This is a genomic window from Paenibacillus sp. FSL M7-0896, assembly GCF_037975415.1.
Lineage (GTDB): Bacteria > Bacillota > Bacilli > Paenibacillales > Paenibacillaceae > Paenibacillus_AQ > Paenibacillus_AQ silagei.
Genome location: NZ_CP150250.1, coordinates 1,268,770 through 1,384,112, shown reverse-complemented (window position 1 = coordinate 1,384,112; position 115,343 = coordinate 1,268,770). Strand labels below are relative to the sequence as shown.

The following is a 115,343-nucleotide window of genomic DNA, read 5'->3' as shown; positions in this document are numbered from 1 at the left end:
TATACACTGCCTGCATGGGTGAACTTCACGGCATTGCCTACGAGATTATTCAGCACCTGGCGAAGGCGGTTCACATCTCCCACCAGATCAGGCGGCACAGCAGGATCAATCTCCACCACCATATCGAGCTTCCGCTCACGGGTCCTCGCGGTGAACAGGGCAACCGTCTCGCTCAGGCAGTCTTGCAGGGAGAACGGCGCCTCTTCCACCACCAGCTTCCCGGATTCCAGCTTGGAATAATCGAGAATGGGATTGATCACCGACAGAAGGGCATTACTGCTTGTATGGATAATCCCCGCCATCTCACAATATTCCTCCGGCAGATCCGAGGCCAGCAGCAGATCAGACATCCCGATGATCCCGTTCAGCGGCGTGCGGATTTCATGGCTCATCATCGCCAGGAATTCAGATTTCACCTTGGAGGCAACTTCTGCCGCTTCCTTCGCTTCCCGAAGCTCCTGATTCGTCTTCTCCAGCTGCCGCGCCTGCTGCTTCAGCATTTCGCTCTGGAGCTGCAGCGTCTTATTCGCTTCATACATGCTGACATAGCCCTCAATCTTGGACTTGAACAGCTGCGGGACGAAGGGCTTCGTCATGTAATCCATCGCACCCACAGAGTAACCTGCGAAGATATCCTCCATCGTCGTACTGTTAGCGGACATGAAAATAATCGGCACCACATGATTCTTCTCCCGGGTACGGATAAGGCGCGCCGTCTCCAGCCCGTCCATATCCGGCATTTGCACATCCATCACAATGACGGCGAATTCCTCCTCCAGCAGACAACGTAAAGCTTCAATCCCGGAATAGGCCCGAAACAACCGGTAAGGCTCTCCGCGGAGAACGGCCTCAAGGGCAAGCAGGTTCTCGGGATGATCGTCTACAAGCAGGATATTGACTGGAAAATCCATGAGAACCCTCGCTTTCCAGGTTGTAGCATGCCTTGCGTTTATATTTCGAAAATATAGCTTATATACCCAAAATTTCAAATAACGAAACTCAGGTCTGCTGGTAATTCACCGCTGTAATCAGGCACTCCCGGCACAGAAAAGCATAATAAATTCCCTCGTCCTCCGCCACCTGGCCCATATCCGCCTGCGCCGCAAAAGTCATCGTCTGTGCGCAGCAGGGACAGGCCGGATAGTCCGCATCCTGAATCCAGGCCGGATGACCTCCGATCTGCGAGGCCGGTGCCTCCAGAACCCAGTATGCACTCTCATAAGTACCTGCCGGCTGTTCCGACAGCTGCATTACATGCCACGTGTTGAATGCCAATGCTCCTCCAGTATTGTCAGGCAGATATCCAGGAACAACATTATATTCACTCCATGCATACCCGCCCTCCAGATCAGCCTTCATATATACAGTGCCATAACAGTTGCAGTGCATACAGGCTGCAATTCTTAGTCGCTTGCCGGGAAGCTCCATGAACCTAACCTGCGGATGCTGCAAATCGTAATCAAATAAAACGGTTAGCGCACCTCCGCACCAAGGACAGGCGTGCGTTCCTGCCTGGAGCATTTGAACAGCCGCCGGAGCACCGGGCGCTTCCAGAGTGTCTTCCCTGCTTACCAGGAAGGGGTAACATTCAGGATGATACAGCTGCCTTTTGCCGCCTCCGGCATCCAGCTCCCAGCCCGCTTCACGGGCATACATCTCGGGAGCTATATATAACCCTGACGCCCACTCCGGCGGGGACTGCCGCCATGCCGCGAACAGCCTGACCACCTCTTCATCGCCAATCCAGGCCAGCGCCAGCAGCAGCAGATTACGGTTAGCCAAATCGGACTCCACCTGAGCTATGAGCCGGTTCCTGACCTGCGCGTCAGCACCCTTGAAGAGGATCGCGGGCGCATAATTCCCTGTGCGGAGCAGCATTTCCAGACCCGGCCCAAGCCGTGTATCCGTGAAGCAGAGGAGTGACACCAGCACCGTCTCCGCCTGGTCTATATCCTCTTCTTCTAATAAATGAACGGCGTAGCTCTCCATCCGCCCTCTCTCTTCCTCCGTCAGTCCGTGATACAGCTCCTGTGCGGTCCGGGGGTAGGGGACTTCCTTGATCAGCGGATCAGGCTTCCGCGGGCTGTGCAGCATGGTGAGAATTTCAACCGGATCATGGATACCGGCGTACCTGTTCACCTCTTTACGGTTCTGCTCAATATAAGCTTGTCTCTCCTCTGCAAGCTTCCGCTGCTGGCAGGGCATACAGATACCTCCGGTCTTCAGTGCGGTTGCAGGAAGAATGCTTCCCGTGCAGCCCGGGGTCTGACAAGGCAGACGTTCGCTCATATGTTCTCTCTCCCTTCGTGATCAGTACGCAGACTATGCCCTCATTATAATAGATATGGACCTTCCGATCGAATGTAGCCCCGCTCCCGCCTGCAAGGGACAGACTTCCAGGATCTAGAAGACAGATTTACCCTTTACCCTTGACTGTTCGCCCGCCATCTAAGATAATAACAACCTCTGCCGTATATCATGCAGGACAAGACTAACATTGACAAGTGGAAACAGCTTTGCTGTCCTTTTAGGGATGGCACTGTTTCAGCGAGAAATAGAAGGAACATTTATAATGTGAAACCTATAAAACCTTATATTTCAGGAAAAGGGGCGGTCGTTATCAACTGGTTAAATGATCTCTACAAATTACAGAAGCAGGAGCCGGCCAAAAACGCCGAGCCTGCCCTGGTCAATGCCATCTTCCGCATGTACGACCGGTTCAAACGGCTCGGTCTCACCGAACGGCTCGGCCAGCAGGATATGTCGCTGGATATTGCCGACGCTTATGTCCATGGCCGCAATGCCATGATTGAAGCCGGAGTCGGTATCGGCAAATCCTTCGCCTACCTGATTCCCGGCCTACTCATCAACCAGCTCTCCCGGCAGCCGGTCATTATCGCCACCTCGTCCATCCAGCTCTCCGAACAGATCCATAAGGATCTGCGGTTCATCGGCAGCCGGCTCGGCTTCTCCATGGTCCGCTCTGTAGTCGGCAAGGGCATGGGGCAATATGCCTGCCGGTACCGGGCAGCGGACCTGTTCCCGTCCGGCGAGTCCGGCTCCCCGCTCACGGTAATGGCAGAACGTATCCTGAATGCAGAAATCAACGAGCGGGCAGATCTGAAGGGTGGAGTCAGTGATGCCTTATGGTCTAACGTGTGTGTGACAGATTGTAAGTTCGAGCACTGCCACTACAAGCACACCTGCACCTTCTATGACATGCGGGCCAAGATCAATGCCGCCCCGGGCGAGATGGATATCATCATCGTGAACCAGGACCTGCTGATCCGAGACCTGATCAAGAAAAAGGAAGGGACCAAGGGCCTGATCACAGAGCGGCCTGCGCTGATCATTATAGATGAAGCGCATAATCTTGAGGCCAAGGTCCGGGATGCCCAGACGCTTGAATTCACCTTCCGGCAGATCTCCCGGGTGCTGGAGGATGCCTTGCAGCTTCTGTTCAAGCAGTCGGCGGACCGCAGCCTGATGAAGTCCTGCCAATTCGTCCGTCGCTGTGCCAAAGAGTTATTCAGACAGATAGAAGCAGACCTGCTGCACACGGCCAAGCAGGACACTGACCGGATTAAAGTATCGGCGATTACCGGAGTCCCGCTGCAGCAGGCTGTGCAGATTTTGCAGGAGTTCCGCCTCAGTCTCTCGGTCCTGACCTCCCGGCATGAGCGGGAGATTGACAACACCTTTGAAGCGGTTAACGGAATGATTGACCTCTTCCAGGTGCTGGCCGGGACGGAGGACAACTATCTGCTCTGGGCCAGCCAGCCCCGGGGAGAAGCTACCGTCAGCATCTGCCCCAAGGGGATCAGCCAATTCCTGAAATACAGTCTATTTAGCGGCAAGACCTCTGTCATCCTGACCTCCGCCACCCTCAGCCAGTCCGGCGGTACGCTGGAGGAGCAATACGCTTATCTGTCCCGTTCGCTGGGCTACAGGGGGGAGTATATGGAGCGTCAAGCTTCACCGTTCGATTATGACAACCACACGATGATGTATATTGCCAAGGACGTTCCTTACTATAACCACAACAACCGGGAGGCTTATCTGGAAGCGGCGTATAAGGAGCTGCTGCGGCTATGCAATGTAACGGACGGGCGGACCCTGGTGCTTTTTTCGGCCAAAGAGGATATGAAGTACATTCACAAGAAGCTGAGTGCGGAGAAGCTGAACTGGGCGCTGCATATGCAGCGGGAAGGCTCGTCGCAGGACGGGGTGATCGCTGAGTTCCGGGCGAGTAAGGGCGTGCTGCTGAGTACCGGCGTGTTCTGGGAAGGCGTGAATATCGAGGGTGCAGATCTGTCGCATCTGATCGTCTTCCGGCTGCCGTTCCCGGTTCCGGCTGATCCTGTCTACGAATACAAGGCTGCGCAGGCGAAGAATCCGCTCATGGAGGTCTACGTGCCGGACATGCTGCTGCGCTTAAGACAAGGTACCGGGCGCCTGATCCGCAGCGAGACAGACCTCGGTGTACTCAGCATCCTGGATTCCCGCCTGGCGGCCGGAGCCCGTAACCCGTACCGGGAGCAGGTCCTTGCCGCCCTGCCGTTCACCAAGGTGACAGAGGAGTTCGGGGTGCTGGAGAGGTTTGTGCGTGAGAAGGGAATTCACCGGTGATGAGGGACGGTAGTTGGAGTGCTGAGTCGTATGTGCCTATTGTACTTTGTACATTAGATCGAGCTATAAAACTACCCTTCTAGCCTTTCTACTGTATTATGTACAGCAGAATTTAGAGATTTTGCCCATATTGGGCCTCTCTCCAGTATTCTACTGTACTAAATACAATAGGGACTATTTTTAGTGGTATTTTATGAATTTCTATTGCACCTAGTGCAATCACCACTGGACTACCCGCTCCATTTCTTCACCAGCCAGCCCGCTTCCCCAACTCGCTAGCCTTAATCCGCTCATATCACCACTTCATCAGCTTCCTGATCTCTGACGCCAGTCTATCCGCCGCTTTGCGATGCGTCACCTGCGAAGGATGATAATCGACAGCGTGGCCGTCCGCCTCTAGCTGCACCTCGAATTTCATCACCGAGATTCTGCTGTCGCCGGTTTCCCGGGCATAGCGGTCCACCGCCTGCTCCAGGATAGGATACAGCCTGTCCCCCATGATCCCGAGCGTACACAGAATGGTCGAATCGGGATTATTCCGTCTGACCATTTGTAGAAAAGCGACATAGTTCTCTGCATAATCCGCCTGCTTGGCAGGGTCATCCTTCGTGTACGAATCGTCGTTGGTCCCCAGATTAATAACGATCAGCTCCGGCGTGAATCTGCTGAAATCCCAAGCTATCTCCTGAGGCAGCAGACTGCCGCCGAACCTCCCTTCAGACTTGCCTACCTTCTCGTAGTAATCGGGCAGAAGATGCGTGGTGAGCTTCTGATCATTTTCTGTATAGCCGGTAATAATGCCGTATCCGCTGTAACACACCATACTGTAATCCGCACCAAGCTGCTCTGCACTCAGGTAGGCATAAGCCTTCGTTACATTTTCTGTAGCCGTAGAAAAGGTATGCAAAGCTTCTTCATCATCCACACCATACCCGCAGGTAATGGAATCGCCGATGAATTCGATCGTATGCTGCGGAGATGGAGTCGGCTTAATTCCTTCCTCAGCCTGCACCGCAATCTCCGCAATGCCAACCGTTGACATGGCTGCTTCAGACAGCTTCGTTATTCTTACAGTAACCTCTTGCCCGGTGTCGCTTTCGAACACTGTATACGTTTTGCGTAGCTGATCCACCTGATCGTCTATCACCTGCTGGCCGTTAACACTGATTCCAATCCGGGCCAGATTGTTGCCGGTTGCAGCAATATCATCGCCTTGCAGAGTGATCCGGGCCGCCCGGCCGTAGAATGAGAATTCCACCCCGCTCCCGGAAAGAGCCAGCCACAGCACCTCTCCCATCCAGTGGGTCCGTCCGATGAGTCTGACATGATTAGCTGCCGGCTGGTACGTTTGCATCTGGGACATTCCATAACCTTCCTTCTCTCGTTTCTATTCGTAACAGTAGCAAAGGCGCTTTATATTTTCAATGATATGTTAAGATATTAAGTAATTGTTGAGAAAAGGAGGATCTCAATGGACATCCCCAGAGGGACCTATGGCTTTCGCTTTGCCGAAGATAAGGAGCTGCAGCTGTGCGTATTGTTCGCAGCCGGTTATGATTCCGTCTCCGATCCCGCATACCGCTGGGACGGGATGGAGCGCAGCGACGGCCCGCTGCTGCTGTTCCAGTACACGCTCTCCGGTGAGGGCGTGTTCGAGTCAGAGAACCGGACCTACCGGGTCCGGGCCGGACAGGCTCTGCTGGCGGAAATCCCGGGACCTCACCGATATTACTATCCGCCGGATGCGGCAGAGCCCTGGGAGTTCCTGTTCCTCCTGCTGCGCCCAAGCCTGATCCTGCCCCACTGGCGCAGATTCCTGCGCGAAGCGGGCGAGGTGCCCCGGCTGCCCGCAGATTGTGCCCCTGTCCGGCTGGCGCGGATGATTGTAATGGATGCCGGAGCGGGCAGAATCTCCGATCCGCTGATCGCCTCATCCAGCGTCTATCAATTCATGACCGAATTGACCCGAATGCAGACAGCTACGCTGCGCGACAGGGACAAATGGTCAGAGAATATTAAGCGCGCCGCTGCATTCATCGAGCAGCATTACCCGCAGATGATCAGCATCGACCAATTGTCGGAGCATGTCTCCCTGTCCAAATATCATCTCATCCGCCGTTTCTCGGCCAGCACCGGCCTGACACCCGGCGCTTATCTGACCCGGGTCCGAACGGAGAAGGCGATGGAGCTGCTCCGGGGGACGAGCTTAAGCATTGAAGCTATTGCACAGCAGATCGGCTATTCCAGCGGAAGCTACTTTATCAAGGCCTTCCGCAGCCTGACCGGACTGACACCAGGCGATTTCCGCAGCGGGGGCGAGAGCCTGATCTACCGCCAGCTCTTTTTTGATTAAGCGCAATATAGTGCTATTCCACTTGCAACATTACTATAGATATTGGATTTCTCCTTGATTATGATGGACTTATGAGGAGCAATAATCCATCTGATAAGGAGATTACACAATGAATCATAAGCTTGCAGCACCTGTCCCCCCGCTGGGCTGGAATAGCTGGGACTGCTACGGCGCAGCCGTAACCGAAGCGGAAATCCGCGGTAATGCGGAATATATGGCCGAGCATCTCAAAGACTACGGCTGGAGCTATATCACCGTTGATATCCAGTGGTATGAGCCTGGTGCCGTGTCCTCTCTGTACCGCCCCTTCGTCCCTCTAATCATGGATGAATACTCCCGGCTGATGCCAGCCGAGAACCGCTTCCCTTCGGCAGCGGGCGGTCAGGGCTTCAAGCCGCTGGCTGACTATGTCCACAGCCTGGGACTGAAGTTCGGTATTCATATTATGCGCGGCATTCCGCGTCAGGCCGCCCATGCAGGCACCGCGATTCTGGGGACGGAGGCAACTGCCCGCGAGATCGCGCACACGAACTCCATCTGTCCATGGAATACTGATATGTACGGTGTCGACGCTTCCAAGGAAGGCGCTCAGGCCTACTATAATTCACTCTTTGAACTGTACGCGCAGTGGGGCGTCGATCTGGTCAAGGTGGATGACATCGCCGCTTCCAGACTATACGATACCCATCAGCCGGAGATTACCCTGATCTCCCGGGCAATCGAGAACTGCGGCCGCCCCATGGTCCTGAGTCTCTCCCCCGGCCCTGCTCCGGTAGAATATGCACAACATTTCACCGAGCATGCCAACATGTGGCGCATCACGGATGATTTCTGGGACCGCTGGGAGCTGCTGCTGGACATGTTCAGCCGCTGCCGCAGCTGGCAGGGCGTCCCGCAGGCCGGCTCCTGGCCGGATTGCGACATGCTGCCGCTCGGCCACATCGGCGTCCGCTCCGTTGACGGCGGCGGAGATGACCGCTGGACCCGCTTCACCCGGGACGAGCAGCTGACGATGATGTCGCTGTGGAGTATTTTCCGTTCGCCGCTGATCTTCGGCGGCGAGCTGCGGGACAATGACGACTGGACCCTGTCGCTGCTCACCAACCGCGAGGTGCTGCGCATGCAGCGCGAGAGCCATGGCGCCAGGGAAGCCCTTCACCACGATGAGCTGATCGTCTGGACCGCTGCTCATGACGACGGCACCCGGTATGCTGCCGTCTTCAATACCAGCAACAGCCCGCTGCCGGTTGACCTGAACCTCGAAGAGATTGGCCTCGGCGGCGTGGCCGCAGGTACGGAGCTGTGGAGCCAGACGCCTGCTGAGCTTAGCGGCGGCGTGCTGCAGACCACCGTGCCTCCGCACGGGGTGCGATTATATAGCTTCTCGTAGGAGAAGCTAGGCAGAAATATCAACAGCCTGCGGGAATGGAGTAGTTCCATTCCTGCAGGCTGTTTTTCAAACAATATAGATTAAGAATCTTGCTCCTCTAAAGACTTAGGCCTTCCCCATCGTGCTGATATCAATCACAAACCGGTAACGCACATCCGAGGCCAGCACACGTTCCCAGGCTTCATCAATCTGGTCAGCCGAAATCACTTCGATCTCGGAAGCAATCTGATGTTCAGCGCAGAAGTCAAGCATCTCCTGTGTCTCGCGGATTCCCCCGATCATCGAACCGGCAAAGGAACGGCGGTGTCCGATCAGCGAGAAGGCATTAACAGCCAACGGATCAGCAGGTGCACCGACATTCACTAAGGTCCCGTCCAGCGCCAGGAGTGACAGGAAGGCATTGATATTCACCTGCGCACTGACCGTATTAATGATCAGGTCGAAGGAACCGGCCAGCTGCTTGAATGTCTCCGGATCACTGGTGGCATAATAATGATCTGCGCCCAATTGCAGGCCGTCTTCCTTCTTCTTCAGGGATTGGGATAACACCGTAACCTCAGCCCCCATGGCATGAGCAATTTTCACTGCCATATGCCCTAGCCCGCCGAGACCCACTACAGCTACCTTTTTGCCGGGAGCAGCTCCCCAGTGGCGCAGTGGTGAGTAAGTGGTGATTCCGGCACACAACAGCGGTGCAGCAGCGTCAAGCGGGAGGCTGTCGGGAATCCGCACCACGAAGTCTTCAGTGACAACGATATGCGTGGAATATCCGCCTTGCGTATAGTGCCCGTGGCGGTCAGTCGCTCCATAGGTTCCCGTGTTCCCCTCCAGGCAATATTGCTCCTCGCCTTGCCGGCAGCTGCTGCACTCTCCGCAGGAATCGACCATACAGCCTACCCCGACACGGTCGCCAACTGCATATTTCGTCACTCCAGAACCGATCTGGCTGACAATACCTGCAATTTCATGCCCCGGAACCAGCGGATATTTCACCGGTCCCCACTCCCGGCGGACGGTATGAATATCGGAATGGCAAATACCGGCGTATTTAATCTCGATCAGAACATCCTGCGGCAGCAGCTCCCGGCGTTCGATCGTAGTCAGCTTGAACGGGCCTTCCTGGCTGAATGCAGCGCGTGCGTTAACTTGTATCATAGTGAGACCTCTTTTCAATAGAATAGTAGACATCATTCTTTAAGCTTTACAAAGCCTATGATATTCCTTAAAGTTAACTCTAAGTCAAGCCCGAAATATCCAGGACAGGAGAACGATGATGAAGACCTATTCCATAAGCGAAGCCGCAGCGCATTTCAACATGACCCCGCATACCCTGCGTTATTATGACAAAGAGGGCCTGCTCCCTTCTATAGAAAGAACTCCCAGCGGCAAACGCGTATTCAAGCCCTCCGATATGGAGGCCCTGCGGATCATTGAATGCCTGAAGGCCTCCGGGATGCCCATCAAAGAGATTAAGCATTTCATTGAATGGTGCTCCGAAGGAGATTCCACCCTGCAGCGCCGATACGACATGTTCTTGGAGCGGAAGGCTTCCGTAGAAGCGCAGATGGAGGAATTAAGAAAAACGATGGAAGTCATAGACCATAAATGCCACTACTATAAGACTGCCCTGGAAAAGAGTATGGAAGTGGTCCACCAATCCTAACCAGCCGTATGGTTCATCAGCCTCCGCTGCGGTTATCGATACATAGAACGGTTACCGCAGACACATCCTAAGACAGAACCTGCACTTAGAAGGGAGACTGACAGATGAAGGATGATAAAAAAGCTCCGCTTGACGGACGCACCGCAGGCGTCCACCCGATTCCGGAGGGCGAACCCAGTCCGGCGGACGGTCAATCGGAAACAGATAAGCTAGATGAGGTCGTAGGCGCCGTGCTGGGGAATGACCCCGAGGTGTCAGCTCCTGGCCTTGCACCAGATCCGGAAGAGAAGAAGAACCGCAAGAATCCGTAGCCTTGTAATGAGGCAGTACACAGCCGGGCCGGATAAGAGTATCTCTTATCCGGCCCGGCTATTTTATATGCTGATTTTGCCCCCTACTCCTCTAACTCCTTACCATACCCGCGATTCAGCGCTTCACGATAATATAGTGATCCAATGGCAATATCAAAGGCAGCCATTCCCATCGGATTGAACATGACCGCTTCCTCCTTCGGGAATTTCGCCAGCGCGTTGCCGCAGACCACCTCGACGATAGACGCCGTGTCTTCCTTCCGCAGCCCTCTTTGATTATGCATATGTTCAATATCCGTATTCGCACGGCACACTTCATTCCAGTCATCGACAATAATGGCCGAGGTGTAGCTTAAGATCGCCGGGGTGAAATCGCGCAGAGACACGTTCAGCAGCAGACTCTGTTCTTTGGGCTTGCGGTCAATATAACCAGAGCTGGAAATTGTACAGGTGATGAACAGATCAGCCCCTTCGTAGGCTTCCTTCCAGGAATCCACAGGCCGCACCCTTGTCCCAAGCTCTTCCGGGATATGATCCAGAGCACCCGGATTCGGATCAAAGATCCGAACCTCCTCCAGCCGGTCCCCGAGCAGCTGATTCAGCATCGACAGATGGAGCTGACCGATCGGTCCGAACCCGACAATACCAGCAATCATTTTACCGGCAAAAGGGTGTACCTTCTCGTATTCCTGGATCATCAGCCCACTGACTGAAGCTGTACGAATCCCGGAGATAAGCGGACTGTTGATGATAGCCACCGGCTTCCCGCTGCCGGAATCATTCAGTATCGTAACCGAGTGGGCACGGGGAAGCTGCCTGCCATGGTTACCGGGAAAACTGGCGATCCACTTGATGCCTGCCATCCCAATCTCTCCGCCCACATAAGCGGGCATGGCAATAATCCGGCTGCTTGGATCTTTATCAAAGAGCAGATAGGGTTTAATCGGCTGGGAGAATTCGTGCGCTGCCATCACTTGGACAGCACTCCGTATCGTATCCATGCACAGTGCCCAGGGAAGATTCATCTGCTCCAGGTTTGTGGTATTCAGATATAACATGCTCAAGGCCTCCTCAGCTTATAGGTCTGGCTGCAATGTGCAAGCCGATCGTATTCTGGATTTCACTGCACTTCTGCTCAGCCTGCTCTGCATCGTCCCCTCCAACCATCACTCGGCCAATCCAGTCAAAATTAGATCTCGGAAAGAACACCTCGCGCCCGGCAGCAATGAAATGCGATCGCAGAATGTCCGCACGCCCCTCTAATTCCTTAAGCCCCGTAACCTCGATCAGCCTGCCGTCAACCGGCGAACAGAATTCCCGTGAAGCAGCACCACGCGTGACGCTCGGCGTCAACTCCGGGGCCTCCCCCATATGCATACGAAGCACTTCACGCGGCAGGTCAATGCCGGTTGCGTATTTAATCATCTCCGGAACAGGCCCGCCTACCATCCGCGGATTAAATTCAATAATCTTGGGACCTTCAGGAGTGAGAGCAACCTCTGTATGTGTGGGGCCAAAGTCAACCCCAAGCGCATGCAGTCCCCGGCGGACCACCTCCACGATCTCCGCCTCATGGCTTAACCGAACCGGAAAGCTGGCGCCAGTCTCTACAAAATAGGGAAATCCAACCAGACGGCGGTCCGTAATCCCGATCAGGTGATCCTGCCCTTGATAAGTGACCATCTCCACACTGACCAGAGGTCCGGCTGCATATTCCTCAATGAGCACATCCGTACTTCCATAGAGATTACGCCCAAAATTCCGGTTGTTCACATAGCTGTCGTAAGCCTGCCGCAGCTCTCGCTCATTGTTGACAAAGACCACCCCAATACTCATAGCCCCGTCACACGGCTTAACGATACAGGGATAACCCATGGAATGGGCATGCCGGCAAGCTTCCTCTATACTGCCTGCGAGCAGTGAACGGGGAACCGGAACGCCGCTCTGAACGCAGATTTCTCTGGATTTATATTTATTCCGGGCATTCTTGGCCGCCAGCGGCTGCATGGTCGGCACACCAATCGCATGCGCAGCAGCCGTTGCCTGAACCACGTAGAATTCCGCAAAAGACATCACTCCGGTCAAAGGGTTCGCTTGATGGTACGCTTTGACAAAGTCAACCACTGCTTCTTCATTAAAGGTGTCCACTTCATGAATGTAATCTACCAACCGGAGCGGGTGGGACTCCAGCGGCTGGCCCTTCAGGTAATGCTGAATATTCTGGGTCAGCAACGTTACGGTGTACCCCATCTCCTTGCAGGCCTGGATACCTGCGATAGACTCATTGCTTTCAACTAGTAACAGGTGCTTCATTGGTTGTATCCTCCTTATAGGCGGGCAGAATTTGCACTTCTTGCTCCAGATACCGCAGCAGCTGTGACAGCCTGGCTTGCAGCGATGCCGAATTCTCGCCAACGATGATTACAGTCATCACGGCATCCACGCTGGAATGAGCCGCGTCCAGCTGTTCGCCTGCTCTAACGCGGGGAACATATTCCTCCACCCATTCAAAGGGCAGCGTCTGCGGAATGGTCTCTACCGTTCCCGGGCGTTTCGGCATTAGATATACCCCCGCTACCTGTGACGGCCTTGGCACCGGCAGCTTCAGCGGCAGTCCGCATTGCCCCCGGACCCACTCCCGGTTCAGATCAACGTCATACATAGCGCTGATCGACTCACTGATCCGCCCGCCTGCGGTCCGGCTGGCAATTTCACAGAATACCCATTCATCCTCCGGGGTATGGAACATTTCACAATGAAAGGTCGAAACTCCCGGTGAGGGCAAGGCTTCAATGACCTGCTGAACTTCATGAACCAGCCGCTCATACACCGCGCAGCCGGGGCTGAGCAATTCCACGAAGCAATCCTGCTGGAGAATCTCCAGCGGCTTGCAGGAATATTTGCCCACAGAAGCGAAACGGATCTCCTGGCCCATCATGAGCCCATCGATCTCATACATTTCTCCCTCTACGTAGGCTTCAACCATTAAGCCGCTGCCGAGGCCGCGTTCCCATACATCGTTCAATTGCTCCCGGGTCCGTATAATGTCCGTATTCATGGAGCCCATGCCGTCCACCGGTTTAACTACAACCGGCAAGCCGTGCTCCAGCACAAAATCATACAAGTGAAGCGGTGAAGCCAGTCTGCGGAATGCCGGGCAGGATACCTGCGGGCTGACTAAGCTTTTCATCACCGCCTTATCCCTGTAAGCCACTGCACTCTCCAGCTGTTGACCAGGCAGGTGCAGCCGTTCACGCAGCCGGGCCGCACGAATCAGATCACTCTCATCGAGAGCGATGATCAGACGGTAAGGATGTTCCTCATACAATCGTAACGCATCGATCTCTACCCGGTCATTGCTCACCCAGTTGTCGAACACCTGCACAAGGGCAAAGGGTTCCGTTATCTCACCATATGCCGGCGAAGTATACAGGTATACTTCTTCATCCAGATCCTCCAGCCAGGTCAGATAAGGAGCGAAGGCCCGCCTCCTCTGATTCAGAATTAATACCGCCATAGTTTCTCCTCCTCCTTGTGATGAACAGGTGACCGGTTTAGCATTACGTATAGTACAAGAGACAGTCCAGACAGAAGAGCCAGGGACAACCAGAAATAGGACAGCTTTCCGTAGATGCTCCACATATGTATGAATTGCAGCCCGGTATATACACCGATTCCTTCTCCAAGGGCTGTGGACAATCCGATGACACTGAAATATGTGATACGCAGATCCGGGTGGGCAGCGTTAGAGACATACGCATCTATCGTGGGGATGAATAATATTTCTGCAAGGGTGAACAACGCGACGAATACGTAGTAGCCCCAGATTGAGCCGATGATCGCATTCATTGAGAAAGAAATGCCGAATAGCAGAAACGCCAGCATCAGCCGGTATCCCTCACGCTGGCCTGACAACGCGGTATTCATCCAGCGCCCGACCGGAATCTGCAGCACCACCACGAGGATTCCGTTCAGCATCAGCAGACTCCCCAGCCTTTCCGGTGCATTGTAATAAGTGCCGATTAAATAAGGAAAGGAATTGAACAATTGGGTGAAGAAGAAGCAGCCGATCATATTGAACAGCAGCACCTTACGGAAGCTTTTATCGAGCAGAACGGTCTGATAGCCTTTCCAGAAGCTTACCGGCTTCCGTTCCTGGCCCATCAGACTACACCCGGGCGGGAAGATATTGAGCAGGATGGCACCTAACACATAAAACCCTCCAACGAAGGTCAACGTGAAGCTTTTCAAGGAGCTAGTCAGCAGAAAGGAGCCGATTAAGGGCCCGGCAATGGCTGCACCGTTCGTATACATATTGGAATTCGCAAAATAAAACAGGGCATTACCATCCTTACTCCCCACGAAGGATAAAGAAGCCTTGGAGGATAAGCCTCGGACAGAGTAGCCGATCCCGGCAATGATAAGCTGTATAGTAATCAACACCGGAGACTGCCAGAAATCTACCATAGCGATGGAGACCCCTGTTAGCAGGCAGCCGAACCACATGCATTTGAACGGGTCCATGTTGTCCAGCAGGGGTCCGGTAAGGAATCTCGCACTGCGGTAAGACACCGTGAAGATCATGGTAACTACAGCGGTAACCGACAGCGGCAGTCCTTTGACCTGAGACAGATAGACCGTTAATATCGCCGTCATAGCGTAGAAGCCAAGATGGGTAACCAGTGTGTTCAGACAAATGGCAAACACCGGCCGGGGCACCTTTAAGTTTCGGAAAAGATTCATGTGACTGCCTTCCTTGCCGCCAGATCAGCAGCCATACGTCCAATTAATTCCTCTGGCGAATGACGCTGCAGGAATCCGCACACTTTAGCAGGCTGGCCGCACAGATAACAGCGGCGTGAAGGAGCCCCCAGCTCATGCCTGCCCATTGCTTTTCCCGATGAATCATAAATATCCATATCCCAATAAGCGCTAAGCGGATGCTCCCCTTCAAAGGACAGACAGAATAGCTTCAATGCCGCCGCATCCGCAGATACCTGAAGATAAGCAACCGGACCAAGCGCCAGCCCGATCCGCTCCAGCGCAAGTATCTTATAAGCTGTAACCACCAGAGCTTCCTGTAAAGCCTCCATACAGAGCTCGAATAGTTCATAGGCAACAGCCAGCCTCTTATCCGGCCCCGGAATATTCATCATAATCTGGATCAGCGAGCCTGCTGCCGGATACCGGGCCTCTCTTAGCTCATGGAGGCGCTCCCGGTCACGAAGGATGGCTGATACAACGGAATCGTTCGCCACACTCTTTCCTCCCCCTGATTCTCAGTCCACAAATGCAAAGCAAGCGTCATGGCCAGCAGATCGGCTGATCCGCCGGGAGATAGGGAACGGAGACGGAAGTCCTCCTCCATGTTGCGGATGTAGGCTCTGCCTTCAGAGGTGAACAGACTCCCCCGGTCCAACGCCGCTAATGCACTCGCCTGAGTATAGTCAATCCTTGCCCTGTCGAAATTGCGGTTCAGCAGCGTGGTATCCTGTACCACAGCCATCAATGATAGCAAGCAGTGGATCAGCGCCGTCCGCAAATCCGCTCCTTGTTGAAGCGCCTCCCGCAAGGCAGGCAAGCCCTGCTGAAGAATGGACGGAAATCCTTCTATAACCTCGCCCCGTATCCCTCTAATCCCCCACTCCCTGTACGCGCGCCCGCCTGTGCTTACATTATGCGTCTCCTCCAGAATGTCCGCCAATTGTGCCCGGAGCGGATACTCAGCCAGCCTTCCGGCCAAGCGGCATATCTCCTGCGGTTCTGCTGAACCTGATGGACGTTGACTCGTCATTCCGGCAGCCGCGCATAGAATCAGTCCCAGGAAGATCGTTCCTTTATGGGTATTCACTCCCCCGGTAGCCCTTAGCATGTCAGCCTCGGCCCGCCGCCCGGTCTTCTGGAGCATCCTGAACAAATCCTCCCTGCCGGTTCGGCCCCCGGATTGTTCTATGCCCAGGCGCGCAGCTTCCTGGTAATACGGCTGAATGCGGAGTGCGCTTCTCAGAAAAGTGTAAATATCCATATCCGCGTGACATCCGTTGCTCACCGCCGATACCAATCCGGGGGAAGGCCAGCTCACAGCCTCGGCCATAACACTGTAGACCATCGTTTCGGCAATCCAGACCGATGCTGCTTGGCCGGAAGCAGTCACTTTACGCTCTCCGGGATAGCCGCAGGCCAGTGTTCACTCTGTAGACCGTACTGCTGCAGAAAGCTCCATACCACCCGTTCCAGGCCAAGTCCGATGCAGCCCGACCATGTCTCAGCGTTGTCCCTCAGTCTAAAGTTAAAGGTCTTTGCAAAAAAATCGCCGTGCGTGTCATAGGAAGCAATCGAAATCGTGTCGTTCTTATACGGGATATCCGCACGAACCTCGTATTTGACATGTTTGGGCACTTTGAAATTCTGCTTCACCTTACCCGGCAGGAAGAATGGATCATTGGCTAAGACACACCCGCCTTTCAGCCCTACCGCTTCCATCCACTCCACGGTCCACTCTAATGTCAAGTCACGCATCCGGGTGACGTATTCGGGAGTACCCAGAAATACGAATTCCCGCATGGTGAAATTCAACAACCGTTCCAGCAGATATACACGTTTGCCCTCATTGCGGAAGGACTGGCCTTTGAGTACAAAAGCGGTATTGTCCTCAAACACCTGATCCTCCATTTCCATATAGACTTTATAGCAGGGTGCAGATTGCAGGATATAGGGAGGCGTCTCCAGATAAGGACCGCAGTCCTGCGGCAGCTTCCCGTTATTCGCGGATACATCTGCAGCAAAGGATTTCATCGTCTCATGATCATGGCTTAAATGCGTAGCCAGCAGCAAATGCATTGGTGCGCTATGGAAGTAATTCATCTTCTCGGCGAACGAAGCAGGCAACAAGACCGAATACTGCCGCTGCTGACAATCCCCGATTCTCCGGCCGACATAATCCACATAACTCTGGTCAAAATACTCCAGCAGAGTGATGATCGGACGATGGTACGCCAGCTCCTGATTCTTCAATAAAGTCAGCCATCTCTGCTCCAGCAGGTCATCCGAGATATTCCGCTGATTGCCCGGCGTGCAGCAGGAGCACAGCTTCTCCAGCGGCGGCTCATGCAGCTCCACCATATTCAGCTCAGGCTCCAGTATTTCAGCGGATGATGCGGATGCCTCATCATGCTCCGGGGTGAAACGCTCCAGGAAAATAGCAACCTCCCGCTCAATCTGCTCCCTGGGATAAGACGATAGATAGGTGACGCTGATCCGCTTCCCTTGAATCGGGTCGACCTGCACCTTATGGGCAGATACATTTTGCAGGAACATATGGGTGAACACAGGGATTTGCAGCTTATTCAGAGTCACAGGCTCAGGCAATTCCAATCGGTATGTTGTGAACATAACAGCCTCCTACGCTATTGAAATTCCGTATATGTCTTGGACGACGGCAACCTGGTCCGGATGGATTACGGAACGCCCCGTGAAGCCGTATTCCCTGGAGAGCAGACAATCCTCGCGGAACCCCTCCAGATCACGATAAGCCATGTAAGTGGTGTCAAAGCATTGAAGGTCCACACTGCGGCAGTATTCCCCCAGCCTCTGCTTGGCCTTCCGGACCTCCAGGGCCGGGTCCACAAGTCCCTTAGCCACACAGTCATTGAAATAATCTGTTCCTCCAAAGGTAAAAGCATAAATATTCCGGCTGGCCTGATGAATCTCTCCGAGATTGGCAATAGCCTCACAGCATTCAATCATGACTTCATAGCTGGGTGAATAGTTCAAGCTACGCTGGTGTATAACATCCTGCACCTTGCGTTCCACTTGCCGTAAATCCTCAGCCGTCCGGACCATGGGCAGCCGGATTCGGGCAGGGCGCTCTGGCACAAGCTCTTCCAGATCCTGCTCCCAGTGAGGGGTATGAACACTATTCACGCGGACAATGAGCGTATGCTCCGAGTCGCTGCTGAATTCCTGAAGGGCATTCTTGACCACGTATCTTGCTTCAAGCTTCTTATCCTCCGGCGTACCGTCTTCCAGACAGAGAATAATATTCATAGGATAGAAGGTCATAGCGTACTCTATGTAATTCGGTTTGTATCCCGGAACATAGAAATAGACTAAGGGTTCGGCAGCTACACTCATCCTGTTACACCTTCCCGCTGATTAACCGTGTTCAGAGAGTAGGCCAAGGCTTCGCAGCGGCTGCGGATGACCCACTCATTGGCTCCATTGAACCAGATCTGGGGAGACAGATCCGCCAAGCCATACTGCTTCAGAATGGGAACAACATATTCATAGACTTGGCGGTCCGTAAGCTCCGGCACCATATTCATGCATTGCATTGCAGCGTGGCCTTCTTCGATGACAATTTTAATATCGCTAGATTCTATCGATCCGACACTGACATTCATTAAGAACCGACCTCCAATGAGTAATATAGAGCCTCCAGCAGAAAATAATCGCCCCAGATCTGGGACTCTCCTGCGGCTTGAACGACATGCAGCGGCGTGCTGGCATGCACCAGCAGTCCCTCATGCTCCGGACCCGGGGGCGCATACTCCGCAGAAATCAGAACATCGAGCACCCTCTCTGCTTCTTGCCGGAACTGCTGGTGTAAGGGATCATTAGGGCTTAAGGCTGCGGCAAACTGGTAGAATGCAGAGCAAGCGATCGCAGCAGCCGAAGCATCCCTCATAGCCGTCTCCTGATGGGACAGCATCAGATCCCAGGCCGGAACACCATCCGAACAGACATGGGCTAAGTAGAATGCAGAGAGCTGCTCAACCTTTGTCCTCCACTCCTCTTCATGGCCCAGCACATACATTTGAACTGCTCCATAGAGTGCCCATGTGTGGCCTCTGGCCCACACCGATGCTGAGCTGAATTTGGCGTTCTTGTTGTAGGGCTGCTCCGGGGCTCCCGTAAGTGAGTCCATTCTCATATATTCGTAAGTGAAGCCGTCTTCCCTCATCAGCGCAGCACTTGTAATCTGTGCTGATTCGATGGCAGCGGCGCGATAGCGCTCCTCACCGGTTATCCGATAGGCCCATAGCCACAACCGGATGTTCATCATACTGTCGACGCCTGCATAGCGCTTCCCCTCGGGCAGCCAATTGCATTCCAGATAACCGCCCGGGAGACGCGAATCAAAGAGGCTGTCAGCAGCTTCAAGCGCAATCGTTCTGTATGCTTCCTTACCGGTCAGATCGTACCCGAACGCATAAGAATAATAGAACAGGAAGCCAATATCCTGATAATCCCCCTGATTCTTATAAGACTCAATCCCGCCCATCCAGCGGTCAGCTTCCTCAATATAAAGAGTATCGCCGGTCAACTGATAGAGCTGGTAGAGGAGTCCAATGAAGAATCCGGAGGACCACTTATCCTCCAGCATATATCTTCCGTTGTTCGTAACATAAGGAAGCCTAATCTCACCGGAGGATGGCATAGAAGCAAGCTTGTCAAGCTGCCTGCGGGTCTGTCTGACGGCACGGTCAATCACCTCATTACGTAGGGAAACGGTAATCTCCAGCACCCCCGATCATATTTTCACAGCGCTTTTACCCAGTTCAATTCCAATCTGCTCCAGCCATTCATCCGAAAAAATAGTATTGTAGTACCGGTCTCCGCGATCTGGAAGAATCGCAAGTACTTTGTCCCCGCCAGGCAGGCGGCGGGCAAGCTTCAGGGCCGCGAACACCGCTGCACCTGCGGAGCCGCCGACCAGCAGCCCTTCTTCCTTAACCAGCCTGCGGGTGGTGGAGAAGGCCTCTGCATCCGAGACATGCGTAATCTCGTCATACAGCTCTCTTCGCACATTGCCCGGTACTATAGCTGAACCAATGCCAATCTGATGTCTGACACCCGGCGGCTTCCCGAAGGTAACCGAGCCGGCAGCATCAACAGCCATAATCTTTATGTGCGGGATATGTTCTTTCAGCCCCAGGCTGCACCCGGTAATGAGACCGCAGGTGCCTGCCGGTATCACTGCCCACTGAAGCTCATTACCGAACGCCTCATAGATTTCAAGCGCGGTCGTTTGTCTGTGTGCCTCAGGATTACTCGGGTTATTATACTGATTAGGCCAGAATGCTCCCAGTTGCTTGACGAGCTCCTGTACCTTGTCCAGGCGGGCTCTAAGATAGTTGCCATACTCATCAGCCTGATCAACCATTACCGTCTCCGCACCATAGGCCTGGATAATACTGAGATTGACCAGACTGATCTTGGGATCGACCACACAGATCAGCTTGTACCCCTTTTGCCGTGCCACAAGCGCCAGTCCGATGGCCAGATTCCCGGAGGAGGATTCAACAATCGTGCCGCCGGGCTTCAGTTGTCCCGCTGCCTCCGCTTGGCTGATAATGTAGAGCGCCGTGCGGTCCTTCATGCTGCCGCCGGGATTAAGCCCCTCCAGCTTGATGAATACCTGCGCCCCATACGGGTCCGGAAGATAATTCAGTTTAACAATAGGCGTGTTCCCAATTAATTGCAGCACATTGTCGTAGATCAAACCTATCACCTCCCAAGGCATATTTTCATAGATTTTTCTATAAAAAGTAAAATAAATACATTTGCATCATACACTTCTATCCTAATAAATGTAAATATATTAAAAATTTTTATCACTTTGATTCAAAATTTCTATAAAAATCCATCAACTTGAATTTCTATTAGTGAACATTTCGCAACGACTTCCCTCTAAAGCGTTTGCCCGGACGGGTTCCCGTTTAATGAATGGGAAGATTTGAACCAGAGGAGGCGACTGACTTGGCGAAGAAGCAGGACAAGCTGTGGCATGCCATGGACAGCCAGCGTACGCTGGAAGCATTGGAGACAAGCAGGGAACAGGGCTTGAGCGGCAGCGAGGCAACCGCGCGGCTGAACCGTTATGGAAGGAATGAGCTGCCGGAAGGTAAAAAATCGCCGGCGGCCCTTAAATTTGTGAAGCATTTCAATGATGTGCTGATCTACATTTTGCTGGTTGCTGCCGTCATTATGGCCCTGCTCGGCCATTGGACCGATACCATCGTCATCATTATCGTAGCCATCGTCAACGCGGCCATCGGTTTCGTGCAGGAGCACCGGGCCGAGCAAGCGCTGGAGGGCATCAAGAATATGCTGTCCCCGGAAGCTCAGGTACTGCGGGACAGCAGCCCGGCGGCCATCGAAGCGGCAGAGCTGGTGCCGGGCGATATCGTGCTGCTGAATCCAGGCGACCGAATCCCGGCAGATCTCAGGCTGCTCAGCAGCAGCAATCTGAAGGTCGAGGAATCGGCGCTGACCGGCGAATCTACCTCGGTGGAGAAGCAGACGGAAGCGCTGGAGGAGGACTGTCCGCTTGGTGACCGGACCAACATGGTTTTCTCGGGCACAACCGTTGCTTCCGGGACAGGAATTGGAGTAGCGGTAGCAACCGGCGGCAAGACGGAGCTCGGGAAAATTAACCAGTCCATCGCCTCCGTGGAGGAGATCCGCACCCCGCTTTTGCAACAGACCGCCCGTTTCGGCAAAATGGTGTCGGTTGTTATCGTAGCCGTCGCCGCCTTGATGTTCGGCTTCGGCTACGGGCTGCGCGACTATGAGACCGGAGAGCTGCTGCTGTCGGTCATCGGACTGGCTGTAGCGGCCATCCCCGAAGGCTTACCGGCCATTCTGTCCATTATATTAGCGATCGGTGTGCAGAATATGGCACGGAGAAAAGCCATCGTCCGCAATCTGCCTTCCGTAGAGACGCTGGGCGCGGTCTCCGTCATCTGCTCCGATAAAACGGGAACGCTGACCAAAAACGAAATGACCGTCACCTCTGTAGTAACGTCCATGCATGAATACGGGGTTACGGGAACCGGATACGCGCCTGAAGGTGAAATTATACGGGATGAAGACAAGGAGGCCGATCCAGAGCAGGACCGGACGCTGAAGCATCTGCTGATATGCGGGGTGACCTGCAACGATTCTGTGCTGACGGAAGAACAAGGGGAGTGGAAGCTTCAAGGCGATCCTACAGAAGGCTGCCTGCTGACGCTTGCGGGCAAGGCCCAATCTGAAGTTACTGAACTGAAGACGCGCTCCAAGCTCCCGTTCGACTCCGAATACAAATACATGGCGGTCCTGAGCGAATACGAGGGACGTTCAGTCATTTATGTCAAAGGTGCGCCGGACCGTCTGTTTGAAATGGCGGACCGGCAGGCGGACGACGAAGCCGAGGCTCCGTTCGATGCTGATTTCTGGAACGGCCAGATGCAGGCCCATGCCCGCAAGGGACAACGGGTCATCGGACTGGCGATGAAGGAGCTGCCGGAGGACTCCTCCCCTGATCAGATAGACCATGAAGATCTAAAGGAAGGACTGGTGCTGCTGGGGCTGGCAGGGATCGTCGATCCGCCGCGTGATGAAGTCGTGGATGCGATCCGCGAGTGCCAGAACGCCGGGATCGAGGTCAAGATGATTACAGGCGACCATAAAGAGACAGCGATGGCCATCGGTGAACAGCTGGGCATCGGCGATGGGAAGCATTCGATTGAAGGCCGGGAGCTGGACAACCTGTCTGCGGAAGAGTTGAAGGAAGCTGCACAGAAGTATTCTATCTTCGCCCGCACCAGTCCGCAGAACAAGCTCCAGCTGGTCGAAGCGCTTCAGAGCAGCGGCAATATCTGTGCCATGACCGGTGACGGAGTGAATGATGCCCCGGCGCTCAAGCGGGCGGATGTAGGCGTAGCCATGGGCATCAAGGGCACCGAAGTGTCCAAGGACGCCTCGGAAATGGTTCTGGCCGACGATAATTTCAGCACCATCGTCAAGGCCGTCAAGGAAGGCCGGCGTGTGTACGACAATTTGAAGAAAACCATTCTGTTCATTCTGCCGACCAACGGTGCAGAAAGCTTCCTGATCATGGCAAGCATCCTGCTGGGCACGATGATTCCGCTGACGCCGATCCAGATTCTGTGGGTCAATATGGTCAGCTCGGTCACGGTCTCCCTGGCACTGGCGTTTGAGCGGATTGAGCCCGGAGCGATGAAGCGGCCCCCACGCAATCCGGCGGCCCCCCTGCTCAGCGGCTATTATATCTTCCGCATTCTGTTCGTATCCGTATTGCTCGGCGGGGGAACCCTGGCCATGAACATGTCCATGCTCAGCAATGGATATGAACAGGCTGTCGTCAATACAGTGACCATGCAGACCATCGTCCTGGCGCAAATGTTCCATCTCTTCAACTGCCGCACCGAGCTGGGACCGGCAATCCGCAAGGGATTTTTCGACAATAAAGCGGTCTTCGTCGTATCCGGCCTGCTGGTCGTACTCCAGCTGTCCATCACCTATCTGCCGCTCATGAACCGGGTGTTCGGCACAGTGCCGATCGGCCTGCCCTACTGGTCCTTCCCGCTCCTCATGGGAGCCGCGCTGTTCGTAATTATTGAGCTTGAAAAGGCGGTTACGCGCGGAATTATCCGCCGCCGTCATGAGAGTGTAGCCGCCAGCGGGAATGGTGACCGTTCGGCTGCTGCTTGAGTACTCCACTACCTCTTATCTCCCGGCATCTCATCCTCACCAGCACTCCACAGTATAGTTTGGCAAGGATTGCAACAACAAGGGTAAGCAATTATGATTAACCTCAGAATGGTTAGTGCCCCGGGAGGTAGTAATATGTCCAAAACAATACTAGTGGTAGACGATGATGAAGAAATCGTAAAACTCATCACCAAGACGCTAAGGTACGAGCAATTCGCTGTAATTACGGCAAGCTCCGGGAGAGAAGCCCTATCTGCGGTGGAGGATCACCCTATTGATTTCATTGTTCTCGATGTCGTCATGCCAGATATGAACGGATTGGATGTCTGCAGAACGATCCGGTCGTCTTATAATGTTCCGATTATGTTGTTAAGCGCACGGGATCAGGACATTGATAAAATTGTCGGTCTCGAAATCGGCGCAGATGATTACATGACCAAGCCGTTCAGTATTCAGGAGCTGGCCTCCAGGATCAAGGCTCATTTCCGCAAAGTGGACAGGCTGCACAAAGAGTGGGGCGAGCTTAGTCCTGCCAAAGACAAGGCCGATGCTCCACTCATTTTGAATGACAAAACGTATGAAGCCTTCCTCTACAGCCGGAAGCTCGAATTATCCGCGAAGGAATTTCAAATACTGTCTGTCCTGATGCGTCACCCCAATCAGGTACTCAGCCGTGAGCAGATCTATGAGAACGTCTGGGGAGACGAATACGGAGAGATCAATACCGTAACGGTCCATATCAAGAATATCCGCAAGAAGCTGGGTCCTGAGCAACATTTCATCAAAACCATTTGGGGCATAGGCTATAAATACACGGAAAGAGAGCAATAGGATGAAACTGAAAATCAAGCTTCCCCTGTTATTCCTGCTGATGCTGCTGATTCTGATGTTCTCGATTGGTTTGTATTTAAAGTTTATCTTTGCCGTATATTCCCCCATACGTACCACTTTGCTGGACTCACCTTATGTAGTATTACTGCTGCCCATCTTCGTCATCGCCGGCTGCATATTTTCCATTCTGATCATCTATATTCACTTCCGCATTGAGCAGCCCATCCGGCGTCTGAATGCCCGGCTGGAGGAAGTCAATGTGGTCCGTCCCCTGCCTCCGCTGGCTTTGAAGCGTAAGGACGAGATCGGAGAGCTGTATAACCATTTCAATAAAATGGAGCACAGGCTTCAGCTCGCCCACAGAGAACAGACCGATATGCTTGCCGCCATCGCCCACGATTTGAAGACACCCCTGACCTCGATTAACGGATTTACTGAACTGCTGGCCACACATGAGGACTTACCCGAAACTGAGAAGCAGGAATATTATGAGTTGATTCAGCGGAAATCAGCCTATATGGTTGAACTCCTCAATGATTTCTCCAGCTTCACCAAAGAAAAATCGGAGCTTGAATCCATGATCGCTAAGCCTGTAAAAGCGACAGAGCTGTTCGCCGACATTGCTTTTGAATATGAGTATGAGCTGGCGGGACTTGATATTGAACTGGTTTACCGCCATTCCTTCACGGACAGCATATGGCTGACGGTGAATGAACCGATGCTCCGCCGGGTGTTCGGCAACCTGTTCAGCAATGCCGTTAGATATGGCGGGAAGCCGGATCTGAAGGTGTATATGACCGGATATCTGCGGGAGCATCATGCCTATTTTCAAATAGAAGATAATGGAATTGGCGTACCGGATCAGGACATGTCTTCACTGTTCCTCAAATTCTTCACGGTGGACCCGTCGCGGCAGATCCGGAAGGGCGGACTCGGGCTGGGGCTGGCCAGCTGTAAATCGATTATTGAGCACCATGGAGGCGAGATTACGGCCTTCTCCTCGGAGTATGGCGGTCTCGGGATCAGATTCAGCCTGCCTTTATAGTTTTTTATATTCTCTTCAGATCTGTTTATTTTTCCTTTAATGAAGCTTCATGTTTGGATGTGACAATAGGTTGTAGCAGGATACAACAATCACTGGAACCAAGCAGGAGGTCGGAGGAAGAATGAGTATTCTATCCAAGAAAAGAATCGGCAGCACGCCCGCGATACAAATTGACGGAGTGCACAAAAGGTTTGGCGACTATACCATATTAAACAATCTTTCGCTGGAGGTCACCCGGGGTGAGATCTTCGGATTCCTGGGACTGAACGGCGCCGGGAAGACAACGACGATCAAGATGCTGCTGGCGATGATCAAGCCTAACTCGGGCTCGCTCTATATGTTAGGTGAGAAGGTCGACGCCGGAAACTCTAAACTATGGAGCAAAGTCGGGTATTTGGAGGAGGCGACCTTTTATCCGGATCTGACTGTAACGGAGAATCTGGAGATCGCCAGACGGATGCAAGGGGTGCCGGACAAGGATGCTGTACCGCAGGTCATCTATAAGTTGGGGCTGGAGCCGCACAAAAAGAAAAAAGCAAAGCATCTCTCCCTCGGGAACAAGCAGCGCCTGGGACTGGCCAAAGCAATGATTCATAACCCTGAGATTCTGATTCTGGACGAGCCGATCAACGGCCTTGATCCCGCAGGCGTAGCGGAGATACGGAATATGTTATATAATCTGGCGCACAATTTCGGCATCACGGTGTTTATATCCAGCCATCTGTTAGAGGAGCTCTCGAAGGTGTCCACACGGATTGGGATTATTCATGGCGGCAAGCTGGTGCAAGAGGTCGCGATGGACAAGCTGGAGCAGTCCTTGGAGAAAAGCCTGGTCGTGAACGGCCGGAACAAGCCTGCCTTAAAGAAGGTGCTGGAGGCGCATGGCTATGACTTTGCGGATACGGCAGACGGCTCCATTAAACTCACCAATGAACATGCCGCAGATCATCCGGAACGGCTGGCCGAACTGCTCGTGCAAAGCAATCAGCCGCCAACGTCGCTTCGGGTAGTTACAGAGGACCTGGAAGGCTATTTTCTCCGCACCATCGGGGTTAACAGGGGGATTAAATAATGAATATTCTATCGGTGTTACATTGTGAGCTTCGCAAGATTATCCGCTCCAATGTGTTCTGGATCATGTTCCTGGTTCTAGGCTTCGGGCCCATCATGATGGGCGTCGGAAATGTATTATCCAGTGACGCCGGCGGTGTCACCTGGGAAGCGTATTTAAACGGATTGCTGGAGACGCTTGCCCCGTTGGGACTGATCGGCTACACCTTCGTGGCCGCATGGGTATTCGGAAGGGAATTCTCGGATCGGACCATCAAAGATTTACTGGCCAAGCCCATTTCCCGGGCGAAAATTGTATTGTCCAAGTTCCTGGTCATTTTAGCATGGTGTTTGTTACTGTCCATCTATATGTTTGCCGTAGGCCTTGCCGTAGGAGCTATCCTGGGTGTTGCAGGCGGGTCCGCCGCGTTCATTTGGAGCTTGTTCCTTAAGTTCCTCATTACCTCGCTGCTGTTCATTTTGGTAACCGCACCAAGCATTCTGTTGGCCAATGTGACCAAGGGCTACCTGGCCCCTCTGGGACTCATCCTGATCATCGTCATTCTGTCCAATGTGCTCAGCTCCTTTGGATTTGCACCCTATTTCCCATGGACGATCCCGTCGGTATTTCTAAGCACAGGTTCGCTACAGTTAAGCAGTATCATCATCATTGCGTATACCGGGATTATCGGAATTGCCGGAACCTTTGCCTGGTGGAGATATGCGGAGCAGCCATAACCGGACCGGATCGTCTCAAATCATACGAAGAAAAGAGCTGTTCCCAAAGCCATGAAATGGCTGCTTGGGACAGCTTTTTATTGCGGTGCAGGATCAACGTGAGCACTTAGATGGACGCTCCGCAAACGGACCGTTGTTTAAGCGGGAAATAATCACTCATCATCACCTGCAGCACTCTTCATCGCCTCCTGCTCACGGAAGGCCGAAGGGGTTAGCCCGTACTTTTTCTTGAACAAGGTGGAGAAGTAAGTGATGTTGTATATCCCTACCGCTTCACTGATCTTAGCCGCCGTGTCAGGAGTTGCAGCAAGCAGCTCCTTCGCTTTGTCCAGCCGGGTGTTGTTCAGGTATTCACTGAAGGATTGCCCGGTCGCTCCTTTGAACAGCTTGCCCAGATAGCTGGGTGACAGGCCGGCGATTTTGGACACCAGATCGAGTGAGATGTTAGGCTCGGCATAATGCTCATGGACATAATTCTGTACTTTTTCAATGAGACTATTATGCTTCTTGGCATTCATCCAGTGATTCTTGTCTTCAATTAACTTGCAGATGGTGGAGCAATAGCGGTTAAACAGGTTACGGATCTCCGTGAGATCCTCAGCACCTTCAATTTCGGTTACCGCCTGCAGATAATCATTGAAATTAGAATCCGGCACATGCTGCAAATAGTCAAAAGCTTTAAGCAAAGACAACATGAGCTGCGTGCTGAAGGTGATGATCTGATGAACAGATCCGCCGGATATAGTATCGATAAATTCTTCGATGGCGCCAGCGATAGGCTCCGGCTTGCCCTGCTGCACAGCATCAATCAGATTCTTTTCGTAGCTACTTGGATAGCTTAAGGCCGTTAACACATGGTGCCGTGTCGCTGCCGCGTCCAGAATCGCTTCTTTCCCATAGATTAAGCGGTATTTCACATACTGCTGGGCTGATGTATACGAGGACGGAATATTCCCCTTGCCTAAGGAGATATCTCCGACACCTATCGATACAGTCACCTTGAAGTAACGGCTCAGGAAGCTCTGAACATTACGCAAGGCAGGCACCAGTTCCTCCGGCAGCTGATTTTTCGTGTATTGAAGGATGGCGGCAGCTTCGTTTCCTCCCATAATAAGAACATCGCAGGGGCCGATATGCTCCAGCAGCTCTTTGGCGATATTCCCAAGTGCGAAGCGCAGCAAAGACTGCTGTTTCCCCTCTACCCTCTCCCCTGCAGGCTCAAGCTCATTAATCTTGAATACCAGCACGCCGAAGAACGGTCCCGCAACCTCCTCGCCGATCTCCTTAATCATGTCGCTTGAGACCGAGTCCTCCAGGGATTGACCGCGCAGCAAGGCATGAAGATAATGCTCACGGACCGTCCGGGAGGAATGGCTGATAACGAACTGCATCGATTTCTCACGTTCATGATAGGATTGGAACACCTCGGTCACCATCTTGTATTCATCAATCAGCGCCAGGCCGGATGCGGGTTTGGCCGGGGTTGGCATGACCTTCTCCAGCAGTGCCGATAAGGGCTTATTCATATTCGAGGTCAACAGGATAGAGATCAACAGACCTGCAAGTACAATACCGGCTGTGAGCAGCAGCGTAATCCCCCGGAGCTGGTCAATGTCAGTGATGAGCTCAGAATACGGTGAAACGCTTACAAAATACCAGTCCAGTTCCTCTGATTTCACATAAGTGACCAGATTCTTTTCGTTTGCGATCGTTGTGGTGAAGCTGTTCTCCGGTTGGTTCTCTATTAATATGGTCCGTACATACTCCTCCCCGGATAAGTCATCCAGGAACAGATTGGAATCGGTATGAGACAGCACTTTACCTTCATTATTGATCACGAAGACATTATTGGCCGCGTCCGCTTTGCCGATCTTGCGGATCGTCGTCAGAATCGACTGCTCCTCCACATTGATATAGATCAGCGGACTGCCTGTGGTCTGGTATGCGAAATTCGGATACAGCAAGAAGGTCAGGAACTGTAACGGCCTGCCGTTATTCCGGCCCGCAACCTTCAGGCTGCGCGGATTGAACTCCATATACTGTTTCGCACTGAGCGCGGTGAGCGATGCGTCGAACGGAAGTCCGGCGGTATCGATGGTCGTGCCTGTAGAAGGCCGGTGGATTCCGATGCTGTGGATATACGGGTTCAGATTGGCAATCTGTTCGATCTGCTGATGAATATGATAATTGCTCACCTTGTTCTCCGCCGTCTCATCCAGAAAGGACAGGATCTCCGGTTGAATCAGCAGTGTATTTCCGATCGTCATGACTTGGTTATAGACGACATCCGAAGCATATGTGATCTGGGATAACATGGCCCGGGAATTGCGTTCGATCTCCTTGATGGCACTTCGGGAGAACAAGGAGAAGAGTACGCTGGACAGCAGGCTTACAGTTAGCAGAACGAGCAGGAAATATGAAATGGTGAGTTTTTGAAAGGCCTTGTATCGAACAAGCCGCTTGATGGTTGCCCGCATGCTGTATTCCTCCCCTGCTGCTCGGTATCATTTCTAAATATAGTACATTTCCGGCTTGAACGGTACTGAATCAGGCGAAAATGAAAGCCATTCCGTTTTTTTGAAAGCCTTATGAGCAAATTTGAAAGCGTTTGCCGGGTTTTAAAATAGACTCTTACTGCGGCTATAGCTAAGCTGAAATCAAGGCAACAGTCATCTATAACAAACAAATAGGGGGGAACAGGAATTGAAGAAAAAACGGCGTCCAGGGCTCAGCATACTGTCAGACATCCGCAGGAATGGTACGTCCTATTTGTTGGTTTTGCCGGCCATGGCATACACGTTTATTTTCGGCTATATGACCTATCCTTATATGGTTATTGCTTTCCAGCGCTTCAATTATACAAAGGGAATTTTCCATAGCGAATGGGTGGGCTTCAAAAACTTTGAGTTTTTCTTCCGTTCAAATAAAGCGCTTACAGTTACCTTTAATACCATTTACCTTAATTTACTGTTTATTGTTTTCGGCACGCTGATGGCGCTTACTATTTCACTGGTGCTGAACGAGCTGCGCAAGAAGCTGTTTGTGAAGATCAGCCAGTCGCTGATGTTATTCCCGAATTTCATCTCATGGATCGTCATCAGCTATGTGCTGTATGCGCTTTTCTCCATGGATATGGGCGTGATCAATAGAATCCTGAACCAATTCGGAATGACCTCCGTGAACTGGTATACCGAAGCCCAGTCCTGGCCGGCGATTCTAACCATCATGCATGTGTGGAAGGGGGCCGGCATGAGCGCGATCATCTACCTGGCGACCATTACCGGCATTGACGAGACGTTGTATGAAGCAGCCGAGATTGACGGGGCGAACCGCCTGCAGATGTGTTTTCGGATTACGCTTCCGCTAATGATGCCAACAGTTATTATTCTGACGATGCTCTCGGTCGGCAAAATTATGTACGGCGATTTCGGGATGATCTATGCGCTCATCGGGGACAACGGCACCCTGTATTCGACTACGGATATTATTGATACGTATGTGTTCCGCTCCTTGCGCCAGATCGGCGACCCTTCCGAAGCCATGGCCGTGGGACTGTTCCAGTCCGTTATCGGATTTATCCTTGTCTTTGGTACCAATGCCATTACCCGCAAGTACTTCAAAGATGGCGCTTTATATTAAATCCAGGAAGGAGGAGTATGAATGAAAAGAATTTCAATCAGCAGGACGGTCATGTACACGCTGACTGCGGTTTATTCGACGCTGTGCCTGCTTCCGATGCTGCTCGTACTAATGATCTCCATCACGGATGAGGATGCCATTCTTAAGAACGGCTACAGCCTGTTTCCGGAGAAATTCTCTCTGTATGCCTATAAGCTGATCTTTACGAGCGGCTCCCAGGTCATTCAGAGCTACGGCATTTCGATCTTTCTCACACTCGTCGGCACCACGCTGGCCCTGCTGATTACTTCTATGGCAGGCTATACACTGGCTAACAAAAATGTGAGGCACCGCAATCTGCTGGCCCTTTACTTTTTTATCACCATGATTTTCTCCGCCGGCATTGTGCCCTGGTATCTGATGAACCGGGCGCTCGGATTAACCGATAATATTCTCGCTCTGATTATTCCGTCGCTCCTGTTCAGCCCGTTCAACCTCTTCCTGGTACGCAATTTCATGAACGGCATTCCTGACTCGCTGCGGGAATCCGCCACCATAGACGGAGCCAGTGATATTGTCATTGCTTTTAAGATTTATCTTCCGTTATGTAAACCGGTATTGGCGACGATTGCCCTCTTCTATGGACTGGATTATTGGAACAACTGGTGGAATGCGATCATGCTGATTGACACGAAAGACCTGTACCCGCTGCAATTCATGCTGCTGCAGATGCAATCGGAGATCAGTATGCTGAACGATATGGCCATGCTGGCCGGAACAAGCGATGTTACGCTTCCTTCGGAGTCGGTCAAGATGGCGACAGCCATCGTAACCATCGGGCCGATTGTTTTCCTCTATCCATACTTACAGAAGTACTTCGTGAAAGGGCTCGTGATCGGTTCAGTGAAAGGCTGATGTCATCCCTTAGGGGTTAACATATAGAAGACAACATAAGAGGAGGTCCGTATTATTCATGAGAAAATCCTATGCAACCCTGTTAGCTGTGGTGCTTGCCCTGTCCACCCTGGTTGGGTGTGGCAAGGCCGATAATGCCAGCCCTGGCGCAAATGGAGCAAGCAATGCTTCATCCCCGAATGCAGAGAATACCAATGCCTCTGAGGTCGTCAAGATCAAATACGTGGTTCCCGGCACCGAGCCTAAGGATTACCAAAAGGTGTTCGAGAAGGTCAATGAGAAGCTGGCCGCAGACGGTGTCGGAGTTGCCGTAGAGAAAGTCTTTATTCCCTGGGATGCCTGGGACCAGAAGCTGAACCTGATGCTGTCCACCGGTGAAGAGTTCGATCTGTTTCATGTCATGCAGGACCGTACTCCTTTTTCCAACTATTATACCCGGGGTGCACTGGCCGATATCTCAGAGGAAATTGAGAAGTATGGAGCTAACCTGAAAAAGAATATCCCGGAGGACATCTTCAACGGGGCGACTATCGGCGGGAAATATTATATCGTGCCCTCCTATTGGGTTGAAATGGCTAGCGAGGGCCAATTCAATATCCGCCGCGACATTCTCCGCGAGAACAATTTGCAGGAGCCGACAACTCCAGCTGAGCTGATCAGCGCCTGGGAGACGGTGATGAAGAACTGGAAGGGAAAGAACAAGCCTTACTTAGGCACCCGGGCCGATTTTGACCCGATCAATCTGCATACCTCCATCCTGCACCGGACCTATGACACCTTCCCGTTCACGGTTAAGGATAAGTTCTTCTATGTCAACCAGAACGGAGAGGTCAAATCCTGGATTGAAACCGACGAATTCAAGCAGGATGCCGCCTTCATGCACGAGCTGTACAGCAAGGGAATTACGAATCCTGACATCCTGGTTATGAAGCAGGAACAGGTAGATGCCCAGCTCGACAGCGGGGAGTGGTTCGTGCGCCTGGGAACCGGCGGAAGCTTGAACGGACTCCAGAAATACAACCCGGATGCTAAAGTGGACGATATCGGCGTAGTGTGGTTTAACCCGGAGAAAGAGTATCTGCGCCCCCTCTCCTTCAAGAACGGAAATGCCGTACCGGCGAACAGCAAGCATCCGGAGGCCGCTGTTAAATTTATGGATTGGATGCTGGCCAGCCAGGATAACTACGATCTCGTTCAATACGGCATCGAGGGTGAGCACTACACCAAAGATGGCGACAAAGGCTTAAAGCCGATCAGAGACCCGAACAACAATAATAATCCGCGGTACAGAGGCTCAGATTCGCAGAACGGCAATGTGAACTTTATGCGCTTCGACCCGGAGAGCAGTATTCCTGAGAATAACAAGGTCTTATTCGAGCCTAATCCGAGTGCGGTCAACAGTATTGCAGCCAACTTTATTTTTGACCCGACGAATGTAAGAACCGAATATACCAATATTCTCTCGGAAGCTTCAGCCAGCATCACTCCAATCTATATGGGGGTCCTGGACTACGACAAGGCCTTCCCCGAAGCGTTGGATAAAATGAAGAAGGCAGGTCTGGATAAGGTCATTGCCGAATATCAAAAACAGTTCAAGGAATATCAAGCTTCTATGCAATAAAAGAGCTGCTACACAAAGGAGCGGAGAAATAGTGAGCCTGCATCAGCAAAAACAAGCATTTGAAGCGACAAAAGCCATTTATGAAAGCGCAACCCTGGTATTTAAAAACGTGGACGGATTCGATGTCTATAATATTTCGATTCCTTTTGAACGGGATGGCAAGCGTTACTTGTTCGGCCGGGTAGAACGCCGGGAGGAATGGGCCCGCTCCTGGGTCCGTCTGTTCAAGGAAACAGGCCAGGATGAGTGGACTCTGGTGGAGAACAGCATGATCTATACGCTGGAGGACCCGTATATCAGCGAAATAGGTGATGAGCTCGTACTGGGCGGAACGCATGTGCAATATGAAAGGGGCAAATACAGCACGTATTTCGGTTACTTTTACCGGGGGACGGATCTCCACGACTTGTACTACTTCACCACTGGTCCTAACAAAATGAAGGATATTCGCCTGGTTGCGCTGGCGGACGGCAGAATAGGCGTCTTCTCGCGTCCCCGGGGCCATGAGGTGAAGGGCCAATATGGCAGCGAATCCATGATCGGCTTCACGGTGGTTGACAAGCTGGAGGATCTGACTGCTGAAGTCATTGAGAATGCCCCCTACATTTATGGTATCTTCGGAGCTGGTGAATGGGGAGGTGTCAACCAGGCTTACCTGCTGAGCAGCGGCAAGATCGGAATCATCGGCCATATTTGTTACTCGCATCAGGAGGAGAGCGGGCAGGAAATCAAGGTCTATATGAACATGTCCTTCATCTTCGATCCGGTGACCCGGGAATCCCATGACCTGCATCTGATCGGAAGCCGTTCATGCTACCCGCCCGGACCGGCCAAGGCACCGTATTTGACGGACTGCGTCTTCTCTGCGGGGATCGTGATGCGCGACGACGGCAAGGCCGATCTGTACAGCGGGGTTGGCGACTGCCAGGCCGGACGTATTACGATTGACTATCCGTTCGCATCTTACGGAAGTATTGTTTAAATAGATTGAACTAAAAATTCAAGTTAAAGAAAATGCAGTTCAACACTCAAGGAGGATATTCAACGATGAATTCTAACAATACACCCATCATAGGAGCTTTGGTCTCCAGCCCGCTCATCCGCCGTCATCCGGCCAACCCTGTGCTGGATGAAGCGCGGGTCCCTTACCCCACCGCACTTGTGTTCAACGCGGGAGTGGTTAAGTTTGGCGGCCGGTATGTGATGGTATTCCGCAATGACTACGGCTCCCTTGAGCAGCAGACCCTTGAGCCGTCTCATACAACGGATCTCGGAATCGCATTCAGTGAAGACGGCATCCACTGGACGGCCGGGCCGAAGCCGGTGTTCAAGCTGTATGACGAAGAGTTCGTGCGCGCGTACGATCCGCGTCTGACGGTAATTGCCGGCCGTTGCTACATGTGCTTCGCTGTAGATACGCGGCATGGTATCCGGGGCGGGATCGCAGTCACGGATGACTTCGAATCCTTTGAAATCTTGAGCTTGTCTACGCCGGACCTGCGGAATATGGTGCTGTTCCCGGAGAAGATCAACGGCAATTATGTGCGGCTGGAACGGCCGTTCACCGTCTACAGCCGCGGAGGCAAGGACCGGTTCGACACCTGGATCGCGGAGTCGCCGGATCTCATCTATTGGGGCCGGTCCGATCTGTTGCTGGCGGTGGAGCAGGTCCCGTTCGCCAATGACAAGATCGGTCCAGCAGCACCGCCCGTGAAGACAGATAAGGGCTGGCTGACCACCTTCCATGCGGTGGATGTTGATCCCGCCAGAGGGAAGAACGGCTGGGAGCCGTCCTGGAAGAAGCGGTATACGGCAGGCATTATGCTACTGGACCTGGACAATCCGAAGAAAATCCTCGGAATGAGCGCCTCGCCGCTGCTCGCCCCTGAAGCCCCCTACGAAATCGACGGAGGCTTCCGTAATGATGTCATCTTCCCCGGCGGCATGATCCTGGAGGACGATGGCGAAGTCAAAATCTATTACGGCGCTGCCGACACCGTGGAATGCCTGGCCACCGCTCATGTCGATGATTTGATCAGGCTTTGTTTGGGGCAGTAAAACTGACATCTTAACTAACAGAAGCGGGTATCATCCTTCAATGAGGATGATACCCGTTTTTCAAACTATGCTTCAACCGCTTGCGGTAACGTTCTTTCGTACTCCTTATATAACACATAACGCTGGACGCCCCTCGAAGCCTCTACTGCTTCCCTCGCATGAGTGATAGCAGTTTCAATGTTACCTGCTTTGAGTTCAATTTCTGCGAGCAGAGCTGATCTCATCCATTGCTTCATAATGGACTCAAGATGTTCCCGCGCCTGTGCACTTTTCCCTTCCTCCAACAGCAGAACCACTTCATAGTACGCTCGGTAATCAGCATGGCGGATATACGGCACGGCTTCCTGAACAGCAGCCATGTCTTTGCGGTACAGTCCGTAACCCGCCTTGAATGTTGCCTGTACTGCTACCCTTTTATGCTTGCTCATCAGCTGCTCCATAACCGTTCCCGCTTCATCCTCAAGCCTGTTCGCAAGAACATACTGAATATAAAGGGCTGGATTACTTTTTTGGCTGCGCAAAAAAGACTCCACGCGGTCCACACGCTTGTCCAAAACTGCCGGATAATAGAATTGAATTGTAAAAACAATGAGAGTAGCCACCACAGCGCCCACTACGATCAGGATTGGTGAATAGTCATTGAATAATGTGAATAAGACAAACACGAACAGCATGAAATAAACCGTAATGCTCCATCGATAGCGTTTCATTCTAAATCTCCTTTGAGTGTCATCCTATACAAGCAAAAATTCCATTTAAAATATTGTAGCACATTCCATAATCTATCAGCATAAAAGTAGGCTTATGAAAAAACTAATCAGGATAACTACCATATACATAACATAAAAAGTTATATAAAACACCTTTATATTATTTTTCATGCACTTTTTAATAAATAAAGTACTCTCCCTTTGTTAAAATCTCTAAAAATAGTTCAAATTCATATTATTCATTGACTGAATTAATATACAATGTTATATTTCTTAACACAGTTAATAATATACATAGAGGAAAGGGAGATTGCCTACATGAGTAAGTTGAAACGTCTGCGTAGAACGAAGAGGCAAGTTATAGCTACTTCCATTGCGTTATCTGTTATTGCTTCGGGAGTCATTCCGTTTCAAACGGCCGATGCTTTAACGAGGGTTACTTCATCTAGTGGCACCGTATGGGAGATCCACGATGCTTTTGCACCCAGCTTAGACACAGGTAGCTTGCGTACCGTCGGTACTACACAAGTGCAGGGATTCGGTAATATCTTTGTTAAAGTATCCTCACCTTCAGCTTCCCTGATGAATGGACAAATGATGCGCGGGTTCGACCTCAAGTACGATGGCGTTAATAGATTCACTTCGTCTCAATCTGTCAATCTGGGAAATGTCACCGTCACCCGTGATGTGTATGTGGACACTATCAATAATCGGACTAGATTCTTTGATACTTTTACCAATAAGAATGATATGGCTGTAAAAGTAGATGTATCCTTCGGCGGCTCCTTAGGCTATGGCACAGCGGCCAATGCTTCAGTGGTCAAGGCAACCTACTCCAATGATCTGGAGGTGACTACAGACGATTCATGGATTGTGGTCGACAGCAGCGCCAGAAACAATAAACCTCTAGGTGTTGCGGTCGGGTCTCCACATCCATTTAATAATGGATTAACCGCTCTAGGGAATCAACAGCAGAATCCATTCACCACACCTCTGGCCAAGTCCGGTAATGAGGCGAATTTCTATGGCTTCATTAATACCTTGAACCTTGAACCGGGCCAGTCGAAATCCCTGGTGAATTTTGTACAAGTTGGAGAAGCTGGTGAAGCCGGGCTGAACAATCTGGTTGCCACGCTTAATGGACTTAATCAGCAGCTGGATGTATCCGGCTTAACCCCTGCACAGATCCGCTCCATCAGCAACTGGGATATCTCAGGCATAGAGGGACTTAATACTGGAGATACCCTGTTCGTTCCAGAGGCTCCTGCAGCGCAAAGCTTCATCACTTCCTCCCCTTACGATGTTGTGAATAAATCCATTGCACAGATGCAGCAGGATCTGATTAGCGGTACAACGACTTCTGTACAAATTACTCAAGCGTATCTGGATCGAATCAAGGCATACGATATGGGGCAACTCGGCTTCCATGCCTTCCTGCATGTATCCGAAACTGCGCTGGCTCAGGCCAAAGCGGCTGACGAAGCCCGTGCACAAGGCGCCAAGGGCGATCTGCTGGGAATTCCGATTGCGATCAAAGACATCTATGACACCAAGGACATGCCGACTACAGGCGGCAGTAAAGCACTTGAAGGGTGGCGCCCTGAATCGGATGCCTTCCAGGTGAATAAGCTGCGGGAAGCCGGCGCGGTCATTATTGGTAAAGTGAATACTTCGGAGTTCGCGAACAGCGGAAGCTTTAGTGAAAGCGGCTGGATGCAGACATGGAACGCACTCTATCCTTCCAAAACCTCTTTCGGCTCCAGCGGAGGATCGGCAGTATCGGTTGCAGCTGATTTCGCAGCGGCAGCTATGGGATCGCAGACCGGGGTATCTCTCTATGCACCTACAACAGGCGCCAGTCTAAAAAGCTTCCGTGGTACAGACGGCATGGCGAGTACGACAGGTGTGCTCCCGCTCACTTGGGGACAGGATTATGCGGGACCCATTGCCAAAACCGTAACGGACCTGGCTATTATGCTGAATACTACAACGGGTACGGACCCGCAGGATATTTTCACCGTAACTGCTGATGCAGATCATAAACGTCCGGAGAACTGGAAGGAGTCGCTGGATGCCGGCGCATTGAAAGGAAAGAAAATCGGATACATCCCCGAATCCTTTGTCTCCAGCTACGCAGATGATGATACCGGAGTGGCAGTAAAGAATAAGTTCTCTGAGCTGCAAGCTGCGGGAGCGGAAATGGTTGAAATGTCAAAAATGCCAGCAGCCCCTACCCGTCCTCAAGGCATTAACGGATCTACGGAAGGCTGGGCGCGCTATATCGAGCTTCATAAGGCCTTCCCTTACACGGATGGAGCAAGTGTACTCGCTTCAGATAAGGTGCTTATCTATAATCAGAGAGGATATACTGCACCTACGCGGATGACGGAACAGGCTGTACAAGATTACATCAAGTATAGAACGGACTATAAAGAAGTGATCAAAGGCTGGATGGACGAGAATGGCGTGGATGCTATTGTGTATGCAGGATTTATCAGTGACGTATATAACAATGACGCCTCAGCCTCTCAATTAAGCTCTGACCGCAACACGGGTGTATTAACATCTAATGTCGGCCTCCCTACGGTAGTGGTTCCTGTAGGAACGAACGACAGCGGATATTCAATCTCGATGCAGCTTGTGGGCAGAGCATGGGACGATGCCAAAGTTCTGGGTATGGGCTATGCACTTGAGCAGCAAAGTCAAGCCAGACTGCTTACCGCCTATGCTCCAGCACTCCCATATGTTCCAACCCCTACTGATCCTGATCCAGTAGACAATGAACCAAGCAATCCAAGTCCTGGAGGAGGTACCGGAACTCCACCGGTAACAGCAACGCCTACTCCAACACCGGCTCCTACAGCAACACCAGCACCAGCAGAAACAACAGCACCAACACCTGCGCCGGAAGTGGTAAGTTTTACAGATACACTGAATCATTGGGCAAAAGCAAGCATTGACCTGCTGATCTCCAAAGGATTGCTGACGGGTTATGAAGATGGAACCTTCCGTCCGAATGCAGGCTTGACCCGTGCCGAAGCCATTAAGGTCATTACAACGCACATGGGGCTTGACGGACAAGCAAGCAGCTTCACCGATGTATCTGGAGCACATTGGGCGAACAAGTTCATCGGCGCAGCCGCCAGTGCCGGCCTGATGAATGGTTACAGCGACGGCACCTTCCGCCCTAATGCGAAGATTAGCCGCAGTGAATTAGCAACCCTAATCGCCAGAGCCTTCAAGCTGACTGGTACCGGAAACACCACATTCAAAGATGTTAAAAAAGACGCCTGGTATTATAACTCCATTGATGCACTAGCATCCAATAAAATTATTACCGGCTACGAAGACAGTACATTTAAGCCTGCAAAAGACATTACCCGGGCAGAGTTCGCTACCATGGTGGCGAGGTTGCTGGAGAGTGGGAAGTAATTATTAAAAGTATAGAATTCACAGGAAAGGCCATCCCGAAAGGGATGGCCTTTAACTTGCTGTAACAAATTCTTGATTTGTACTGCTGCTTGTGGTTAAAGTTTCATTTAGTGAATGCAAAAATAACGAGAATTATAAACATAACAAAAAAAATTGTGAATATTATCAAGCTAATTTTTACATGATTATAAATCCTCATCAATTCCGGTTTTCTTTCTATCAACTTTAAGGAGGATAGGGATAGTAATGGGATACTCAGTAGTGCTATAAACGCTGGTATTATAGTAATCATGCTTGATGGATCAACATAATTGTACTTTTTCAAAATAGTAACAGTTTGCATCACAGAACAAACCAACCCGCTAGACCCAATAATGTTAAGCTCACTCTAACGGGCCAATTCTATTCACCCACTCTCATTCACGCTTTAGAATCAACCCCGTCACCTTACTCCAAGGTACGGTAGGGTCATGTTGCACAATATAGGCTTTGGAAAAGCGGTCCAGGTAGGAGTTCTCATGTGACTTCGGAGATAGGATAATTAATTTGCGCTTTAGCTCGCTGGCATAGAGATCAAATACTTTTAACTTCCGCTGCTCATCTAACGCACTATCGAATTCATCCATCACAATAAACCCCGGTGCCGTTTGCAGATTCTGTAACAAAGCGAGTGCAAACAGAAGTGAACTCAGCGACTCCTCCCCGCCAGAGACACCCTTGCCAACTCTTCCTCCCCGCGCCTTCACACTGACATCCTCTAACGTTCCCCGGTGCCCTTCCTTACGGGCTCTTATGAATAAATGGAACAGCACCCGTCCTTTGCGATCCTCTTGCTGCTTCCAATCAATCTGCCCCTCGAACTGAAAACCGCTCATGTAGTTTTTGAATCGCTGCTGAATTTCAAGCACTCTCATATTAATGGTTGTCTCCAATTGATCCCTGAGCGTCTCAGCCCGTTCTTGATTCTCTTCATACAATAAGCTTGTCCGCTTATACTCATCCTGCAGCCGGTGAACCTCTTCTTCAATGACTTTGTAATTCTCAGGTGCAGCAGGGTCTAGACCCGATTCGTACCTGGCATTATCAAATGTAACCTTCCCGGACTCATATTCTTGACGGAGCTTGGTAACCGACTGCGTTTTTTTCACATTACTAAGTTCTGGTCCAGGCTCGTTAACCAGCTCATCATAAATAAACCGGGCTGTTCCTTTGAAATTCTCAATTTCTTCGATGGCCGTAAGCAGATTTATTTGTGATGTCTCAAGCGCCTCATGGGTATCTTTTAATTGGATATTCATTTGCTGCAACGTACGCGTTACCTGTTCAACATCGTCTTGATTCTTGGCAAAATTCCGGTTTTGTCGGCGTTCATTACCGTCTATACGATCAAGCTGTTCTTCAAGAGTGTCAGATTGCTGCTTCATCATATCCTGTTGCGCGGCTAAGCTCTGGCGGTGCTTTGTCTTCTGCTGCAACGTTTCATACTTTTCCTTCTGCTGTCCCAAGCGCACATAAAATTCCGCCTCCTGCTGCAAAATTTCCTGTGTATGCTCGAGCTTGACCTGTTTCTCGAGGATTTTTTTGTGCACAACCTTTATTTCCTGAAGCTGCTGCTTCTGCTCATCAAGACGTAGCACTTCAAGTGCATATTTCGCAGCCCGTCCTTCACGTTCATGCTTCTTGGTGAGGAAAGCCTCCGATTCACGAACAGCTTGAATAATCGCATGCAATTCCTGCATAGTCTGTGTATCATTCTTAATGGAGTCTTCGATATCCGCAAGCACTGTATTTAATTGGCTAGTGTTCTTCTGAATTTCCTCTTTGCGTTTCTGCAGAGCCTTCTGGCTTAGGATATAGTTCTTCTTCTCCTGTGGCCCGCGAATCCCCCTCGAATCAATCAGCAGACCCTTCTCTACAAGTATTTCTCCTGCCTGATAGAATTGCTCTACCCACCATAGAGCTTTAACTGCATGCGGGAATACATCATCACTGATGCCTTTTTTCACATGAATCTGAAGCTCCTGAATGTCAGTAACCGATCGATCCGGCACAATACTCCGCAGAGGAACATGATACAAATCATTCGGAGCCTGTACATGCATACCATCAAAAAATACTGTATATTTAATAGCTTCGAATTGCTCCTCTGCTGCGGGCCGGGCGGACTCGTCTAATTCAACCAGCTCATTTAAAGTATAAGCACGCACCCCATTCGCTTTAAATAGCGCAAGTGACTCCCTCTGGCGGTCCGACCATAATTGATTATACTCAAGCTGAAATCCCTCTTCCGTTAATGCCTGAAGCAGCTTCGCCTTCTTATCTCGTTCATGCTTAAAGTCTCGGATTCTTTGCTCTAATGCTGCAATATTCTTACTCACATCATAACTGCTGTGATATTGCCATAACCGTCCCTGGTGTTCATACTCCAGTGCCTTATCCTGCTGAATCTGCGCATGCAGAATATAGCTTGAATTCATTAATTGCGCTATCATACCCTCGGATTCCTGGATGTCTGCATCAGCCTTCGCCAAGTCACGATTCCGTTCTTGAAGCTGTAAAGTGATTGCCTCGAGCTGTGCCTGCACCTCTTCTTCAGTGCGTGTAATTCCAGACTTTTCTTGATTCAGCTCCTTCAGCTGGTGGTTCAATTCATTAATAACGTTCGTGGTTTCATTTATTTCATTATTAACAAGAGATAGCTTCTCCTGTAATAAAGTGATTTCCTCGTTAATCTGCTCTTTTTCCGCTTGGACCTGCGTTAGCTCATAAGTAATCCGCTCGGCTTGCTCCTGTAATAGGTCAAGGTTGTCCTTCGTTGCTTCCTGGTCCACGAGCAATTGTTCTTGCTTGGCTAATAAATGCTGTTGTTCCTGCTTATAAAAGGTTTCTAATTTCAGCAGTGCCCCAGCGTACATCCGGCCTCCTTCTACAAGGCGCTTGCGATTATCCTCATACCGTTCCAGCGCTGCCTTAGCAATTCCCAGCCATTGCTTTTTATTAGAAACGTTAATGTCAGCTGTTCTTAGACTCTCCTGCACTTCCTTCAACTTCTCCATACTTTCTTCCCAGTTGTGCTGTACCTGATTAATGCCATGCATTTCAGCAAAAATACGAAACCGCTCCTGCGGGTCCATGACCGCGAATTGATTAACCTCCTGCTGATACCAAATCAGGTAGAACAGGTCGGGATCAATTTTGTATTTGTACTGGAGGTCCTTCTTGTACGTAGTGAAATTGTATTGCCGGTCACCTGAAGTATACTTAATAGTCTCATCCCATTGCTCCGGATCATCCCCCGATTGAATGATAAATTCCTTCTTGGCCGGCTGTCCCGGTTCCTGCACAATATAAATCGAGAATTCGATAAAGGCAGGGACATCCATGCGCACGCTTCCCTCATTCTTAAACAATAGCCGAATGTGAGCTTTCCACGTATCATCCGGAAGGAGATTGCGGGATTTCAGACCCTCTAAGTCTACCTTGGAAGAATACAAAACAACCCCCATGCAGTACGTTATGGTAGATTTCCCTGCTCCATTCGGGCCGGTGATCAAGATATGTGATTCTTGTCCTGACAAGTCCATCATCGTTGGCTGATAATCCCGAATGCCAGTAAACCACATTTTCCAAGGTATCATTATGCTTCGTCAGTTCCTTCCTGATACAGATTATATCGTTTGAAAAACTTCAGAACTTCCTCTTTGTTTAATTGATTGGATTGACTGAATTCAACTGTACGGCGCAGAAAGGAATCCGAGAACATATTAGCACCAATTCCAGTGATGGTATACGCCTTCTCATTTGAATTGGTATCATATTCTTCGACTGCCCCGATTTTTTTCAATTGGTCAATATTTAGAATCAAACGCTGATTTGCCTTCGTCGTCTCATGTCCAAGAGCATTTAACAATTGATCGAATAGCGTGAACTCATGCTGCAACACTTCTTGCTGATAAAAGATAAACAAGAGAATGGCCAGACTTTCTTTGGACAATGTACTGCGTGCCGATCGGGCAGGAACCCGCATCATCACGATCACCTGATCTCTTTTCACATCATAGATTACTTTGAAATACCGGCTTACCGCCTGATTAACCCGCATTAAAAATGAATTGAACTGCTCATCATCATTAGATATCTTTAACTGCTTCTCTACCTCGCGCCGGGATAAGCCGAAATTGCCCACACGTATTGTTGCAGAGGATGAGAATAAAAGATTCATGAACACGATCTCTTCCGCCTCGGTTAACATGCCTTTGATTGCCTGCATGACATTAAGCGGATTTACATTTAATTCATCCGTCAAGCTCATCGTCACTCCTCTTCTGCCTGTTCATTGAAGCTTTGTTATGCTTAACGACTTGATTAATATCCTTCGGATTCATCCAGTCCCATTCCTTGTCATATCGGGAGGCTTGGGATTCTGATTCCGCCGCCGCTTCCTCCATTGTCAGCTTCTTGCTGCCTACTAACGCAGATAACGCCGTAAGTGCGTTAATCGCATCGCCCCACTCCGCAGATGTTGCTTCAATGATTACCGTCTCTAGCGGAGCTTGCTCCACTTCCTGCATGAATCCTTCAATGGCGTCCGTCTCAATCATAGATTTCGTCAGCAACCACGCTGAATCTCCCATCATATCCTCTAATTGTGTAATATCAATCTCCTCATGGATATATTGGGTCTCCTGGATATCTTCCTGCATTCGATCCACTAGCGGCTCATAGTCCTCAAGATAATGAATAGCTTCACTAATAGCTGCACCGGACAGCGGCGCGGCGAATTTAACAGGCATCCACAGACCATCCATGGACTCCCCCTCGTATTCATTCTGCTCCATAAAGCTCATAATCTGATGAGCATTAGGAATGTCTGATTCTGGAGGCGGGTCATACATTTGAGTAATGAACATCCGAACTTTTTCGGGATTAATCGAGGACAAGAGCATCGTTTGCTTCATCATCGTAAATTTGAGATATTTATTAATCATCCCCATGCTCAGATTCGTGCCATCGGCAAGTGCAGATGTTCCTGCCTGCATTAAATCACTGAGCACCAGACTGTCCTCTAATGTATGAAACTTACGGAGACGCTCTGTCAGCTTCATCTCCAGCTCCTGCATCAACTGATGGATAATCTCTAACTGAGGCAGTGCATTACGGTCCGCCAGCATTTCTAATTCACGTTCCTTCATCAGTTGTATAGCATTTTCCACGTTGCGAATCATACTGGCAATTTTGTTACCGCCGGAAATGCCATGATCATCATAGGCTTCGCTAAGCTCGGCATCCCGTCTGGCCTGGAATAACGATCGACCTATATCATCATGCATATAATAGGCTAAAGAATCATTGGCAAGCCGTATGAGCGTATCCATCATCCGCTTCCCTACATCACGCATTTTTAGCTGCCTGGTTTGTTTGGATATCCAGTTATACTTCACCAGGACATTTACAATTTGTTCAACCTTTTTCTTGCTTGGCGGGTCGAGGTCCTCATAGCGGTTCCGGTAACGAAAATACAGGGTATCTACGTTCTCAATCGGTTCATCCAGCCCCAGGGCCTCCTCATTGAGCAGTTGAATAATACGTAAGAACCGTAAAATTTCGATAGGCGTCTGCAGAAAGTTCTGAGAGCCCAGATCATTCAGTACCCCGGACAACAGAGCAATATCCCTTAAGGCCTGGTGCACTTCCGGCCCGGATTCATCAGTCTGAAAAATTGAAATTAATGGTTGATCCAGCTTCTCCAATCCTCTGCCTCCCCTAACACAATCTCTTGTTCCAACTTCGTATACTGCAGCAAATCCTCCAGACGCTGTTGATACTCCGGCCAACTCGTTAGTATGGAGTGATCAGGGCAGATCCATTTATGCCGCACATCATGTCCACTAAGCGACTGGTACATTTCTCGTGCAATTTGCAGCCCCGCCTCATCATAATCACTCCACATGATTACTTGATCAATGGCGCTGTTATTCAATAATTGTCTGATAAAATACCGGTGCACACTCCGAATATGGCCGTCTACACATACAATCATAGAATTAGTCTCTTGCAGGAAATGGGGCTCTGCTGACATCCGCGTCAAAACAGCCCGATTCTCGACTAACCATAGCGTAGTTGCTGTGGTTGAATACTGGTCTTGGGATACTGAAATATTGGTTAAGGCATGAACAGGTCCTGCCTGGAAATTGGACCATTTCCCTTCAAGGGTACTGGCAAAATAGATCGGCGTAATCTGCCCTCCGCTTATCATTCCTAATGCTTCAGCTGGCTGACCGCTTAGCGTCTCTAGCATGTTAAGAAACTCTATTTTAGACAGATCAAATGCCTTAGAGCCTCCAATACCCGGGTAATACTGCGCGCCAATTTCTTTCCAGTCAAATATTTCTTTGGTACAAGAAATCATGCCAAAAGCCAGTAAAAAGTGTAATGAATGGATTCTCTTAGATACGCTCCAATTCGCAGGGAAAACAACCTGATCCTTCAACGTACCAATACTCCACGCTAAACTATCCGTTAAGAATATTGTCAAACCCTTTAACTGAAGCATCCGTTCGCCCGGTACACACATTATTTCTTCCATTCGCCGGGCAGCTTCTGACTGATAAAACGTAAATTGATCTATTATATCCCTTTCTGTGTCTTTTTGCTTATTTATCAGTTGAACATATAATAAATACCCCATACGGTAATATATCCGGTCTACCGATTTCCCGTCTTGCTTGAACCGGACCTCCTTCACAATCCATCCCTTACTCAGCCAGTCAAAAGTTTGTTGATTGTCATCTAATAAGGCACGCTTCCCCACTGTCCAGCGTAACAGCTGCTGCTCCGGAGGTTCTTCGGCACTTAAGCCATCCTGCCATGCAACGGTAATGATCCCTACTCTTCGTAGCGTACGGGCAGTCCTTTTTACAATATCTATATCAACAAGAGAATCATCACTTATTACCGTTGGCATCTCCAGTTGCTCATCTTTTTTCAAATAATTTCGGCTTATAAACGAAAGGATATCATCTGAAGTATTCACTTTTGCCTCCTACCCTAAGCTCTTTAATTACATATTCAAGCTGCTTAGATAAGTATAGCGGAAAGTAGAATGCTCTACGATGATACCCAAAATTTGTTCATGATATAGAAACATAAATAGCCTGTAGGAATGAGACGTTATTCTCTCATCTCTACAGGCTATTATCCTCAGCGGAAGCTTCTATGTCGTCCGCTAGTAAGGTTATAGAAAATCCACACTAATAAATAATATTAGCTCGGGCAATCTTTCCAAGATGATAAGCGCTAGGTTTAGGAGTGCGCTCCTGTGTCTGCCGGTCTACTTCAATTAACCCGAAACGCTTGGAGAATCCAAGCTGCCATTCAAAATTATCAAGTAGTGACCAATGCAAATACCCCTTAACTGGAATCCCGTCAGCAATACATGCAGCCACACCCTTTAAAGCCCGATCAATAAAAGCAACACGGCGTGTATCATCATCCGTAGCAACACCATTCTCCGTTACGATAATCGGCTTGTTCAGATGCTTCGAAGCACAACGAATAACATTCTCTAGAGCTTCGGGATAGAATTCGTAACCCATCTGGGTACGCTCTCTATCAGCAGGTACAGGGATGAGACCATCCGGTCCGTAGATCTCACGTGAATAGTTCTGTAAGGCCAGGAAATCATCGTCCTCCATATAAGGAAGGAATTGTAGAAATTCCTCATGTAATTCATGAGCAGCCTGTTCTTCTCCACCAGGGACGGACTGAAAATCAAAGAGCGACATGCTTAATCCGATTTTAGTGTTCGGACTAACCTGCCGGATAGCCGCCCTTGCCTCCACATGCGATTGGAAGATGATGTGCAGGCCTTTTTCGGAACGTGGTGACAGGAAGGTATGCACCTCCATGGGTGGTATACCAAATGCTTGGGACAATTCAGCATAGTAGTCCCGCATTTGTTCTTGAAAATCCATGTTCATGCCAAGTTGTCCTGCTGCAGATCCCCCCTGCTGATACTGCTTCATAACTTTTGCAATTCCAATAGAAATATTTGCCTCATTGATTGTACATACATAAGGAATTTGATCTCCTAATTGGCTCATGACATGAGCACAATAACGTGCAAACCTTGCTGGCGTACCTTCAGCTTCCCAGCCTCCGGCGCTAATAAGCCATTGCGGGGAGGTGAAATGATGAAGCGTTACGACCGGGGTTTACATTCAAGTTGCTGCAAGTTCTTAATACATCCCGGTAATGTTCCATGGCTGCTTCATCGAATTGCCCTTCCTCCGGTTCAATCCGGGCCCACTCGATGGAAAAGCGATAAGAATTGAGGCCAAGTGCGGCTAAACGTCCGCTCAGAAATTGATTGTTCATTCTGTCGACTTCTATCGGTACATGATCAAAATAGAGGTCGATTTGCTCCCACTTTATGAAGAAATCAAACATGTTAACACTTATCTTCAGATTCAGTCAATCCGCTATAAAGACAGGTTTACCTATTCCATTGAAACCGATAAGATGATCGAGGATATGCTTGTTCCACCTATGCTTATTCAAAATTTTGTAGAGAACTCCATTAAATATGCTATACAACCCGATAAATCAACACATATTTCAGTTAAAATTGTCGCGATCGAACTCGATTTCTACCCATTTGCTAAAATAATGATTTCCGACACAGGAAACGGATATCCTGCAGCTCAACTAGAGCAATTGAATCAAGGGAAAGCTATAGTTGATAGCAAGGCTGAGCATATTGGAGTCAGTAATACCCTGCAGCGTCTCTCCTTGTTATTTGAGGGAAAAGCAAAATGGCGCTTTTATAATCAAAACGGCGCCGTAAGTGAACTCATCTTGCCTGCGCTCTTCCAAGAATAAGTAAAGTCACAGTTAGCACCTCGGACGTCATGAGTTGAGTGCGGCGTATTACGATCGACTATCCGTTCGCACCCTATGGAAGCATTGGCCTAGAACACTTTTCGTACTCCAAGATGATCTGATCAGACTTTGTCTGGGACAGTGAAGCAAAAGCGGGTATCATCCTTGAATGAGGATGATACCCGCTTTCTCTATCCTTCCAGTTCGACCGCAAGACAATGCACGTACGGCGTCGGCAGATGTTCCGGCAAAGATACAACCAGCGGGCCTAATGCCTGGCTGAATTCTACCGGTCCTGCACCGAGCAGACGCACGTGTCTAACCCGTTCTTCCGGCCCGAATGACCGTATGACAGCCATCCGGTCACCGGGTGCCTTCATCTGGAAGGCGTAGACCGTATTCCCTTTCTGCGTGAACCGGAAATCCGTCGCATCCCACTCCACCCTGTCCTCTTTGTATTGCTCGATAACCACGCGCGAATTCCCTTCGCCAGACACGTGGAACGGCCTCGTCCCGTAGACGCCTTCCGAAGATACAGCCATCCACTGAGCCATCTCCTGAAGAATATATCGGCATTCGTCATCAATTGTTCCATCCGGTCTCTGGGGTATATTTAGCAACAGATTGCCGTTCTTGGAGATGATATCGATCAGGATTTCAATCACGTGATCCGGTCTCTTGTATACGGCTTTGGCATTATAGAACCAGTCACCGACACAGGTGTCCGTCTGCCAGGGCTCTTCCTTGATACCCGGCTCCTGGCTGCGTTCGATATCCAGGACGCCGACCGAGTACACTGCTTTCCTGCGGTCTTTCTGATTATAGACCGCCTTATTCACGCCTCCGTTACGGGCGGCGCTGCTGTTATAGAGATGGGCAACCGCATGAAGCCCTGCCGCCATAACCGCCTCGTCCGGCGCAGTGGCCGCATCCTGAAAGATGTCAGTGAACGGAAGTGCTCCGTCGGAATACAGCAGATCCGGCTGGTACAGATCGATGAGCTCCATCATCACATCCAGCCAGCGCTGATGCCACTCCGGCTCGGTGGCATACCACGGATCCAGATCGTACATCTTTTTATCTGCGTGATAATACATCTGGTTGGGCAGGTACAGGTCTTCGTATTGCGGATCATTGCCATCGTAGGGGACACCCTTGTACAGGCCTTCCTTATCCTGTCCCTTATTGCTCTGGAACCAGCTGAACGTTGCTCCAAGATGCTCGGTCAGGCCGAATGGCAAGCCCCGCTTGTCTGCTGCTGCTTTCCACAAGGCCACGATATCCTTCTTGGGTCCCATCTGAACGGAATTCCAGCGGTGCAGCCTGGAATCGTAATTGAAGAAGTTGTCATGGTGCATCGCCTGCGCCACGAAATATTTGGCACCCGCAGCCTGATACAGATCCATCAGCTCTTCGGGATCGAACTTCTCTGCCTTCCAGAGCTGGACAATGTCCTTGTAGCCAAAGACCGACGGATGGCCGTAATGACGGATATGATAGCGGTATTGGTCCGAACCTTCAAAGTACATGTTACGGGCGTACCAGTCACCGAACATCGGCACGGACTGCGCTCCCCAGTGTGACCAGATTCCCAGCTTCGCATCCCGGAACCAGGCTGGACATTCGAAGGTTTGCAGGGAAGCAAGCTTCGGCTCAAACGGTCCTTTGACCCTAGCAGATGTCTTCATTGAACGTTCCTCCAATTCGCTTTTTGTTTTAGAGACGGGTAATATGCCTGTAACTATTCTTTCACCGAACCGATCATGACCCCCTGCACAAAATACTTCTGCACAAAAGGATAAATGATCAGAATGGGAACAGTTGTAATGACGATCAGTGAATATTTCAAAAGCGTCTCCATGTTCTTCATCATGGTCAACCGCTGAGGGTCGAGCGACGCGGACATGCTGGTGTAGTCGATTTTGTTCTCGACCAGAATCTGGCGAAGCACCAATTGCAGCGGATACAGAGACTGTGAATTCAGAAAGATCAGTGCATTAAAATATGAGTTCCATAACCCCACCGCCGACCATAACATCAGGACAGCAAGAATCGGCTTCGATAACGGCAAGACGATACGGGTCAGGAACTTGAAGTCCCCGCAGCCATCCAGTTGGGCAGCCTCGTACATTTCCTTCGGCAGCGAATTTTGGAAGAACGTCTTCGCAATGATAATCGAGTAAATATTGAGTGCCGACGGCACGATAATCGCCCATGGCGTATTGAGCATCCCCAGATCCTTGACTACAAGATAGAAAGGAATAAGTCCTCCGTTAAACAACATCGCGAACAGAATCGCCCAGATCCAGATGTTGCGTCCCACCATCTCTTTTCTTGACAATGGGTAGGCCATCATGACAGTGAGCGATACGCTAAGCAGGGTGCCGCCCACCGTGTAGAGCAGCGAGTTGATGAATCCCGTCCACACCGCATTGTATTGAAAAACACCGATATAGCCGTCCAGCGTGAAATCAACCGGCAGCAGCCAGACCTTGCCTCCCTGTACCGCCGCTGCCGAGCTGAAAGAGGAGCTGACGATAAAGATCAGCGGGTACAACACCAAAAGCAGAACTATTGTTAATCCGGTGTACACGCAAAATAAAAAGATGCGGTCTGAGCCGGACTCTCGAATCGCGGATGTGCGACGCATGAAATTTCCTCCTAACCTAGAACAGACTGCTGTCTGAAACTTTACGGGCGCTATAGTTGACCGCGGTAATCAGGATCAGGCCGATGACAGAGTTGAATAAGCTGATCGCTGTCGCAAAGCTGAAGTCGGCGTTAACCAGTCCGATCTTGTACACATACGTGGATATAACTTCCGAACTGCTTAGATTAAGGTTGTTCTGGAGCAGGAATACTTTCTCGAAGCCGATACTGAGCAGCCCGCCCACGCTGAGAATCATCAGGATAATAATGGTGGAGCTGATGCCTGGCAGATCAATATAGCGGATCTTTTGCAGCCGGCTGGCTCCGTCAATTCTTGCCGCCTCGTACAATTCAGGATTGACGCTGGCCAAAGCCGCAAGATAGATAATTGCCGCATACCCGGTTTCTTGCCAGATGCCCGACCAGACATAGACCGACGAGAAGCTGTCGGCGCTTGCCAAGACATTCGGAGGATTGTTGTTGCCGAGCAGACTGGAGAACAGCGCCAGAGGGCCGCTCGTCGGAGACAGCATGATCTGGATCATACCGACCAGGATAACCGTCGAGATAAAATACGGCGCGTAAGTAAACATTTGCACGGTTTTTTTGAAGCGGACATGCTTCACTTCGTTCAGCGCCAGCGCCAGAATGAGCGAGCACGGGATCGACACGATCAGATAGTACAGGCTCAGGACCAGCGTATTCTTGACCAGCGGCCAGAAATACGGTGACGAGAGAAACAGCTCGAACTGCTGAAAGCCGACCCAGGGACTCCCCCAGATACCCTGAACCGGATTAAAGTTGCGGAAGGCAATCTGAACGCCAACCATCGGCCAATAGCTGAACACGAGCAGAAAAGCTGTCGGGAGCGCGATGATGGCGTAAAGCGGCCAGTGCCGGACTATGCGTTGCCGTAATTCAGAATTCGGTTTCATCGTCGATCATTCCTCGCTTAAAAAAGTTGCATCATCCGCTCCGGAGTACCGCAGAGCGGATGATGCCCATGCCGCTTTATTGCAGCGATTCGAGATTCTTCACCACTGCATCATCGCGCTGGTAGCTGCTCGTATCAAACGGGCTCACGATCGCTTCTTCGGTGATGCTCAGGAAGTCTGCCAGACCCAGCTTCTTCACACCCTCCACATATGCATCCCAGTCCTTGTCGATCGATTTATTGCCGACGATGAACTCGGCAGTCCATTGGTTGACGTATGAAGTAATGTTCGTCTTCAGCTGGGAATATTGCTGTGACTTGGCGGGATCGATCCAGATCGACGCTGGCACAACCTGCGCCGGCTGCTTGCCTTTGTAATCCTTCTCCGTATAGTAGTGCAGCAGCGCTTCCGAGCCGGAGCCATCCGGCGTGAACGGGGATTTGGCGACGATGCTGTTGCGCCATTCCTCCGACTGGTAGATCGGCCCCAGCTGATTCCAGCCCCGGGTGAACGGTGTCGGCGGCTGAAAATCAATATCGAACAGCGCCGGTGTCCCGACCAGTCCGGTTTCACCTTCCTTAGCTCTAGTCCAGTATTCGCCTTCCGGCCCCATGTTCGCCATGGTCGCGCCTTCCGGCGTCCAGATGAAATTCAGCAGCTTCATGATGGCAATTTTCTCTTCTTCTGATGCTTTATTCGTAATGGTGAAGACGGCTCCACTGACACCATTGCCGCTGAATGCCGCGTATTGGGCGCCCCCCGGACCTTTGAGCGGCGGGATGGTGACCCAGTCAATGATTTCACTCATGTTCTCGGCCCCGACGACGCAGTTGATGCAGCCCCAAGGCACTACGCCCACTTCATGATTGACCGCTTGCTTGCTGAGTACGTCATTGGTCTGGGTAAATGCCGCACTGCTGATCAGACCTTTGCTGTACAAGCGGTTAATATAGGAGAGCCCGTCTTTCCATTCATCCTTGATTGCGGCAAATTCAAGCTTTCCGTTATTTATCTCCAGGCGGTTCCCGCCGTCGTTATACACGAAGGCATTCATCAGGAACGTCGTCGGATCGGAGTTCCAGCCGTCCGTGGACCCTGTAAGCGGCAGGATGCCGTTCGACTTAAAAACCTCCAGCATATGCTCGAATTCATCCGTAGTCGTCGGAATACTAAGACCGTACTTTTCCAGGAGCGGCTCATATACCCACAGCTTGCTGGAGTAGTAGCAGTGCAGGCAGTAGTTATAGAACGGCAGGCCGTAAATGTTGCCGTCCGGAGCGTATACCCCTTGCTTGAGCGCCGGCGTGTTCTCGATTTCCTTCCAGACATTAGGCGCATACTCTTTCAGGAGATCGTTTAAGGGCACAAATACGCCTTGCTTGCCGTATTTCAGCAGGTCCTCATTGGTGAACTGCCCTGCCCAGAAGATCGAAGGATAATCTCCGCTGGCCAGCAGCAGCGGCTGCTTGGTCGTAACATCCGTGTTAGGTACAGTTGACCACTTGATATCTATATTAAATTTCTCTTCGGCATACGTTGTGAACCAGTTGGTATCCATATTCCCGTTGGTGCTCGAAGTGCCGGCGAACAGATTGACAGTGACAGGCTTGCCTTGTCCGGATGAGTCCGTCGGATCCGTTGCGTTTGTACCCGATACACCAGCCGGCGTGGTAGCGCTTTCTTTTTTACCGTTATTACTTTGCGAACATCCGGCTAACAGTATAATGACCATGATCGTTAACATTAAAATTACGGTTTTGCGTTTCCCGTTCATCCTTGAAGCCCCCTCTATTTTATTCATGCTGTACAACGATACTGCGAATCACCCCCTTAAACTGAATAATCCATTCTTAAAATTATATAAGATTATCACTGCTGCTTCAGACAAACAATAACTGTAGCGGAATGAAAATGAATACCCTTTCAAAACTGTTGATGAAGGATAAACAGACCTCTAGCCATTATTTTAGTCCAATAAACAGAAGGTTAGGTGCTGCATTTCGTTCAAACTTTGTCTTGATTATAAGGGATGGCAGTTCAGAGTAAAATCAGGTAAAATTAAAGTATCATATAAAAAAATGAAAGTTGTTGATGGTCCATGGAGCGTTATATGAAGCATTACATGAAGCAATTTCTCGTCACCACTTTGGATCGGACACTGCCGATTTATATAGAACTGACGGGCTATAATGAATGGCAAGAGGAATTTGACCGGCCAGAGGGCTATCACTGCTATCACTGGCTGCATACGGTAAGCGGGGAAGGCCAATTCGAATGTTCGGGAACCACGGTTACGCTTGGACCGAACCAGGGAATCCTGCTTCCTCCACATGTCCCGCATCGTTATGTCACCTTATCACACCCGTGGTCCACCTGGTACGTTACCTTCAATGGTAATTTAGCTCCGACCATTATCTCCTCATTGGGATTGGCTACATCTACGGTCATTAGCTGGGAGCCCGGCTCCAGGCTGTCCAAGATTCATTACAGAACGCGCCATCTGGAGCAACGGCCATCCGAATTCAGCGGAATGGACAGCTCGGCTTTCGTCTATCGCTTCCTGATCGATCTAAAGCGCTTTGGACAAGTGGATAACCAGCGCTCCTATTCCCAGCATTCGAAACGTCTGCTACCCATGATTCAGTTTTTGGAGAATAATTTTCATGATCCCGGCATCGGTCTGGCCAATCTTTCCGAGTTCACCGGCCTCAGTTCGCAGCGGCTAAATTATTTATTCCGCATAACCACCGGTATGAGCCCTTATCAATATTTGATTCATTTACGCATTCAAAAGGCCAAGGAGCACCTGATCCTGGACAAACACCTGACCATCAAAGCCATTGCCACACTTGTCGGTTTTTTGGACGCGAGCCATTTCATCTCCACCTTCCGCAAATTCGAGGCAATTACGCCCCAGCGCTTCCGGGAGCTTAATTGAAGATGCTGTAAATATCAATAAACCGGAACCTCTTCTTGCTTTATTACTCGTTATTTAAATGTGACATTGTTTATAGACCAACAAAAAAGACCCGCCTATGGCAGGTCTGCTTTGTCTCTCACCGCTTCGCCTTATAATACCCCAATACGGTAATATATCCGGTCTACGGATTTCCCAGCTTGCTTGAACCGGACCTCTTTCACAATCCTTCCCTTACTCAGCCAGTCAAAAATTAGTTTTTCTTAAGAAATGATTTCTATAGTTACCGTATAAACATAGATACCTTTCTTAATTTGATAGGGATCGTGAATATTTTTGGTCCAGCCGGTATCTCCGCCAAGACCTGCATGTTTGTGATCAATATGAAGATAAACAGAATCTGAATTTCCCAGTTCGTCTTCATAGGCGGCGTTGTCATATTGCTCAATACTGTGCCCATGAATATCAAAATGGAAATGTCCCGCTGCCGATACTTTTACTTCTTGTTCATTGGATGACAAATATAAATAGCGGACATCCTCCTTACCACCGCATTCTACCGGTAAGATATAGGGTACGTGCTGCTGTTCTACAGTGCTCTCATATACTCCAACGAATGCGGCAGATTTACGATCCGCGTAGTTTTCCCATGGCCCGCGGCCATACCATTTCATCTTCTTCCAGGCATCCGAGAACTTAAAGCTTAGCCCAATTCTCGGGAGGGTGTCGACCTTGGCATTGTTCACAACTGTATTGGTGATTTCTATCCCTTTGCCGCCGACGGTATAATTGGTTTTGGTTTCAATGCATCCATGATAGATACAATTAACTTGAATGATAACAGCAGCCGGTGCTGCAAATACCCGAATACTCTTGATTTCTTTCTCATTGGAATGGAGCCCGAGAGCTATCCATTCATCTGCATAATTGGACGATTCAAGATGAATACCTCCATCAATTCCTGTTGGAGGGCGATAGAAGTTATTGGTTCCTCCCGTGAAATAATTCTTGTGATTGTATTTTACAGAGATGAACTCTGCGGTTTCTTTCGAGAAAAGAACCGTTGTATTTTCATTATAGATATGAATTTCATTTGTCGTTTCATCATACTTCAAGCTATCCTTTTCTATATCTCCGGTATGCACTTTATTCACAGAATCCTTAATCTCTATCTGGCAGGCATAAATACAGGTTCCCTTCTTAGAATAAAAGGTGTCCTCGTCCAAATAAGCATAGAAATTAAGAAAAGCTTCCCCGGAGACTTTAGACGAATCGTATGGTGCTTGAAGCTTATCAACGGATCCGGGCGCTGTGTGATATTTAGGCAAACTACCGCTTTCTATCACATTGCCATCGCAAACCAGTTCCCAAGCCATATTCAAATGGCTTAAATCCCGATGCGTGTAATGATTATAAATTCGATAGCCATCATTCCCAGGCATGTAATCCATTTGGATAGGAGCTTGTACATTTTTGATTTCATTCGCAGCCGGCTTGAGAGTGAGATCTGGGAAAACTATACCATTCAGGCACATATCAGGTGCAGGATCAGTAACCTCTTCCTGGAATGCCCCGCCATAGACATACTTTTTATTTCCGTCTTTATCCTGCTTAACCAGCGCTTTATCCTGAAAATCCCAAATAAATCCTCCTTGAAACCGCGGGAATTTATGAATGAGATCCCAAAATTCCTTAAAGTTTCCGTTACTGTTACTTTTCGCATACGCATATTCACACATAATAAAAGGACGCAAATCCTCGCTTTCAGCCATGACATCCAGGATCCAATCTTTCTGAGGATACATAGGCGCCATAATATCGGAGATGTTTGCCGGAGGATTCAGAGACTCATACTGAACGTACCTTGTTTTGTCATACTCCTTAATCCAGCCGTACATCGCAGCATGATTCGCTCCATAACCGGATTCATTACCCAGAGACCAGAGAATAATGGATGGATGATTTTTATCTCTCAGAACCATCCGTGTAGCCCGTTCCATATACGCATTTGTCCATTCGGGGGATGCGCTTAACTGGCCGCCAAGACCGTGTGTTTCAATATTGGCTTCATCCACCAAGTAAATGCCCAGTTCATCACACAAGTCATACCATTCGATTGCGTGCGGATAGTGACTTGTTCTTACCGCATTGATATTCAGCGATTTCATGACCTTGATTTGCTCGCGCATATATTCTGTTGTTACGACTCGTCCTGTTTCAGGACAAAAGGCGTGAAGATTGGTTCCCCGTATAATGAGACGCTTCCCATTAATTCTCAGGACCCCTTTTCGATCGATATTCACTTCACGGAAGCCGACATTCGCGCTCTCAATATCAACTACATTTCCAGACAAATCAATCATTTCTAACACCAATTTATAGAGATAAGGGCTCTCGTCGCTCCACAAGTGAGGATTTGAAATGGTTTTCGTAACCTTTGCTACATATTTTTCTCGCAGGTAGGAATCACAATCCGCAAACTTTGGCGTTTCAAACTCAGTAACCAATTTCTGTTCGCTATCATACAGGGACAACCGCACATGAGCCTCACCATAACCATTCACTTGATTATTAGGTGCAACCGTCACTTTTAATTCGGCATTGTTGTAATTCCCCGAAAAGAGGGTTTCGATCTTATAATCATGAATGCGCATACGTGGTTTTGCATAAATGAGAACATCCCGGTAGATCCCCGAGAGATGCCAGTAATCCTGATCCTCCAGATAAGTCCCGGCTCCAAACCGCATCACCTGAACAGCTATAAGGTTTTGTCCCTTTTGAATGTAATCCGTGATATCAAAAGAAGCGTTAAGCTTACTATCCTGAGAATAACCAACCAGTTTGCCGTTTAACCACAGATAAAAACACGATTCTACACCTCCAAAATCGATAAATATATCCCTTTCGTTAAAATGTTCGTCAACTTCAAACGTTCTAACGTAACAACCGGTAAGGTTACTCTCTGGAACATGAGGCGGATTCAAAATGTATTCATTATTCCTGAGTTGAATTTCGTGACTTGAACCCTCCCCTTTTTGAACAAAAGGATACAACATATTGGTGTATACAGGTTTTCCATACCCCGAAAGCTCCCAATTGGAAGGAACCGGAATATGATCCCAATGGGAAACATCATATTCAGGACTATAGAATTCATCCGTTACTTCATCGGGAGATCCGAACATTTTAAACTTCCACATTCCATTCAGGCTTTTTACGTATTTAGACTTTCTCCGGTCTCCGCTTAAAGCCTGTTCTAAGGTTTCGTATACTCCGTAGGGCTCATGCATGGGATAACGGTTTTTTTGAGTAACATATTGATTTTCCCAATCTCTGCTTAGCTTCATCGGCTTAAATAACACTCCCATCCATTGTTCCAATTGGTTGATCTTTCAATGTAGATACCCCTATAATATAAGGAAAATTCCTTATATTAAATGTTGAGTATGGTATTTCATTTATCCATTTTGGTAGGAGTGTGAATACATGAATGTTGAAGACATTAATGAAAATGATGTAATCTACCGATGTATCGGCAAAGACTTTAATCAGGGTATTTTATCTTGCGGCTTTATGCGGAAAAGATCAGCAGAGCGTTCTCAATATGATTTTAAGATAGGATATTACAGCTGTTTTGTAGTATTGCAAGGCAGTGGAACGTTTATTTCGATGGACGGTACCGTTACTCCTATGCAAGCAGGTGATCTTGTTCAACGTCTACCTGAACGTTTGCACTCTACTGCAATTGAACCCGATGGGAATTGGATCGAGTTTTATATCAGTGTCGGGTATCCTGTCTATTCCTATTTAAAGACACTTGGAATTATTAATTCCGATAAGGAAGTCCAATCGGCACTGCATACGAATGATTTTTTCTTTGATTTTGTTTCCTTGCTGAAAGCCTTGAAAAGTGCAACAGATGAAGGTCTTCCCTCCCTGCTAATGAAATCTCAGGATCTGATTATCCGATTGCACAGCAGCATTCATAATGCTCATAGCAATGAAATTGAAAGTAAAATAACAAAAGCCTGCGAGCTGATTAGTGTCTCCAATGATATTCACTTTGATATTCAGGAAGTGGCATCTGCCGTGAATATGGGCTACGAGAACTTTCGAAAATTTTTCAAAGAGACTACGGGGATTTCCCCTAAGCGATACCACACTGAACATTTAATGAGACAGGCCAAAATGATGCTGCTATCCGGACTTCCCATCAAACACGTAGCCGTTAGCCTGGGTTACGGGGATATATATTCATTCACCAAACAATTTACGAAGTCAGAAGGGGTATCTCCAGGACGATATATCCGTAAAACAAAACCTGTTCAAAATTAAGTTTGAAAAACAAAAAGCAACTCATCCGCAGACAAGTTGCTTTATAAATTGATTAAGAGTTTACCGCTTCACCTTATAAAACTCATGATACAGCTTCATCAGCGCCCTCTTCTCAATCCGCGACACATAGCTCCGCGAGATCCCCAGCTCCTTCGCAATCTCCCGCTGCGTCCTCTCTTCTCCGCCTGTATCAAGCCCAAACCGCCCGACCACAACTTCCTTCTCCCGATCATCCAGGATATCCAGATTCCGATAGATCTTGCTCTTCTCAATCTTCAGATCCACTTCCTTAATCACATCGTCCGCTTCCGAGCCGAGGATATCGATCAACGTGATCTCGTTGCCTTCCTTATCCGTTCCGATCGGATCGTGGAGAGATACGTCTTTGCGGGTTTTTTTGAGTGACCGGAGGTGCATCAGGATTTCATTCTCGATACATCTTGCCGCAAAAGTAGCCAGCTTCGTGCCCTTGTTCGGGCGGTAGCTCTCGATGGCCTTGATCAGCCCGATGGTGCCGATGGAGATCAGGTCCTCCATGTCTTCGCCGGTGTCGCCCGAATTTCTTGAGGTTGTGGACACGATACGATGTCATTTCAATCGTTAATTCATTTTATAAAAAAATCCTATCGGGAAGTGTTGACAGGAGTGAGCGGCGGCCCTGCTGTAAATTCGGCTACAATGTGTTGAAGCAAGCCGCAGCGGACCAAAAACGCAAGGTAGCGATCCTCCAATAACAAGAGAATCGCTGCCTCTTTAACAACATTTAGAATCAAGATGAGCTGTTATCTTCGTAGTAAGTCTACTTATGAGTCAGCTCCACTGCTTAAAGAGAGATGTGATCTAAAGACTTATTTCATGACTTCGACAAAACAGCCTGCTCCTCAACAGCTGTCCGTCCGGCAATTCGACCGAATGTGAAAATGTCGGTGAGCGAGTTACCACCCAGACGGTTACCAGCATGGATACCGCCTGCCACCTCACCGGCTGCGTACAAGCCCGGGATGATCTGGCCAGATTCGTGAAGAACATGCGTCTGTGTATCAATCTTGAGTCCGCCCATCGTATGGTGAACAGCTGGCTTACGAGGTGTCGCATAGAACGGAGCCACTGCAACCTTAAGATCGAACGCATTTTTACCAAATTCCGGATCATGTCCTTGATCAACGTAAGAGTTGTACATCGCGATCGTATCCACTAGCGTAGTCGGATCGATATGAATTTGCTGGGCCAGCTCCTCCAGTGTGTCCGCTCTGAATAGCGTGCCTCGCTCCACCTGCTTATCGATCTTCGCTTGATTTGTGTTATAGGCCGTCTCCTTGATCTTGTCATCCGCAATCAGATAGAACAGGCCTCCGTTATTGATTGCTGCTATCGACAACTGATCGCGGCTACCATATTCGTTGACGAAACGTTTGCCCTGCTGATTGACCATGACAAAGTTCTGTGGCGGCACTTGCAACCCGCTAAACAAGGCGCCCGTCTGCGGATCGGACACTGGCATCATCTGCGAGAAGCCCATGCCGACCAGTTCAGCGCCCGCACTTTGTCCCAGCAAAATACCATCGCCGGTAATCGCCGGAGAATTCGAGGTCTTGATGTCGTCATCGATCTCGCTCCAGTACGTATTGTACTGCTTCAGCATCTGCGTATTGGCCCCAAAGCCACCGGAAGCCAGCACCACGGCCGGCGCATGAACCGTTACCGTTTGCCCAGCTACTCCGGTACCAATTACGCCGCTGACTCGGCCGTCTGCTTCAATAATCAGTCGCTTCACCGGGGTATCGGTGAGGATCTGACCACCCTGTGCACGGACAAATTGCTCTAAAGCCGCTACGAAGGCATAGCCTTCATGCTTCACTGGTTTATGTCCACGGCGCCACAACGCTCCTACCGGCATGGTCACTTCGTTATAGTCAAATTCGACACCCAGTTCCTCCAACCATTTAACGGAGGCTAACGCCTGATCGGTTAATACCTTAACCAGATCATATTGCCCGTAAATGGAATACCCCTGAAGGTCGTTCCGTTTGCCGCCGAAATAGGTCTGCATCCGGTGGAAGATCGCGGAGTCGAACAAGAATTCTTTGCCCTCTTTCGTATCGCGGAGATAATCAGCCACCTGATGTTTGAAGATACGGAAGTCCGCCAGATACTCGGCATCTACCTGTTCTTCAGGGGTTGCTGCCAGCTCTTCAATCGTATGACCTTCACCCGGAATCGCTGCGAATTTACGTTGCCACTCTGGATCGGCAGCGTTCATTGGACCACCTGTTCGTACCGTATTACCACCTATGGCTGGGAACTTCTCGACGATGATAACCTTCTTGCCCTGCTGAAGCACGCTGGCTGCTGCTGCGAGTCCCGCACCACCCGCACCAACGACCACAACGTCCGCTGTATACTCTTCGTCGCCGTGATTGATCGCACTCTGTGCTTTTGGCCGTTTTTTTAATACATCCGGGTTGGCGCCTGCCATCTTGACCGCCTTCGCTACTCCGTCGATGACCCCATTGCTAGTGACGGATGCGCCGGACAAAATATCCACGTTCAGCGTCTGTCCTTCGATGATCTGACTCGGAATCCGGGTAAATACCACATCCGCAATCCCCTGTGATTCGCCCGCCGTATCGATGTCGATCTTCTCTATACGAGTCGAACTCATCTCAACGATCATCGGCAGATCACCGTTGTGTCCGACCGCCTTTACCTCATAGGTTCCCGGTTCAAAGCTAACGTCTTCAGGGACATTCAGCAGATTAGCGATTTTGGCAAAACGCATAAAGCGATAGAAGCAACTCTCCAAGAAATCAACCGTCCGATCCGACTTGATCTTCCCCGCTTCATCAAAGGCTTCATTCGCACGGCCCAACAGGAACTCCGAGCCAGGCATCACGCTAGCATTGACACCGGGTGCATCTAGAATCTGACGCAGATGTAGTTGTGCACGGGAGGACCCCTGCACATCATACGCCGCACCGACAACCATGACCGGTTTGCCATCGAACGGGTGAAGATTCCACGACAGCCATTCCAGAATACTTTTCAGCGCGGAGGGGACCGAGTGATTATGCTCCGGTGTAGCGATAATGACGCCATCCGCTTCCGTAATCTTCGTGTTAAAGTTCTGAATAATCGGACTCTGCGATTGATCGTCCGACTCATTAAACATCGGGACACCCTTCAGTTCCAGAATTTCAATGTCCACTTTTTCGCTAAAATGAGACTTCATAAATTCCAGTAGCTTCCGATTATAAGACTTCGACGCGTTGGTTCCTACAATTCCGACAAATTTCATGCCCGTTCGCCTCCCCAGATTGCCGATTCCCAGCTAAATGCTTTGCTTTGCTCTGTCTTGAAGTGGTTCTCTTTAACCAACTGTTGGTTAATCTTCACGAACAATTGGAACTCTTCGAAGATCTCCTCCAGCTCCTGAACCTTATTTGCGTAGACCAGATCACCTGACTCGTCAAAAGCGGCAAGTGAATGTCCCAACAAAAATTCCGAGCTCGGCAGAACGCGAGCCTTAAGCTCTGGAGCATCCAGAATCTGACGTAGATGCATCTGGGCGCGAGATGTACCAAGCAAACCGTGGGAAGCACCGACGATCAGAACTGGTTTGTTAATCAAAGGACGGGTTGTATAGGAGATCCATTCCATGGCGCTCTTGAGCGCCGCTGGGATGGTATGATCGTATTCCGGGGTCGAGATAATGACGCCATCCGCTGCCGCAATCTGCTCGCATAAGGCTTGTACTTCAGTTGGCGCCTGACGATCTTCCGGTTCATCAAAAGCAGGGAGGTGCTTAATCTCGCAGATCTCAATCTCCGCCTGGCTGGAAAAATGCTTACGCATAAATTGCAACAGCTTGCGATTCGTCGAAGTATTCGAGTTCGTTCCGACAATACCGATTAGTTTCATAATTTTCTTCCTCTCTTACTTTGTGAATAATTACACAATATAAAACAGCTTTCTACGAATTCCTTTTGACTTGGTCACTTACCTTTACAAATAAATTTTAGTATGAAAAAATACATTTGTGAAATATCCATTTTCTTATCGTTCTATAACAGTTCTCTTATACCATCTTTAATGAGAGCAGGTGATCCTTATGACTACGATTGATTCTTCCAATATCCTTCATTATCTTGACGCGATTCTCAAGCACGGAAGCTATACTAAGGCCGCCAAGGACTTGTATGTTTCGCAACCTTACCTCACGCAGCTTATCAAGCGAATCGAGCATGAGATCGGCACAGAAATTTTGAATCGACAGACCTCTCCCTTGCAACTAACTGAGGCAGGCAAGCTGTACTATCAGTATCTGATGTCCCTCGAAATGGCACAGGAACAATTCCACAAACGAATCGCTCACTATTCCATAAGAGACACCCAGACGATCAAGCTCGGTATCTTGTCCAGCTTAGGTTCGTATTTATTGCCTTTGTTTTTACCCGATTTCATGAAAAAGTACCCGTCTATTAAGATCGAGATTCAAGAGGATTACTCCGAGGTCAATGAAATCCGCGTGTTGAACCATGAACTGGATTTTTTTATCGGACAAAATCCAGAGACCCTCTCGCCCAATCTGAATGTTGTCTCATGGGGGCCTCACGGTTATTATGCGGTGGTGACAGAGGACTCCCCGTTGTATGACATTAATCCGAAGACGTTAGAGGAGAGCCATGCCAATCTGAAGCTGCTACTGCAAAGTCCCCTTGTGCTGACCAAAAAAGGTTCTTCGATTCGCCGGCAGCTTGATCACCTATTTCAGAAGTTTAAGATCAAGCCAACTGTTATATTGGAAAGCACGAATATTTTCACCACGCTGGAGTTAGCTAAGAAAGGCGTTGGTATCGCATTCGTCCCCTATAGTATCTGCATGTCGGAAGCCCCTCAGGGCTACCGCCTGTTGCCCTTATCACTGAATTTGTTGTCGCTCGATTATTTTATTGCCTATTCCAAAAACAAACCTCTATCTTCGGTGGAACAAGATCTGATCGCACTCTTTACTACAGATGTGCCATGTACGCACGCAGAGCATCCGTAACAGCCAGCTCGTTATGTTCCGTGATCACGATACCCTCAATCTTAGCGGTCGAATTCAGCGTACGAATGATCTCGGCCGCACGCTTGCCATATAGACGGGTAGACCCAATCTCTCCCTCCAATGACTGCTCCGATACAATCGTCAAGCTTGCTACATCGCTCTGTACCGGGTACCCCGTTTGTCCGTCAAAAATATGATGGTACTTCCGTCCCGCAACCTCCAACTTCCGCTCATACACGCCAGACGTCACAATGGATTGGTTCTTCAATTTCATGACCAACGCATAATTCCCTCGCGGTAGCTGTGGATTCTGAATCCCGACCCGCCATAACCCGTCTTCAGACGCCGGGTTCTCACCAAAAGTCAGCACATTCCCACCTAGATCGATGAACCCTGCGCTCGCCCCCTGACGCTTGAACACCTCCACAATTCGATCTGCAAAGTACCCTTTGGCCAGCGCACCCAGATCAACCTCCATCCTTTCCTTTTCCAGGAAAACAGTCTTCCGTTCCTCATCCAATTGAATATGATGCGGATCGATAAGCTGCCGACACTCCGCAATGACCGCTTCCGGAGGATGCTGCGCCCCTGCAAACCCGATCTTCCACGCCTTGACCAAGGGACCAATCGCGATGTTCAGCAGACTGTCTGCTACGAGACTCTCCCTCTTCCCGATTGCAATCAGCTCGAACAGATCCGTATCGACAATTACGGGACTCTTCCCGGCTTGGTGATTAATCTGCATGAGCGCCGAGCTCGGATTATTCGCACTGAAGCGCTGCTCGTAGTCAATTAGCTGCTGCTCCGCATCCGCCAAGAGCGCCGCTGCATTCTGATGATGAACGACCATCGTAATAACCGTTCCCATGAGCTGTATAATTTTCTTTTCCATAGTGAGCATCCTTTGTTAATGAGATAGTGGAGATGAGTTGAATCGTAAATGCTTACATTTAGCATAAGCGATCGAAATGGGCAAGAAGGGCTTTTGGCATGTTTAAGGAATGGCGCGTTGTACGATTTAGCTTGCCTACGATTACTTCAAAAATGCGTTTCATGATGACATCATCCAGCGTTTTCATGTGTTTCGAAAGAGACGAATGGCTTGAGCATAGATCACCATGCCTTAGGAGGAATATGTAATCCAACCCCACATTTTTATATAGTCTTCTGTAGAGGTATTAGATGATTTGCTTTACACCAGCTTGTTTCGCTGTATCATTATATGTATAAAAAATAATTTGCTCCTTGTCCACCGACTGCAATAAACACTACTATTCCCTCGCATTTTTAGCCCCCCCTCAAACAAATTAAAAAAGCACTCCTTCAGTTCAGTAATCATAAACTACTAATCTCCGAATGAATAGGTGCTTTTAAATTTCCACCTCCTGATCAACCACTCCTAATTTAGTGATACCAATCGTAGTCTCATAAGATTCCAACCATCGGCATTTAATGATTGTACTACCATCCACAAAATTCTGAAGACAAACATCATCAATGAAGCGATTAAGCAAAGCGCCTGAAGAAAACGATTGCTTCAAACTTTCCAATATTAATCCATTATTTAACATAAGAAAAGCATCTATCCAAGTATGCACCATTTGGAGTCATACTTTTCACTAGATGCTTAGACGCAAACAACTTCTTCTTGTAACCTATCGCTTCACCTTATAAAACTCATGATACAGCTTCATCAGCGCCCTCTTCTCTATCCGCGACACATAACTCCGCGAAATCCCCAGCTCCTTCGCAATCTCCCGCTGCGTCCGCTCTTCCCCGCCAGTGTCCAGGCCGAAGCGGCCTACCACAACTTCCTTCTCCCGGTCATCCAGGATATCCAGATTCCGATAGATTTTGCTTTTCTCAATCTTCAGATCTACTTCCTTAATTACATCATCCGCCTCAGAACCAAGGATATCGATCAGGGTGATCTCGTTGCCTTCCTTATCCGTTCCGATTGGATCGTGGAGGGATACGTCTTTACGTGTCTTTTTGAGCGACCGGAGATGCATTAGGATCTCATTCTCGATACAACGGGCCGCAAAAGTAGCCAGCTTCGTGCCCTTGTTCGGACGGTAGCTCTCAATGGCTTTGATCAGCCCAATGGTGCCGATGGAGATCAGGTCCTCCATGTCTTCGCCGGTGTTATCGAATTTCTTGAGGTTATGGACACGATGCTATGTCATAAGCTCAAAAACAGTGTACCATTTGCTACTCAATATGAGCCAAGCTAATATTGCAAGGGACTTTTTCCTTCTTTTTTTTTATCACAAGCAACCTCAAAATCGAATCAAGATAAACCGCACAAATACTATCCAATTTCACCTCTTAAAAAACTTTATATCGTAAGATAATATCATTCTCTGCATCTATTACTTTATAGCTCTTATCTTTTTTATTTTTAAAAAGGGCTTGATCAAATAAACTTTTTAATATATCGTCATTATCCTTATCCAGAACCACTCCTTCACGTTCTAATCTTTTTTCATCTATTTGAGTCGTGCTTAAGAACCATTTATTATCAGTATATTTTAATAACAACGGATTAAATATATAAGATTTTTTTTTTGTATCTATACTTAAATAATTTTCTATTTTTGCTCTTTTTATTTCTATAATAGGGCCTATAGTTCCTATACTGTCTTTGTATAGATTATGTTCATTTAGCAACTTACTTAATATTTCATAAATTTGATTAGGTTCTCTATAAATATATTCTGTTGGATTATAAAGGTTGGGCATGTTTTCATACAATTCTAAAATACGTTCTTCTCTTATTAGCTTCTCATCATTTAAGACTTTCCTCCAAAGCCCAATTTTCTCTAATACTTCATCAATACCAGGCCTTTTAGAAGATAAATTTTCAGTAGCTCTTTCAAGCACTTCATGTATAATTCTTAAACCACCTACTTTTATTTTTTCATTTGAGTTAAGACTCATTATATCGTGACGCGAGTATTTACCATCAAAGCAATGTTCATCTTCAGTTAGAATAATCCAAATTAATTTGCCAAATGAATAGATATCTGCTTCTCTGGGTACTATAAATCTACTTGCTACTCTTTTCATTTCTGGTGCAATTGTATTCCAAGGTCCAATGGGTTCTTTTACATCTGTAAGTCGCTTTATAGAGTGATGACGTATTAAACCAAAATCACAAAGTACTACTTTATTTTTATATATTAATAAATTATCCAATTTTATATCACGATGCGCATATCCATTGTCATGAAGGATTTTAATTGCATTCCCTATTTCTAAAATAACTCTTATTTTCCCCTCTACTTTTAATTTAAATATACTGTCTTTAAGTGGCCTTGCAAAAGGCATCACAAACCATGGCCTATTGTCTTCTTTTGGTGTTTCAGGCAAATAACAATCTACAATTTGTAAAAAACAGTTACTTAAATGACTTAATTTTTTCCCCTGCTCAACTTCTATTTTAAAACGATTATACTTTTTTAATGGATATGGTTTATTTCTATTATTAGAAGGATTTAATATCTTTACTACTAATTCCTCATCTGATAGTGGTTTACATAAAATTTTATAAACTGTACCGTTACCACCTCGCCCTATTTCATTCTGTAGTTTAAATTGCAATATCTCCCCTTTATAATTATATAACATTGAATCTTCCTTTTTAGTTTTATAAGTCAAAGGACGCACGCTCCCTTTCTTGGAAAGCTTGTCTCTTATAGTCCTCAGATACCTTCAATAATTCAGATGATACTTTTGGGAATTTAATTCTAATTTTTTTTGCATAGTTTTCATATTTGGTAGCTAGAGCTTCTTCTTCTCTCCCATTACTCCCCCAATAGGCACCTCTGCTATTGCGAATTCCTAACACAAAACCTATTCCAATATCTTCTGTGTAATATTTTTCAAACACTTTGCATATAGATATATGTGGAAATATCCCCTCATTATTTACAGGAGAATATGCAAAGCATTCACCAAGGATTTGCCTTCCGATTTTTTCATGTCCATTTTCATCAATTTTGTTGAAATATTTATTAATCCATGTTTCTAACTCTTCTTCATCAATATCATTCTTTTCATCTACACATGGGCAAAACTTTAACTTGAATAGAATATTCCATGCTTGCTTTCCTAACTCTTTATTCATCTCATCAATATTACTATCTTCTTTAGAAGATTTATAGGCAGCTTGAATTACTGAAGCTAACGATATAGGATCCGTCTTTAGTTCCTCCATTAAATATTTAGGAGGTAATTGATCAATTAATAAACTAAAGTATCCCCATTCTAAATTGCAAATTCTCAAATAAAGTTTTCTTTCAATATTTAAATTTGATTCTCTATAAATATTTTCAAATACCTCAATAATTAAATAACTGTTTTGACTATTTATATTGAAAATTGATTGGTTTAATAATATTCTTTCTAACACTATAAGATTCTTTTCTAAATCTTTCTTAAAGTATAAATTTAATATATTTAGCAGAGCATTAAAATTATTATATTTTAAAAGTTCTGACCATACTCTATCTTTTACTTGGTTATCAACTATATTCCAACGAGTATAAAAATTTTTCCAATACTCAAACTTCACTTCATTCGATAATGAGTCCAGAATTTTCAAAAAAGTTTTATCAACGTTTGCAATTCTTAATATGGAAACAGCTAATTCATCATTTTCCTTTATAAAATCTAAAGTCCTTTCCAGTACACTAATTCCTTCACGACTATAGATTGTTTCGATATAAGAAATAAAAAATGTTTCTGCTGAATTCTCTAGAGCTTTAGTTAAAGTATCAAAATTTAAATTAAATTCATCAATATCACTAGCTAAAATAATTCCGATAGCCTGCTGGGAACGATTAGTCGCATCGTAAATCTTTAATAAGTTAATTAAATTCCAAATAGAGTAATTCTCTTTGATTAACTTTACAGCTTTAAATCTTTCTCGCTCTAAATTTGCTCTTCCATCTTTCCAGTTACTTCTTTCGTTCTTGTCATATGGAGTTGGATGTAAATCAACTAAATTTTCATTTGTGAATAAGTGTAAATAATTATAAAGTTCGCTTTCGAAAGTAATTAAATTAAATAGTTCTTCAATTTTCATAACATTTTCTTCACTTAAGGCCCATTCAGAATTCTTAAAAAATCTATGTTTATATATAATGTCTCTTATTTTTTCTTTGAGCATATATTTTTGTTCATCAAATTTATTAAGGGCCAGTGCCTGATTAAATTTTTCTTTAACTAAATCATATAAACCTAACTCAATAAATAAACATTTATCAAATAATAAACCCCATCTTTCTAAATCATTATTAGCAGCATTTATTGCTATTAAAGAATATGTTTTATATGTTTTGAATAATTGATCACCATACTCTAGTTTATACTCTAACTCATAGGGTCTATAATCTAAGCGTGTCATACTTAAAAATGATCCATGGTTGTTTCTACCAGGTAAGATTTGCTTTAAGAGTTCCCATCCAATCGAACTATTTTCAACAACATATTGCACTATTTCAATTTTTTCCTCAATACTTACATTAATCATATGTAACGATCCAGACAGGGCATGCGCTAAAGTAGAGATAGGATTATTTGAAATTTTATAATTTATTTTTCTTTCAGAGAGTTTAACCAAGATTTTTATAGACAAAAACACTGTTTTTTCCAAACAAAGTAGCTTTTCAAGTGCCCATAATACATTTGTGTAGTAATTTCCTCCAAATAAACCATCAGATATATTTTCAAATAAGTCCCATATCTTTGATTCGGGATTATTTACTTCTGTTTCTATAAACTCTGAATAAATTTGTGGCGAAGCTTCTGCAAATAAAGGTAAAAATTCTGCTAAAGCAAACCACTGCTTTGATTCATGGATTTGAGCAAATAGTTGCTTTAATATATGATCTACATATAGCTGAGTTGCTTGTGTGTTGGGAGTGCTTATATTATCTTTTAAAGCAATAACTATTAGTGAACGAATAATCCCTTTTTTCAATGTACTAGAATACTCTAAATGATCATTCGTTAGCAAACTAGAACGATAGTGCTCGGTTACCGGTAGATTATATTTAGATGGAACTTCACTTAAAACATCTAAAGCTAGCATTTTGAATAAATCTAATTTTTCTTTATTGATTTTAGAAAATAAAATCTCCCAACTTTCTTCGACATTAGCTAACTTTAACACATCTATAAATCCAGTATTAAAACTCAAAATAAAGGGATCTTCCCCATTAGTTACTTTTTTAACAGATTCCAAATAACATTCATAATCCATTAGACTTAGTTGCTCAACAAATAATTTATCTTTATCATTATTTTCCCACGAACCTGTTAGTAAAGCAGGTATTAAATTCGCCTTTGTATACTCCTCCCATTGGGGTTTTCCATTCTTACCTTCAAAAACTTTCCTTTTAAAAATTGAATATATTCCATTACATTGACTAACCAATCGATATGCCCTTGTTAAGTCATCAATTTCTTCATTTAGCTTATCACGCATATTACCAAGAGTTCGCTTGTTCAATTTTATAGGTGTTTTATTACTAAGAAAATCTTCTTCACCATATATAATAATATTAACATTTTTAGGAATTACAGTAATCTCATTAGCATGAAAATTCGGTATTAAAATTTTATCTTCACAATTACCTTTCAACTCTTTCCATTTTTCTAACCCATCTACTAGTTTTACTTTTGGAATAAGGTCCCGCGCTTGAGTCTTAATAATATACAAAATATAGCCCATTACTTCTTCTTTAGTTTTACCTTGTAAATATACAGTCCCCTCCGTTCTTATCTTTTTTAGAAAGTCAAATTCAAATTCTTTTTCTTCGTAATTAAAAAAGTTCAGGGAAATTTTAGGATTAGTCCCTCCAATCAAATACTCTTCAAATTTATAAATATCCGAGGCCCTTTCAAACAATTCCAATCCTATTTCCTTAAAGTATTGCTTATATTTATTTAAGCTCACCGCACCAAGTCGACTTGCTTCACCATTTTCTGAAATTTGCTCTAAAATTACTCCTACTATAAATTTTTTATAAATAAGTGGTCCACCAGAGCATCCATGGTAGTCTTTTATAGAATCTGAATTCACTTTTAAATCTAAATACCCATCGTCTTTATTTCCAATTAATTTAAGTTCAATTACTGTACCGTCATTTTGCCTAACTGCTGGATACCCATATGTGGAAGCATCCTCCACGTCTTCAAAGTTATAATCTATACATTCCAAATAGTTTATATCTTCAATGATTTCATCAAGGTTTAATGCAATTATTTCATGATTTTCTATTCCTCCTGTTTTTGGCAATATAGGTGTTGCATGCTTAATAAGCTTATGTCCATTCTTATCTTTAAAAATAACTTCTATTAAATCTGTATTTTCAGATAAATATTCTTTTATAGAATGTACTGTTGTAATAACTTTATCTTGTGAAACTAAAAAACCCGTTGAAACATCCTCCTTACATTTTATTTTTGGTATAGAGAATTTATATTTAAAACTCATTCTTATTCCTCCTAAAGTTCAATTATTAAAGGCTCTTCATTATCACCATAAATAATCTCATAGTTATATCTCTCTTTTAATTCACTTTCTTCATAAATAATTGAAGTTTGCGTTCTATAATTAAAAAATAAATTTTTCTTGATTTTGGAGTGTGCAGACAATAGCTTTATTATGGTTTGAGCATCTGGATGATGATGTTTATTGCCATTAGTTGAAAAAAGATAATTATTTGAACATAAAATTTTAGCTAGTTCATTCGATGTGTTTTTCAAGCTTCCATGATGTGATACTTTTACTAAATCAAATTTTTCTTCCCCCAATTTTTTTAGATTATCAACAATGATATCCGGATGCGCATCGGCTAGGAATAATAGCTTTTTATTATTAAATGATATTAGAATAGCAATCGATGAACCGTTGTTTGCACTTTCATCAATTGGATATTCTTTTTCAATATATTCAATTAATTTATTTGTTTTTATATTGTTTTCCTTTGAAATTTCACTAACTGTTATTATAGCTTCGTCTTCTAGCATCATTTGCATAAATTCATACGCATCGTCAAATAATTCATTTTCATTTACTGTGAAATTCCACTTCTTCTTCTTTAATTCTTTAACCCAGTCTCCCCCTAGTTTAATTAGCTTTTCTTCATTTGGAGATAATACATTAATCTTAATATTATCTATAGTTACTAACTGATTAGAATTTGTTGTGATAGCTCTACCATCAAACTTATTGTTCCACTTATACTTCCCTTTCAATAATAAAGCGCCTAGTGTTGAACCTTGTTTTGCGCTAATTTCTTCTTTAGTGATCTCATCTTGATTAACTCTTGTTAAATATGATTTTCCTAAAGCCACTTCTGTTTCTAATATAGCTCTCTCAGAGTCCTGCAGTTCGACACCATCCTTTTTCGAGATTTGTAGATGTCTGTAAGTATTAAACCAAACTTCATCAATTTTTATTATTTCCTCATTAGTATTATCTTCTATAAATTTAATAGCACCAGAAATGTGATCAGAATCTATGTGTGAAATAATCATCAAACTTATTTTTTCATTACATCGGGAAAGTTCCAATAAATCTTTTTTCAAGAAACTTTCATAGGTGTCTATGTATCCACAATCAATTAATATATGTTTTTTCTCTGTATTTCCGATGGAGATTAAAAAAGAATCTCCATTCTTAGCTGGATACATTTTAATTTTTATCATTTCTTCCTCCAATATCTCAGTCATGTATAAATCCACATTATTCCTATTATTAATTGAACATGCTTAAGCGATGTTAACCAACAGCAACATATAACATTTAATTATTGATCTATTCATCAACTTTATTCACAGAAAACACAGCAGATACTTCTTTAATCCAATCACCTCTCAATTCTTTACCAAACAATTCTTGATAAACTTTTGCCTTAATCTGCACCATCTCTTTTTCTAATCCACTATCTTTTTCTTGGAGGATTTTCAAGTCTGCATCTGATAAAGCTTTACTCTTGGATGCAACATATTTTCGATATATAGAAGCATCCATACGCCAAGCGTAAAACTCTGCTGAGAACTGTTCTTTCATATTGTTCATCATCTGAACGCCAGGAACATCAAGATCCCCGGAATAATAAATAACACAGTTTGGATTTGCTGTAAGACACTTTTCTATAAATACTTTAGAAGCGGTTCTAGCCTGACCTATAGTGCAAAGCAAAACTGGAAAATCCGATGGTAATTGCTCCAAAGTTAATTTGTTCAAATTAAGAAAATGAATCGTTTCATCTACCAAGTAAGAAATGACAGACGGATTTTCAATAATATACATTGACGGGTATTGCGGTAATTGTTTCATCTCTTCAATTTCACGTAGATTTAATGTTCGAGGAGAAATTCCATTAACTAAATGTGGTACAAAAACATGTGAAATTGAACTAAGATCGTCATCTAATATGTCAAAATGTCTATAAACTTGCCTCTCTAACAAATATTCTGGAATGACTGTCAAATGACTATTAACATTCTCGCTTAGCATTAGACTTTGACTGCTTATATCATCCAGGGCACTCCATAACAATCTTCCTATTACATTTGTTTTATCAAAAGCGTGTGAATCTTCAGTAACATAAGCAGCGAACATTGGTAATCTAATTTTTCCAGTGGATATTCCACAAGCTTTAAACATCTCGTCCTTTCTCATGAGCAAATGCCATAGAGCACTTATACAGGTGAATAATTCTGAATCAACATTTGCGCCTTTGTCAAAAGCAATACTCAAAATCCTATAACCTTTGACATCCTCCGCTTTTAATCTTTCAAACCATTTAAATGTCTTTTCAAAAAAAATTTTATGTTCAGAATCAGAAACATTGAATTGCATAATAAACTCTTGTTCTACGCGTACAAAAAGGTTCTCCCATGCTGAAGCCTTTAATTGCTTTTGTTCACGCTTAGTAAGTAATTGACAGCCATAATATAGCTCTAACAACTCGATTAGAGAAATAGAGTAACCTGCTTCTATGACCGCTTTTTCAAAATCAACTGCAGGAAAACGAGGTCCTTTGTATCGAACGCCAAGAAATCCCCTTAGTGCTTTTTCCTCTTCTCTAGTGGGCAGCATTTTAACGGAACCAAACGTTCCATAGCTTTCAAACTTCTTACGATACAAATCAAAGAGACGGCCGAATCGGCCGCTACGCCTAAATATCTCAATTAGTTGCCATTTATCCTGCATCGCGAGAATACTCCTCAATATTATCCTCTACCGATAGAAGATGTTTTTCTTTACCATCCCAATAATAACGTGCAACAGCGAGCACTGGAGATTCTACAGAGCGTAGAATTTGAGCAATGGAGAGTTCCTCTACCGTATCGTAACACCCCCAAAGCACCTGGGAATTCATAATATAATCGAATTCAAAGTCGTGTACAAGTTGGAACATTTGTGCAATATTTTCGCTATCAATACCTGCAAATGCCTCATCTAGAGAAATCACACGAGGGGCATCAGGTGCAGCATAAGAGTATTTAGCTGCTATCGCTGCAAACAATGGCGAATAAATACTCATCGCCTTCTCACCTCCGCTAAGTTCTCCAAAAATCTTATTTGTAAAACGTTCTTCTGGAATTCCCTTGCGTGTGATGAACATATCAAATCGGTACCACTTACGGTAGTCCAACGCTTTTTTCATCTCTTCAAACATAGAAAAAGTGGTATCATCTTTGCATTTTTTGCGAGCCTCATTAATCTTAGATGTAAAATGCAACCGCACTTTTTCCTTTTGTAGTGGCGTCAAAAAGACAGATTCTTTGGACAAATATGACAATAACTCAGTCGTAGAAATTTGGTCCTCCTCCTTGCTAGTGAGAGGAACCCATTCAAGCCGCATCTGGATTGTGCCAGATACACGCTGTAGCATTTCGTTAGCATCTTGCTCCCATTTCTTCGCAGACCTCACTTTCTCATGAATTGCAGTACCTATGACATCAATAAGCACTCTTTCAAACAACTTTTGTTCCTCTTTCTGTATATGTCCCGAAATAAGTTTTAGTTGATCAGCAACTTCGCTATGCACTTCACGTGGTGTATTTTCCACATACTGAGGTGCAAAAACCAAAAACTGTCGCGAACAGTGCTGTCTAAATATCTGCCAACGTGCGTCTTCCATCTCCTTGGCCGAAATCTCAAATGGGAACGTAACATGTGATTGCTTAAGAAAATAGTCCACAAGCTCACGGTGGGCATAGGCTTCCGCATCTTTCAATACTGAAAGTATCGTATTTAATGAAAATGTTCTATAAGTTTCCTCTAAGTCTCCTATAACCTGATAAGGACTAGGTGAATGAGGAACTAAACCGAAGGAAATCTCTTTTTCATATAATTTTGTCCATGCATTGAATAATCGTAGCCATTCTTCCATAAGGGGTTGTTCTTTCTCTAGTCTTTCTTTCAAAATGCGGATACTATTTTCCGCTTCATTTATTAGTTTATGGTTTGTTTCCAAAAGTTTGTCTGTTTCCTGCAAATTTTTTCTTGCCATCTCAATTTCTTTCTTTACGTCTGTATCGCCAAGATCATGAATTTTCTTGACATACATCGCTTCATAAGACTTGTTACGTTTAATATCTTGCTCTAGCTCTGTTCTAGCATCTATAAGGTAATCATAAAAATTCAACAAATTTTCTTTCTCCGATAAACAGTTAGATATAGACTGATATGCATCAAGCCATGAACTGTGTACCATACGAAGCTCATTTAGCATATTTTTGTAGTGTTCAATATCAATAAGAGCTCTTTGATAACTGGTGTACGTAAGTGGAAGTTCCATGCTTTCTGCTGCATAGTAAAGCGCATTTCGCGCTACTTGCGTATCGTTTTGGTATAACCGTAGAACCGTATGTAGTCTTTCCATCATAGAAAGCTGGATTACTCGCTCCTGGTTCTTGTTTTCATAGCGGGCAAGTGAACCTATCAACACTTCCATTGTTGGAAAAACATCTCTCTCCTTTTGTAGTAAACGCTGCTTATTTTCGATAGAATAACATTCAGAATCCAATTCATATTTCCTACTCTTGAGTTCCTCAATTTGCTTTTGCAATTCATTTAGCCTGCGAGCACGAATTTGTTCACGCGCTGATTTTCCAATATATAAATCCTCATATTGTGGTGCTAGTCCCCCAATCATGCCGCTCCGAAACTCCCCCGTTTCAAGTATATATCCTTCTTCATGGGGAACAATTGATATAGTTTGTAGCACAGCATCAATGTCATTCTCAGAGAGCCCATTAATTGGTACGGAACGTAAATAAGTTAGCATATTTTCTTTTTTGTAAGAGCCTTTTTGTGCCACAGTCGTAGAATCAGCAACCATCGAAAGATCACTTTCATGCACGATAAGTGCTGTTAGAAGTCCTGCTCGAGTGATTGCACCTTCAATAGCCTCTTTTACTGACGCATCTATATGATCTAAAAACTCAACGCTCTCGTAAAAATACGCAGTACGGATATTCTGAGTGCGCAAGTGCTCCATCTTTGTTAGCTCGGAAACAGTAAGCGCAGGCCTTATCTCTTTATGTGCTGATAGCTCATAAATCTGTGTCTCAGTGTCCGCGATTTTCTTTTGGAGAATACCTATGGCGGCTGTAATATTTGCTCGCTCTTCTTGGAGTCCAGTAAGACGTTTGTGGAATAAATTATTTAACCAATCTATAACGGCTTCAGTGGAAGAATCAGCCAATAGCTCTCCAATCCCCTGTAATATTCCCCGTGCTTCAAGCAGATCATTAGGCTGGACTTGAAAATGTCGAGCTCCCTCCGCCCATTCCATAACGTCATTCTCGACTATATCTGCATTTTTAGTATGTTCTTTCTCTAAGGCACGGATCTCTACCTCTATTCCCTTTACATGTTCTTCTTCAATTGCTAAATTTCGTTGCAACTGCTCCTCATGTTCGAGCCGTGCTTGTAAGAAATGTAATTGGCTCGCGATTTCCTGTACCTTGGTATGATACTCCTGAAGAATTTCTTTCCAGTTTTTAAATCCCGCATCCGAAAAATCCTTAAGATTTTGTTCAAAGTACTGACTTAAAGTAGTATGTGATAAGAAAAAAGTATCATCCGCAAGCGCCTCGAGCTCAGAAAGCACATCTTTGCGGTTTTTTGCAGCCTTGTATTCCTTTCCATCGTTTTTCTTGATTCGTTCCTCCACCTCACGCTGCTGTGTTGCATTATTCTCCATGGCTTCCGTTGTACTTTGCAGTTTATGCTCTAAATTCTGTAAAACTTCAGTGATTTTGTCTAACTCCTCCTCCATTGTAAAGAGGGCATGCCCATTCAATAAAGCGATGTTTTTATGGAGAGTTTCTTTAATATTAGTTTGTTCTGTCCGTTTATGTTCTAAATCATTTTTATTCTCTAACGCTATAGCCTCAGAAACTTTATATTTCTTTATGAGCTCAATTGATTCATCAAGTCGTTTTTCACTGTATATAAGGTGCTTCGCTTTTTCATATAGAGAAAACTGATTGTAAGTATCATACGCATCCGCTAACATCGCTAGGAACTCCAGTTCCTTCTCAAGACGAGCCTTCTTTTCTTGCAGGCTATCCATACTCTCCAAAGAGGAAGATAGCGGAGCTAATTCAGATTGTGACAATTCAGGAAGAGCATCAGAAAGAACATTGGATACTTCGCTCGCTTTCACAGCATTGGAGAGTTTCGGACTTCTTAGCTGAAGCAGTACGCCAATCAGTTCTTTAAACTCCTGCGTAGTTTTAAAACGATAAATATTTTGATTCACTAACTCCATGTAACGCTGTTGGCTATCTGTTACTTCTCCATCTCCGCCAATATGGTCTGTTAATTCGCCCATAGTTAAAGGAAACTTTCGGGATTCTCCGCTTACAATCTTTTCTTCGTACAACTTAATATCATATCCAATTCTCTTATTGAAAAGAATGAAATACCATGTCTGCATTGTATTGTCGCTCTCCCGCCGTTTTCCATTCAATCCAATACCGACAGTTACAAAGGTATCTCCTTTGCGATATTCTGTATATAAATATCCGGTACCTTCCTCGCGCTTAGACACATGTTTATTGCCAAGCAAAAGATCAATCATTCGCCGATCTTGCGAACCAAATGGATCAAGACGTGACGGTCGCTTATCACCATCTAGCAGAAAGGGCACTGCCATGGTAGTAGATACTGATTTTCCAGATCCGTTTGCACCACGAACAAAAAGACGTCCATTGCTAAACTCAAAAATTGTGTCAGAATGGTACCAGAAATTCACAAGACCAAAGCGTTTTAAATGAAATGAACTCATTACCCATTACCCCCGCTAGTAGATTAAGCATAATCTCCTGTAACTCGGCCAGTAGCAGAATAAAATACAACCTGCTTGTCCATCTTTACTTCTGCCATATGAAAGCTAGACATATATTCCATAACTTCTCTCCAAATTAGATTTACAGGTCGTTCTGTAAACGATTTGGTCCAACCATGACTATTCAATTCTTTTATTGCTTGAAACCATTTTAGCGCCTCATATTCAGTGCATATAATGCGCCCATTGTGGTCCAGAGCTAATTTCCCCTCATTTACCATATCCCAAATGAAGGTCGCATACTGTACAACTGCATTTGAGATTTGTTCATCTTTTGGATAATATTCTCCATAACGAACTTCTGAATGTGTTAGCATCGTTGTACGGTGGTACCGTTCGAGATGCCAATATTCAAATGACTCACAAATTATTTCGTTTAGTTTATCAAGCTCCTGCCTATCTTCGAGCAAAACAACTTCCTCTTCTGAAAGTTCATCATCATATATGGCCGATTCTAAAAAAATTCTACGTAGAACCCGTTGTTTTGGTGTTGTATTATTTGTAATTTCTTTCGTAATATGTTCTTCTAATTGACTCCAACTTTGGATTTTATTCAGATCTAAGAAGTAAAGCGGGGCAAAATGACGAAAATATGGGGTCGTCTGTAATAAAACATCGTGATTTTTATTGTCTCTAAATCCGTCGATTTCGCGATCCACGACATAAACAAGCCTTAACATAACACAATGTTGCAAAACATCTGTGAATGCCCTACGATGTGAACGTTCCTCCCAGGCGAATTGGATGGCGTCTTCTGGATAATACATGCGAATAGCATCGCATGCGTTTTGCAAAGTAAACTGCTGGTCTTCACCTTTGTCTTCTAAGTAAGCAAGGAAGCAGCAAAAAAACATATAATGACGTACTGTTGAAAAGTTATTAATACCCATAAAAGACTTTGAGGAGACCGGTATTTTTTCTAGTTTAATAAACTCAGTACGTAATATTAAACGATAACCAAAATAATCTCGCATCATGTCAGTTATATCTGCTTTTCTAGAGAGAATCTGAAAATATAGGTCAGCCTGTTTGTCACGATGAATCCAGTAATAATGAAATAAAGCTTCAACACATTCCTGGAGCACCATCTGATCTCTATTCATACCTTTCCTCCATAAACACAAACTCATAATCATCCATCGTCAGGGTACCATCAGTGGAACGAAGGCGAATACGTTTATTAGAACGTAACCTAAGATAAAATCGACGACCATCTTCAGTTCTACTTTCAAACTTTTTTGTAATCATGGCTTGTCCTAATAACTCAAGCAATAAATCCCTCACTTGAGGATACACTACACCAATTTCCTCCAGCAAAATTCTCCTGTCCTTGATTAGACTGTTAAATTGCTCTTGTATCATCCGTGTTTTCTCCAAATGTTCCTGAATCAAAGCCATCTGAGCTAAAGGATCTTCATTTATAGGTAATTTAGTACGTTTGTTCCGGCTTCCAGGCGTCTTTTTGTTAAGCGGCAGTTCGAACGGATCACATTCCCACACATGTTTAGTAATATCATCCTCGGATTTGCGGGGAACTAAGAAATGTTTTGTATTGGAAACACCAAACATCGCACCAGCAATAATATGGCATTCCATTATGTCGGAAGTATTTGCAAAGATACGAGCTAGTTCTAAGTAATCATTCTTGCGACTTTTAAAATAATTGAATTTATCACTGATCTGATCCGCAATCCGTACAATTTTCTGTATAGTACCGCGTGTTTGCTCGATAAGGAATCGGGAACTCGCTTTACGACCATTGATTTCCACAAACCATCCTTTAAAACCGAGCCACTCTGCCCTTCTTCGCTCTAAGACAAGTTTTTCTTCAAACATGTCATTTATTTGTTGTTCAGCTTCGTAGGAAACAATCATAGAAATGATATTCTCTATACTATTTTCATCAATTCGACTGAGGCTTTCTTCAATTAAATCTTTCTTTTCCATTATACCTACCACGAAGTCGCTTAATAGGTATACAAATTTTTCTTTATATGGCAAAAAAGACTCTGTGCGAATAAGACGTTCATATGGTTCGCTATTTACATGTGATAAAAAGTCGGCAGTTCCGTTGCGAAGAGCTTCAAAGCGGGACATAAGATCGCGCCAGATATTACGGATGTCGCCTAATGATTCTTTGTTAGAAGGATTCCACTTTTGAAGCTTAGTCAGATCCTCTAAAATATGATCTGCTAAGACGCGTTCGAAAGACCCTCCGCGAATTGCCTGCAAATTATAACGCATTTCTTCTAGAGTACGTTCTAGTGAAATAGTGTACTGTGTGACCTCATAGTAATTTTTACGCTTATAAAAGTCCTCGATACGTTGTGCATGCGATTCATCTTGATGGATAATAAAATTATTCCATTTTACAAGTACCCTAAGATCTTCTTCCAGTTCCTTCTCGGTGTAACCTGTAAAGTGAGCACCAAAATCTTCGGATGTTACTAATTCTTGATATATCTCATCTAGAAACATATAAGCATTATATTCCTGGCGGTATTTCTGATAAAATACGTAGCATATAGGACGGTATCTGTCCGATTTTTGAGTAGAAAGATATGTAGCTTCTTTAATAGGACTAATTAAAAAACTCACTCGACATCCTCCTTACAGGTAGCATAATCCTAAATTCTAATCTAATACTTATCCAAATTATAACATCAAATCTCAAATGTTTTACGTAGGTATCCTACTTTTTACGTAATTCTTTGGAACTGCTTGTCCAAATTTCGACAATAAAAAGAGCCTGTCAAAAGACAGACCCAATATGCTCACCGCTTCACCTTATAAAACTCATGATACAGCTTCATCAGCGCCCTCTTCTCTATCCGCGACACATAGCTCCGCGAGATCCCCAGCTCCTTCGCAATCTCCCGCTGTGTCCGCTCTTCTCCACCTGTATCTAATCCAAACCGACCAACAACAACTTCCTTCTCCCGGTCATCCAGGATATCCAGATTACGATAGATCTTGCTTTTCTCAATCTTCAGATCTACTTCCTTAATTACATCATCCGCTTCCGAGCCGAGGATATCGATCAGGGTGATCTCGTTGCCTTCCTTATCCGTTCCGATCGGATCGTGGAGGGATACGTCCTTGCGGGTTTTTTTCAGCGAGCGGAGGTGCATCAGGATTTCGTTTTCAATACATCTAGCGGCAAAAGTAGCCAGCTTAGTGCCCTTGTTCGGGCGATAGCTCTCGATGGCCTTGATCAGCCCAATGGTGCCGATGGAGATGAGGTCCTCCATGTCTTCGCCGGTGTTGTCGAATTTCTTCACTATATGGGCAACCAGCCGCAGGTTATGCTCAATCAGCAGGTTCCGTGCCTTGGCATCTCCCTCGGCCATCATGCCTAAGTATTTGCTCTCATCCTGCTCCGATAGAGGCTGGGGAAAAGCGTTGTTCCTTACGTAAGATACCAGCAGCGTCAGTTCTTTGATCAGCAGCGCAATCGTGCTTATGATTCCAGGCAACTTGGCGACACCTCCCGCACATGTACAATGAAACCGGTCAGCAAGGAGAACTACGGGTTCATGGTCCTTTTATTGTATGTGGGTAGGTGCCTAGAAGTGCATGTACGGGGAAAATAGGTACGGGCTCCCTACACTCGGAGCAGCTCGCGGATATCCTCTTCCGACAGCCGGGTGGTCTTGTTCTCGCCAGCTTCGATGACTTCTTCGATAAGGTCCTTTTTGCGCTGCTGGAGCTCCAGTATCTTCTCCTCAATAGAGCCTTCGGTAATCAGCCGGATCACCTGCACCACATTCCGTTGCCCCATCCGGTGTGCTCTTCCAATGGCTTGCTCCTCAACTGCCGGATTCCACCACAGATCGTATAGAATCACCGTGTCCGCTCCAGTCAGATTCAGCCCCGTTCCACCCGCCTTAAGCGAGATCAGGAACACTTCCCCTTCACCTTCGTTGAAAAGCCTGCACAACTCCACCCGCTCCTTGCCCGGAGTCGAGCCGTCCAGATACAAGGGCTGAACTCCCGCTTCTTCCAGGCGCTGCCGGATCAGCGCTAACATACTGGAGAATTGCGAGAACACCAGCATTCTGCGGCCGGAATCACGGCATTCCTGCACAATCTCCAGCAATTGCTCCAGCTTGCCGGAGCCTCCCGTATAATTCTCAAGGAACAGCGAAGGATGGCAGCAGATCTGCCGTAAGCGGGTGATGCCCGCCAGAATCTTCATCCTGCTTTTGTGGAAGCCGTCCGTAAGCAAATCCTGTTCGGTATCTTCACGGAGCCTCGCTAAGTAAGCGAGATACACCTGTTTCTGCTCGTCCAGCAGCTCTGTGTGCTGTACAGTATCAATGCGGTCTGGCAGCTCCTCCAGAACCTCTTTTTTGAGCCGCCGCAGAATAAAGGGAGACACGATGCTGGCGATACGTCCGGCGGGCAGCTCCTTGAAGGTCAATCGTCCGGTGAACAGCGCCGGGAAGACGGTGCTGAAAATAGCTTCCAGCTCATCCACCGAATTCTCAATCGGTGTTCCCGTCAGAGCGAATTTACGCGCGGACATAATTGATTTAACTGCCTGGGCCGTTTGGGAGGCCGAGTTTTTGATCGCCTGGGCTTCATCCAGAATTAACGCATGAAAGGTTATACCGGAATACAGATCAATATCCCTGCGGAGAAGAGGGTACGAGGTAATAATCACATCCGCTTCTTCTACGGCCTTTCCCTCCAGCAGTCCACTGCGCTCCTCCTTCTGCCCTGCCGCCACTAATACGTTAACTGCTGGTGCAAACCGGGCAAACTCATGGCTCCAGTTATAGGTTAAAGAAGCCGGACACAGAATCAGCACCGGAGCTTTCCCTTGTACCTTAAGCGGCATCTCAGCCAGCTCGGAGCAGATATAAGCAATGCTCTGAATTGTCTTGCCGAGGCCCATATCATCTGCCAGAATTCCGCCGAACCTGAACTTCGACAACGTCTTCATCCACTGGAAGCCTCTGGCCTGATAATCGCGGAGAACCGGCTTCAGCTCAGCGGGCAGCTCGAATTCCAGACTGTCCGGTTCCCGCAGCTGGTCCAGGAATTCCCGGAGGGACTTGCCCCACTTCGTATGCTTGAAGCCATGTCCCCGCTCTGGAAGCTGAAGAGCTTGTACGGAGGGCAGGCGAATTACCGAGTGTTTAAGATCCCTTTGCCTGAGATTCAGCCGTTCGGCAACGGTGCCGAATTCGCTGAAACTGTCCACTTCAATGGGCAGAAAAGCCCCGCTGCGCAGGCGAACATACTTCCTTTTCTCCACAATCGCCTGCATGACCCGAACAGTCTCCTCCTCATTCAAGCCTTCCAGCTCAAAAGAGATATCCAGCCAATCCAGACCCTCGCTCAGCTCCGCTTTCACTTTGGGATAAGCTTTACGCTCCAGCACAAGTCTCTGAACAGCAGGTGTGACAAACAGCTCGGCAACCTCTTCCAAAACCGGCACAAGCTCATATAACGCCTCGTAGATGACCGGCTCACTTACGGAAACCCAGTGCTGCCGTTCCCGTCTGAGCGGAGAGTTGTCCAGAATATCAACGATCTTATTTTCCCGCTGCATATTCCGGATCAGGATCTTCTGCTTGCGCGCTTCATCCACGCTATTCTCTTCCAGCGGATTGATCACAATCTCCTCATAATGAAATTCCAGCCGAAACGTTAAGGTACCGTCCGCATAATCCAGATACAGCTTAGCCTGCAGTTCAGGCTCCACAATTCGCTCGCTTACTGCCTGTTCCACACTTACTTTCCCCAGCTTTCTTAAGGCTGGCAACACCTGCTGTACGACCGCTTCGATTTGTCCGGGAGCAATCTCAATGTTCTGCGATGCCGTGAATTGCTGCCTTAATAGTGAAATCATGCTTATAACATCACTGTTTATTGAATATATCTTCCCGTTCATGATCATAGTGGAGTAGTCTGGAAACAACATCAGCTTATCCAGTGCTGAAGCTGACAGAACGTAGTCCTTCTTCTGCCCTGGTCCAATCGTAAATTCAAGCGGAGGCACCTCTCCTGCAAGCTCAGCCCGAATTCCCGGGTTCCCCGATCGCCCCATAATGACATTCACCTCCGGAAAAAGCAGTTTAAGCTTGTCCCAGGCCAGCGGGGTGACGACAATTGTTTTCCCGTCCTTTAAGGAGTTATTATGATAGCTGGGGAGATCATTTCTATAAATCTTCTCAGTGTTTTTCATTAGAAGCAACAGTTCAAGGAATTTCATATCCTCAGGATTAATGTGCTGGTTTTCAGAATCAAAGGTAAATATACTCTTAAAGTATAATGGCTTACGCTGCTCGAAATACTCTAGAAACTCGTTTATTTTGGACACTACATACAGACGTTTGATTCCCACACGCATTTCAACGGAGAAATGCGGATTGCTATTGTAACCACCATGAACGTTAAGCGTGAACTCGAACTGCAGCGACTCTGCATGACCGAATAGCACAGGCTCACTCTCACGGGTAAGAACTGATTTCTGAAAAGAAGAAATAAGCTGCTCCATCTGGTTGTATTTAGACTTGTTTACACGTCTGAATGGAGCAGCTGTTGCATCGGTAGGCTCCTTAATCTGCTGCATGTGTATAGCAATAAGTGTTGCCGCCACATGTTTACAGCAGCCATAGTTCTCATAGGCAGGACAAGAACAGTCTGCTTTGAAGGTATCGGTACGGTCATAAATATCAATATTTACCTCATATACCTTTCTTCCCTTCACCTGTGCACCATAGCTGCTATCATCCGGATAGAAGGTAAGGCTGCGGACACACCCCTGTTCATAATAAGACTTCCCCCGGTTATAAAAGTCAGTTCCGCAAAAATCTCTAATTGTTCTCATTGTAATCTTCATATTAAACACCTTCTCAATATAAAATTCATCTTCATCATTTATAGCTAATCACTCGGCATCGCCGCTTCTCTACTATTATCATAACTCCAGGCAACAACCGTAGCACTGTCCCGGCCTAACTGCTCATGTACATCCTCTAATACCTTGTGCACACATTCCTCCAGATCCTCTTCACCTGTAAAAGCAAGATAAAGCCTGCGCGGGTCCTCCATTACCCTTGCCCCAACCTCCAAAAGACCGTCCGTCGTTAACACGATCACGTTACGGCCCTGCCGCAGCTCACGGATGCCTGAAGAGTAACAGGCGACGGGCTGGGCGAAGGTGTTGACGAAGCCAATCCATTCGTAGTAATTGCGCTGGTTCAGCAGATATTGCCCGCGGGCAGCCAGCTCAGGGTGGAGTACATAGAGCGAGTTATCCCCTACCGAGAACCACCAGAGATAATTCTCCATCCCCACGCAGATCAGGCAAGCCGTTTCCCCTGTAACCTGCTTGCACTCGCTGATGAACGTCTCAGATGTGAAAATAGACAACAGAAATTCCTCCAGCGCCCGGAACGCCCGCTGAACCGGGAGCGACAGCAGCCTGATGATCTCATCAGCTTCATTGTCGATTGTGTGGATCAACAGCTCCGCGCTTTCTGCCGTATGATGCGCATCCAGGAGCATTACCCACTCCCAACCACCGTCCGGCTCACTTAATACGTAGGCTCCATCTTCATTTTTGTCGGCACCGGCCGCAGTGTTCCCGCCGTAACGGCCGATAACCATACTCTTATATGCACATGTAGTGGGTTGATCCAAATACATCTCATCACTGCCCACCCAGCTAAATTTATCAATCTCCTGTTCCATCCTGCTCCTCCTGTCCGTAAGTACACGGTTTTGTATTTCTAGTATTATATACTTATACGCTTCCTGCGTTAAGCCCGCACCCAAGAAGCCGTTATTAGCTGCAAGCAACTATGATCACAGCAAATAGCCCCCTGACCGTCCATACGGCCTTGGGGCTATCTTGGCATCACTTTATTCAGATCAGCTTACACTGCCGGCTCTCTCCATATACTCTATCTTCTCCCGGCTGATTCTGTAGAGCCTGGCATCCGGCCCCGGATTCAGGCTGTCGCTTGCTGACAGGAATCCTCTATCCGTGTCCCGCAGAATATACACTCCGCTCAGAAGCTCTCCCCCAACCAGCTTAATGTTCATCCTCGAAACCTGGTAATAGTTCTCTGCATACCAGCTGTATAGCGGCCGCATGAGCAGCTTGCCGATTACGAAATAGAGAGCAGTCATAATCAGCAATAGCACGTACACCACCGCCCGGTCCTGTCCATAGACGAAATAGAGTATATCGAACTGATCCGTCATGTTAAGATTATACGTAACGATCAGCCTGCTCATCAGCAGCATGCCGAACAGCAGGTAAAAGCTTATGCCCAGCAGTACGTGGATCAGCAAGATCCAAGGGCGGTAGGACAAGTGTTGCCTGTGTGTACTGCATGCCACAAAATACGTAACGAGCAATCCCGCAGCAACCAGCGAAATCAGCAGCGGATTGCTCAGAGGATGAAGTACATACAATAGCAAGCTGTTAATTCCAGCAAAAATTAGAATATCCGCCAGTATGGATTTAGTCCGCTCCCGGAGGCTACCCGCTTGAAGCTGTACGTGGGACCCGCCCTGTAAGAAGTCGACAGCCCATACGATCAGGAGCAGAACACTGAACCAGAACAGCGTAGTAGAGAACGGAATAAGATTGAAATACTGCAAAAGTGATGCACCATCCTTATTTTTCCTTCATCGTATCATTTCCACTGATCTTCCTGCCGTAACATTCATCTCCTACATTGTTATAAGATTTGTAATTGCTTTCTAACTGCAATGCTGCAAGAATAGATACACTTACGTTCTGATACAGACTTACATCCATACTTACACTTCGACTATCTCTGAGGGGGCACCACCTATGCTGTTGCTGGGATCATGCGTTATTGCTGTACTGCTGTCTTTTTCATATAGAATCTTCGAGGGGATACTCGGGGTTATCTCTAAACAGCAAGCGCGGTTTACGATTTATTATTGGGGAGCTGCCATGATTGCTGGGAGCGTTCTCTGGAGCAACAGTTATACGTTTGGCGCCCCGCAGCAAGTAATGAGAGTGCTCCCGCTGTTCCTTATTATTCTGCTTGTGAACCTGATCATCTCCAGATCCTCCGGCTATAATCCTGCGGGAACTTATAATACGGTCAACTTCGTGCTGTGCTTCCCTGTCTTTGAAGAGATCGCCTTCAGAGGACTTATCCTGCCCATCCTTGCGCGCCATCCGGTACTCGGTCAGCTGCATTCCACTTCGATCATTGATGTCAGCGGGGCGATCCTCCCTACCTCACTGCTGTTTGCGGTGTCCCATTTGCAATATTACAGGCTGAACCGCGAGAGCGTCAGATTCATGCTGTTTGCTTTTAGCGGAGGGATCTTCTTCGGGCTGTTCGCGCAGGTTACGGAGTCGCTCTTGCTGACGATTCCGCTGCATATTGCTTTTAACGGATCAGCCGTGTGGTATGCCCGGGCTTCCGCAAGCAAGCACCTTCAGGCCTGAGGTATTTCTATATGTATATATGAAAAAAGAGCCACAGCTCCTCTATAGGGCCAGCGCCTCTTCCGTAATCTGCCTGATATCAATCGGAGACAGCGTCTCCTCGTTCACCATGTCCGGCAGAATCTCTGCCAGGAAGTAATCCACGCACTTGAGGTCAATATGTTTGATCTTGATCAGCGCATTGCGGTACATCACCACAAATTCCTTCTCCGTGTTGCCTCTTTGCAGCTCGGCGAAGGCCTCATACACCTGATCCATCTTATCCGCAACCTCCAGAATCAGTCCCTCGAGCGACTCATCCTTGCCCTCACGCAGCTGCTGGTAGAAGATGCTTTTGAATTCTTCCGGAATATGCTCCTTGATGAAGTTGTCGATCATGCCCTCCTCCACCTGCTGGATCAATGATCTGAGCTGGAGCGAGGAGTGCTTCACCGGCGTTTTGATATCCCCGATAAAAATCTCTCCGTAATCATGGCTGCTCGTGATCTCGTACAGCTTCTTCCAGTCGATCACCGCGCCGTGCTTCTCTTCAATATCCGCCAGCGTCTTCGCGTATTGCACGACCTTCCAGGAATGGGCCGCAACGCTATGCTCCTCGAATTTGAATTTGCCCGGACAGCGGATAATGCGCTCCAGCTCATTCAGTGAGCGAAAATACTTGTGAATTCCCATGGCTAGTCCTCCCGTATGTTAGTTAGGCTACGCTAGAGTTCAGTCTAATCCTCCAGTGTTAACCCCGGATGAACCTCAGCACCCCATTGTGTAAAATCTGCACGGCTGCGCGCATCTAACGTTTTTACCCGGCCTCTCCCCGTCCTATTGCGGTCCCCATCCCCGACTAAGGTCGGGAACAAAGAACAGTCTGCAGGCCGTTTTGCCGGAGAGGATAAATTCGTACAATACATACATAGACAACGCAGTGAACACGCCGCGAACCGGCGATCACCATATAAGAGAGGAAGATATCACTATGACAAAAAAATTAACCCGTTCCTTAACAGACAAGAAACTCACAGGTTTATGCGGAGGACTGGCCCGCTATTTCAAAGTTGATGCAACCATTGTAAGATTGATTGTTGCTATCGCTACGATATTCAGCTTCGGCACTGTAGTCTTTCTGTATATTATCGGCAGCCTAATTGTTCCCCAGGAATCCTACGGCGGCTTCGATGATGGCTTCAACTACTAATTCCTTCTATTAAATACTTGCGTCATACCTTAACCAACCCACATAAAAAGGAGATCATTATTATGAGCATATTCCAAAGAATCACCACGTTAACGAAGGCTGCCATTCACGAAGGACTGAACAAGCTGGAAGATCCGATCCTGCTGACCGGCCAATACCTGCGGGATCTGGAGGATAAAATCGCAGGCGCCGAAGGCAAACAGCGTGAACTTAAGGCAGCAGCCAGTGTGCTGGAGCGCCGGATCTACGAATACAAGGTGCTCGCAGAGCGCAGTGAATCGGAAGCAGTCCAGTTCATGAGCGAGGGTAATGAACCCGCTGCCCGCACTGCGGTAATGGCTAAGCTCCGCTACACAGAGAGCGGACAGGAATGCACCGCCGGACTTCAAGAGACACAGGCAGCACTTTCCTCGCTGGAGGTACAGCTTGCCGGTGTTAAGGAAGAACATACGCGCCTCAAAGCCAAAAGAGCCGAGCTGGCTGAACGTGCCCGCAAAGCTGCGGAGATCAAGCAGTCTGCACAGGCCAGCGCATCATGCTCCCCGGCCGGATACGGCGGTCAGGTGCTGAATGCCGGTGCCGCAGCCCGCGGCTTCGAACGGATGGAAGACAAAATCGCCATGCAGGAAGCACTGGCCGAGCAATCCGGTCTGGCTGCAGCCGCAGCAGCTCCTGAATCCCCGCTGAACAGCGCGGTTGAAGCCGAGCTGGAGCGCCTCCGCAACCGTAAATAAACTGACGGTGTATAGTAAGCAATAAGGCTGCCTCCCTTTTTATCAGGGAGGCAGCCTTGTTTTGGTGTCTATGCAAGTACAACAGCAAAAGCTTCGTAAGGCCGTAATTGCAGCTGCTTGAAGTCCACATCATCTCTGGAGTAGTTGCCGATAATGAATCCGGCGTGACCCAGCTCCGGCAATTCCAGTGTGATGGGCTCCCCGCTGAAGTTGGCCGTTACCAGCCAGGTCTGTCCTTCATAGCGGCGGAAGTACATGAATACTTGATCCGGCACGCCAGTCACCAGTTCGAAATCGCCCCATACCACAATTGGGTTGTTCTTCCGCAGTTCAATCAGCTTACGGTAGCAATGGAACACCGAATCCGGGTCCTTCAGATTCGCCTCCATATTAATTTCCTTATAATTCGGATGTACAGGCAGCCATGGCTCTCCGGTTGTAAATCCTCCGTTACGGGTAGCATCCCACTGCATCGGAGTCCGGGCGTTATCTCTCCCCTTCGCATTAATGGAATGAATGATAGCTTCCTTGGCGTATCCTTGCCCGATCCGTTCATGATACATATTGATGGCCTCAATATCCTGCGCTTCGCTGATATCCTGAATCGGATAATTGGTCATTCCGAGCTCCTCGCCCTGATAAATGTAAGGCGTACCCTTCATCAGGTGAAGGAGTATGGCGAACATTTTGGCGCTCTGCACACGGTACTGCTTATCGTTGCCCCAGCGCGATACAATTCTCGGCAAATCATGATTGTTCCAGAACAGGCTGTTCCAGCCCTCGTTCCCCAGCTCGGTCTGCCATTTCGCCAGCACCTGCTTCAGTTCGCTTACATCCAGAGGCTTCAGATCCCACTTCTCTCCCCCGCCCTGCTGATCCAGACCGATGTGCTCGAACTGGAATACCATCGACAGCTCCTTGCGGTCCGGGTTGGAATAGAGCTTGGCTACTTCCGGAGTCGCCCCCCAGGTCTCTCCCACCGTCAGAACATCATGCGCTCCGAAGGTCTCCCGGTTCATCTCTTGCAGATATTCATGAAGCTTCGGGCCATTTCCTGTGATCTCCTGATCGGGAATTTTGCCGACCAGATCAATGACATCCATGCGGAATCCGCCGACACCCTTATCCAGCCAGAAATTCATCATGTCCCATACCTCTTGACGGACCTTGGGGTTCTCCCAGTTCAGATCCGGCTGCCTACGGCTGAACAAGTGCAGAAAGTACTGGCCGCTCGCTTCGTCAAGCTCCCAGGCCGATCCGCTGAAGGTTGAACGCAGGGAGTTGGGAACCCGGCCGTTGACCGGATCACGCCAGATATAATAGTCACGGTACGGGTTATCCTTTCCTTTGCGGGCCTCAATGAACCATGGGTGCTCGTCCGAGGTATGGTTGACGACCAGATCCATAATAATCCGGATATTGCGCTGCCTGGCCTGCTCGATTAATTCATCCATGTCATCCATGGTTCCGAATTCGGTCATAATATCCTGGTAATCGCTGATATCATAGCCGTTATCGTCATTGGGTGATTTGTATACCGGACTAAGCCAGATGGCGGTAATGCCAAGCTGCTCCAGATAGTCCAGCCTGCTGATTATCCCCCGGAGATCGCCGATTCCATCCCCGTCGCTGTCCTGAAAGCTTCGGGGATAGATCTGATATATTACAGCGGTCTGCCACCATTTCATATTGTTCAACCCATTCACTCCTATAAGCTAAATTTGACTACAACCATGGACCAGATGCGCAGGGACGGCAAAGTGAATCTGGCCGCAAGTCCTTGCCCGTGAGGAACCACCTCGTAATCCAGGAAGTTCACTTCCTGGGCCTGATCATCCGGGCTGGCCGTGTAAATGCATTCAACCGGCTGTTCGATCAGCAGTGTGCACACCACATCCTTTTGAGCTTCAGGCCGCTGTTGCTTGCCATGCTCCCAATAATCATCTTCAAGCCCGGCAAGATTAATCAGCTGCAGGATCTGATAGCCCGGCTTGCGCTTAATGATCGTCCAGACCGAGTCAATATCTCCGTTCGGGGCAAATGGCACCTTGCCTTCGAAGGTAATCTCGGTGTTCACCCCGGCGGTATAGGTATAAGACACATCTTCCAGCTCTGCATCCTGGATCATCACACCAAAACGCACGATGAAATCATAGTAGCGTCTGACCTCGACGGCAAATTCAGGCCGCATCACTGCATAATCGGGATAGTAGGGCATAGTCAGCATTCCATGATCCTCACCCAGCAAAAGGTGATATCCCCCGCTAGCGAATATGGAGGCCATCGTCAGCAGCGCCCCGTTTTCAGCCCATTCCTTGTCATGTCCAGCTTCCGGGTAGAAGGAGGGCAGATAGGCGGAGAGGATCACCGGCTTGTGAGGGTCGAGTGAACGCGCATGATCAATCAGTCCTTTAAGCTCACGCAACCGGACTACCGGCGGCCACACTTCAATATATAGCGCCTCCTGATCCGCCGGGGCCGTCTTGTGTATAGGATAATTACCCACATTATTGAAAATAACCCCGGCCTCTGCCTTGATTTCCTTCACGGCCGCCTGCGTCCGGTTAATCAGAGCCGGATAACATTCCGCCAAATCGACCTGTTCTTCTTTTCCTGCGATCCGGCGCACGGCTTTCTTCGGAAAGCCATATTGATCCATATGAATTCCGTCGAATCCGGCATGTACGGCCTGACGGAACTGTTCAACAATATGATCGGTCCAAGGAGAGCCCGGTGTAATATCCATAATATAGAACAGATCAATTAATTGAAACGGATCTCCCTGGCGGTTATACAGTCCCCATTCCGGACGTGTCTGCAGGAAGTCCTTAAGACTTGCATATACCGCTCCATAGGCCATGGCAGCCATCCCTTTATCGTGTACGGCTGCGATCTTTTCACGAACCACCTTATAGGACATCGTCCGGCCCATCGGATCAATAAATTCATCCTCTTTCGGAACCAGATCATCATGCCTGTACATCCAGTCATAGAACTGTATGACATTCAAGTGGAATTTGTTCATGCTGTCAACGTCACGGGTGTCTCCGGATTCTTCACTCCGGAAATCGCTTAGAAATCCATACCGTGGCGCCCGGCCCCAATGATCGGCAATATCGTAGGAGGTATAGGCGGTTGATACTACAGCTTCATTGCACAGAACAGCAGCCTTGACTCCGTACCCCGCCCACACTGTCGCTTCAGTGAACAAGGGAACGGACACTCTTTGTCTCAAGCCCGGTTCCGTATGGATGCTAAGTCTTGCTTCCGCAACCTGCTGCTCCAGCTTGAAGAAGCTGACAACCAGCTGCAGAACCGCTTTCTCCCCGGTTTCTATTTCAATAATAATGCTGCCGGATTGGCCGGTTTTGTACTGGGCCTGATCCGGATATATATCTATATAAGTCACTAATCTATGGTCCATATGAATTCTCCAATCCTTGTAGATTGAGCTTGTTTACTTCCGCTTATTTCTTGCCGTTTTCCGCCAGCCAGGCATCCAGCTGCTTTTGCGCCTCCGCGATGACTTTGTCTGCTCCAGCCGCTTTTTGTTTTTCCAGCATTTTAGGAAGAGACTCTTCCGGATCGAGCTGGCCGGATTTCAGGCCGTCAACAAAGGCTTTGTTGGCGTTGTCGATCGAGATCAATTCATTTTTTACCGGCTCCGCATCGAAGACAAATCCAAAGATCCGTGAAGGATTAGAAGACACCTGTTCGTTGAACTTCTCGTAGTTCTGGTATTTATTCGGATCTTCGCCTACACGGGTATAGTTGAGCATTTGATTGCCAAGCTGCCACATAATATCGTGATAGTAGCCGACATTATCTGTAGTTTTGCCTTCCGGCAGCGCAACTTGTCCGTCTTTGAGTACATAATGGGTTCCTTCAATCCCGAAGTTGAAGAGGGTCAGCAATTCCTTGTCCTTATAGAACAGGTTGAGCAGCATCATGGCACGTTCCGGATCTTGGGAGCTTTTTGAAATCGCATACATGGTTGCTGTCATTTTCCCTGTCTGCAAGCGGTCAATATTAAGCGGAATTTGCAGCATCTCACGGCCCGCTTTAATCGAACCATTCGGTGATACGGCTGCTGTGCCGATCTCCATATCCGCGATAATATCCATATCAGAGACAAAGGCGAAGCCCTTACCCGCTTGAATCTTCTTCCAGGCGTCCAGACCAGGTGTCAGCGCATCCTTGTTAATGTATCCTGCCTTGTACCACTTGTTGGTAAGCTTGGCAAGCTCCAGATACCGCGGAGTCGTGTAGGAATTGATGACGGTATAATCATCTGCCGCTGTTCCCACGGTGTTAATCGCTGCAATACTCACAATAGAATCCAGATTCGTCGATGAATAGTACGCTTCGAGAGGAAAGCTCGGTGCTACCAGAGGCGTAATCCCCGGTTCGTTCTCCTTGATGGTTTGAAGCATGGGCTCCAGATCCTCGACTTTACCAGACTTCAGTGCAGTCAGATCAAATTTGTACTTGTCCACAAGCTCTTTGTTCAAGTAGACCCCTTGTGCACCGCCCAGCTCCTGGTGGGTATGAATACCGTATAGCTTGCCGCCGCGTTTAGCCGGCCCGTGATAGTCCTTCTCCACAGCTTCGATGTCCGGGCCGTATTTAGCGAGCAGATCATCCAGCGGCAGCAAGCCCCCTTTGGTCACCTGTTGCTGGAACCCGAGCCAATCCGCTGTAAACAGCAGGTCCATTTTGTCGCCGGAGGCCATCATCAGATTCGTTTTATCACTCCAGGCGCCCCAGTCGATGGGATTCAGCTTGACCGTCATGTTCATTTCCGGATAGGTCTTTGCCAGATAATCATTCATCGCATCCTGTACCCGCTGATTATCGTTTTGAGGCGCATCGGGGAATACCATTACAACTTCGTAAGGCTTCAATTCGGAGCTGCCCTCGCTTCCCGGCTGGACTGTGCCTCCCGGTGAATTCGCAGCATTATTCCCGCCGCAGCCGGTTACTAGGGCTGAAGTCAGCACAAGCGATGTCAATACAACAGAACTCTTTTTCAACCACTTCATAAATAATAGACCTCCCTGGAATACTTCTGTATTATTGCCTCATCATTCTGAACTTGCTTATACTAATCCGGTCATATACCGGGATCAGCCTTTCACAGCGCCTACGGTAAGGCCTTTGACGAAATACTTCTGCAGGAATGGGAATACCAGCACCAGCGGTCCGATTGCAATCATCGCCATCGCCATCCGGATGGATTCAAGCGGCGTTGTGACCTGTGCGGTTGAACTGTAAGCCTTATTGGCAATCGTCTGCAGGAACGAAGCGTTCATTAGGGTTTTGGTCAAAAGATATTGCAGAGAGAACAGCTTCTCATTCTGGATGAAGACCAGGCTTGTAAACCAGTCGTTCCAGTAGGATACGGTGGTGAATAACCCGATGGTGGCCATTACAGGCAAGGACAGCGGCAGAATAATGCTGAAGTAGGTCCGGAATTCACCTGCACCATCGATCTGAGAGGAATCAATCAGGGAAGGCGGGATACTGTTCGTGAAGAAGGTTCGCATGATGATCACGTTGAAGCCGCCGATTAGACCCGGAATGATAAGCGCCATCAGCGTATCCTGAACATGCAGGAACCGGGTGTAGACCAGATACCAGGGCAGCAAGCCGCCCGAGAACAGCATTGTGATCAGGATGTAGAAGCTCAGAGCACCTCTGAGAGGAAACTCTTTCCGCGATAATGCATAGGCCATGGCCGAAGTCACAAACAGACTGACTACAACTCCAATCAGTGTTACCGAAGCAGAAACACCATAAGCCCGCAATATTTTTCCGGCATCTTCCAATAAATACTGATAAGCGACAAGGCTGAATTTGCCGGGCCAGAAGCTGTATCCATTCGCAGTTACCCAATCCTCATCAGCAACCGAGATCATAAAGATAAGCCAGAACGGGATCAGGCAGGCAAAACTGAACAATGACAGGACAATAAGGATAAAGGGATTGGTTCGTTTTTTCTGCATGGTGTTCTCCTTCTAGAACAAAGCATTTTCTTTGCTGAATTTACGGACAGCCAGGTTGACGGTAATGACAAGTGTAAAGCCAACTACAGATTGCAGCAGCCCTGCCGAGGAGGCGAGTCCCGTATCCCCGGTAACCATTAACGCCCTGTATACATAGGTATCGATAACATCCGTTGTCTCCTTGATCATACCGGAGGCCATGGTTGCTTGATAGAACAGACCGAAGTCCGCGTTGAAGATCCGGCCGATCGCCAGCAGTGTCATGATGATGATGATTGGAGCGATCAGCGGAATCGTAATTTTCGTCATTTGCTTCAAGCGGCTGGCCCCGTCAATGACGGCCGCTTCATAATATTCAGAGTCTATCCCGACAATGGCTGCCAGATAGACGACGGCCGAGTAACCCACGCCCTTCCAGGTGTTAACAAGGGTCAGGATATAAGGCCAATGCTCTGCTTCCGCATACCAGTTTCTAGGATCTATTCCGAAGGGCTCCAGAATGAATTTATTGATGAAGCCCAGCTCCGGATTCAGAAATCCATACACGATATAGCCGACAATGACCATGGAAATGAAATTGGGCAGGATCACTGTGCTCTGAAAGAACTTGGAGGCGAACTTATTTTTGACCTCGTTAAGGAGAAGTGCCAGCATCACTGCGAGTATTGTATTGATGATCAGGAAGCTAAGGTTGTACAGCAAGGTATTCCTGATGATCAGCCAAGCGTCGTTCGAAGCAAACAGAAACTTAAAGTTGTCCAGTCCGATCCATTTGCTGCCCCAGATTCCAGCCGTATAATTCAGGTCCTTGAAGGCGAGGAAAATACCGAACATAGGGAGGTAGTTATTGATCAGCATCAGCAGCACACCGGGCAATGCCAGCACGACCAAGGCCCTGTACTTCCATATACTTTTCCATTTTGAGCCAGGCCGCGAGCTGCCTGATTGTGCCGTTAGTGCTTTTTCCGAAGCCATAGTTCCACACCTTCTTATTGGGTTATGGCTTCATTATAAGGAGTTGCCTGCAGCTGCTCTGCCGTTTTTAAGACCTTAATCTATTCGTTTTGTGACATTGCGGTATTCCTGGGGATTGACGCCGAACTGCTTGCGGAACATTTTAGTGAAATGGGAAAAATTGCTGTAGCCTACCTGCTGCGCGATCGCGCTGACCGGCATATCCGTGGTGTCCAGAAGCTCGCGTGTGCGGTCCATCTTCACCGAAATCAGGAAATCAATCAGGTTCTGGCCGGTCTCTTTCTTGAACAGCCTGGAGAGGTAAGCCGGGTTCAAGCCCACATAATCAGCGACACTGACCCTGGAGATCTCTTCCTCCACATGCTGCTGGATGTAGCGGATGGACCGCTCAATCACACCGCCCTTCTCCTGCCGCTCAAATTCCGCTTCCATGACCGCCGATACAATTCCTTCCGCCCAATGCCTGTATTGAAGCAGTCCCCGTATCCGGGCGGTTGTCCAGTCTGGAAACAGAGCTATGCTTCCCGCATTGATTCCTCTGACCTGCAGGAAGTGATATATAATCTGCAGGGTATCCTGATGCAGGGCGTCCAGATGTCTTCCCTGAAAAGAAGGATTAGCTTCCAGCTTCGCTGTCAGATGATGAATGAACTGCACAGCGGACTCACGTTTGCCGTTCAGCATATAAGAGATCAGATCACCCAGCAGGATATCCTCCGAATTAGAATTGGCGGACAGCATCTGATCCTGTGGTAAGTATAAGAGCACGGATTGAGTCCGGGAGATATTATCACGCTCCATGGTCTTTAGACTTTCACACATTCCCGGCAGCTCCTGGATGGGTTTGAACGAACCGACATAGCAGGTTACGATGCTGTAGAACAACTCCTGGCAAGCTTGGATAAAACGTTTACCTATGGCCGTGAGCTGCTGAAGGCTAACCTTCTTAGCCGCAGGTCCTCCCTCCACACCTCCGGCATACAGCAGAATGAACAAAACCCCGCTCTTATCGGTGATGGCCTCCCCCGGATGCTCTTCTGTAAAACATTCCTCCGCCGCTTTCTTCACAGCATACTCCATGATTTCCTGATCACGCGGGCTGAGCGGTTTGGACCACTCCTCAATACTGATCAGAATCGGGAGCACCTGATCGTCAGGATTTAACCCTACCCCTGCACCCGCCAGCTCCCGGTCAAAGAAATCCCCGAACGACAGGATGCTGCGGGACAGCAAATCCTGCCAGAAGCGTTCTACACGCTTCGGCTTTTCCTGTTGCCACAGATTCAGATACTTATGATACATCTGGTTGTAGGACTCATACTCTTCCTTCTCACGGATGGCCGCCATCATCCCCGATACAGCTGACAACAGCTCCTCTGTGTCAACAGGCTTCAGCAAGTAATCAAAGCTCCCGAGGTTCACGGCTTTCTTGGCATAGGAGAATTCGGAATGACAAGTCAGAAATATCGATTCCGTCCAGGGAGAGTGCTCCCTCACCCAGCCAACCAGTGAAAGTCCGTCTTCATCCGGCATCTCAATATCGCAAATCAGGAGTTCTATTCTCTGATCATTCAGCAGCTCTCTGGCCTTGTCGGCCCTGTTCGCCGTCAAGACCTCTTCAATTCCATACGCCTTCCAGTCGCAGCAGTAGAGCAGCCCCTCCACAGCGAATTGTTCATCATCTACAATCAATAATCGCATGGCTCAACGTTCTCCTTCTGTATATTCAATAGGCAGGCTAAGCCGCACACGGAATCCGGACGGCTGATTGCCGCTGAAGTGAATTTCGGCTCTCCCCTGATAGATCATAGCCAGTCTCTGTTTCACATTCCAGATCCCGATATGTCCTTCATCTGTAGCCGGGGTATAATCCGGTGCATTCAGCTCCTGCAGCTTCTCTGCACTGCTGCCTTTTCCATTATCCGAGATTTCAATGATCATGGTATCGGCCGCTTCTTCTGAGAGACCAGCCGAAATCTCCAGATGAAAGATCTCTGCCTTCAGACTTATGCCATGAAGCATGGCATTTTCTACAAAGGGCTGTACCATCAAGGACGGTATGGAGGCGCGGTTAAGCTCTTCGGCTACGGTGATCTGGAACTCAAACGACTGCTGGTAGCGCATCTTTTGAATTTCCAGGTAATTGCGGAGATGTTCCAGCTCTTGTCCCAAAGTAATGCGGTTATCCTTGACCTGAAGCATAAAGCGGAAATACTGCACCAGATGCCGTACTGTCTTTTTGACCAATTCGAAACGCTTCAGATCGGCAAGCTGAAAAATAATATTGAGCGTATTCAAAAAGAAGTGCGGATTAATTTGCATTTGCAAATGCTTCATTTCTGCCTTTTGCGCATTAATCCGTTCCTCGTAGATATCAATTTTCAGATCATGAATTTCCACAACCATGTTATTAAAGGCTTGATTCAACGCCTGAAACTCCACCAGGTTCGAATCGGGAAGCTTGGTTTCCATGGCGCCGTTGCGGATCCGGTGGATGCCGCTGAGCAAATCCAGAATCGGGCGGATGACCATACGGCGGAAATAATATAAGTAAACCAGTAAAATGAGCAAAATAATAAAGGGCAGCACATTAATAATCGTTTGGAAGGTATTGAGTCCCTGGAGCAGCTCGGAAGCAGGGATGACCACGGACAGATTGATTCCCAGTGCGGAGGACTGGCTGGACACCACAAACCACTTCAGCCCATCATGCGTAAACGAAAAGGAAGAATTCAGATTCATCTTCTCACCCGGCAGCTTGAAGTCGTAGCCCATGGATGCCGAAGGACGGGTTAAGATATTCCCTTCATTATCCACAATCAGCACATCACCGCCCGATTGCAGGTTCAGATTGCCCAGCGGTGAACGCATGGAGTCGATTCGGATCAGAGCGCCAATACAAGCGGTATTGTCCAGATTATTGCTGACGGTCCGGTTTAAATAGTAATCTCCGGCAATTTTAACGATTGTCCATTTGTACTGAAGTGTTTCCAGATTATCTTCATTTTGAACCTTTGTCGTAATCCAATCCCTTATCTGGTCCATATATTCCTCTGTCGTTCCTAGTACATTGAATAGTGTCAAAGTATCATTAACGCCGGAGTATAGATAAAACATATCCACGCTATGGTAATAGGCCTGATAAGCCTGATTTCTCTGCATAATCCCCATACGGGCAAAATAATAGTCGGACTCTGTCAGCCCCGGCTGATTCAATTGAAGAAAATTCACATCATGATCGACAATATCGACCAGATTAATCGTAATGTCCTCCAGACTGCTCTCCATCATTTGAAGATTGGAGTTGACCAGATTCTGATAGGATCGGGATACCTGATCGAGCACAATTCCCTTGGCATAATATCCCCCGGCAAAAAGAACGGAGAGCAGCGGTATCGTTATCGCAGCAGACAGCTGAATCAGTCTTACACCCAGCGAGTTTTTCCTGTTTGTCATCATGGATCCTTTCTGTAACTTAACATAACTTAACATAAGAAAGAGTCACCTTAGTGAGTGCTTCCACCCTTACGTAAACGTTTACTCAAACGTGTAAACTTCGACTCTTTAAGTGTGATTTCATACGTTAACGTAAACGCTTACCCTAAAAGTTATCCCGTTTATTTTTCCTTGTCAATGTTTATTTTACGGAGTGTTTGATTTCTGTTGACAACAAAAAAGCCAGGACTTATATTTTCAGTAAGCGTTTACTGTAAAAAGACAGGCAGGAGAGTCCATGAATCCCACAATTAAAGATGTTGCCCAAAAGGCGAACGTATCCATTGCCACCGTCTCTCGGGTTCTGCATAACTTAGGCGGATATTCAGATAAAACGAAGCAAAAGGTAGACCAGACCATCAAGGAGCTTAAATATCAGCCTAACGCTATCGCCCGCGGACTGATTAACAAGCGCACCCAGACCATCGGCGTATTATTTCCTGATGTGTCGAGCACCTTCTCCTCCGATCTGCTCCACGGAATCAGCGAATTCGTCCATGACCGCAATTACAGTGTAATAGTCTGTAATACCGATCAGGACGGCAAACGTACGCTGAAATATCTGCAGCTTCTGCGCGAGAAGCAGGTGGACGGAATTATTTTTTCCAGTGAAGTGCTCAAGCAAGAGTATTATGACATGCTGGAGAGCATGAACGTTCCAGTGGTGCTGGTCTCTTCCCAGACGGATTATGCCAATGTACCTTATGTGAAGGTCGATGATTACCAGGCGGCCTATGACGCTGTCGATTATCTGATTACCAAAGGCCACCGCAGCATCGGCATGATCAGCGGCACCAAGAGCGATCCCATCGCCGGAACTCCACGGGTCGAAGGATACCGCAAAGCGCTGGAAGCCCAGGGCATCGCCTTTGATAGCCGTTATCTCGTGTATGGGGATTTTTCATTCGAAAGCGGCTGCAGAGCCATGGAAGCCCTATTACGGAGAACGCCTGAGATTACTGCTGTCTTCGCAGCCAGTGACGAAATGGCGATTGGTGCCCTCTCGGTCGCCACGAAGCATGGAATGAATGTCCCTGAAGATATCTCCATCATGGGATACGATGATCTCAGGTTAGCCCGGATGGTCAATCCGCCCTTAACTACAGTGCGCCAGCCGCTGTATGACATTGGAATGCTCGCTTCCGAGAAGCTGATCGGCATGATTGAAACGGGGGAGCCTGCAGAGAGTCTAATCTGTGCCCACTCCATTGTGGAAAGACAAACCGTTCGGGCAATTACCTGAACAGGGGCGCATAACCGTTCTTCCTGAACAATAAAAGGTTGTTCCTAACGCCATAATGGCAGAAGGAACAACCTTTTTCTGTACTATTGCTGCTTTAATAATAATCCTGTGCAGTTCACCGCAGATCGCAATCAGCTCTGCCTCCAGCCCGCCGGCATACTTCATCATGGCTTCAAGATCCGGTGTCTGACTCTCTGCACCTGACTGTGCTTCTGTCACACTTGCCCAGCCGGTTCAGAAACCTTTGTATAACGGTTCTCCGGAACCGGAAGTCCGAGATTGCCCCGCAGGGTATCGCTTTCGTATTCGGTACGGAACAGTCCGCGCTCCTGCAGAATCGGAACCACCTGATCCACAAATTCTTCCAGCCCGTTCGGTACGGCGGCTGCCAGCATGAAGCCGTCAGCGGCTCCGGCCTCGAACCAGGCCTGAAGCTGATCGGCCACCTGCTCCGGCGTACCGATGAAGCTGCTGCGCGGCGTTGCCGATTGCAGGGCAACCTCCCGCAGAGTCAGGCCCTGCTCCTTGGCATCCTTTTTGATTTTGTCCGTGCCGCTCTGGAAGCTGTTTCGGCCCAGATCACCGACATCCGGGAACGGCTCATCCAGCGGATACTGCGAGAAATCATGATGCTCGAAGAAGCGGCCCAGATAGTTCAGCGCATTTTCAATCGTCACCAGCCCGGCAACCTCCTGGTATTTGCGCTCCGCTTCCTCCGGGGTAGCCCCAAGAATAGGTGCTATTCCCGGGAAGATCAGCACTTCATCGGGATTGCGCCCGAAGGAGGCAACACGGCTTTTCACATCCTTATAGAATTCCTGCGCGGACTCCAGCGAGTCATGACCCGTGAAGATGGCATCCGCCACGCTGGAGGCATAATCTTTGCCGACTTCAGAGGAACCTGCCTGGAAAATAACCGGCTGCCCCTGCTTCGAGCGGGCGATATTGAGCGGTCCCTTCACCGAGAAGAATTCACCCTGGTGATCGAGCGTATGCATTTTCTGCGGATCAAAGAAGACGCCCGTGTCCTTATTGCGGACAAACGCGTCGTCCTCCCAGGAATCCCACAGCCCGCGTGCCACCTCCAGATATTCGGCGGCAATACGGTAGCGTTTGCCATGGTCCGGATGCTCCTGCTTGCTGTAATTGAGCGCAGAGCCTTCGAGCGGCGAGGTCACCACATTCCATCCGGCCCGTCCGCCGCTGATGACATCCAGTGAGCCGAATTGCCGGGCCACCGTGAACGGTTCACTGTAGGAGGTAGATAAGGTACCTACCAGACCGATGCGGCTGCTGACTGCCGCCAGCGCACTGAGAATCGTCAGCGGCTCGAAGCGGTTCAGGAAATGAGGGATCGACTTCTCATTGATGAACAGACCGTCTGCAATGAAAATCAAGTCCAGCTTGCCTTCCTCCGCTTTGCGTACCCATTCCTTGTATAGCTCGAAGTTCACACTGGCATCAGGCTGCGCATCGGGATGACGCCACATGGAGGTGCTCCCTCCAACCCCGTGCAGCAGTGCTCCCAGCTTCAATTGTCTTGGTGTAGTCATGTTCATTCCTCCTCGAATTGGTATTCAGTCCGCTTGGTTCCTTATGAAAATATTCTTACAGAGCCGCTTGCTGCGAAGCTTGAGCGGCTGATGCAGCTTGACTTGCCTGCGCTCCCCGCTTCACTCGTTCAATCTGGGCCAAATGCCGCTCTACATGTGCAGTGAATCCGCGGACAATATCGGTGATACGCACCGTTTCGCCCTTAAAGTTAATTCCGCTTTTCTCCCATTCTGCGGGACTCAGCCTTCCCAGCAGCAGACTGTTGTAATGCAGCAGGCTGCGGAACAGCTCCAGGCTGTCAGCGGCTTGCCCCTGATTACTATGCTGACCACTGACCCATGCGTCCTGATGGAACGCCGGGAGCTGTACCTTCGTATCCGCCAGAATATCACGGATACGGAAGGAGACCACAATGCTGTGATCCGCCAAATGGGCCAGCACCTCGGTCACGCTCCAGCTTGACGGCTCCGCCTTCCACCTCAGCTGCTCATCCGATAAGCCTCTGATTGCCTGCACTAATTGCTCGTGCGTGTTCAAGTAGCTGGCTAGCTCCACACTCACACTACTCATTGCGATTCCCTCCAATATAGGTTTGGATTATCGTTGTTTCCCGCTGATGGGATATGCTTAATTGCACTTTGTACATCTAAAACGTCTGATTTTCAACCCATTATCTGTTTAATTGTAGTTCGTACAATTAAGAATCCATTTGCTTCAGATATTCACCCATTCGGGCAGATTTAGTTGTACAGGCTACACTTATACGATGCACGTACGTCTTTTCGCTGTTTTTACGTGTACATTCTACAACTATCCCTGAATGGAGGTGTGTTAAGCCTAGCCAAACACCCATGAAACGCATAAGAACAACAACTCCGGCCTGGGAAGGACTCATCCGAAGGGGAATCGCTCCACTTCCTTGGTCCTCCAGGTATCATCGCTCGCCCTCTACGATTTCAAATCGGATACACTACTATATAAATCGCGACAACGCAAACGGTGCTATATTCTGCCTGGTATGTCCCTGAACAGCCATGTCCGCGAGAATCTCTCCAACCACACTGGAGAATTTGAAGCCATGTCCCGAGAAGCCTCCGGCCAGCAGCACATGGTTGTGAGCGGGATGGCGGTCGATGATGAAATCCTCATCCGGTGTATGCTCATATTTACAGACGGAGCCCTTAAGCAGACGCCCGGCTGCGCCAGGCATATATGCTTCGAGAACCCGGCGGAGGTCGCCTTCATCACTCTCCAGGCTGCCGAACGGCTGCAGCGGTTCGCCGGGCTTCCACTCTTCGCCTGTGTCATGGCGGCCGATCTTCAGTCCCGCCCCGCCGATACTGGGAAAACCGTAGAACCCGCCTTCCTCAGCACCCAGCGTGAAGCCGGGGAACCTCCCGGCCTCGAAGTCCGGCGTACTCCCAAACCAGCCTACTACCTTTCGTACCGCCTTAATCGGCAAGTTGACGAAGGGCGACAATGAACTGAACCAGGCCCCGGCGCTAAGTATAGCAGCGGCTCCGTGGTAATCCCCCTGCTTCGTTTGGACTGTGACACTTCCTTCGCGGGCCGTCACCTTCAGCACAGGAGTATTCGTCAGCAGCTCCGCACCGTGATCCAGTGCAAGCTGCCGGTAAGCGGTAATGCACCTCTCACTGTAGAGATAACCGGCATCCGGCTCATACATCGCCTCGAAGGATTCGGGGAGGTTCAGGGCTGGCCAGCGGCGGCAGATTTCCTCGGCATCCAGCTGCTCAGCCCGGACCTTCCGCTTCCGCGCCTCTTCCAGACGTCCGGCGAAGGAATACACCTTGCTGTCTGCCAGATTGAGCACACCTGACGGAGCCAGCAGCTTGAGGCCGCTCTCTGCCTCCGCCTCTTCCCATAGCACCTGGGCACGGAGCGCCAGGTCAATATAGGCCGGATCGCCGCTATAGGCATGCCGGATCAGCCGGGTCTCCCCGTGATGGCTCCCTTCCGTATGCGGCGGATCGAAGGCATCGATCAGCAGTGTCTTCACCCCGCGCCGGGCCAGATGATAGCCTGCGCTCATGCCCATGGAGCCTGCGCCGACAATAATGACATCATAATCAGAACGCTCCGCTATGATCTGCACCCCTCTCCGCAGCCAGATGCTCAAGTACACGTACCGCCAGATCGCTGAAGAATTCTGCACCTACAGGCAGCGCTGCTTCGTCCAGATCGAACGCGGGATGATGCCATTCCCGGCTTCCGGCGGTGCCGGTGAAGACGAACAATCCAGGAACCGCCTGCTGATAGAAGGCGAAATCCTCCCCGGCCGGTGACGGCACCGGCTGCACAGAGGTATAGCCCAGCTTCGCCGCCGTCTCTTCTCCAAGCCGGGCCAGCAGCGCATCGTTGATGACCGGCGGCGGCCCGCCGATCCATCGCACGCTGGCTTCAGCGCCGAGCGCGGCGGCCACACCTGTCACCACCTCCTCGAACCGCTTCAGCACCCTGCCGCGTACCGCTTCATCGAAGGAACGGATGGTTCCTTCCAGCACCGCCGTGTCCGGGATGATGTTCCACGAATTGCCGCTGTGGATCTGCGTAACGCTGATTACAGCGCTATCCAGACTGCCCACATTCCGGCTGACGATGGATTGCAGCGCAGTTACAATATGCGAGGCGGCGACAATAGGATCAATCCCGGCCTCCGGCACGGCTGCATGGGTACCGAAACCCCGGATACTGACCGCGAAGCCGTCTGCGGCCGCCATCAGTGGACCGGCCTTGATGCCAAGGGTCCCTACCGGCAGATCCGGCTTATTGTGCATGCCGATCACGGCGCGCACCTGACCCAGCCCGCCGGCTGCGATGATCTGCTGTGCCCCCTTCGCTTTCTCCTCGGCAGGCTGGAACAGGAAGCGAACCGTTCCGCTCAAGGCGCTCTCCTGCTCCTTGAGCTGATACACAGCTCCAAGCAGCGCCGCCGTATGGAAGTCATGTCCGCAGGCATGCATTCTGCCCGGATACAGCGAGGCATACGGCAGCCCGGTCTCTTCCTGGATCGGCAAGGCATCTATGTCAGCCCGCAGCGCAATCACCGGTCCGCCCTGCTGGCCGCCTACTTCGGCAATGACTCCGGTCTTCAGACCGTAATCTACGATCTTCACCCCCGCCTGCTTCAGTAGCGATGTGATGTACGCGGTAGTCTCAACCTCTTCCCCTGACAGCTCCGGGTGCCGGTGCAGATGACGCCTGATTTCAACCAGCCGCTCCTTGAACGCCAGTGAATGCACTTCACGGGCAGCGGATTCTGCCGCTGTACTGGTCATAATGAAGCCCCTGCAATAGCCCCGGAGAGCGCCTCGCTCAGCAGCTTGAAGGAACGCTGCCGCTTCTCGAAGGGCTGCACGTTAGTAGTGACGATGAACTCCTCTACGCCGGAAGCTTCAGCTAAAGCCAGAAGCTGCTCACGGACCGTCTCCTTCGTCCCCTTGGTAATCTCAGGCTCCCGCTCCTCCAGCGTGTACGCTTCCTCACTCTGGCGGGTGAACTCCTCGGCCTGCTCCCGGCTGGCCAGAGTCAGGATCTTGCCGCTGGCGAAGCGGATGCGGATCAGCTTATGCGCTCCAGCCAATTCCTTGGCCTCCTCTTCCGTATCAGCCACGATAACAGCCAGCGCAATAATCACCTGCGGCTCCTGCCCGCCGCTTCGATTGAAGCCGTTGCGGTAAGTCCGCACCGCCTCTAAGGCAACGGCCTGATCGCCGCCGATGAACAGGGAGAACACGTATGGCAAGCCTAGGCTGGCCGCGATCTCGGCGCTGGCGACACTGGCGCCAAGCACATACAGCTCCGGCGGGGTTGCGGGGAGCGGTCCTGCCTTCAGCCCGTGCAGCGGATGCTCCGCCTCCAGCCGGTTATGCACATATTTCTCCAGCTCCGTGATTTTTTCCGTTAATGAAGCGGCTTCCCCGCCTCCCTGCTGCAATGCCTGTGTGCTGCGCGGCAGGCCGCCGGGAGCGCGTCCTACCCCTAAGTCCACCCGTCCCGGAGCCAGCGAAGCCAGCACGTTGAAATTCTCAGCCACCTTGTAGGGGCTGTAGTGCTGAAGCATAATTCCGCCAGAGCCAATGCGGATACGCTCCGTCCTAGCCAGCAGGTGCGAGATGAGCACTTCAGGAGAAGATCCGGCTACCTGCTCAGAATCATGATGCTCGGATACCCAGAAGCGGCGGAAGCCGAGGCGTTCCGATAGCTGCGCCAGCCTGATCGTATGTGCAAAAGCCTCTTCCGGTGTCTCCCCCGGATAGATCGGGCTTTGGTCGAGTACGCTGATTGTAATTGCCATAGATATGCCTCCTAGATGGAATAGTTCAGCTCCGGCGTAATCCGCTTCAGGAACTGCTTCGTTCGTTCTTCACGCGGGTGGTTGAATACTTCCGTGGGCGTGCCCTCCTCGACAATCACACCGCCGTCCATGAAAACCACATGATTTGCCACATCGCGGGCAAACCCCATTTCATGCGTCACCACAATCATCGTGATGCCTTCCTTGGCGATCTTGCGGATCACCGCAAGCACTTCGCCCACCAGCTCCGGGTCCAGTGCCGAGGTCGGTTCATCGAACAGAATCACTTCCGGCTCCAGCGCCAGCGCCCGGGCAATGCCGACGCGCTGCTGCTGCCCGCCGGAGAGCTGGCTCGGATAGGCATTCAGCTTGCTGCCAAGCCCGACCTTTTCCAGCAGTGCGATGCTCTTCTCTCTCGCCACCTCCTTTGGCAGCTTCTTGACGATTAGGAGACCTTCCATCACATTCTCTAGCGCGGTTTTGTGCCGGAACAGATTGTACTGCTGGAAGACCATCGCCGTCTTTTGCCGGAGCTGGTGGATATCCTTCTTGCGGGCGTGCCGGAAGTCCAGCTTGAAGTCCCCGATGGAAATTTCGCCTCCGCTGGGCTTCTCCAGCACATTCACGCAGCGCAGCAGGGTGGTTTTGCCGGAGCCGCTGGGACCGAGAATGACCACCACCTCGCCCTTCGACACCTCCAGATCAATCTGGTTCAGCACCTGATGGCGCCCGAACGACTTCGATAGCTGTGTCAGCTTAATCATGCGACTCCCCCCCGGTTATACAGATTGATCCGTCTTTCAATGACGGCAGTTGCCCGCTCAATGAGGAACGTCAGTCCCCAGAAGATCAGCGCCGCCGCCAGGTACGCCTCGAAGAACTTCCAGTTGGTCGAAGCGACAATTTGCGCCTGGGCATTGATATCCACCACCGATACGGTAAAAGCCAGCGTAGACCCGTGCAGCATCCCGATCACAGAATTCGACAGATTCGGCAGGCTCGCCGCCAGCGCCTGGGGGAACACAATCCGCCGCAGCGCCTGCGGAGTGCTCATTCCGATGGAATGGGCCGCTTCGAGCTGACCTCGATCCACCGCGAGCAGACCGGAGCGCACCACCTCGGACATATAGGCACCCGCCGTAATGGAGAAGGAAATATAGGCGAAGCCGATCATCGGTATCGATATAGAGCGGAAGCTCCAGCCAAACTGTGCAGCAAGGCCGTCGATAATCATCGGCAGCCCGAAATAGATCAGCAGCAGATGAGTCAGCATCGGGGTGCCGCGTATGAACGTGACATACCCTACGGCCAGCGGATACAACCCGGGGACTCTATAAATCCGGATCAGAGCCACAACCGTACCGATCACGAAGCCTGCCAACACCGACACAACCGTAATATACAGCGTCGTAGGAATGGCTCCCAGAATTTGCAGAAACGCCGTCCAGATAAAAGATGGATCCAGCTTCATTACGCACCGCCTCCCTTGCCCGCTCCCATATCCGCGACAATTGTGCGGTAGGACGCTTTTCGCTGAAGAGTGAACCGCTTCTTGGCCGGACTGTCCTGGGCTTCATGCCTGAGCAGACGCTTCTCCGCAACCAGCAGCAGCTTTTCAATCGTAAAACTGATCACAAGATAGATAAGGGCAAGCGCAATATAAGTCTCAATGAAATGCTGGGTCGCACTGCCCAGGGTCTGGGCCTTGCCCGTCATCTCCATCACTCCCAGCGTGAACGCCAGCGAAGTATCCTTCAGCAGCGCTATGAGCAGGTTCGAAAAGACAGGAATCGCAATTCCCAGCGCCTGCGGCAGCACAATACGGGTAAAAGCCTGGTAAGAGGTCATCCCCGTAGCGTAAGCCGCTTCCACCTGGCCCTTATCGACTGCTGTAACTGAAGCGCGGATCATCTCCGACATGAAGGCCCCGGTATGCAGGCCGTAGGTCAGAATCACGAACACCAGCACCGGCGTCCGCGTCATATCCAGATTCACCAGCTTCAGCACCTCAGGCAGACCGTAATAGAACAGGAATAACTGAATGAGAATCGGCGTCCCCCGAAAAAAAGAAATGTACACCTCCGCGCAGGTCTTCAGGACCGGCACCTTATACAGGCGGGGAAGCGCAATGATAAATCCGACAATCATTCCTGCCAGCAGCGAGCAGGCTACGATCAGCAGCGTGGTACTCAGCGTAGTCAGCAGCTTGGGCAGGAACGAGAAGACAAAACCTAGATCAAACGGTGCACCCATCCTGCACCTCCTTTCCGCTGTACGGGCCTGCGCATTATTGAACCGATGAGGTGGTAACGTCCGCCCCCAGCCACTGTGTGCTTATTTTGCCAAGTGTGCCGTCTGTCTTCAGTTCCTTGACCACTCCGTCAATGGCCTCCGACAGCTTCTGCGAAGGGGCATCATCCTTGCGCAGCACATACAGAATATCAGCAGAGGACAGCTCGGGACCCACCGCCTGCAGCTTGCTCTGCGGGTCAATGATCGGCAATACGAAGTCCGCAGCAAGGGTAGCATCCACCCGGCCCGAATCAATCTGGTTGACCGTATCGTTGGCGGCACCGTTCTGATAGACAATTTTGATCGAATCCGCACCGTGCTCCTTGTTATAGTTCTCAAGAATTTGCGCTTGCGCGCTGGTGGCGCCGGTCAGTACCTTCTTCCCTTGCAGATCGTCCAGTGTCTGGATCGAGGTATTGCCTTTCGCTACAACGATGCGGTTTCTCCAGTGGGCATAAGCTTCCTTGTTAAAAGCGTACTTTTGCTCCCGTTCCGGGTTCTTCTCCATAACATGGGCTACCAGGTCAATCTTCTTCGTCTCCAGGCTAAGCAGCAGATTGCTGAAATCCATTGTCTGGAATTCAAACTCATACTCCGGCAGGCGCTTGTCAATCTCCTTCAGCAGCTCTACATCGAACCCGGTAAGCTTCCCGTTCTCATCGATGAAGCAGACATTGGGAAAAGCTGTCCCGGTGCCGATCACGATCTTGGTCACCTTAGCCGGATCGGCGGCAGCAGCCGTGGACTCCGAACTATTCGGAGATGCTGCCTCCGCTACCTTGCCGCTATTAGCGCTGTTATTATTGCCGCAGCCAGCGATCAGCAGTGTTAGTACAAGTGTGGATGCGAACGAAATGGTCTTGTTCATCTCTCAAACCCCTTTTCAATTTAGATAATCCCTATCTGTTTAGTGGTGATTATATGCAATTAACTTTATCACTGCATGCTGCCATGCGCTAATAGAGTTTCTTAATATGGTTATTCAAGAAGTCAATTCAGCTTAATCAACGTCCCCGTCCCCAGCTCCAGCAGGGTGTCCAGGAACTCCGCATTCTCCCCGTTCAGCGAGATCAGGTGGGTCCGCAGGGAGATGCCTTCGGTCTCCGTGATATCCACCCTTACCAGCGTTCCCGCCTCTACCTCCTCCTGCACACTCAGGGCTGGAAGGAAGCAGATTCCCGCTTGCTTCAGCACCAGCTTCTTGGCGGTCTCCAGGTTATCCACCTGATAGACAATGCCCGGCGGACGCTCCATGCTCTCGAATACCCGGTGCAGACGCATCCAGTCCAGCGAGCCGCATTCGAAGAATACGAGGGTCTCGTCAGAGATCTCCCGGATCGAAGCGCGGCCCTTGCGGGCCAGCGGATGACCGGCATACACATACAGCGAGATCGGGTCTTCACAGAAGGGGAACGACTGGATGGCCGGATTCACTACCTTGCGGATAAAAGCGAGATCGATCTCCTTCGCCTTCAGCTTCTCAATTAATACTTCCGTAGGAGCAGTCGTCAGCTTCATACGGATGTGGGGATACCGCTGCTTCAAATGCAGCAGCAGACGGGGCATCAGATAATTGGAGACCGATACTGTGCTGCCGATTCTCAGCTCGCCGGGGATTTGGCCTTTGGATTGAATCTGATGCCTCCCGTTCTGATAGACCTGCAGAATTTGCTGCGCATAGGGGAGGAACTGGCGGCCTTTATCCGTCAGGTTAATCTGCTTGCCCAGCCGGTCGAATACCTTGCAGTCCAGCTCCCGTTCCAGCGACTGGATACGGGCAGTCACTGTCGGCTGCGAGATATAGAGCACATCTGCCGCTTTGTTGAAGCTGCCGTAGTGGTTGATGTAGACAAAAGCTTCAATATTCTCGATGTTCAAGCGTAGTCCCCCTCCGCATTTTATAATTTTTACTATTCCAATCGTTTAACAATGAATTAGATCCGCACTTTCCTATAGAATTTGTTTATATCTTAGTCACCGGCCCTTTTTTTGTCAACAGACTTATTGTGTAACATACGGCAATAACCATTACATTGATCACAATTACAGATAGAACTTTTCTATCCATTAATCAAAATCATTAAATCCCTCTTATACTCATCGGATTTATATATTATAATAACAAAACACCATTACTGGACAGGAGGCACCAGATGAATCACTCAGCAGAAATTGTAATCCGTGAAGCCGCAGCTTCCGATCGTGAAGCCATTGCCAGGGTCTTGCTCGAAGCTTACAGCGAATATGCAGCCGTGCTGCCCGGGCCGTTCTGGTCGGAGTACCGGGATTCCATTCTCGGCTCGGTTCATGGCGATGCACCCGTCTCCCGGATTGTAGCGGAGCTGGACGGACAAATTGTAGGGAGCGTGCTGCTGTTCACCTCCTCAGAGGCTGCTTATGGCAGGCCGGAGCTGGGTATCCATACACCGATCATCCGTCTGCTGGCTGTATCTCCGGCGGTCCGGGGACGCGGGGTGGCCAGACTTCTGATCCGTGAAGCCGCAGGAAGATCCATTGCACTGGGAGCAGCCAGCCTGAACCTGCATACTTCAGATATGATGGCCTCGGCGATCAGATTGTACGAGGGGTTGGGCTTCAAGCGGGCTTATGAGACGGATCTGAAGAACGGGGATACTCTGGTCAAAGGGTATCGTCTGGAGCTGCAAGCCCCGGCTGGTCTGCACACGAAAAAAACCTCCACAGCCTGAGCGGGGAGGGTGGCGTCCTGCGAGCCGTGGAGGCCGTTACGGCGGGCGATGTGGACTGTTCCGACGGGGCGGTGGGGACCGTTCCGGCGTGACGCCCTAAAGCTCCGACTGGCCGGGAAATTTTGCACAATCCTGCCCAAAGTACAACATTCCCCTCCTCATTCCGGCCAAAGTCCAACATTGTTGCATAAAAAGCAGGATTTCTCCACCTACGGACGGTTTGGCGGCACAATTCCTGCATTTCGTGCAACAATCCCCCCTTGCACCCAGGTATCTAGGATCCAAGTTGCAATTAGTACAACATTCCTGGCATTACTGTGCAATCCGTCCGAAGTATGGAGGCAGACACAGCTCAATGTGAAGGCCGCTAAAGTGGAGACAGTACGGTTCCCTGCGAATACTACTATAGAGTAGGGACAGTACGGTTCCCTGTGAATGCTACTATAGAGCGGAGACAGCACGTTTTTCTGCGAATGCTACTATAGAGCAGGGACAGTACGGCTCCCTGCGAATACTGCTACTGAGCCGAGACTTTGTGCTTCCCTGCGAATGCTACTACAGAATACTCTTCGCCTTCGCGGCCCTCAGCCACTGCGGGAATTCATTCAACAGCTGGTCATACAGCTCCTCATCGGATACGTCTTCAATCCGGTCCAGATGGATGAAGCTGGCGTTATCCACCAGTCTGCCGCTCATCGTGTCGAGCTGCTTCAGCACCTCGAAGTCGGAGTCGCCGATGCCGACAAACTGCCAGAAGATCGGAAGGGCGGATGCGGCCATAATCACCTTGCGGGTCGGCTTCACTACGCCGCCGTCATTGATGAAGATAATGAACACTGGCGTCGTGTCCGGCTCCTCCTTGGTGTATTTTCCGATGACATCCTGCATTACCGGCGGTTCGTTATTGCGCCCGAACTTATGAATTGAATCGTTGTTCATAATATGAGTGAAGACATAGCTGCCAAGCTCCTGCTCGGTAACCGGCGGAAGTCTGCTGAATTCCGTATCATAGACCCACACATCCAGGGAGCCGTTATCATCGAACTTGCTGGCAACCGCAAGGATACGTTCTACCACCTCCTGCACCACCCCTCTGGCATAGAGGCTGCGCATGGAGCCGGTGATGTCCAGCACGATACCCACTCTTGCGGTTACACCGGTGAGCTGTTTTTTGACCAGGGTGAGCTCCACGATCTTTTTGCGCAGATTAATCGAAGACAACACATTCACCGGAGACTCCGCCTCGGGCTGACGGATTACCTCCGGGGTCTTATTCACCACCTCAGGTATCTGCTCCATTAGCTCAGATGTTTGCTCCACCACTTCAGGTGTTCGCTCCAATACCTCAGCCGCCGCTGCGGCTTCGTTCCCGGACTCCTGTTCCACCTCAAGCCCGTAGCTTCGGCACAAGGCTGCAAGTCCTCCATTATACCCGCTGCCAATTGCACTGAACTTCCACTCTCCCTGATGGCGGTACAGCTCCCCGGCTACGACAGCTGTCTCCTCTGACAGATCCGCCCCATACTCGAAGCGGTACAGCTCTTGCCCAGTCCTGCGGTCTGCCAGCGTTAGCTGTAAGCCGGACAGATCCTTCATCCGCTGGTTGCGCTGCTCTCCCTCATAGATCGTCAAGGTTACCGCAATGCGGGCATAATGCTGAGGTATTCTCGATAACGAAATGGACAGGTTCGCCCCGTTCTCCCCCTCCGCAGAATGAGCTACTCCCCCCTCCCTCGACACCGGATTCCCGTAAAATATAAAATCCTCATCCCGTTCACACCGGTTCTGATCTGATAATAGAAAGGCTGCCGCATCGACGCCCACTCCGCTATGCTGCGTGTTCCAGCGGAGCTGGATGGATATCTCGTGAGCTTCTCTTCCTTTGGTGATATCGACCTTTTGACCTTTTGACAGCTGCAAGTCCCTCATCTCCTCTTCATAGCAGTCTATTCCAGAAGTTCATAGATAAGGTATACCCCATTGAGGCAGCCTTGCACAACCTGAACAGATTGTATTTCCAGCTTTGCTCATTTAATATGAAAGGTAATAGATGATAGATAGGGGCTTTACCTGATGAATTTCACTGCGATAGATTTTGAGACTGCCAATTCCGGCCGCTCCAGCGCCTGTGCCCTGGGGCTTGTTCAGGTCCGTGATGGTATCGTTACAGCAGAGCACAACTGGCTGATTGACCCGCAGCAACCGTTCGACGGGATGAATATTGCCATTCATGGAATTACACCCTCTATGGTTAGAGGCCAGCCTACTTTCGCTGAGCTGTGGCCCACGGTGGAACCGCTGCTGCAGGGGGAGATTGTGATCGCGCATAATGCCGCCTTCGATATGAGTGTGCTGCGGTACT

General features: G+C 48.5%; 89 protein-coding genes and 2 pseudogenes (2 of these 91 only partly in view). 26 read left to right on the top strand and 65 right to left on the bottom strand.

What is annotated here, in order from left to right; translation table 11 throughout:
- A protein-coding gene (locus tag MKY12_RS05865; RefSeq protein ID WP_339254611.1) for an ATP-binding protein crosses the window boundary here: on the bottom strand, positions 1 to 911 show its 5' portion. The gene continues 319 nt to the left of window position 1, outside the view; the window shows 911 of its 1,230 coding nt (coding positions 1-911); the start codon lies at positions 909 to 911; the stop codon falls past the left edge of the window.
- Between the two features lie 88 nt (positions 912 to 999).
- Positions 1,000 to 2,289, bottom strand: a complete 1,290-nt coding sequence (locus MKY12_RS05860) for a DUF1963 domain-containing protein (RefSeq protein WP_339254609.1) — start codon at positions 2,287 to 2,289, stop codon at positions 1,000 to 1,002.
- A gap of 285 nt (positions 2,290 to 2,574) precedes the next feature.
- Between MKY12_RS05860 and MKY12_RS05855 the strand changes: the two genes are divergently transcribed.
- Positions 2,575 to 4,629, top strand: coding sequence for an ATP-dependent DNA helicase (locus tag MKY12_RS05855; protein WP_339254607.1), 2,055 nt, complete (start codon positions 2,575 to 2,577; stop codon positions 4,627 to 4,629).
- Between the two features lie 295 nt (positions 4,630 to 4,924).
- Here the strand turns inward: MKY12_RS05855 and MKY12_RS05850 are convergent, their stop codons facing one another.
- Positions 4,925 to 5,992, bottom strand: a complete 1,068-nt coding sequence (locus tag MKY12_RS05850) for an SGNH/GDSL hydrolase family protein (RefSeq protein ID WP_339254605.1) — start codon at positions 5,990 to 5,992, stop codon at positions 4,925 to 4,927.
- A 108-nt stretch (positions 5,993 to 6,100) separates the two neighbouring features.
- On the opposite strand from MKY12_RS05850, the gene MKY12_RS05845 reads away from it, so the two are divergent.
- Positions 6,101 to 6,982: an AraC family transcriptional regulator gene (locus tag MKY12_RS05845; RefSeq protein ID WP_076076568.1), complete on the top strand. Its 882-nt coding sequence runs from the start codon at positions 6,101 to 6,103 to the stop codon at positions 6,980 to 6,982.
- Between the two features lie 109 nt (positions 6,983 to 7,091).
- Entirely contained in the window at positions 7,092 to 8,372 is a 1,281-nt protein-coding gene (locus MKY12_RS05840) for a glycoside hydrolase family 27 protein (RefSeq protein WP_339313174.1), read from the top strand.
- 105 nt (positions 8,373 to 8,477) lie between these two features.
- Here the strand turns inward: MKY12_RS05840 and MKY12_RS05835 are convergent, their stop codons facing one another.
- Entirely contained in the window at positions 8,478 to 9,527 is a 1,050-nt protein-coding gene (locus MKY12_RS05835; protein ID WP_339313173.1) for an NAD(P)-dependent alcohol dehydrogenase, read from the bottom strand.
- 118 nt (positions 9,528 to 9,645) lie between these two features.
- Here MKY12_RS05835 and MKY12_RS05830 point away from each other — a divergent pair, with 118 nt between their 5' ends.
- Positions 9,646 to 10,035, top strand: coding sequence for a MerR family transcriptional regulator (locus MKY12_RS05830; protein WP_036723871.1), 390 nt, complete (start codon positions 9,646 to 9,648; stop codon positions 10,033 to 10,035).
- Between the two features lie 104 nt (positions 10,036 to 10,139).
- Positions 10,140 to 10,346 (top strand): hypothetical protein, encoded by a 207-nt coding sequence (locus MKY12_RS05825; protein WP_339313172.1) that lies wholly within the window; start codon positions 10,140 to 10,142, stop codon positions 10,344 to 10,346.
- An 83-nt stretch (positions 10,347 to 10,429) separates the two neighbouring features.
- Here MKY12_RS05825 and MKY12_RS05820 read toward each other — a convergent pair whose 3' ends face one another.
- From MKY12_RS05820 to sbnA, 11 genes are read right to left on the bottom strand one after another with little or no spacing between them, the layout of a single operon-like run.
- Complete coding sequence (locus tag MKY12_RS05820; protein ID WP_339313171.1) at positions 10,430 to 11,404, bottom strand: 2,3-diaminopropionate biosynthesis protein SbnB; 975 nt, start codon at positions 11,402 to 11,404, stop codon at positions 10,430 to 10,432.
- Between the two features lie 13 nt (positions 11,405 to 11,417).
- Positions 11,418 to 12,659 carry an ATP-grasp domain-containing protein gene (locus tag MKY12_RS05815; protein ID WP_339313170.1) on the bottom strand — a complete coding sequence of 414 codons (1,242 nt, stop codon included), beginning with the start codon at positions 12,657 to 12,659 and terminating at the stop codon, positions 11,418 to 11,420.
- Positions 12,637 to 13,863 carry an ATP-grasp domain-containing protein gene (locus MKY12_RS05810; protein WP_339313169.1) on the bottom strand — a complete coding sequence of 409 codons (1,227 nt, stop codon included), beginning with the start codon at positions 13,861 to 13,863 and terminating at the stop codon, positions 12,637 to 12,639. The genes MKY12_RS05815 and MKY12_RS05810 overlap by 23 nt, the downstream gene beginning before the upstream one ends.
- Positions 13,851 to 15,089, bottom strand: a complete 1,239-nt coding sequence (locus MKY12_RS05805) for an MFS transporter (RefSeq protein WP_339313168.1) — start codon at positions 15,087 to 15,089, stop codon at positions 13,851 to 13,853. Before MKY12_RS05805 ends, MKY12_RS05810 begins: the two co-directional genes overlap by 13 nt.
- The gene (gene citX, locus MKY12_RS05800; protein ID WP_339313167.1) at positions 15,086 to 15,604 is read right to left on the bottom strand and encodes a citrate lyase holo-[acyl-carrier protein] synthase; all 519 of its coding nucleotides are present in this window, start codon (positions 15,602 to 15,604) and stop codon (positions 15,086 to 15,088) included. The genes MKY12_RS05805 and citX overlap by 4 nt, the downstream gene beginning before the upstream one ends.
- Complete coding sequence (locus MKY12_RS05795) at positions 15,544 to 16,500, bottom strand: triphosphoribosyl-dephospho-CoA synthase (protein ID WP_339313166.1); 957 nt, start codon at positions 16,498 to 16,500, stop codon at positions 15,544 to 15,546. The genes citX and MKY12_RS05795 overlap by 61 nt, the downstream gene beginning before the upstream one ends.
- Entirely contained in the window at positions 16,497 to 17,738 is a 1,242-nt protein-coding gene (locus MKY12_RS05790) for a hypothetical protein (RefSeq protein ID WP_339313165.1), read from the bottom strand. Before MKY12_RS05790 ends, MKY12_RS05795 begins: the two co-directional genes overlap by 4 nt.
- Before the next feature lie 9 nt (positions 17,739 to 17,747).
- Positions 17,748 to 18,479, bottom strand: a complete 732-nt coding sequence (locus MKY12_RS05785) for a CoA ester lyase (RefSeq protein WP_339313164.1) — start codon at positions 18,477 to 18,479, stop codon at positions 17,748 to 17,750.
- Positions 18,476 to 18,748, bottom strand: coding sequence for a hypothetical protein (locus MKY12_RS05780; protein WP_339313163.1), 273 nt, complete (start codon positions 18,746 to 18,748; stop codon positions 18,476 to 18,478). The genes MKY12_RS05785 and MKY12_RS05780 overlap by 4 nt, the downstream gene beginning before the upstream one ends.
- The gene (locus MKY12_RS05775; RefSeq protein ID WP_339313162.1) at positions 18,748 to 19,839 is read right to left on the bottom strand and encodes a glycoside hydrolase family 88 protein; all 1,092 of its coding nucleotides are present in this window, start codon (positions 19,837 to 19,839) and stop codon (positions 18,748 to 18,750) included. Before MKY12_RS05775 ends, MKY12_RS05780 begins: the two co-directional genes overlap by 1 nt.
- Before the next feature lie 39 nt (positions 19,840 to 19,878).
- Entirely contained in the window at positions 19,879 to 20,850 is a 972-nt protein-coding gene (gene sbnA / locus MKY12_RS05770) for a 2,3-diaminopropionate biosynthesis protein SbnA (RefSeq protein WP_209874991.1), read from the bottom strand.
- Between the two features lie 290 nt (positions 20,851 to 21,140).
- On the opposite strand from sbnA, the gene MKY12_RS05765 reads away from it, so the two are divergent.
- The 5 genes from MKY12_RS05765 (at position 21,141) to MKY12_RS05745 (ending at position 27,510) form a co-directional block, all read left to right on the top strand.
- The gene (locus MKY12_RS05765; RefSeq protein WP_339314797.1) at positions 21,141 to 23,846 is read left to right on the top strand and encodes a cation-transporting P-type ATPase; all 2,706 of its coding nucleotides are present in this window, start codon (positions 21,141 to 21,143) and stop codon (positions 23,844 to 23,846) included.
- A gap of 135 nt (positions 23,847 to 23,981) precedes the next feature.
- Positions 23,982 to 24,677 carry a response regulator transcription factor gene (locus MKY12_RS05760; protein ID WP_339254582.1) on the top strand — a complete coding sequence of 232 codons (696 nt, stop codon included), beginning with the start codon at positions 23,982 to 23,984 and terminating at the stop codon, positions 24,675 to 24,677.
- Between the two features lies 1 nt (position 24,678).
- The gene (locus tag MKY12_RS05755; protein ID WP_339254580.1) at positions 24,679 to 25,722 is read left to right on the top strand and encodes a HAMP domain-containing sensor histidine kinase; all 1,044 of its coding nucleotides are present in this window, start codon (positions 24,679 to 24,681) and stop codon (positions 25,720 to 25,722) included.
- Between the two features lie 121 nt (positions 25,723 to 25,843).
- The gene (locus tag MKY12_RS05750; protein WP_339254578.1) at positions 25,844 to 26,794 is read left to right on the top strand and encodes an ABC transporter ATP-binding protein; all 951 of its coding nucleotides are present in this window, start codon (positions 25,844 to 25,846) and stop codon (positions 26,792 to 26,794) included.
- Positions 26,794 to 27,510, top strand: a complete 717-nt coding sequence (locus tag MKY12_RS05745; RefSeq protein WP_339254576.1) for an ABC transporter permease — start codon at positions 26,794 to 26,796, stop codon at positions 27,508 to 27,510. Before MKY12_RS05750 ends, MKY12_RS05745 begins: the two co-directional genes overlap by 1 nt.
- Positions 27,511 to 27,662: 152 nt before the next feature.
- Here MKY12_RS05745 and MKY12_RS05740 read toward each other — a convergent pair whose 3' ends face one another.
- Positions 27,663 to 29,987 (bottom strand): helix-turn-helix domain-containing protein, encoded by a 2,325-nt coding sequence (locus MKY12_RS05740; RefSeq protein ID WP_339254574.1) that lies wholly within the window; start codon positions 29,985 to 29,987, stop codon positions 27,663 to 27,665.
- A 226-nt stretch (positions 29,988 to 30,213) separates the two neighbouring features.
- On the opposite strand from MKY12_RS05740, the gene MKY12_RS05735 reads away from it, so the two are divergent.
- The 5 genes from MKY12_RS05735 (at position 30,214) to MKY12_RS05715 (ending at position 35,722) form a co-directional block, all read left to right on the top strand.
- A complete protein-coding gene (locus MKY12_RS05735; protein WP_339254572.1) occupies positions 30,214 to 31,149 on the top strand; it encodes an ABC transporter permease subunit in 936 nt (311 codons plus the stop codon).
- Positions 31,150 to 31,170: 21 nt separating this feature from the next.
- Positions 31,171 to 32,043, top strand: coding sequence for a carbohydrate ABC transporter permease (locus tag MKY12_RS05730; RefSeq protein ID WP_339254570.1), 873 nt, complete (start codon positions 31,171 to 31,173; stop codon positions 32,041 to 32,043).
- A 58-nt stretch (positions 32,044 to 32,101) separates the two neighbouring features.
- Positions 32,102 to 33,664 carry an extracellular solute-binding protein gene (locus tag MKY12_RS05725; RefSeq protein ID WP_339254568.1) on the top strand — a complete coding sequence of 521 codons (1,563 nt, stop codon included), beginning with the start codon at positions 32,102 to 32,104 and terminating at the stop codon, positions 33,662 to 33,664.
- Between the two features lie 31 nt (positions 33,665 to 33,695).
- Complete coding sequence (locus MKY12_RS05720; RefSeq protein WP_339254566.1) at positions 33,696 to 34,646, top strand: DUF1861 family protein; 951 nt, start codon at positions 33,696 to 33,698, stop codon at positions 34,644 to 34,646.
- Between the two features lie 65 nt (positions 34,647 to 34,711).
- Positions 34,712 to 35,722: a glycoside hydrolase family 130 protein gene (locus MKY12_RS05715; RefSeq protein WP_339254564.1), complete on the top strand. Its 1,011-nt coding sequence runs from the start codon at positions 34,712 to 34,714 to the stop codon at positions 35,720 to 35,722.
- A gap of 65 nt (positions 35,723 to 35,787) precedes the next feature.
- Here MKY12_RS05715 and MKY12_RS05710 read toward each other — a convergent pair whose 3' ends face one another.
- The gene (locus MKY12_RS05710; RefSeq protein ID WP_339254562.1) at positions 35,788 to 36,432 is read right to left on the bottom strand and encodes a hypothetical protein; all 645 of its coding nucleotides are present in this window, start codon (positions 36,430 to 36,432) and stop codon (positions 35,788 to 35,790) included.
- Between the two features lie 318 nt (positions 36,433 to 36,750).
- Between MKY12_RS05710 and MKY12_RS05705 the strand changes: the two genes are divergently transcribed.
- Positions 36,751 to 39,864 (top strand): amidase family protein, encoded by a 3,114-nt coding sequence (locus MKY12_RS05705; protein ID WP_339254560.1) that lies wholly within the window; start codon positions 36,751 to 36,753, stop codon positions 39,862 to 39,864.
- Positions 39,865 to 40,280: 416 nt separating this feature from the next.
- Here MKY12_RS05705 and MKY12_RS05700 read toward each other — a convergent pair whose 3' ends face one another.
- The 6 genes from MKY12_RS05700 to MKY12_RS05675 all read right to left on the bottom strand — a co-directional run bounded on the left by MKY12_RS05700 (position 40,281) and on the right by MKY12_RS05675 (position 48,240).
- A complete protein-coding gene (locus tag MKY12_RS05700; RefSeq protein WP_339313161.1) occupies positions 40,281 to 43,502 on the bottom strand; it encodes a chromosome segregation protein SMC in 3,222 nt (1,073 codons plus the stop codon).
- Positions 43,502 to 44,176, bottom strand: a complete 675-nt coding sequence (locus MKY12_RS05695) for a hypothetical protein (protein WP_339313160.1) — start codon at positions 44,174 to 44,176, stop codon at positions 43,502 to 43,504. Before MKY12_RS05695 ends, MKY12_RS05700 begins: the two co-directional genes overlap by 1 nt.
- Positions 44,160 to 45,614: a hypothetical protein gene (locus tag MKY12_RS05690; protein ID WP_339313159.1), complete on the bottom strand. Its 1,455-nt coding sequence runs from the start codon at positions 45,612 to 45,614 to the stop codon at positions 44,160 to 44,162. The genes MKY12_RS05695 and MKY12_RS05690 overlap by 17 nt, the downstream gene beginning before the upstream one ends.
- On the bottom strand, positions 45,590 to 46,897 hold the full coding sequence (locus tag MKY12_RS05685) for a DUF2399 domain-containing protein (RefSeq protein ID WP_339254553.1): 1,308 nt from the start codon (positions 46,895 to 46,897) through the stop codon (positions 45,590 to 45,592). The genes MKY12_RS05690 and MKY12_RS05685 overlap by 25 nt, the downstream gene beginning before the upstream one ends.
- A 217-nt stretch (positions 46,898 to 47,114) precedes the next feature.
- The gene (locus tag MKY12_RS05680; RefSeq protein WP_339257339.1) at positions 47,115 to 48,032 is read right to left on the bottom strand and encodes a family 1 glycosylhydrolase; all 918 of its coding nucleotides are present in this window, start codon (positions 48,030 to 48,032) and stop codon (positions 47,115 to 47,117) included.
- Positions 48,028 to 48,240 carry a family 1 glycosylhydrolase gene (locus tag MKY12_RS05675; protein WP_339254551.1) on the bottom strand — a complete coding sequence of 71 codons (213 nt, stop codon included), beginning with the start codon at positions 48,238 to 48,240 and terminating at the stop codon, positions 48,028 to 48,030. The genes MKY12_RS05680 and MKY12_RS05675 overlap by 5 nt, the downstream gene beginning before the upstream one ends.
- A gap of 21 nt (positions 48,241 to 48,261) precedes the next feature.
- On the opposite strand from MKY12_RS05675, the gene MKY12_RS05670 reads away from it, so the two are divergent.
- Positions 48,262 to 48,744: an ATP-binding protein gene (locus MKY12_RS05670; RefSeq protein ID WP_155991596.1), complete on the top strand. Its 483-nt coding sequence runs from the start codon at positions 48,262 to 48,264 to the stop codon at positions 48,742 to 48,744.
- Between the two features lie 191 nt (positions 48,745 to 48,935).
- Here the strand turns inward: MKY12_RS05670 and MKY12_RS05665 are convergent, their stop codons facing one another.
- From MKY12_RS05665 to MKY12_RS05650, 4 genes are all read right to left on the bottom strand, one after another.
- On the bottom strand, positions 48,936 to 50,432 hold the full coding sequence (locus MKY12_RS05665; RefSeq protein ID WP_339313158.1) for an alpha-L-fucosidase: 1,497 nt from the start codon (positions 50,430 to 50,432) through the stop codon (positions 48,936 to 48,938).
- 53 nt (positions 50,433 to 50,485) lie between these two features.
- Positions 50,486 to 51,394, bottom strand: a complete 909-nt coding sequence (locus MKY12_RS05660; RefSeq protein WP_339313157.1) for a carbohydrate ABC transporter permease — start codon at positions 51,392 to 51,394, stop codon at positions 50,486 to 50,488.
- A 16-nt stretch (positions 51,395 to 51,410) separates the two neighbouring features.
- Complete coding sequence (locus MKY12_RS05655; RefSeq protein ID WP_339313156.1) at positions 51,411 to 52,328, bottom strand: ABC transporter permease subunit; 918 nt, start codon at positions 52,326 to 52,328, stop codon at positions 51,411 to 51,413.
- A gap of 76 nt (positions 52,329 to 52,404) precedes the next feature.
- A complete protein-coding gene (locus MKY12_RS05650) occupies positions 52,405 to 54,102 on the bottom strand; it encodes a hypothetical protein (RefSeq protein ID WP_339313155.1) in 1,698 nt (565 codons plus the stop codon).
- 336 nt (positions 54,103 to 54,438) lie between these two features.
- Here MKY12_RS05650 and MKY12_RS05645 point away from each other — a divergent pair, with 336 nt between their 5' ends.
- Positions 54,439 to 55,266: an AraC family transcriptional regulator gene (locus MKY12_RS05645; protein ID WP_036727855.1), complete on the top strand. Its 828-nt coding sequence runs from the start codon at positions 54,439 to 54,441 to the stop codon at positions 55,264 to 55,266.
- Positions 55,267 to 55,508: 242 nt separating this feature from the next.
- On the opposite strand, the gene MKY12_RS05640 is transcribed toward MKY12_RS05645, so the two are convergent.
- Entirely contained in the window at positions 55,509 to 58,592 is a 3,084-nt protein-coding gene (locus MKY12_RS05640; RefSeq protein ID WP_339313154.1) for a glycoside hydrolase family 2 TIM barrel-domain containing protein, read from the bottom strand.
- Positions 58,593 to 58,731: 139 nt separating this feature from the next.
- Between MKY12_RS05640 and MKY12_RS05635 the strand changes: the two genes are divergently transcribed.
- Positions 58,732 to 59,580: an AraC family transcriptional regulator gene (locus MKY12_RS05635; protein ID WP_339313153.1), complete on the top strand. Its 849-nt coding sequence runs from the start codon at positions 58,732 to 58,734 to the stop codon at positions 59,578 to 59,580.
- A 60-nt stretch (positions 59,581 to 59,640) separates the two neighbouring features.
- Here the strand turns inward: MKY12_RS05635 and sigK (MKY12_RS05630) are convergent, their stop codons facing one another.
- The 3 genes from sigK (MKY12_RS05630) to MKY12_RS05620 all read right to left on the bottom strand — a co-directional run bounded on the left by sigK (MKY12_RS05630) (position 59,641) and on the right by MKY12_RS05620 (position 63,498).
- On the bottom strand, positions 59,641 to 60,162 hold the full coding sequence (gene sigK / locus MKY12_RS05630; protein ID WP_339314795.1) for an RNA polymerase sporulation sigma factor SigK: 522 nt from the start codon (positions 60,160 to 60,162) through the stop codon (positions 59,641 to 59,643).
- Positions 60,163 to 60,433: 271 nt separating this feature from the next.
- Positions 60,434 to 62,875, bottom strand: coding sequence for a flavocytochrome c (locus MKY12_RS05625; RefSeq protein ID WP_339313152.1), 2,442 nt, complete (start codon positions 62,873 to 62,875; stop codon positions 60,434 to 60,436).
- Entirely contained in the window at positions 62,872 to 63,498 is a 627-nt protein-coding gene (locus MKY12_RS05620; RefSeq protein ID WP_339313151.1) for an NADPH-dependent FMN reductase, read from the bottom strand. The genes MKY12_RS05625 and MKY12_RS05620 overlap by 4 nt, the downstream gene beginning before the upstream one ends.
- 190 nt (positions 63,499 to 63,688) lie before the next feature.
- Between MKY12_RS05620 and MKY12_RS05615 the strand changes: the two genes are divergently transcribed.
- Positions 63,689 to 64,627, top strand: coding sequence for a LysR family transcriptional regulator (locus tag MKY12_RS05615; protein ID WP_339313150.1), 939 nt, complete (start codon positions 63,689 to 63,691; stop codon positions 64,625 to 64,627).
- Here MKY12_RS05615 and MKY12_RS05610 read toward each other — a convergent pair.
- The 13 genes and pseudogenes from MKY12_RS05610 to MKY12_RS05550 form a co-directional block, all read right to left on the bottom strand.
- Positions 64,590 to 65,519 carry an FAD:protein FMN transferase gene (locus tag MKY12_RS05610; RefSeq protein ID WP_339313149.1) on the bottom strand — a complete coding sequence of 310 codons (930 nt, stop codon included), beginning with the start codon at positions 65,517 to 65,519 and terminating at the stop codon, positions 64,590 to 64,592. The genes MKY12_RS05615 and MKY12_RS05610 overlap by 38 nt on opposite strands.
- 763 nt (positions 65,520 to 66,282) lie before the next feature.
- Positions 66,283 to 66,789: pseudogene (gene sigK, locus MKY12_RS05605) on the bottom strand (RNA polymerase sporulation sigma factor SigK); the annotation flags it as partial.
- A 166-nt stretch (positions 66,790 to 66,955) separates the two neighbouring features.
- Positions 66,956 to 68,287 carry a protein kinase gene (locus tag MKY12_RS05600; protein WP_339313148.1) on the bottom strand — a complete coding sequence of 444 codons (1,332 nt, stop codon included), beginning with the start codon at positions 68,285 to 68,287 and terminating at the stop codon, positions 66,956 to 66,958.
- Positions 68,277 to 72,131 carry a hypothetical protein gene (locus tag MKY12_RS05595; RefSeq protein ID WP_339313147.1) on the bottom strand — a complete coding sequence of 1,285 codons (3,855 nt, stop codon included), beginning with the start codon at positions 72,129 to 72,131 and terminating at the stop codon, positions 68,277 to 68,279. Before MKY12_RS05595 ends, MKY12_RS05600 begins: the two co-directional genes overlap by 11 nt.
- A gap of 11 nt (positions 72,132 to 72,142) precedes the next feature.
- Positions 72,143 to 73,372: an MBL fold metallo-hydrolase gene (locus tag MKY12_RS05590; protein WP_339313146.1), complete on the bottom strand. Its 1,230-nt coding sequence runs from the start codon at positions 73,370 to 73,372 to the stop codon at positions 72,143 to 72,145.
- 85 nt (positions 73,373 to 73,457) lie between these two features.
- Entirely contained in the window at positions 73,458 to 74,861 is a 1,404-nt protein-coding gene (locus MKY12_RS05585; protein WP_339313145.1) for a TIGR02679 domain-containing protein, read from the bottom strand.
- The gene (locus MKY12_RS05580) at positions 74,851 to 78,954 is read right to left on the bottom strand and encodes a TIGR02680 family protein (protein WP_339313144.1); all 4,104 of its coding nucleotides are present in this window, start codon (positions 78,952 to 78,954) and stop codon (positions 74,851 to 74,853) included. The genes MKY12_RS05585 and MKY12_RS05580 overlap by 11 nt, the downstream gene beginning before the upstream one ends.
- Before the next feature lie 23 nt (positions 78,955 to 78,977).
- Positions 78,978 to 80,117, bottom strand: coding sequence for a TIGR02678 family protein (locus MKY12_RS05575; protein WP_339313143.1), 1,140 nt, complete (start codon positions 80,115 to 80,117; stop codon positions 78,978 to 78,980).
- Entirely contained in the window at positions 80,110 to 81,612 is a 1,503-nt protein-coding gene (locus MKY12_RS05570) for a TIGR02677 family protein (RefSeq protein WP_339313142.1), read from the bottom strand. Before MKY12_RS05570 ends, MKY12_RS05575 begins: the two co-directional genes overlap by 8 nt.
- A 176-nt stretch (positions 81,613 to 81,788) precedes the next feature.
- Positions 81,789 to 82,490, bottom strand: a complete 702-nt coding sequence (gene sigK / locus MKY12_RS05565; protein ID WP_036691086.1) for an RNA polymerase sporulation sigma factor SigK — start codon at positions 82,488 to 82,490, stop codon at positions 81,789 to 81,791.
- 128 nt (positions 82,491 to 82,618) lie between these two features.
- The gene (locus MKY12_RS05560) at positions 82,619 to 85,855 is read right to left on the bottom strand and encodes a DEAD/DEAH box helicase (RefSeq protein ID WP_339313141.1); all 3,237 of its coding nucleotides are present in this window, start codon (positions 85,853 to 85,855) and stop codon (positions 82,619 to 82,621) included.
- A 56-nt stretch (positions 85,856 to 85,911) separates the two neighbouring features.
- Positions 85,912 to 86,721 carry a protein phosphatase 2C domain-containing protein gene (locus MKY12_RS05555; protein WP_339313140.1) on the bottom strand — a complete coding sequence of 270 codons (810 nt, stop codon included), beginning with the start codon at positions 86,719 to 86,721 and terminating at the stop codon, positions 85,912 to 85,914.
- 180 nt (positions 86,722 to 86,901) lie between these two features.
- Positions 86,902 to 87,639, bottom strand: coding sequence for a hypothetical protein (locus MKY12_RS05550; protein ID WP_339313139.1), 738 nt, complete (start codon positions 87,637 to 87,639; stop codon positions 86,902 to 86,904).
- Between the two features lie 382 nt (positions 87,640 to 88,021).
- On the opposite strand from MKY12_RS05550, the gene MKY12_RS05545 reads away from it, so the two are divergent.
- Entirely contained in the window at positions 88,022 to 88,468 is a 447-nt protein-coding gene (locus MKY12_RS05545) for a CPBP family intramembrane glutamic endopeptidase (RefSeq protein WP_339313138.1), read from the top strand.
- Positions 88,469 to 88,510: 42 nt separating this feature from the next.
- Here the strand turns inward: MKY12_RS05545 and MKY12_RS05540 are convergent, their stop codons facing one another.
- Positions 88,511 to 89,140 (bottom strand): YfbR-like 5'-deoxynucleotidase, encoded by a 630-nt coding sequence (locus MKY12_RS05540; RefSeq protein ID WP_339313137.1) that lies wholly within the window; start codon positions 89,138 to 89,140, stop codon positions 88,511 to 88,513.
- A 298-nt stretch (positions 89,141 to 89,438) separates the two neighbouring features.
- On the opposite strand from MKY12_RS05540, the gene MKY12_RS05535 reads away from it, so the two are divergent.
- Both MKY12_RS05535 and MKY12_RS05530 read left to right on the top strand, forming a co-directional pair.
- The gene (locus MKY12_RS05535; protein WP_339313136.1) at positions 89,439 to 89,657 is read left to right on the top strand and encodes a PspC domain-containing protein; all 219 of its coding nucleotides are present in this window, start codon (positions 89,439 to 89,441) and stop codon (positions 89,655 to 89,657) included.
- A 62-nt stretch (positions 89,658 to 89,719) separates the two neighbouring features.
- Positions 89,720 to 90,391 (top strand): PspA/IM30 family protein, encoded by a 672-nt coding sequence (locus MKY12_RS05530; protein WP_051478200.1) that lies wholly within the window; start codon positions 89,720 to 89,722, stop codon positions 90,389 to 90,391.
- A gap of 68 nt (positions 90,392 to 90,459) precedes the next feature.
- Here MKY12_RS05530 and MKY12_RS05525 read toward each other — a convergent pair whose 3' ends face one another.
- The 7 genes from MKY12_RS05525 to MKY12_RS05495 form a co-directional block, all read right to left on the bottom strand.
- Positions 90,460 to 92,079 carry an alpha-glucosidase gene (locus tag MKY12_RS05525; RefSeq protein ID WP_339314793.1) on the bottom strand — a complete coding sequence of 540 codons (1,620 nt, stop codon included), beginning with the start codon at positions 92,077 to 92,079 and terminating at the stop codon, positions 90,460 to 90,462.
- A 20-nt stretch (positions 92,080 to 92,099) separates the two neighbouring features.
- Positions 92,100 to 93,815, bottom strand: coding sequence for a glycoside hydrolase family 66 protein (locus MKY12_RS05520; protein ID WP_339313135.1), 1,716 nt, complete (start codon positions 93,813 to 93,815; stop codon positions 92,100 to 92,102).
- 43 nt (positions 93,816 to 93,858) lie between these two features.
- Positions 93,859 to 95,433 (bottom strand): ABC transporter substrate-binding protein, encoded by a 1,575-nt coding sequence (locus MKY12_RS05515; RefSeq protein WP_339313134.1) that lies wholly within the window; start codon positions 95,431 to 95,433, stop codon positions 93,859 to 93,861.
- Between the two features lie 84 nt (positions 95,434 to 95,517).
- Complete coding sequence (locus tag MKY12_RS05510) at positions 95,518 to 96,396, bottom strand: carbohydrate ABC transporter permease (RefSeq protein ID WP_339313133.1); 879 nt, start codon at positions 96,394 to 96,396, stop codon at positions 95,518 to 95,520.
- Between the two features lie 12 nt (positions 96,397 to 96,408).
- A complete protein-coding gene (locus MKY12_RS05505; protein ID WP_339313132.1) occupies positions 96,409 to 97,371 on the bottom strand; it encodes an ABC transporter permease subunit in 963 nt (320 codons plus the stop codon).
- Positions 97,372 to 97,446: 75 nt separating this feature from the next.
- A complete protein-coding gene (locus tag MKY12_RS05500; RefSeq protein ID WP_339313131.1) occupies positions 97,447 to 99,072 on the bottom strand; it encodes a helix-turn-helix domain-containing protein in 1,626 nt (541 codons plus the stop codon).
- Positions 99,073 to 99,075: 3 nt separating this feature from the next.
- Positions 99,076 to 100,827 (bottom strand): histidine kinase, encoded by a 1,752-nt coding sequence (locus tag MKY12_RS05495; RefSeq protein WP_339313130.1) that lies wholly within the window; start codon positions 100,825 to 100,827, stop codon positions 99,076 to 99,078.
- Positions 100,828 to 101,104: 277 nt separating this feature from the next.
- Between MKY12_RS05495 and MKY12_RS05490 the strand changes: the two genes are divergently transcribed.
- Positions 101,105 to 102,109 (top strand): substrate-binding domain-containing protein, encoded by a 1,005-nt coding sequence (locus MKY12_RS05490; RefSeq protein WP_339254455.1) that lies wholly within the window; start codon positions 101,105 to 101,107, stop codon positions 102,107 to 102,109.
- On the opposite strand, the gene MKY12_RS05485 is transcribed toward MKY12_RS05490, so the two are convergent.
- The 11 genes from MKY12_RS05485 to MKY12_RS05435 form a co-directional block, all read right to left on the bottom strand.
- Positions 102,056 to 102,328 (bottom strand): hypothetical protein, encoded by a 273-nt coding sequence (locus MKY12_RS05485; protein ID WP_339313129.1) that lies wholly within the window; start codon positions 102,326 to 102,328, stop codon positions 102,056 to 102,058. The genes MKY12_RS05490 and MKY12_RS05485 overlap by 54 nt on opposite strands.
- Positions 102,325 to 103,662 carry an LLM class flavin-dependent oxidoreductase gene (locus MKY12_RS05480; protein ID WP_339254453.1) on the bottom strand — a complete coding sequence of 446 codons (1,338 nt, stop codon included), beginning with the start codon at positions 103,660 to 103,662 and terminating at the stop codon, positions 102,325 to 102,327. Before MKY12_RS05480 ends, MKY12_RS05485 begins: the two co-directional genes overlap by 4 nt.
- A gap of 55 nt (positions 103,663 to 103,717) precedes the next feature.
- Positions 103,718 to 104,233, bottom strand: coding sequence for a DinB family protein (locus MKY12_RS05475; RefSeq protein WP_339254451.1), 516 nt, complete (start codon positions 104,231 to 104,233; stop codon positions 103,718 to 103,720).
- Between the two features lie 403 nt (positions 104,234 to 104,636).
- Positions 104,637 to 105,770, bottom strand: coding sequence for an N-methyl-L-tryptophan oxidase (gene solA, locus MKY12_RS05470; RefSeq protein WP_339257337.1), 1,134 nt, complete (start codon positions 105,768 to 105,770; stop codon positions 104,637 to 104,639).
- Positions 105,754 to 106,962, bottom strand: a complete 1,209-nt coding sequence (locus MKY12_RS05465) for an amidohydrolase (RefSeq protein WP_339313128.1) — start codon at positions 106,960 to 106,962, stop codon at positions 105,754 to 105,756. The genes solA and MKY12_RS05465 overlap by 17 nt, the downstream gene beginning before the upstream one ends.
- Positions 106,959 to 107,981 carry an LLM class flavin-dependent oxidoreductase gene (locus tag MKY12_RS05460; RefSeq protein ID WP_339313127.1) on the bottom strand — a complete coding sequence of 341 codons (1,023 nt, stop codon included), beginning with the start codon at positions 107,979 to 107,981 and terminating at the stop codon, positions 106,959 to 106,961. The genes MKY12_RS05465 and MKY12_RS05460 overlap by 4 nt, the downstream gene beginning before the upstream one ends.
- 11 nt (positions 107,982 to 107,992) lie before the next feature.
- Positions 107,993 to 108,745, bottom strand: a complete 753-nt coding sequence (locus MKY12_RS05455) for an amino acid ABC transporter ATP-binding protein (protein WP_339313126.1) — start codon at positions 108,743 to 108,745, stop codon at positions 107,993 to 107,995.
- Positions 108,742 to 109,452 carry an amino acid ABC transporter permease gene (locus MKY12_RS05450; protein ID WP_339313125.1) on the bottom strand — a complete coding sequence of 237 codons (711 nt, stop codon included), beginning with the start codon at positions 109,450 to 109,452 and terminating at the stop codon, positions 108,742 to 108,744. Before MKY12_RS05450 ends, MKY12_RS05455 begins: the two co-directional genes overlap by 4 nt.
- Positions 109,452 to 110,234: an amino acid ABC transporter permease gene (locus MKY12_RS05445; protein ID WP_036727734.1), complete on the bottom strand. Its 783-nt coding sequence runs from the start codon at positions 110,232 to 110,234 to the stop codon at positions 109,452 to 109,454. The genes MKY12_RS05450 and MKY12_RS05445 overlap by 1 nt, the downstream gene beginning before the upstream one ends.
- Before the next feature lie 34 nt (positions 110,235 to 110,268).
- Positions 110,269 to 111,141, bottom strand: a complete 873-nt coding sequence (locus MKY12_RS05440; RefSeq protein WP_339313124.1) for a transporter substrate-binding domain-containing protein — start codon at positions 111,139 to 111,141, stop codon at positions 110,269 to 110,271.
- A gap of 122 nt (positions 111,142 to 111,263) precedes the next feature.
- A complete protein-coding gene (locus MKY12_RS05435) occupies positions 111,264 to 112,151 on the bottom strand; it encodes a LysR family transcriptional regulator (RefSeq protein WP_339254436.1) in 888 nt (295 codons plus the stop codon).
- A gap of 275 nt (positions 112,152 to 112,426) precedes the next feature.
- Between MKY12_RS05435 and MKY12_RS05430 the strand changes: the two genes are divergently transcribed.
- Positions 112,427 to 112,981 carry a GNAT family N-acetyltransferase gene (locus MKY12_RS05430; RefSeq protein ID WP_339313123.1) on the top strand — a complete coding sequence of 185 codons (555 nt, stop codon included), beginning with the start codon at positions 112,427 to 112,429 and terminating at the stop codon, positions 112,979 to 112,981.
- 555 nt (positions 112,982 to 113,536) lie between these two features.
- Here MKY12_RS05430 and MKY12_RS05425 read toward each other — a convergent pair.
- Positions 113,537 to 114,202, bottom strand: a complete 666-nt coding sequence (locus MKY12_RS05425; protein WP_245368297.1) for a VWA domain-containing protein — start codon at positions 114,200 to 114,202, stop codon at positions 113,537 to 113,539.
- 186 nt (positions 114,203 to 114,388) lie between these two features.
- Positions 114,389 to 114,910 (bottom strand): annotated as a pseudogene (locus MKY12_RS05420) (TerD family protein); the annotation flags it as partial.
- A 144-nt stretch (positions 114,911 to 115,054) separates the two neighbouring features.
- Here MKY12_RS05420 and MKY12_RS05415 point away from each other — a divergent pair.
- Positions 115,055 to 115,343, top strand: partial view of a TerD family protein gene (locus tag MKY12_RS05415; RefSeq protein WP_339254432.1) — the 5' portion only. It continues 1,082 nt past the right edge of the window; only the first 289 of its 1,371 coding nucleotides appear in the window; the start codon lies at positions 115,055 to 115,057; the stop codon falls past the right edge of the window.

Bases quoted from the DNA above. Each gene is read 5' to 3' on its own strand.
- MKY12_RS05480 (WP_339254453.1), bottom strand. From the start codon at position 103,662: ATGACTACACCAAGACAATTGAAGCTGGGAGCACTGCTGCACGGGGTT.
- MKY12_RS05505 (WP_339313132.1), bottom strand. From the start codon at position 97,371: ATGGCTTCGGAAAAAGCACTAACGGCACAATCAGGCAGCTCGCGGCCT.
- MKY12_RS05665 (WP_339313158.1), bottom strand. From the start codon at position 50,432: ATGAAGACATCTGCTAGGGTCAAAGGACCGTTTGAGCCGAAGCTTGCT.
- MKY12_RS05640 (WP_339313154.1), bottom strand. From the start codon at position 58,592: ATGAAGCTAAGCAGAGATTGGGAAAATCAATATGTTACTCAAAAAAAC.
- MKY12_RS05810 (WP_339313169.1), bottom strand. From the start codon at position 13,863: ATGGCGGTATTAATTCTGAATCAGAGGAGGCGGGCCTTCGCTCCTTAT.
- MKY12_RS05580 (WP_339313144.1), bottom strand. From the start codon at position 78,954: ATGAGTTCATTTCATTTAAAACGCTTTGGTCTTGTGAATTTCTGGTAC.
- MKY12_RS05620 (WP_339313151.1), bottom strand. From the start codon at position 63,498: ATGAAACTAATCGGTATTGTCGGAACGAACTCGAATACTTCGACGAAT.
- MKY12_RS05585 (WP_339313145.1), bottom strand. From the start codon at position 74,861: ATGCAGGATAAATGGCAACTAATTGAGATATTTAGGCGTAGCGGCCGA.
- MKY12_RS05645 (WP_036727855.1), top strand. From the start codon at position 54,439: ATGAAGCATTACATGAAGCAATTTCTCGTCACCACTTTGGATCGGACA.
- MKY12_RS05540 (WP_339313137.1), bottom strand. From the start codon at position 89,140: ATGGGAATTCACAAGTATTTTCGCTCACTGAATGAGCTGGAGCGCATT.
- MKY12_RS05710 (WP_339254562.1), bottom strand. From the start codon at position 36,432: ATGAAACGCTATCGATGGAGCATTACGGTTTATTTCATGCTGTTCGTG.
- MKY12_RS05675 (WP_339254551.1), bottom strand. From the start codon at position 48,240: ATGAACAATCAATTTCTGAGCGGACGTTTAGCCGCACTTGGCCTCAAT.
- MKY12_RS05805 (WP_339313168.1), bottom strand. From the start codon at position 15,089: ATGAATCTTTTCCGAAACTTAAAGGTGCCCCGGCCGGTGTTTGCCATT.
- MKY12_RS05715 (WP_339254564.1), top strand. From the start codon at position 34,712: ATGAATTCTAACAATACACCCATCATAGGAGCTTTGGTCTCCAGCCCG.
- MKY12_RS05850 (WP_339254605.1), bottom strand. From the start codon at position 5,992: ATGTCCCAGATGCAAACGTACCAGCCGGCAGCTAATCATGTCAGACTC.
- MKY12_RS05655 (WP_339313156.1), bottom strand. From the start codon at position 52,328: ATGAAACCGAATTCTGAATTACGGCAACGCATAGTCCGGCACTGGCCG.
- MKY12_RS05840 (WP_339313174.1), top strand. From the start codon at position 7,092: ATGAATCATAAGCTTGCAGCACCTGTCCCCCCGCTGGGCTGGAATAGC.
- MKY12_RS05700 (WP_339313161.1), bottom strand. From the start codon at position 43,502: ATGATACCTTGGAAAATGTGGTTTACTGGCATTCGGGATTATCAGCCA.
- MKY12_RS05530 (WP_051478200.1), top strand. From the start codon at position 89,720: ATGAGCATATTCCAAAGAATCACCACGTTAACGAAGGCTGCCATTCAC.
- MKY12_RS05615 (WP_339313150.1), top strand. From the start codon at position 63,689: ATGACTACGATTGATTCTTCCAATATCCTTCATTATCTTGACGCGATT.
- MKY12_RS05750 (WP_339254578.1), top strand. From the start codon at position 25,844: ATGAGTATTCTATCCAAGAAAAGAATCGGCAGCACGCCCGCGATACAA.
- MKY12_RS05705 (WP_339254560.1), top strand. From the start codon at position 36,751: ATGAGTAAGTTGAAACGTCTGCGTAGAACGAAGAGGCAAGTTATAGCT.
- MKY12_RS05450 (WP_339313125.1), bottom strand. From the start codon at position 109,452: ATGAAGCTGGATCCATCTTTTATCTGGACGGCGTTTCTGCAAATTCTG.
- MKY12_RS05440 (WP_339313124.1), bottom strand. From the start codon at position 111,141: ATGAACAAGACCATTTCGTTCGCATCCACACTTGTACTAACACTGCTG.
- MKY12_RS05825 (WP_339313172.1), top strand. From the start codon at position 10,140: ATGAAGGATGATAAAAAAGCTCCGCTTGACGGACGCACCGCAGGCGTC.
- MKY12_RS05495 (WP_339313130.1), bottom strand. From the start codon at position 100,827: ATGACAAACAGGAAAAACTCGCTGGGTGTAAGACTGATTCAGCTGTCT.
- MKY12_RS05510 (WP_339313133.1), bottom strand. From the start codon at position 96,396: ATGCAGAAAAAACGAACCAATCCCTTTATCCTTATTGTCCTGTCATTG.
- MKY12_RS05785 (WP_339313164.1), bottom strand. From the start codon at position 18,479: ATGAGTGTAGCTGCCGAACCCTTAGTCTATTTCTATGTTCCGGGATAC.
- MKY12_RS05610 (WP_339313149.1), bottom strand. From the start codon at position 65,519: ATGGAAAAGAAAATTATACAGCTCATGGGAACGGTTATTACGATGGTC.
- MKY12_RS05575 (WP_339313143.1), bottom strand. From the start codon at position 80,117: ATGAATAGAGATCAGATGGTGCTCCAGGAATGTGTTGAAGCTTTATTT.
- MKY12_RS05730 (WP_339254570.1), top strand. From the start codon at position 31,171: ATGAAAAGAATTTCAATCAGCAGGACGGTCATGTACACGCTGACTGCG.
- MKY12_RS05660 (WP_339313157.1), bottom strand. From the start codon at position 51,394: ATGCGTCGCACATCCGCGATTCGAGAGTCCGGCTCAGACCGCATCTTT.
- MKY12_RS05650 (WP_339313155.1), bottom strand. From the start codon at position 54,102: ATGAACGGGAAACGCAAAACCGTAATTTTAATGTTAACGATCATGGTC.
- MKY12_RS05845 (WP_076076568.1), top strand. From the start codon at position 6,101: ATGGACATCCCCAGAGGGACCTATGGCTTTCGCTTTGCCGAAGATAAG.
- MKY12_RS05475 (WP_339254451.1), bottom strand. From the start codon at position 104,233: ATGAGTAGTGTGAGTGTGGAGCTAGCCAGCTACTTGAACACGCACGAG.
- MKY12_RS05830 (WP_036723871.1), top strand. From the start codon at position 9,646: ATGAAGACCTATTCCATAAGCGAAGCCGCAGCGCATTTCAACATGACC.
- MKY12_RS05465 (WP_339313128.1), bottom strand. From the start codon at position 106,962: ATGACCAGTACAGCGGCAGAATCCGCTGCCCGTGAAGTGCATTCACTG.
- MKY12_RS05560 (WP_339313141.1), bottom strand. From the start codon at position 85,855: ATGAGAACAATTAGAGATTTTTGCGGAACTGACTTTTATAACCGGGGG.
- MKY12_RS05745 (WP_339254576.1), top strand. From the start codon at position 26,794: ATGAATATTCTATCGGTGTTACATTGTGAGCTTCGCAAGATTATCCGC.
- MKY12_RS05595 (WP_339313147.1), bottom strand. From the start codon at position 72,131: ATGAGTTTTAAATATAAATTCTCTATACCAAAAATAAAATGTAAGGAG.
- MKY12_RS05520 (WP_339313135.1), bottom strand. From the start codon at position 93,815: ATGGACCATAGATTAGTGACTTATATAGATATATATCCGGATCAGGCC.
- MKY12_RS05860 (WP_339254609.1), bottom strand. From the start codon at position 2,289: ATGAGCGAACGTCTGCCTTGTCAGACCCCGGGCTGCACGGGAAGCATT.
- MKY12_RS05725 (WP_339254568.1), top strand. From the start codon at position 32,102: ATGAGAAAATCCTATGCAACCCTGTTAGCTGTGGTGCTTGCCCTGTCC.
- MKY12_RS05500 (WP_339313131.1), bottom strand. From the start codon at position 99,072: ATGCGATTATTGATTGTAGATGATGAACAATTCGCTGTGGAGGGGCTG.
- MKY12_RS05695 (WP_339313160.1), bottom strand. From the start codon at position 44,176: ATGAGCTTGACGGATGAATTAAATGTAAATCCGCTTAATGTCATGCAG.
- MKY12_RS05430 (WP_339313123.1), top strand. From the start codon at position 112,427: ATGAATCACTCAGCAGAAATTGTAATCCGTGAAGCCGCAGCTTCCGAT.
- MKY12_RS05455 (WP_339313126.1), bottom strand. From the start codon at position 108,745: ATGATTAAGCTGACACAGCTATCGAAGTCGTTCGGGCGCCATCAGGTG.
- MKY12_RS05525 (WP_339314793.1), bottom strand. From the start codon at position 92,079: ATGAAATGGTGGCAGACCGCTGTAATATATCAGATCTATCCCCGAAGC.
- MKY12_RS05490 (WP_339254455.1), top strand. From the start codon at position 101,105: ATGAATCCCACAATTAAAGATGTTGCCCAAAAGGCGAACGTATCCATT.
- MKY12_RS05790 (WP_339313165.1), bottom strand. From the start codon at position 17,738: ATGTTCACAACATACCGATTGGAATTGCCTGAGCCTGTGACTCTGAAT.
- MKY12_RS05590 (WP_339313146.1), bottom strand. From the start codon at position 73,372: ATGACTGAGATATTGGAGGAAGAAATGATAAAAATTAAAATGTATCCA.
- MKY12_RS05460 (WP_339313127.1), bottom strand. From the start codon at position 107,981: ATGGCAATTACAATCAGCGTACTCGACCAAAGCCCGATCTATCCGGGG.
- MKY12_RS05780 (WP_339313163.1), bottom strand. From the start codon at position 18,748: ATGAATGTCAGTGTCGGATCGATAGAATCTAGCGATATTAAAATTGTC.
- MKY12_RS05765 (WP_339314797.1), top strand. From the start codon at position 21,141: ATGGACAGCCAGCGTACGCTGGAAGCATTGGAGACAAGCAGGGAACAG.
- MKY12_RS05625 (WP_339313152.1), bottom strand. From the start codon at position 62,875: ATGAAATTTGTCGGAATTGTAGGAACCAACGCGTCGAAGTCTTATAAT.
- MKY12_RS05445 (WP_036727734.1), bottom strand. From the start codon at position 110,234: ATGGGTGCACCGTTTGATCTAGGTTTTGTCTTCTCGTTCCTGCCCAAG.
- MKY12_RS05545 (WP_339313138.1), top strand. From the start codon at position 88,022: ATGAGAGTGCTCCCGCTGTTCCTTATTATTCTGCTTGTGAACCTGATC.
- MKY12_RS05515 (WP_339313134.1), bottom strand. From the start codon at position 95,433: ATGAAGTGGTTGAAAAAGAGTTCTGTTGTATTGACATCGCTTGTGCTG.
- MKY12_RS05815 (WP_339313170.1), bottom strand. From the start codon at position 12,659: ATGAAGCACCTGTTACTAGTTGAAAGCAATGAGTCTATCGCAGGTATC.
- MKY12_RS05555 (WP_339313140.1), bottom strand. From the start codon at position 86,721: ATGGAACAGGAGATTGATAAATTTAGCTGGGTGGGCAGTGATGAGATG.
- MKY12_RS05755 (WP_339254580.1), top strand. From the start codon at position 24,679: ATGAAACTGAAAATCAAGCTTCCCCTGTTATTCCTGCTGATGCTGCTG.
- MKY12_RS05535 (WP_339313136.1), top strand. From the start codon at position 89,439: ATGACAAAAAAATTAACCCGTTCCTTAACAGACAAGAAACTCACAGGT.
- MKY12_RS05820 (WP_339313171.1), bottom strand. From the start codon at position 11,404: ATGTTATATCTGAATACCACAAACCTGGAGCAGATGAATCTTCCCTGG.
- MKY12_RS05635 (WP_339313153.1), top strand. From the start codon at position 58,732: ATGAATGTTGAAGACATTAATGAAAATGATGTAATCTACCGATGTATC.
- MKY12_RS05670 (WP_155991596.1), top strand. From the start codon at position 48,262: ATGATCAAAATAGAGGTCGATTTGCTCCCACTTTATGAAGAAATCAAA.
- MKY12_RS05760 (WP_339254582.1), top strand. From the start codon at position 23,982: ATGTCCAAAACAATACTAGTGGTAGACGATGATGAAGAAATCGTAAAA.
- MKY12_RS05835 (WP_339313173.1), bottom strand. From the start codon at position 9,527: ATGATACAAGTTAACGCACGCGCTGCATTCAGCCAGGAAGGCCCGTTC.
- MKY12_RS05740 (WP_339254574.1), bottom strand. From the start codon at position 29,987: ATGCGGGCAACCATCAAGCGGCTTGTTCGATACAAGGCCTTTCAAAAA.